The sequence below is a fragment of the Streptomyces solicavernae genome (assembly GCF_029968095.1).
Lineage (GTDB): Bacteria > Actinomycetota > Actinomycetes > Streptomycetales > Streptomycetaceae > Streptomyces > Streptomyces solicavernae.
Genome location: NZ_JASCIR010000019.1, coordinates 1 through 114,381, shown reverse-complemented (window position 1 = coordinate 114,381; position 114,381 = coordinate 1). Strand labels below are relative to the sequence as shown.

Genomic DNA, 114,381 nt, shown 5'->3' with positions numbered 1-114,381 from the left:
CCTCCAGGACCGTGCGCAGGATGTCCGCGCGTGCGCCGGGCTGCACCCGGAGTGCTTCGGGGAGCGCCCGGCACGCGCGTACGACCTGGTTGTCGAGGAACGGGGCGTGCAGGCGCTGGAAGCGGACCTCGGCGGCCTGTTCCAGGACGCGCAGGTCGGCGGCGTGCCGGGTGAGGGCGGCCCGCGCGCGCAGTTCGCCGGGGTGCTGGCCGGGGGCGGGTCCTGGGCGGGTCGCCGCCTGCTCCAGGCGAACCGATACTTCAGCGAGCGCTTCGCCGGTCAGCCAGCGCGCGGCGGGACCGGGCCGGGCCCAGGCGAGTGCCGCGAGGGAGGCGCCGACCGCGCCGTCGGGCTCCGCGAACCGGCCCTCCCTGAGGCGCACGGCGGCGTCCTCGATGCCGGAGCGGTACGACGTACGGGCGAGGCGGCGCGCGGCCGCGTACACGCGCGCGGGGACGAGAACCGAGCCCTCCGCCTTGGCCAGCGCCGCGACGGGGCGCACGAGATGGCGTCTGCGCCGGTCCATCAGGAGGTCCGCCAGGCGCGCGGGGTGGGCGTCGAGCACCTGGCGTGCGCCGTGCCCGGTGAAGTGGTCGGCGCTGCCCGAGGAGAGGCGGGCGCGGTGGCGGGCGGCGGTCACCAGGGAGGGGCCCGGCTCGTCGGTGAGCGGCCCGTCCAAGTCGGCGTAGGGCAGGGCTTCTTCGCCGGCCGCGACCACGACGTGATGCAGGCGCGGGTTGGCGGCGATGGCGCCCGCGCGGTGCAGTTCGGCCTCGCTGCCGCCGGTCGTCAGGTCGTTGAAGGTGACGGCGAGGAGCCGCTCGCCCGCGCCGGTGCCGTGTCCGAGTACGGTGCCGGGCAGCCCCGGCAGGCCGGCGGCGAGCAGCGCGAGCGTGCCGGAGGCGGGCCCTCCGGAGAGGTCGGCGCCGATGCCGGGCACGGGCATCCGGGCGCCGCGCCGTTCGGCGGGCCCCATGCCGGGGACGGGCCCCGGGTCGATGTCCGGTACGTGCCGTGGCGCGGCGAGCCGGGTGCGTACGGCCTCGACCAGGGCGTCGCGGACGCCGTCCACCGCACGCGCGCCGTCCATCTGCGGGGCGGCCACGGCGAGCGAGGCGACCGGTTCGTACCCGGCGATCTCGCGGGCGCCGTCGCGCAGGATCAGGGCGTGGCCGGGCGGGATGCGGCTCACGCCGAGGTAGGGCGTGGAGTCGTGCAGGGCCTCGGGGACGTCGGGGCAGGCGAGCAGGGCGGCGAGGTGGCCGATGTCGAGGTGGGCCTCGATGAGGTCGGCGAGCGGCAGGGCGGCGGTGGCGTAGGCCGTGCCGCCCGCCCAGGGGGTGTGGAAGACGGGGCGTGCGCCCGCGAGGTCGCCGGCGACGGTGATGCGGCGGCCGACCTGGACGACGGCGGTGTAGCTGCCGGGCCAGGCCGTGAGGTGGCGCAGGGCGCCGCCGCGGGCCGCGAACAGGCCGACGCGCAGCTGTTCGTCGCTGGCGCCGCAGGTGCCGAGCACGGCGATCCTGGTGCGGTCGTCGGCCTTGACCACGCGGACCTCGTCGGGGCGCCAGTCGCCGACCGCCCACAGCGGGTCCGGGTCGCCCCACAGGAGCTGGGAGCCCACGGGGTGCACGGTCTCGCCGCCGGCGGCGCCGTCGTGGGCATCCGGGGCCATGGCCGGGCCCGTCCTCGCGGTGGTACTGCTCCACCCCACCAACCACCGCATCGCCGCCTCCACAGGCTGTGAACAACCGAGACCGAAGAACGGCAGGAGAACTGCCGGGAACTCGGGTCCATGCTGCCACGAAGACGGCGTACGAGAGGGGGAACGGGAGCGTACGGGCATGCCTCAATGCGCCCCCGGATTCGGACACTTGAGACATCTCAGGGACGTACGGCGGGCATCGATATTTGGCCAATTCGGTGACCGTGCGGACGGCACCACGACGGGACGGGGGCTCGGGCACGCGCGCGTGGGGCACGGAATCACGCAGTCCGGGAGGTGCTCTCACCTCCCGGACCGTTCCGCCGCCCGCGGGGATGAAGGCGGCGGCTTCCCCCAGCCCACTGGATCGTGTGCGCAGCGGGCCGACCCACGCACCGCCCATGAAAGCGCTCCCCGCGCGTGTCCGAGAAGAGCGCACGCGCAGGCGCACGGCCACACACCCGGAGCACGGCACCCACGACCCGTACTCCTGTACAGACAACAATCTCGCCATCCGGAACCGTGCCCCTTAACGCTTGGAATGCGGGGAACTACGCTGGGTTTACGAATGCCGCGTGGTTATGCCAAAGCCGGTCATGCCACAGCCGCGGCAGCCGTCTGTGTCGAGGGGTGGCGCATGTCCAGGGAGCAACGCGGGCCGAACGAAAAGCTCGGCGCGGTTCTCGCCCTCGCGGGAATCAGCAACGCCGGCCTCGCGCGCCGGGTCAACGACCTCGGCGCACAACGGGGGTTGACGCTTCGCTACGACAAGACCTCGGTGGCCCGCTGGGTCTCCAAGGGCATGGTGCCGCAGGGCGCAGCACCGCATCTGATCGCCGCGGCCATCGGCCAGAAGCTCGGCCGCCCGGTGCCGCTGCACGAGATCGGCCTCGCCGACGCGGACCCCGCGCCCGAAGTGGGCCTCGCCTTCCCGCGCGACGTCGGCGCGGCGGTGAAGTCCGCGACGGAGCTGTACCGCCTGGACCTCGCGGGCCGCCGGGCCGGCGGTGGCGGGATCTGGCAGTCCCTGGCGGGCTCCTTCGCGGTGAGCGCGTACGCGACCCCGGCGTCCCGCTGGCTGATAACCCCCGCCGACAGCTCCGTGGAGCGCTCCCCGGAGAGCGCCGCCGCGGCCGTCACGGCCGCGGCCGCGGGCGAGACGCTGCAGCGCGTCGGCCACAGCGACGTGCACAAGCTGCGCGAGGCCGCCGAGGACGCGCGCCGCTGGGACTCCAAGTACGGCGGCGGTGACTGGCGTTCGTCGATGGTCCCGGAGTGCCTGCGGGTCGAGGCGGCCCCGCTCCTTCTCGGCTCGTACTCCGACGAAGTCGGCCGCGCCCTGTTCGGCGCGACGGCCGAACTCACCCGTCTCGCCGGGTGGATGGCCTTCGACACGGGCCAGCAGGAGGCCGCCCAGCGGTACTACATCCAGGCGTTACGCCTCGCCCGCGCGGCGGCCGACGTCCCCCTCGGGGGGTACGTCCTGGCGTCGATGTCCCTCCAGGCCACCTACCGCGGCTTCGGCGACGAGGGCGTGGACCTCGCCCAGGCCGCCATCGAGCGCAACCGCGGCCTCGCCACCGCCCGCACCATGAGCTTCTTCCGCCTCATCGAGGCGCGGGCACACGCGCGTGCGGGCGACGCGCACGCCGCCGGGGCCGCCCTGAAGGCCGCGGAGGGCTGGCTGGAGCGCGCGCGGGACGGCGACAACGACCCGCAGTGGCTCGGCTTCTACTCGTACGACCGCTTCGCCGCCGACGCCGCCGAGTGCTACCGCGACCTGAAGGCGCCGCGCCAGGTGCGCCGCTTCACCGAGCAGGCGCTGTCCCGGCCGACCGAGGAGTTCGTCCGCTCGCACGGGCTGCGGCTGGTGGTGAGCGCGGTCGCCGAGCTGGAGTCGGGCAACCTGGACGCGGCGTGCGCCCAGGGCCTGCGCGCCGTCGAAGTGGCCGGACGCATCTCCTCCGCCCGCACCACGGAGTACGTACGCGACCTGCTGCACCGCCTGGAGGCGCACGGCGACGAGCCACGCGTCGCGGAGCTGCGGGAACGGGCGCGGCCGCTGCTCGTCGCCCCGGCGTGAACCCTTGAGCCCCGCGCACCCCCTTGTCACCCCGGCGGCTTGTCACTCCGGCGGCAGTCCATGATCCTTTCGGGTTTGAAGGCATTGTCAGTGGCGCAGTGCACTATCGGACCTGGGAGGTGGAGCGCATGACGTACGACTGCGACGTGCTGGTGATCGGCGGCGGGATCGTCGGCCTGTCCACGGCGTACGCACTGACGCGCACCCGTCCGGGCACCCGCGTCACGGTCCTGGAGAAGGAGCCGGGCCCGGCACGGCACCAGACGGGCCGCAACAGCGGAGTGATCCACAGCGGGATCTACTACGCCCCGGGCTCGCTCAAGGCGCGGTACGCGGTCCGCGGCGCCGCGGAAATGGTCAAATTCTGCACGGAGTACGACATTCCGCATGCCGTCACCGGCAAGCTGATCGTCGCCACCGACCGCGCGGAGCTGCCCCGCCTGCACGCGCTCGTGCAGCGCGGCCGGGAGAACGGCATCCCGGTCAGGGAGCTGGGCCCGGCCCAGATAGCGGAGTTCGAGCCGCAGGTCAGCGGCATCGCGGGCATCCACGTCGGCACGACGGGCGTGTGCGACTTCACGGCCGTCGCCGCCCGGCTCGCCCAGGCCTCGGGCGCCGAGGTGCGGTACGGCGCGGAGGTCACCGTGATCGACCGCCGCCCGGAGCGAGGCGTCGCGGTGCGCACGGCGGACGGTGCGGTGCTGCGCGCCCGTGCCCTGGTCAACTGCGCGGGCCTGCACTGCGACCGAGTGGCCCGGCTCGCGGGCGACGACCCGGGCATGCGGATCGTGCCGTTCCGCGGTGAGTACTACGACCTGGCCAGACCCGAGCTGGTCCGCGGCCTGGTCTATCCGGTGCCCTACCCGGCCTTCCCGTTCCTCGGCGTGCACCTCACGCGCGGGGTCGACGGCGGCGTGCACATCGGCCCCAACGCCGTCCCGGCCCTCGCCCGCGAGGGGTACGACTGGTCGGTGCTGAGCCCCCGCGACCTCGCCGAGACCCTGGCCTGGCCCGGCAGCCGCCACATTGCCCGCAGACACTGGCGGTACGGAGCGGGCGAGCTGCAGCGCTCCCTGTCCAGGCGCGCCTTCACGGAGGCGGTGCGCAGGCTCCTTCCCGCCGTCACGGAGGACGACCTGCGCCCCGCGAAGGCCGGGGTGCGCGCGCAGGCGGTGCTGCGCGACGGCACGCTGGTCGACGACTTCCTGATCCGCGAGGCCCCGCGCACGGTCCACGTACTGAACGCCCCGTCCCCGGCGGCGACGGCGTCCCTGCCGATCGGGCGGGAGGTGGCCCGGCGGGTGCTGGCTGCGCTGGACGCGGCGTAGGACCCGCCCTCCCCTCCCGCGTCTCCCCGTAAAATTGCCCTTACTGTGTCTGATTTCCACGCGCCCGAAGCCCCCGAAGCTTCCGAAGCCCCCGCCGCTCCCGCCGCTCCCGACGCTCCCGACGCTCCCGAAGCCGAACCCATGACGTCCGACATCGCGGCCGCCGCCGCCCCGACGACGCCCGCCGCCGAGCAGCAGCAGCCCGTCGACGCGTACCGCCGCACCCGGCCGAAGGGCGAGCCCCGCTTCCCGGACGGGCCCGCGCCCGACCCGGCGGGCTCGCACCACGAGCGCCGGATCCGCAGCTTCCAGCCGCGCCGCAGCCGGGTCACCACCAGCCAGGCCGAGTATCTGCAGCGGCTGTGGCCCCAGTGGGGCCTGGACATCGACGGGCGCGGCAAGCTCGACCTGGACGCGATGTTCGGCGGCCTGCCCGTCGTCCTGGAGATCGGCTTCGGCATGGGCGAGGCCACCGCGCAGATGGCCGGCGAGGACCCGGACACCGGCATCCTCGCGGTCGACGTGCACACCCCCGGCATGGGCAACCTCCTCGGCCTCGCCGAGCGCGGCGGCATGACCAACGTCCGCGTGGCCAACGGCGACGCGATCATCCTGCTCCGCGAGATGCTGCCCCCGGCCTCGCTCGACGGGCTGCGCGTCTACTTCCCCGACCCCTGGCCGAAGAAGCGCCACCACAAGCGCCGCCTGATCCAGCCGGAGTTCCTCACGCTGGCCGCGGACGCCCTGAAGCCGGGTGCGCTGGTGCACTGCGCGACGGACTGGGAGGAGTACGCGGAGCAGATGCTGGACGTGCTCACCGCGCACCCCGCATACACCAACACCCAGGCCGACGGCGGCTACGCCCCGCGCCCCGCCTACCGCCCCCTGACCCGCTTCGAGGGCCAGGGCCTGAACAAGGGGCATGTGGTCCACGACCTGCTGTTCCGCCGTACGGCGGGGTGAGCGGTCGTACGGGGCCGTTCCTGCACCGTCGGCCGCGGCGCCGTCGATCGCCCTGCGGGCTCGTCCTCAGGCGCCGGAGAGGCTGATTTTCCTTCCCCACCCCCTTCTTGTTTCTCTTCCCACCCCGCCGCTTCCCAGTTGGCGCCCGAAAGACCGCCGTCGGCTGCGGGGCTCCGCCCCCAACCCCCTGATCGTTGTTCGGCCGGCGCGCCGTCGTGGCTGGGCGCGCAGTTCCCCGCGCCCACCAGCGGGGCCCCGGCTTCACCGGCACCGTCGCGCCCGCCGCATCCCCTCGTTATCGTCAACCGCGTGACCCTCGCACCCCCGCCCCAAGACCCGCCCCCCGTACCTCCCTGGTGGCGGCGGCGTCCGGTCAGGGCGTGGGCGCTCGGCACGCTGCTCGCGCTCTCCGGCCTGGTGATCCTCGGCCTGGTCAGGGAACAGACCGGAACCGAGGGCTTTCTGGTCGGCCTCGGCCTGGCCACGCTGCCCGTGCCGCTGCTGACCGCCGCGTTCCGCTGGCTGGACCGGGTCGAACCGGGCCCCTGGCGGAACCTGATATTCGCCTTCGCCTGGGGCGCCTGCGCGGCCGCGCTGATAGCGATCGTGGCGAACTCCTTCGCGACCCGCTGGATAGCCACGGCCACCGCCGACCCCGCGAGCGCCGACACCCTCGGCGCGACCGTCATAGCGCCCGTCGTCGAGGAGTGCGCCAAGGCCGCCGCCGTACTGCTCGTCTTCCTGTTCCGCAGACGGGAGTTCACCGGCATCGTGGACGGGGTGGTGATAGCCGGGGTCACCGCGACCGGCTTCGCGTTCACCGAGAACGTCCTCTATCTGGGCAACGCCTACGGCACCGACGAGGACAGCGGCATCACCGGCCTCGCCCTCGACTCGGTCACCGCCGCGACCTTCTTCGTCCGCATCGTGATGTCGCCCTTCGCGCACCCGCTGTTCACGGTGCTGACCGGCATCGGCTTCGGCGTCGCCGCCCGCGCCGCGCACCGCCAGCGCGTCCGCCGCGTGCTGCTCCCCGTTCTGGGCCTCGGCCTCGCGATGGGCATGCACGCCCTGTGGAACAGCTCGGCGGTCTTCGGCCCGTTCGGCTTCCTCGCCGTGTACGCCGGGTTCATGGTCCCCGCGTTCGCGCTCCTGACCTGGCTCACCGTCTGGACCCGCCAGCGCGAGCTGCGCACCGTCCGCACCGAACTCCCGGTCTACGCCGCGGCCGGTTGGATCGGCCCGTACGAGGCGTACGCACTCTCCTCGATGCGGGCCCGCCGCATCGCCCGCGACCGCGCCGCGCACCTCGGCGGCCCGCCCGCAGCCCGGACCGTCGCGCAGTACGAGGCGTACGCGACGTCCCTGGCGTTCCTGCGGCACCGCGGGCGGGGCGGCCGGGCGGGAGCGGAGTACGTCGCCCGGGAGCGGGAGCTGCTCGACGCGCTCTGGCGGCGCCGCGAGACCGCCCGCCCGGCCCTGGAGTACGCGGCCCGCGTCACCGCCCCGCCGGCCCCGGCACCCCGCCCGTACCCGTACCCCTACCCATACCCGTACGCGTACGGGCCCCCGCGGGGACCGCACCTCACCTACGTCCCGCGCCAGGCCCCCGGGCCGTACGCACCCCAACCCGTCTACGCACCCCAACCCGTCTACGCACCCCAACCCGTCTACGCACCCCAACCGGTCCACGCACCCCAACCGGCCGGCAACCCGTACCGCTCAGGCTGAGGCGGCCGTCAGCTCGGCCACCTCCGCGTCCGTGAGCCGGAGTTCGGCGACCGCGAGCAGGGCGGGCAGCTGCTCGACCGTACGGGCCGAGGCGATCGGCGCGACCACGGTCGGCCGGGCGGCGAGCCAGGCGAGGGCGACGGTGGCGAGCTCGGCGCCGTGCGCGGCCGCCACCCGGTCCAGGGCGTCGAGGACCCGGACGCCGCGCTCGGTGTCCAGGTGCCCGCCCGCGCTCTGCGCCCGCACGCTGTCCACCGTGGCGCCGGGCCGGTACTTGCCGGTGAGGAAGCCGGAGGCCAGCGCGTAGTACGGCACGGCGGCGAGGCCGGTGCGGGAGGCGACCTCCTGGAGCGGGCCCTCGTACGTGTCGCGGGAGACGAGGTTGTAGTGCGGCTGCAGCGCGACGTACCGCGTGAGGCCCTCGCGCTCGGCGAAGTCGAGGGACTCGGTCAGGCGCTCGGGCGAGATGTTGGAGGCGGCGACGGCGCGCACGGTGCCGGCGCGGACCAGCTCGTCGAGGGCGGTGACGATGTCCTCGACCGGGACGGCCGGGTCGTCGAAGTGCGTGTAGTACAGGTCGATGTAGTCCGTGCGGAGGCGGCGCAGGGAGTCCTCGACGCCCCGCTTGACGGTGTTCGGCGCGAGGCCCTTGGCGCTGTCGAGGGCGCCGACCTTGGTGGCGACGACGACGTCCTCGCGGTTGCCGCGGGCCGCGAGCCAGTTGCCGATGATGGTCTCGGACTCGCCGCCGCTGTTGCCCGGGACCCAGGCCGAGTACACGTCGGCGGTGTCGATGAAGTTGCCGCCCGCCTCGGTGTAGGCGTCGAGAACGGCGAAGGACTGGTCCGTGTCGGCGCTCCAGCCGAAGACGTTGCCGCCGAGGGCGAGCGGGAAGACCGAGAGGCCGGACGAGCCGAGGTGGCGCAGAGAAGTCATGGGAACGTCAACAGCCGCCGCCGACGGGCGTATTCCGGTACGGACGTACGGACGTACTGACGTACTGACGTACCCGGAAGAACCCGTGCGGCGACGGCTGTGGAGTGGGGTGGGGTGGGGTGGCTCAGAGGCTGACGCCCTTGTCGCGCAGCCACGCCGCCGGGTCCATCAGGTCGCCGCCCGGCGTCTTCACCTCGAAGTGCAGGTGCGGACCGGTGGAGTTTCCGGTGGAGCCGACCCGTCCGATGACGTCGCCGGTGGTGACCTTCTGGCCGACGCTGACGCTCATCGACGACTGGTGGTTGTACGCGAGCTCCGTGCCGTCCTCCAGCTCGATGACCGTGCGGTAGCCGTAACTGCCGGACCAGCCGGCCTCCTTGACGGTGCCGGAGTGGATCGACTTGATCGGCGTGCCGGTGGGCGCGGCGAAGTCCAGGCCCGTGTGGTAGCCGGAGGCCCACATCGAACCGGCCTGCCCGTACGTGGTGCTGATCGTGTACGAGGCCAGCGGGTTGACGAAGCTGCGGGCGAGCTTGGCGAGGCGCTCGGCCTCGGCCTTCCGCTTCGCCTCCTCCTCGGCCTTGCGCTTGGCCTCGGCGGCCTGCCGCTCGGCCTCGGTCTGCTGCCTCTCGGCCTCTTCGGCGGCGGCCTTCGCGGCGGCGTCGGCGGCGGCGGCCTGCTCGGCGGCCGCGGCCTCGTCCTGCTTGGACGCGGCCTGCTGCATGATGCGCGAGCGCAGCGCCTCACCGGCTCCGGCGGAGGCGGCCTGCTGCTCGCCGTCGAGCTGGGCGACGGGCGCGCCGCCCGCGGCGGTGGCCTGGGTGACGCCGGAGAAGTCGTCCCCGGAATCGTCCGAGCCGGAGTCGTCGGAGATCAGCGAGCCGATGCCGGGCAGGGACTCGGCGTCCGGCAGGGAATCGGTGACGCCGGAGAGGTCGGGCAGCGATATCGGTACCGGCGGACGGTCCTTGGCGGTCGCGATGCCACCGGCGCCGACCGCGGCGATGACGCCGACGCCGAGCACGGTGGAGCTGCGCGCGAATCCGCCGCGCTGCTTGCCGACACGGTGCCGGCCGCGGACGGGACGAACGGACTCCTCGGTGGGATTCCACTCTTCCCAGGGCCCGTCGTCGTGCCCGAACGCCTGGTCGCCGTCCGGGAAGTACGCGGGCTCATGGCCGGTCGCGCCTCGGCTAGTCGGGGTCGCCACTGGGGCGCACTCCTTTCCTTCCTTCTCGCCTACCGGGTTAGCTGACGGGTTCGGAACAGGAAGGTTTCCTACGGACGAAGAACGTCCGATTCACCCCAATTTGGTGGTTCCCCGGCTCCCTTGCGGGATTAAGCGTGTGAGCACGGAGCCGACTCTTGTGACGGCTGGGACGACCGCGCTGCGTTATCGAACGTTAATAGACGGCGGCACCGGATTCCAAGCCGTTCCGACGGATCGTTCATGACCATGGCCAAGGCTTTTCCGGACACGAGGGGGCGGAACCGGGCGAGTTGACTCCTCGTCGTACACCTCTCACGGCCCTTCGTTTTCTGACGTTGCGTCATTTGTTATGCGGAGGGCGGTGCTTCACTCACGGAGGGTGAGGGCAGGGTGAGGATCTTCTCCCCTCCTCCGGCTCCCCCGCGGCGGGCCGCCGTACGGCGAGCAGCGCCATGTCGTCCGTCATGGCGCCGCCGGTGTGCGCCCGCACCTCCTCGGCCACCGTGGCGAGCAGCGCGTCCGGCGCCGCGAACACCCGGCCGCTGAGCCGGGCCGCGGGATCGTAGAACTCCCCCGCCTCGTCCCGCGCCTCGGAGAGCCCGTCGGTGTAGAACAGCAGCGTCGCACCGCCCGGAAACAGGCACTCGCCCGCGCGGTCCGGCCACATCCCCAGGTCGCCCATGCCGAGCGGCAGCGCGGGCTCCTCCGCGGCGAGCATGCTCAGCCGCCCGCCGACGGACAGCAGCAGCGGCTCCGGATGGCCCCGGTTGATGAACCGTACGACCTCGCCCCCGTGCGGCATCTCGGCCAGAACCGCCGTCGTGAACCCCTCGAAGGCGTCGAGCCCCGTGCGCCGGGTGCCCTCACGCGCGAGTGCCCGCTCCAGGCGCTGCGCGACCGCCTCCAGGGTCGTCTCGTGCTCGGCCGCCTCGCGGAACGCGCCGATCACCACCGCCACGGCCTCCACCGCCCCGAGCCCCTTGCCGCGCACGTCGCCCACGATCAGCCGTACGCCGTGCGGAGTGTCCTGCACCGCGTACAGGTCGCCGCCGATGAACGCGTCCGCCTGCGCCGCCTCGTACCGCGCCGCCACCTGCAGCCCGCCGATCCGCGAGGCCGGTTCGGGCAGCACGGCGCGCTGGGCGGCCTCGGCGATCTCACGCGCGGAGGCGAGTTTCTCGCCGCGCTGGCGTACGACGACGTTGATGAGCACGGCGAGCGCGGACACCGTGATCACGTTGATCAGTTCGGTCAGCTCCTGCGGCCGGCCCATCGTCCCGTAGTACAGCTGCATCATCACCACGGAGGCGGACGCGGCGAGCCCCGTGAGCACCGTGCCGAGCAGCCCGAAGAACGGCGCGGCCACCAGCGGCGCCGCCGAGAACAGCGGGGCGGCGGTGAACCTCGGCGGCGTGAGCAGGGCGGAGACAAGACCGATCAGGATGAGCAGCGTCGGCAGGCTGCGGACGAACGCGTGGGCGTGCGCGTGCGTGACCGGCCGATCCGGCCCCGGCCCCGGCCCCGGCCCTTCGAGGGGAGGCTTGCGGCGACCGCCCCGCCGCGCCCCGCGCGCCCCGCGTGCCCCTCGGGCTCCTCGCACTCCTCGCTGCCCCACCGGTCGTCTCCTGCCCCGTCCGCAGTGTCGGCGGACACTGCCGCTTCCCGTCCAGGGTTTCCGCCCCGGCCCCGGCGGGCGACTCCTTGTCGACCGTACGAGTTACCGGGCCGACGGAAACCGGGTGGCACGAGAGGTCACCGGGATGGCGTACACTTGTGTTCACCGACGCGGGGTGGAGCAGCTCGGTAGCTCGCTGGGCTCATAACCCAGAGGTCGCAGGTTCAAATCCTGTCCCCGCTACTGAAACATCAGGCCCGGCACATTCCGATGTGCCGGGCCTGATGCATGTGCGCTGCGCGTTACGGGTCTGCGTACGGGCGCCCCACGTGCTGCTCATCGCCTACGGTGCCGCCGCCGTCATCGTGGAGGCAAGCGCCGAGCGGTTGGACCTGCCGCCCGGTGATGCCGGGTGATCAACTCTCCCGTTCGCGCAGGTCAGCGGCCACGTGCTCCCCCACCCCGTGTTGGTCTCTGTGCGTATGACGGGCCCAAGCGTCGCGCATGAAGTGTGTCGGACATCGCTCCCTGCACAAGGGCGCGGCCGAACCTGCGGCGGGTCCCCGCCTTATGCCACTCTGTGGCCGAGCCGGGGGCCGGCTTCCGTTCTGCACGAGGAGAGATCGCGGGTGGATCGCACCGCATGGACCGAACTCCCGCCCGCAGCCCGAGAGTCCGTCGAGAAGCACACCGGGCCAGTGGATCACGCGGATACCGCAGACAAGGGCGTCATGTCCCGGCTCGCCTGCACCCTGCACTCGCACTCAGGGCGCGTGTTCCTCAAGGGAACGCGCCTCAACGACGCGGAGGCATGGATGTACGACTACGAAGCGCGGGTCACGCGGTGTGCGCCACGTGCTCCCCGCGTGCTCTGGCAGGTAGAGGCGGGCGGGTGGCTGCTCGTCGGATACGAGTTCCTCAGCGCCCGGCACCCCGGCCTCGCCCCCGGATCAGCCGATCTCGCCTCGCTCGTCGACACGCTCACCGCGATGTCGGCTGCCCCGTGGCCCGGAGATGTCCGTAAGAAGCCGCTGCACGTGCGGTGGGCCGGGTTCTTCCCAGACGGCCACACGCACCACCTCGAAGGCGCGGCTCTTGCGCATACGGACGTGTCGTCCCTGAACATGATCGCCGCCACTGACGGAATTCGCCTGTTGGATTGGGCGCTTGCCTGTCCCGCCCCGGATTGGACCGACACGGCTTTCGCGGTCGTACGGCTCGTCGCTGCCGGTCACACCCTGGAGCAGGCCGAAGAGATCGCCCGCCGGGTTCCTGCCTACCGAGCCGCGACGCCCGCGGCCCTGACCACGTTCGCCGACACGGTGTGCGCCGTGTGGGAAAGCCGAGCGAAGGTGGACCCGCTGCCGCACCGTGCGCCGCTGATCGCTGCCGCTCGCGATTGGGCCGCATATCGAGCCTTCGCCACAGCATGACCACGGCCCCGCCGGTGGGCGGGGCCGTGGGCTGCTCGGGTCTTGGCGCTCTGCTGCGGGGAGCGCGCCCGCCTGCTGGTCGGCGAGGCGTGCGGCAATGGCTGTACGGAATCCGTTACTGCTGTCGGACCGACAGAGACTGCGGCGGGTACGGCTGCACGACCTGCGCCACGGCCAGGCATCACTCATGCTCGCGGCCGGTGTCGAAATGGCCACCGTGTCCAAGCGGCTCGGCCACTCCGGAATCGCGATCACATCCGACACGTACTCACATCTGCTGGGCGGGGTCGGCCGGGACGCCGCAGACAGGGCCTCGTCGCTCGTGCCCCGGCGGCGCAACGGGCAGGCGCAGCCCGCGCCCAACGAGAGCGAGATCGAAGACCAAGGTTCCCAATCCGTTCCCCGCGAGGTTAACTCGGCGCCGACCGTGGCGAGTCCGGAAAACACAGAACCCCCGTCTGACCAGGTCAGCGGGGGTTCCGCCCCCGAAGGGGTCGGTAGGCCGTGTGGGACTCGAACCCACAACCAATGGATCTTAAAAAGTCGTGGAGGGGGTCGTCCGGGGGTTCCGGGCTGTCTTTCGCTGTCCGGGAGCACCAGGTCAGAGAGGGTGCCGCATGCCCCGTGATCCGGACGGTGACGCGCTCTGGTGGCACGTCCGCTCACGCATCGCTCACGCAGAGAGCCCGCCCGACCAGGCGTCTGGCGTGTACGCGGCGCAGATCTGGCTACGCCTGCTCTGCCAAATCTCTACGACTCGTCACCTCGGTGAGCCTGCTCCCACGCCCTGAGAACGGCGGCAGGGATGCGTCCGCGCTGCGGGACCTCGTAGCCGTTCGCACGGCCCCACTCCCGGATCTCGTTGGTATCGACAGACGTTCGGGCAGGAGGCGGCAGCGGAGGTGAGTTCCCCGCACTAGGCGGGGACGGCACGAAACGCGGCGCCGGTTCAAGGAGTCCACGAGGGAACTGGGGTACCGCAGTCTCGCCACTCAGTACGGACACGAGGAACCCGGTGACGGTTCCGTCGTAGGTGAACCATCGGGGACCACGGGCTTCGTTGACCGCGATGCGCCAGTTGTCGGGGGCATCTTGCGGTTCGGTGATCCAGAAGAGGTATTCACCGTTGTCAGTAACACCCATGGTGAACAGGTGCCGAGGGTCATACGGAACAGGGTAGGTGCCCTGGTCGTAGTCGCTCTGCAACTGGGAACGGATCCTAGCGGGCATCGGGCCGGCGAGGTCGACGTACTGGGTGTTGCCGTGGGGGTGGTACAGCTGGAGGTAGTCGGCGAAGCGTCCCGGTCCGTAGGCGCTTGCGAGTTCCTTGTAGTCATCGGGAAGCTGCATGCCAAGTTGCGCCTCGACTGTCGGCCAGTCGACCGATCGAGGCGCAATGGTTGGCGGAGGGCAGAGTCGGGCCAGAGCGTCAAAGACAGTCACGAGATTCCTAGGCGGCGTCGTTCCTGTTGTGCAGCGTGATCAAGGTTAGGGAAATGCTTTTCGAGTTCGAATCCTTTATTGCCGACCGCTTCCATTTGGACCCAGGAGGGGACCGAGTCCTTCCGGTCGTCGGCATATTCTAGATAGACGCTGTATTGAACAATTTCCCCCTTTGGGTCAGCCACAGCCTTGTATATTTCATCCTCATAGCCTCGCATTACTGGGCTGTTCGTGGGGTTCTGCGTAAGGGTTACCAAGTTGTCGAGCGTGTCGCCCGAGCCTCCCAGCCTGTTAGCCAACAGGTGTCCGCGTGCCTGATTGTGGTCGGTGCCGTGGACGAAGCCGGGTGGCCGCAGATTCTTGTCCGCGTCGGTGCCCTCGTCGAGCATGTCGCGGGTGATGGTGGCATGCATTTCGTACGGTCGGCCGTGCTCGTCCCGGACGAAGACGACACGGCCACCCCAGGTGGGGTCGTCCTCGCAGCCCGCGAGCCCGAGCGGGTCGGCCAGGGTGAATGGGTTGGGGACGTAGGAGTAATGGTTGACGGCGGGGGCCAGCCCCAAGGGGTCGGGCGAGGTATAGCGGCCGAGGTCAGGGTCGTAGTAACGGTTGAAGTTGTAGTGGAGGCCGGTTTCGGGATCGAAGTACTGTCCCGGGTAACGCAGCGGGGTGTATGCGGTCGAATCACGGTGTGACTGCATCGCGCCCCAGACGGTGTTGCGACCGCGCCAGGCAGTTGTGCCGTCTGGGCTGATGAGGTTGCTGGGGGCTCCGGAGAGATCGCTGACGATGGCGAAAAACCGCCGGTCGATCTCTTCCTGAGCTGCGTCGGTCTTGGTCTCACGCTGGGCCAGGGGCTGTAGGCCCATGTAGTCCCATACAAGGCTGACGCCGTTGCTCTGCTGCTCAGCCAGTTGTCCGCCGTCCCAGCAGTACGTGGTGGATTCCTGGACGATGCCGTCTGAATCCAGGCGCTGCTTGGCGATCCGACGGCCGAGGGCGTCGTATAGGTAGCGCCAGTGCCCGTCGCCGGGAGTGTGGACATAGGTGAGGCGGTCTTCGGCGTCCCACATGAAGGTCCATATGAGTGTCTTGCCACTGAGTGTCGTGGTGCGGCGCTCGATGAGGCGGCCCTGCGCGTCGTACTGGTAACCCGTGCGGCCTGCCCGTGTGATGCGGCTACCGATGTAGTTGCGCTCTCCGGCGGTGTCCTGGCCAGGAGCCCCAAGGGGAAGGGTGGTGTGAGTCTGATCGCCGCCGGCGCTGTAGGCGTAGCGCTCGTTCCAGTTGTTCGCGGTGACAGCAGTGATCCGGCTCCCTTCGTCGACGGTGTAGGTACTCCGGCCAGCGCGGCTGTCGTCTACGGTGTGCGGCGTGCCATCAGGGTGGTAGGAGAACGAGCGCTCCAGCAGGGTCTCGCTCGGACTGGCGACAGACTGGTGGACGAGTCGGCCGACGGGATCCCAGCCTTGGTGCAGGGCGAGGCTGTCATCGAGGCTACGGCTGGTTTCGCGGCCCAGCGCGTCGAATTCGAAGTGGAAGGTGTGCTCGCCGACTGCGTAGGCACTCAGACCGACCTCGTCGTAGGTGAGCGTGCTGGTCGCACCCGAGGGGGTACGGCGGTATGTACGGCGCCCCAGCGCGTCGTAGGCGCGGGTCAGAGTGCGGCCGTTGACGCTCTCGGCGACGACGCGCCCCATCCGGTCACGTTCCAGGTCGATGCGGGCGTGAGCGTTGGCGATATGGACGGCGCGGCCAGCGGCATCGTAGGTGAACGTGGAGGCAGCGCCGTCGTCGTGACGCAGGCGCACAACCCGGCCCAGGACGTCGCGTTCGTATGTCAAAGTCTGCCCGGCAGCGTTGGTGCGGCGGGTCAAGCGTCCGAGCGCATCGTGTTTGTAGGCCAAGGTGCGCCCGTCGAAGTCCGTCTCGGATATCAAGCGGCCGGCCGCGTCGTAGTGGTACTGCCACTCCAGTCCCTGAGCGTTGGTGACCTTGGTCAGGCGCAGTTCGGTGTCGTGTGTGAAGCGGTATTCACCGCCGTCGCTGGTGTGGGTGGCGGCGCGCCGGTCGAAGTGGGTGGCGGTGTGCATGCTCGTGAGCCCGGTGCGGTCCGTGTGACTGAGCAGGTTGCCTTCGCCGTCCCACGTCCATTCCTCGCGGGTACCGTCGGGAAGTTCACGCCAGGCGGGCTTGCCTTCAACGGTCCAGCTCTGGCGAACCGTTTCGCCCAGGGCGTCGGTGGCCACAGCCATGCGCCCGAAAGCGTCGCGAGTGAAGGTGGTGCAGGCTCCGTCGGGTGCCGTGATCTGCAGAGGCAGCCCAGCGCCATTGTTCCGGATGTGTGTCACGGCACCAGCAGCGTTGATGATGGCGGTCACGTGACCGTACTCGTCGAACTCGTACTGCGTGCGTGTGCCGTCGGGACCGGTGGTGGAGGTCTGGTTTCCTCTGTCGTCGTAATCGAAGCGGAGCTGAAGGCCATCCCGTTCGGTGATGACCACAGGCAGATTGAAGTCGTTGAACTCCGCGGTGGTGCGCACACCGTCGACGGCGATCAGGCCAGTCAGATTGCCGTGTTCATCGCGCTCGAAGCGGGTGACGTTGCCCAACGCGTCCGTCTGTTCAAGGAGCCGCCCTCGGTCGTCGTACGCGAAGTGGGTGGTGTGCCCGACCGGATCGGTCTCGGCGACCGTTTGTAGCCGCTGGTCCAAGTGATAGGTGGTGGTGGCACCAGTGGAGTCGGTGTAGCGGGTGACCCGACGCTCTGTGTCGTAGGCGAATGTCGATGACAGGTAACCATCGGGTCCAATGGTCTGAACTGTCCGGCCCGAACTGTCATATACGTAACGGAAGGTGGAGTCGTTACGGTCAGTCCAGGAGACAAGCTGTCCCTCTGCGTCGTAGGCGAACGTCAGGGCCTCTCCGGAGGAGTTAGTCACCCCGGAGAGGTTTCCTCCTGCGTCGTAGGAGTAGGCCATCACACGCACCGCGTCCTGGTCCTCTTCTGGCGTACGCAGTGCCACCTCTCGGATGCGACCGAGATGCCTATCGCCCGCTATGGAGATGTCGTAGCCGCCGCTGTGGGTGATTGAGAGCGGCATGCCGGATGCATCGCGGTGGAAGTCGATCTGGTTTCCGTTGCGGTCCTCAATCGCAGTGAGCCACAGTTTCCACCCGTCGGCAGATGGCCGCGAGAAGTAGCGGGTCAGGCCAGACTGCGGCTCCGTGACCGCCAACTCGATTTCCTGCGCTCCGTGTGGACTGATCCGGCGCAGCGGTATGCGAGGGCCTTCGAGCGGCAGGACCTCAGGCTGTTGAAGGGTCGGAAGCTGGTCGTAAACCAGGAGGGAGCCGTCCTCGCGGGCCCATACGGCCTTGTTGCGGATGTCGACCTCAACCCGCTCGTCCAGCGTCGAGGCCCAGGATCGGCCGAACCACGTGCCGAAGGTGTAATCCGAGAGATGGGTGCGCTTGAGGAGCAGCGGCAGGACTCCGGGCAGGCTGAGATCGGTGTGGGGAAGCACCATCTGCCCGGTGGCCACGTCGACCGGGTCGTTCTTGCATTTACGCATGTTGAGCGGGATGCCGTGCCTGCGCGGATCGTTCAGAGCCTTGTTCAGCAGGTCTGGCTTGGTTCCAGCCGCTCCGTCATTCCCACGGGTCGACGGCGAGTTCGGCCCGCCCTTACCGTCTTGGTCGCCCATGATCTTGCGGAGGGCGTCGTCGTTGGCCTTCTCGTTCTCCTTGTGCCTCTGGGAGGTGTCGCGCATGTTCTTCGGCATGAGTTCGCTGTTGTGCCGGATGACCGCGACCAGAGTCTTCCTCATGCCCTTCACGCCACCGTCGACCAAGGGGTCGATGCCTTGGGTGAAGGCGTCCTTGCCCTTGGTGCGGCTGTTGGCACCGTCAGCACGGTCCAGGGAACCGTTGAGGCGGGTCAGCGAGGTCTCACTGATGCGGCCCAGGTCGCCGGCAGCCTTCTCGTATTCGACGTGGTCGATGCGCATCCGGCCTGCACCGCCCCCGCCGCCAGGGCCCCCTCCGGCGGGGCCGTTGGCGGAGTTGAGGTTCATCCCCGATGCGCCCTTGCCGTCACCGCCGTCGCCGGTGCCGGGGCTGAAAGCCTCGGTGGTCAGCTCCAGGACCGCGTCAGCGACCATGTCCTCCAGCTTCGCGGCGACCGGCTCGGTCACCATCGCGATGACCTGCTCGACGATCTGCTCCGCAGCCTCCTTGACGATCCGCCGTATCGCCTCACGCATCGCCGTGATCTGCGCAGCACCCAGAAACGCGGACAAGCCACCGGTAGCGACGATCAGGCTGATCGCAAGACCCGCGGACGCCGCCATGGCAGCAAGTTCGAGCTCGGCCTTGACCTTCATGCCATAGATCAGGTCCGCGACGACATCCATCGCGTCCGCGAACATCCGGGCAACTTCAGGCAGTTGCTCCAGATGCGAGGACTTCACCTTGCCCCAGTGCTCCTGCATGGCATCCACCGCCCAGCCCTCGCTGGACGACAGCAGACGACTCACCGCACCGTGCGCCTCACCCGCGTGGTCGTCGAAGGCATCCGCGAGCTCACGCATCGCGTCGGCCATCTCGCGGTAGTCGTCCTCATCCACGTTCGGCCAGTTGATCCCGACGAAGTCGAGAAGCGTGTCCACCCAGCCGGGCAGGACGTAGCCCATCCCCGTATCCCCTTCCCCCGTACGCCAGTTACAGCTTCGCGCCTGCGTACCCAACAACACTTGTGCGAATCTGCACCGTAACCGACGGGACTGACTGCGCCTCAGGGGCCAGGCCCCGCTCCTGCAGATATGGCGTGAACCTGCCGACCCTTGGGGCGTCGCGGCAAGCCTGCCCAGGATGGATGCGGCTCTATGACCGGGGCGAGGCAGTGAGATTCGAGCCTGGAGCTGCCGTGCTCGTATATGGCCCGTCGCGGGACTGACGCGACCATGGCGCATCGGACTGCAGTCCAGCGACCGCCAAGGGACAGCCTCATCTGATCGAGCACATGATGAGCCGGGACCCGGCCGATCGACCGAGCGCAGCGGAGGTCTGCCGAGCGGCGCGCGACATTCACTGATCGTTTCCGCGCGGATGCGATCAACGCCGTCGCGCTGGGGACCGCTGCTGAAGCGGAGCAGTCGCCGCAGGTGAGGAGCCCCCGCGTTGGGTGGCGCTGCGGACACGTGCTGCCTGGGCTTGGGGGCTGGGGACGTGGCGCTCGCTGAGCCGGCGGACACGCCAGATCAGGGCGCGTGCGGGGCTGCGGGCATCGTCGAGGGTGCGTTGGCCGAGTGCCTGGTCGAGGACGGCTGCTGTGTTGTGTCCAGCTGCCTCCGTTTAGGCGAGGACGGTGGCGAGTGCGTCCCAGGCAGGGTCGTTGAGGATGCGTTCTGCGTGCTCCGGTCCCGCACGCCCTGCCGGCATTGCGAACGGGGGCGCCGCATGGGTTCGGCGCCTGGAAGAGGAACCACAGGAAGCTGAGTTCGAAGAGTGCCGCTGTTCCCCCGGGACCGATGTCGGAGGTCAGCCACCCGGCTATCGCGATGACTGATGCGATCAGGCCCCAGTAGGGGAGGATCTTCTTCAACGTGGTCGGGGACGGTATGGCCGCCAAATTCGCTTCACAAGGGCGCAACTGAGACACCGGGCGCTCTCCGCTGACGTTCCGTCCGCTCACGCATCGCTCACGCATCACCCGCGCCAGCGCCGCGAAACGAAGAAGCGCCCCGCCCCACCGAAGTGGAACCGGGCGCTTCTCAGCAGGTCAGACGGGGTTCCCCGTAGACCCTCGCGTCGTAGGCCGTGTGGGACTCGAACCCACAACCAATGGATTAAAAGTCCACTGCTCTGCCAATTGAGCTAACGGCCCGCGTCAACGCACCCCCCGAGCATAGCCGCAGGAGCGGACAGAGCCGATCGGGTATCGGTATGGCGGTGCGCGAGGCGGCACGAAAGCGGGCCCGCTCCGAGGAGCGGGCCCGCTTTCTGGTCAGTCGGCGGTGCCGTACCGGTCAGCCGTTGCGCTTCCAGCGCGGCTTGTCGTCGCGGCGGCCGAAGGAGCCGGCGCCGCGGTCGTCACGGCGGTTGAACGGCCGGTCGCCGCCGCCGCGGTGGTCGCGGCGGTCGCGGTTGTGGGGACGGTCGTCGCGGTTGAACGGACGGTCGCTGCCGCCACGGTGGTCGCGGCGGTCGCGGTTGAAGCCGCCGTTGCCGCCCCGCTCGTCCCGGCGGAAGCCGCCCCGCTCGTCGCGACGGTCACGGTTGAACGGACGGTCGCCGGCGCCACGGTGGTCGCGGCGGTCGCGGTTGAAGCCGCCGTTGCCGCCCCGGTCGTCCCGGCGGAAACCCCGGTCGCCCCGGTCGCCCCGGTCGTCACGGCGGAAGCCGCCCCGGTCGTTGTCGCGACGGTCGTCCCGGCGGAAGCCGCCCCGGTCGTCGCGACGGTCACGGTTGAACGGACGGTCGCCGCCCCGGTCGTCCCGGCGGAAGCCGCCCCGGTCGTCGCGACGGTCGCGGTTGAACGGACGGTCGCCGGCGCCACGGTCGTCCCGACGCTCCCGGCGCTCGAAGTTGCCCCGGTCGTCCCGGCGTTCACGACGCTCGTACGACGGACGCTCCTCGCGGAACTCACGCTGCTCGCGCTGCTCGCGCTGGACCGGCACCTCGGCCTGCGCGGCCTCCGCGACGGCCGCCTCGGCGGCGGCGGCGACGGCCTCGGCCGGGTCGTCGCCCCGCTCACGCGCGGCGCGGGCGGTGAGCCGGTCGGCCTCCTCGCGCAGCTCGGTCGCGCGGCGCTGCGCGCGCTCCAACTGCTTGGTGAGGTCGGACACATCACGCTCGGCCTGCTTCGCCGCGTTGTCCGCGGAGTCGGCCTGGACCTCGGTCAGGGACCGGGCGCCGGTGATCTCGGCGACCTCCGGGTCGAAGGCGCCGCCCTGGCCGATGATGTGGCGCGAGGCGTCGACGCCCGCGTCCTCCATCAGGCGGAAGATCTGGCGGCGCTGGTGCGGCAGCGAGAGGGACACGACCGTGCCGGAGCGCCCGGCGCGGGCGGTACGGCCGGAGCGGTGCAGGTAGTCCTTGTGGTCACCGGCCGGGTCCACGTTGAGGACCAGGTCGATGCCGTCGACGTGGATGCCGCGCGCGGCGACATCGGTCGCGACGAGCGCGTTGACGTACCCGTCCTTGAAGTCGGCGAGGGTGCGCGTACGGGCGCCCTGCGTCATGCCGCCGTGCAGCGCGTCGGCCTTCACACCGGCGTCGCGCAGCTGCTCCGCGATGCGGTCGGCGCCGAGCTGGGTGCGGACGAAGATGATGGTGCGGCCCTTGCGTGCGGCGATCGCGGCGGTCACCGGCGCCTTGTCGCGGGGCTTCACGATCAGGATGTGGTGCGTCATGGTCGTGACGGCGCCCTGGGCGGCGTCGACCTCGTGCGTGACCGGGTCGGTCAGGTAGCGCTTGACCAGCGTGGAGATCTCGTTCTCCATCGTGGCCGAGAACAGCATCCGCTGGCCGCCGGACGGCACCTGGTCGAGCAGCTCGGTGACCTCGGGCAGGAAGCCCAGGTCGGACATCTGGTCGGCCTCGTCGAGGACGGCGACCTGGATGTTCTCAAGGGAGCAGGCGCCGCGGTTGATGATGTCGCGCAGGCGGCCCGGGGTGGCGACGAGGATGTCGACGCCGCGCTCCAGGGCGTAGATCTGGTTGCCCATGGACGTACCGCCGCAGACGACCTTCATCTTCAGGCCGAGGACGTCGCCGTACGGCTGGAGGGCGTCGGCGACCTGCATCGCCAGCTCGCGGGTCGGGGTGAGGATGACCGCGCGGGGCTTCTTCTTCTCCGTACGGCCTTCGGCGAGCGCGGCCATGGTCGGCAGACCGAAGGAGAGGGTCTTGCCGGAGCCGGTGCGACCGCGGCCGAGGATGTCCTTGCCGGCCAGGGCGTCCGGGATGGTCGCGGCCTGGATCGGGAAGGGCGTGGTCACGCCGTTCTGCGCGAGCTTGCGGACGACGCCCTCGGGCAGGCCCAGGTCGCCGAAGGTGACCTCGGGAGCCTCGGGAGCGGCGTCGGCGGCGGGGGCGTCGGTCACGACAGCCTCGTCCGCGGCGTTCTCGGGCAGGACGGAGTGCTCAGTACTGAATGTGGACATGCGAAATGCGAAACCTTCCGGAGTCTCGGCACGCGCCCAAACTCCGTGAATCGCAATTCGACCGCCTCAATGCGGTCAGCCACGGCTAGGGAGAGTACGCGCCACACGGCGCTCTTCGATGCTGGCGCCGGGCAAATGGGATCAAACGATCTACCACTGTACGCACCCCCTCCCCCGCCTGGCAAACCGGCCGCCTGACCTGCGTCAATGCCGAAACGGCGACCGGAGCCCGGAACCTGGAGCTGGAGCCCCGGAGCCCCGGACCCGGCACCTGGAACCGGAACCCGGCCCGCCACGCCTCAGCTCGGCCCGGCCTGCGGCGACGGCTCCCGCGCCTCGAAGCTCGCCCCGCGCACCCCGCCCGCACCCCCGCCCGCACCTCCGGCCCCACCGCCGTCCGCCCCGGAGGCCGACGGCCGCTCGCTCCCCGGCGGCGGGGGCGTCGTCCCCGGCGTTCCCTGCGAGGACGAGGACGAGGACGAGGACGAGGGCGAGGACGGGGACGAGGGGCCGGGCCCCGGCCCGGAGCCGGGGCCGGGCGACGACGGGCCCGGCGTGGAGGTGGGCGTGGGCTTCGTCACGGACGGCCGCGGCTTCGGCGTCGTCCGCGTCGGGTCCGGCCGGGACGGCGAGGACGAGCCCGGCGTACGGGTCGGGGCCGTGGCGTCCGGGGACGACTCGGCGCCGGAGGGCGCGGCGGAGCCGTCCCGCGCCCCCTTGCCGCCCTCGGGGCGCGGGCCGCCCGGCTGCGCGCCCCCGCGCCCCGAGGTACCGCTCACCGCGGGCCCGCCGTCCGGCCCCGCCTCCCCGGCACGCTCGCCCGCGGACCGCGAGGGCTCGGCGGGCCCGGGCTCCTGGGCGTCGCCGCCGACGCTCACACACCCGGCGCCCGCACCGAGGGCGACCACGACCGCGGCCAGACGAACGGGTACGTACAACTGGCGCACGGTGGGCCACCTCCGGAGCGCGGCGAATGGGTTGCCCTGCCCAACTCCCGCCGCCCGCAAGAGGACACGCCGCGCACCCGACCCCCCAGACCGCGCGATCCACCGACCGCACGCCCCACACGCCCCGAACGCCCCGAACGCCGCCGCCCCGCCGTTCCCCGTACCGGAGTTCACGCCCCCGTACGGGAGTTCACCGACGCCCCCGCACAACGCCCGCCCGTCCCCGACAATGGGCCGTGTGCTGGAGATGACCCGTGAGGCGTTCGAAGAGCTGGTGAGCCAGGCCCTGGACCAGATCCCCCCGGAACTGACCAGGGTGATGGACAACGTGGCCGTGTTCGTGGAGGACGAACCGTCCGCCGACGACCCCGAACTGCTCGGCCTGTACGAGGGCACGCCGCTCACCGACCGCGGCGAGTGGTACGCCGGGGTGCTCCCGGACCGCATCACGATCTACATGGGCCCGACCCTGCGCTACTGCGAGACCCGGGAGGACGTGGTCGACGAGGTCGCCGTCACCGTCGTCCACGAGATCGCCCACCACTTCGGCATCGACGACGAGCGCCTGCACGAACTCGGCTGGGGCTGATCCCCGCCGGGGCGCCCACCCGAGCGCCTGCCGGGGCGCCCACCCGAGCACCCCGCCGGGGCGCCCGCGCGAAGGCCCGCCCGAGCGCCTGCCAGGGAGCCCGCGCGAGCTCCCGCCCGAGCGCCCGCCCCGGTACCGGCATAGACGCCCGCAGACTTGGGCATAGGCGCCCAATGGCCAGCGCCCGCGCCGCCACCCGAAGCATCCTGCATCGCGCAGGGACCGCCCTACATCGCGCAGGGAGCGCCCTGCACCGCGCAGGGACCGCCCTGCACCGCGTACGGACCGCCCCGGCCGCCCTCGTACGCCACTACCGCGCGCGCCACCCGCACCCCGTCAGCGAACTCGTCCGGCCGCCGCACCCCTACGGCCGCGCCCTCGGACGCGTCGCCGTGGTCCTGATCGGCGCCTGGCTCGGCCTGCTTGCCGTCGGCAGCGTGCACGTCCCGGTCGGCCCGATGGACACCCGGATGACGCTGCGGCCCTCCCTCACCGGCGGCACGAAGATCAACGTCTCCCCGCTCGGCGCCCTCGAACTCGACTCCCACACCGCGCCGCTCCGCCTCGACGTCACCCTGGACCGCCTCGACCCGGACCGCGCCCGCGCCCTCGTCGACCACCCCGAACGCATCGCCGGGCTGCAGGACGAGGTCACCCGCGACGTCCAGGCCGGCGCCCTCGACCTCGCACTGCGCTCCTGCGTCGCCGTCGTCCTCGGCGCCGCCGCGCTCGGCCTCGTCGTCCACCGCAGACCCCGCCGCGCCCTCGCCGCCGGCGGCACCGCGCTCGCCCTGCTGGTGGTCTGCGGCGCCACCGCCTACGCCACCTGGAACCCCAAGTCGGTCCTCGAACCCCGCTTCTCCGGACTGCTCTCCTCCGCCCCGTCCGTGGTCGGCAGCGCCCGCAGCATCGTCACCGAATTCGACGCGTACCAGAAGGAGTTGGCCCGCCTGGTCACCAACGTCACCAAGCTCTACGACGCCACCTCCACGCTCCCCACGTACGCCCCCGACCCCTCCACGGTCCGCGTCCTGCACGTCTCCGACATCCACCTCAACCCGGCGAGCTGGCACATCATCGCCTCGCTCGTCGAGCAGTACGAGATCGACGTGATCGTCGACTCCGGCGACACCATGGACCACGGCACCGCAGCCGAGAACCGCTTCCTCGACCCGATCGAGGACCTGGGCGCCCCCTACGTCTGGGTGCGCGGCAACCACGACTCCATGACGACGCAGCGCTACCTGGAACGCCTGAAGAACGTGCACGTCCTGGACAACGGCCGCGGCGTGCGCGTGGGCGGCCTGCGCATCGTGGGCATCGGCGACCCGCAGTTCACCCCGGACCGCTCGGTCGTCGCCCGCGGCGACCCCGCCGAACGCGCCGCGGGCGACCGCCTCGCCGCCGCCCTGCGCGAACAGCGGGACAAGGGCGCGCCGGTGGACATCGCCGTGGCGCACAACCCGGTCGCGGCCCGGCGGACCGACGGCCTGGTCCCGCTGGTCCTCGCGGGCCACGTCCACCACCCGGAGATGGAACGGCTGCCCGGCGGCACCCGGCTGCGCATCGAGGGCTCCACCGGCGGCAGCGGCCTGCGCGCCGTCGAGGACGACGAGCCGGACCCGGTCTCCGCGTCGGTCCTGTACCTCGACCGGACCACCAAGCGCCTGCAGGCCTGGGACGAGATCCGTCTGGGCGGCCTCGGCCTCACCACGGCCGAGGTCAGCCGCCACGTACCGGAGGAGAACGAACCGGGCGCGACCCCGTCGCCGCCGCTCACCCCAGGCCCTTCGCCCGCCTCACCGGAACGGTCTCCGGCAAGGTCACCGCGGTCGTCGCCGTAAACCGTTTTGGCGTTAGCTCCCTGCATCCCATATGCTTCTGAAGTCCCCGACGCGCTGACGAGGCGCCCAGGCGGGCCGATAGCCCTCATCGTCTAGCGGCCTAGGACGCCGCCCTTTCAAGGCGGTAGCACGGGTTCGAATCCCGTTGGGGGCACGCAACACTTCTGTACGGTGCGTACTTTTGCACCGCGCTTGGTCCTGTGGAGCAGTTTGGAGTGCTCGCCACCCTGTCAAGGTGGAGGCCGCGGGTTCAAATCCCGTCAGGACCGCTGAGATTCCCCGTGAATCTCGTGGCTGGGTAGCTCAGTTGGTACGAGCGTCCGCCTGAAAAGCGGAAGGTCGCCGGTTCGACCCCGGCCCCAGCCACCACTCTGAGAACGTCCCGGACGGCATGCCGTCCGGGACGTTCTTGTTGCATGCCCGGGCAAAGCTCCGCCCGTGGCGGCAGTCGGCCCCGAGGGTTGCCGACCGCAGGCTCGCCTGCCCTTTCTCCTGCGGATATTCGTCATACCCGCGTACCGCCACCGTACCCTGAGGGAATACGGGAAGGAGCAGCCGATGAGCGTCGATGCGATCATGCACACCGAGTTCCCCGCCGGATACACGGTCTTCTTCGGTGCCGACGGTAAGGTGATCATGACCCCGCAGAGCTTCGAGCACTCCAGCACGATCAAGTCGATGCAGATCGACTCTCTCGCTCTCGGCCGTCACGCGAAGACCGCCTCCGACGTCTACCTCGACTTCCCGGCTGACGAGAACTCCGCTCCGGACTTCGCGGTCCTGCGGGAGGATGCGCAGCGGCAGGGCAAGCGGTACAGCTTCGAGGACGTCCTGCTGATCGCGGAGGTGGTGTCGGTCTCCTCGGCACGCAAGGACTATGACGATTGCACCGCCAAGTACGGCCGCTACGGCATCCCCGTCTATATGGTCGTGGACCCGTACGCCGGGGAGGTCGTCGTCCACACCGAACCTGTCGGGACCGGCTACATCACGGCCCGCACCCACAAGTACGGCACGGGCAAACTCCCCATCGAGCTGGCCGACGGACGGACCTTCACCCTCGACCTGGACGAGCTGCCCCGGCCCGAACCGGAGTGCTGACACGTCGGCACGGGACCCGGATCAAGGTGGATCGAGCGGGACCAGGAAGGACGGAAACGGGGCCCATTTTCCAATTCTCCGGCGTTTCCGCAGTTCAGAGAGGTGACAGTTTCGGGTTCGAATCCCGTCAGGACCGCTGAGATTCCCCGTGAATCTCGTGGCTGGGTAGCTCAGTCGGTACGAGCGTCCGCCTGAAAAGCGAAGGGGCGCCGGTTTGACCCCGGCCCCAGCCACCACCTCGAAGAGCCCCGGACGGTCCGCCGCCCGGGGCTCTTTCGCGCGCCCCAGGACGCTTCCCTCTCCCGCGATGAATCCCGTGTGCCCGCGCACAGCACAGGTCACGTGGACGGCTGCTGTCCGTGACGCTGTTCACCCCGACCTCGCCGCCACCGCCGCCCGACTCGTCACACGAGGCCGCGAAGCCTACGACGGCGACGAGACGCTCCGGCTCTCCGGCGAGGCGGTCGCCCGGCTGGACAGCAAGCGGGGAGTCAATCCCGATGCGCGGTCCGCGATGTCGGGTTCGAATCCCGTTGGGGGCACGCGGCACCCTGTGCGACACTTGGTCGCGCAACAGCTTGGTCCTGTGGAGCAGTTTGGAGTGCTCGCCACCCTGTCAAGGTGGAGGCCGCGGGTTCAAATCCCGTCAGGACCGCTGAGATTCCCCGTGAATCTCGTGGCTGGGTAGCTCAGTTGGTACGAGCGTCCGCCTGAAAAGCGGAAGGTCGCCGGTTCGACCCCGGCCCCAGCCACCAAAGAAGCCCCCCGTCCTTGGACGGGGGGCTTCGGTGTTCTCCGGGCCCGCGGGCCGGTCCCGCTCAGCTCTCCGGTTCCGCTGCCCCCTTGCCCCGTACGTCCTCCGCCGCCCCCTTGCCCCGTACGTCCCGGCGGCGCCACGCGCGTACCGCGAAGAACGCCACCGCCGCCGCGGCCGCCACGAGGGCCAGCGCGCCGTCCGAGACCCGTTCGCCGAGGCCGCGGGCCCACTGCTCGACCGCGAACGAATCGTCCACGTCGAGGATTCCGGGCAGCGCGGTCGTCCCGTCGAAGGCCAGGAACAGCGTGCCGAGCGTGATGAAGAACAGGCCCGAGAGCGTCGACGTCGTATGCAGCTCGACGCGCCCGACCCGGAACGTGCGGCCGCGCAGCCAGCGGCGTCGGCCCAGGTCGAAGCGCTCCCAGAGCAGGGCGAGCAGGAACAGCGGGACGGCCATGCCGAGGGCGTACACCGCGAGCAGGGCGCCCCCGTACCCCGGATTGCCGCCCAGGGCCGCGACCGTGAGGACGGAGCCGAGGATCGGGCCCGCGCAGAAGCCCGCCAGGCCGTAGACCGCCCCCAGGGCGTACACCGACAGGGCGGTGGTGGGGCGGATGCGGCCGGAGAGCTCGGACATCTTGCGGGACGCGAAGCCCATGCCGAGGAGTTGCAGCAGCCCCAGCGCGATGATCAGCCAGCCGCCGACGAGGACGAGCAGATCGCGGTTGCCGTAGAAGAACCGTCCCGCGAACGAACCGGCCGCGCCCAGCGGGACCAGGGTGGTGGCCAGGCCCAGGTAGAAGATGCCGGTGCGGGCCAGAAGCCGGGACGGGCTGTTGATCGAGTACGCGAAGAAGGCCGGCAGGAGCAGCGCGCTGCACGGGCTGAGCAGGGCGAGCAGGCCGCCGAGGAACGCGGCGAGATAGCCGATGTCGCCGGTCACTTGTCCGAGCCGCCGTTCTTCTTCGCCGTGGCCGCCGCCTGCTCGATGGCCTGCTCGAAGGTCTCCGCGGGCTGGGCGCCCGCCAGCGGCCGGCCGTTGATCAGGAAGGACGGGGTGGAGGTGGCGCCCAGCTGGTACGCCTCCTCGGTGTCCCTGCCCACGGCCTTCCGCGCGGCCTCGCTGTCGCGGTCCTTCGCGAAGCGGTCCAGGTCGGCGACGCCGGCCTGCTTCGCGAGCGCGGTGAGGCGGTCGGCCTGGAAGCCCTGCTCCTTCACACCCTTCGCGTACGCCGCCTCGTGGAACTGCCAGAAGCGGCCCTGCTGTCCGGCCGCCCAGGCGGCGCGCGCGGCGGCCTCCGACTCGGCGCCGAAGATGGGGAAGTTGCGCCATTCGATGCGCAGGGTGCCGTTGTCGACGTACTTCTTCACCAGACCCGGCTCGGTGTCGCGGGCGAACTTGCCGCAGAAGCCGCACTTGAAGTCGGCGTACTCGACGAGGACGACGGGGGCGTCCGCGCGGCCCTGGGCGAACGGGTCCTTGGCGTCGCGCCGGGCCAGCTTCTCCAGCTCCGGGTAGACGCCCTCCTGCGGGTCGGCGGAGACGTCGGCGACGGGAGTGTCGCCCGCGGTGTCGCGCTTCGCGCCGGGGCTGGTCGCGGTGTACGAGAAGACGCCGAGGAGCAGCGCCGCCACGAGGACGGCCGCGCCGATCGCGATGCCGCGGCCCTTGCCGGGCGAGGTGTTCTTGGACGTGGAGGACGTAGGGGATGACGTAGGGGATGACGTAGGGGAGGACATAGGGGTGGGGTCTCCTGGTGGTGCGGGTCGGGAAGTTCGGGGGGTCAGCGCGCGGGCGTCGCCGGGCACGCCACCTCGCCGGCGAGGCGGCGGACGGTGGCCACGGCGAGCAGCGCGAGCGAGGCGACCGCGAGTACGGGCTGCAGCGGCGCCCAGACGGTGAGCGCGCCGGAGGTGCCGAGGGCGAGCAGCACGATCTTGTTGCAGACGGGGCAGCCGACGGCGAGGAACGAGAGCAGTGCTCCGGCGGAGCCGAGCCGCGAGACGCGCTCGCTCTCCGGGGTGCGCTCCGCGCCCGTGCGTACGTACGTGGCGAGCAGCAGCCCGGCGAGCAGCGCGGAGGCCACGAGCACCGGGTAGCTCCACCACTCGGGCGGGATCTCGCGGCCGAACAGCGGGTTCGGTACCAGGGCTGTGGGCAGGCCGAGCAGCAGTGCGCTGAGCAGGGCGCCGCCGAGCGCGACGAGCCGGCGCGCCGCCGGCCAGAGGGCGGGGGCGCGCAGTGCGAGCCGCAGGTTCATGCGGGTTTTCTCCTGTCCTGGGCGTGTGGGTGAGGGCCGGAGACGGGGCCTTCTACACGCGCAGGACGGAGAGTTCCACGGGGGACGGCGGGTCGCGGGGCGGTGGGCCGCGGTCGGGTGCGGCGCCGGCGAGGTGGCCGTCGGCCGTCCAGTCACCGGTGGCGTGCTCGTACGACAGCGTGGAGGCCAGCTGTTCTTGCGCGGAGCCGCGGGTCGGGGCGGCGGGCTGGCTGCCCTCGTCGGTCTGCTTCTTGCCGCAGCCGGTCTTGCCGTCCAGGGCGGCGGCCGAGGGCGCGGCGGCGCGTACGGACCCGGTCACCTGGCCGGCGCTCGCGCTCGCCGGGCCGCATGCGAGCCCCAGCGTGAGCAGCGCCAGGAGCGCGCCCAACAGCACCGTCACCGCGGGGCGGCGACGGTGGGCGGCGGCTGGCGACATGGCTCCATACTGCACCACCCGGACAGAGGGGGACAGAAATGCGTTCGCCAGTGCCGACGGGCGGGTGAGATCCTGGAGTCCGTATGTCTACTTCCTATGCCGACTATGCCGAACTCGCCCGGCTCCTCGACGAGGCCTCGCTCCGCGACGCGCACCGTCTGGGGCGCCGCCTCGAAGGCAGCCGCAAGATCCGCAGGCCCGAGGCGCGGCAGGCGGTCCTCGACGAGATCGCGGCGGAGGCGGAGAAGTCCGCCGCGCGGATACGCGAGCGGCGCGCGGCCCTGCCGCCGGTCACGTATCCCGAGCAGCTGCCGGTCAGCCAGAAGAAGGACGAGATCCTGGCCGCGATCCGGGACCACCAGGTCGTGATCGTCGCAGGTGAGACGGGTTCCGGGAAGACCACGCAGATCCCGAAGATCTGCATGGAGCTGGGCCGGGGCGCCCGCGGCATGATCGGCCATACGCAGCCCCGCCGCATCGCGGCCCGTACGGTCGCCGAGCGCGTGGCGGACGAGCTGGACACCCCGCTCGGCGAGACGGTCGGCTGGAAGGTCCGCTTCACCGACCAGGTCGGCGGCGACACGTTCGTAAAACTGATGACGGACGGCATCCTGCTCGCCGAGATCCAGACGGACCGCGAGCTGCGCGCGTACGACACGATCATCATCGACGAGGCGCACGAGCGGTCCCTGAACATCGACTTCCTGCTCGGCTACCTCGCCCAGCTGCTGCCGAAGCGCCCGGACCTGAAGGTCGTCATCACCTCGGCGACGATCGACCCGGAGCGCTTCTCCCGGCACTTCGGGGACGCCCCGATCGTCGAGGTCTCCGGGCGTACGTACCCGGTGGAGGTCCGTTACCGCCCCCTCCTCGAAGAGGACAGCGAAGAGTCCGACCGCGACCAGATCACCGCGATCTGCGACGCCGTCGAAGAGCTCCAGGCCGAGGGCAAGGGCGACATTCTGGTCTTCCTCTCCGGCGAGCGCGAGATCCGGGACACGGCGGACGCGCTGGAGAAGAAGAAGTACCCCCGCGCCGGAGGCGCTGATGGGCACAGCACGGAAGTCCTCCCCCTCTACGCCCGCCTGTCGCACGCCGAGCAGCACCGGGTCTTCCAGCAGCACACGGGCCGCCGCATCGTCCTGGCCACGAACGTCGCCGAGACCTCCCTCACCGTCCCCGGCATCAAGTACGTGATCGACCCGGGCACGGCCCGCATCTCCCGCTACAGCCACCGCACCAAGGTGCAGCGGCTGCCCATCGAGCCGGTCAGCCAGGCCAGCGCCAACCAGCGCAAGGGCCGCTGCGGCCGCACGTCGGACGGCATCTGCATCCGGCTGTACAGCGAGGACGACTTCGACGCGCGCCCGGAGTTCACGGACGCGGAGATCCTCCGTACGAACCTGGCGAGCGTCATCCTGCAGATGACGGCGGCCGGCCTCGGCGACATCGAGAAGTTCCCGTTCATCGACCCGCCGGACCACCGCAACATCCGCGACGGCGTCCAACTCCTGCAGGAGCTGGGCGCGTTGGACCCGAAGCAGAAGGACGTACGCAAGCGGCTCACGCAGTCCGGCCGCAAGCTGGCCCAGCTGCCCGTCGACCCGCGACTGGCCCGGATGGTCCTGGAGGCGGACAAGAACGGCTGCGTGCGCGAGGTCATGGTGATCGCGGCGGCGCTCTCCATCCAGGACCCGCGCGAGCGCCCGGCGGAGAAGCAGGCGCAGGCGGACCAGCAGCATGCCCGGTTCAAGGACGAGACCAGCGACTTCCTCGCGTATCTGAATCTCTGGCGCTATGTGCGCGAGCAGCAGAAGGAGCGCGGCTCCAGCTCGTTCCGGCGGATGTGCAAGCAGGAGTACCTGAACTTCCTGCGGATCCGCGAGTGGCAGGACATCTACCACCAGCTGCGCACGGTCGCGAAGCAGATGGGCATCCATCTGAATGAGGACGATGCGCCCGACCAGCAGATCCACATCTCCCTCCTCGCCGGTCTGCTGTCGCACATCGGCATGAAAGACGTGAAGGAGTCCAAGGAGAGCGACCCGAAGCAGCGCGGCGGGGGGCGGAACGAGTATCTGGGCGCCCGCAACGCCAAGTTCGCGGTGTTCCCGGGCTCGGCGCTGTTCAAGAAGCCGCCGCGGTTCCTCATGTCCGCCGAGCTGGTGGAGACCTCCCGGCTCTGGGCGCGGGTCAACGCCAGGATCGAGCCGGAGTGGGTCGAGCCGCTGGCCGAGCACCTGCTGAAGCGCACGTACTCCGAGCCGCACTGGGAGAAGGACCAGGCGGCGGTGATGGCGTACGAGAAGGTCACGCTGTACGGCGTGCCGATCGTGGCGCAGCGCAAGGTGAACTACGGCCGCATCGACCCGGAGGTCTCCCGCGAGCTGTTCATCCGCAACGCCCTGGTCGAGGGCGACTGGCGCACGCACCACAAGTTCTACGCGGACAACCGCAGACTCCTCACCGAGGTCGAGGAGTTGGAGCACCGGGCGCGCCGCCGCGACATCATGGTCGACGACGAGACGCTCTTCGACTTCTACGAGCAGCGCATCCCGGACCATGTCGTCTCGGGCGCCCACTTCGACTCCTGGTGGAAGCACAAGCAGCGCGAGGAGCCCGAACTCCTCGACTTCGAGCGGTCGATGCTCATCCGCGAGTCGGCCGAGGCGGTCACGAAGGACGACTATCCGGACGCGTGGCGTCAGGGCGGGCTGAAGTTCCGGGTGACGTACCAGTTCGAGCCGGGCGCGGACGCCGACGGTGTGACGGTCCACGTGCCGCTCCAGGTCCTCAACCAGGTCACGGACGAGGGCTTCGACTGGCAGATCCCGGGCCTGCGCGAGGACGTGGTCGTCGAGCTGATCCGCTCGCTGCCCAAGCCGATCCGCCGCAACTACGTCCCGGCGCCGAACTTCGCCAAGGCCTTCCTGGAGCGGGCGGTGCCCCTGCAGGAGCCGCTGCCGGTGACGTTGGCGCGCGAGCTGAAGGGCATGGTCGGCGTGCCGGTGACGGCGGACGACTTCGATCTGGCGCGCGTACCGGACCACTTGAAGATCACGTTCCGGATCGTCGACGAGCGGCGCCGCAAGCTCGCCGAGGACAAGGACCTGGAGGCGCTGAAGCTCAAGCTCAAGCCGAAGGCCCGCAAGGCGATCTCGCAGGCCGCGGCGGCGACCGCGGAGCGCTCGGGCGGCGAGTCCGTGGAGCGTACGGGCCTTCACGACTGGACGATCGGCACGCTGAAGCGGACCTTCGAGACCCGGCGGGCCGGCCAGCCGGTGAAGGCCTACCCGGCGCTCGTGGACGCGGGCGACTCCGTCTCCGTACGCCTCTTCGACACCGAGGCCGAGCAGCTGGAGTCGATGTGGCAGGGCACCCGGCGCCTGATCCTGCTCAACATCCCCGTGAACCCCGCCAAGTTCGCCACCGGCAAGCTCAGCAACCAGCAGAAGCTCACGCTCTCCTCGAACCCGCACGGCTCCATCCAGGCCCTGGTGGACGACTGCGCCACGGCCGCCGCGGACAAGCTGATCGCCGACTTCGGCGGCCCGGCCTGGGACGAGGCGTCGTACCGGGGGCTCTACGAGAAGGTCCGCGCCGACCTCGTCGACGCCACCGTGCACACGGTCGGCCAGGTGCAGCAGGTCCTCGCCGCCTGGCAGTCCTGTGAGCGCCGCCTGAAGTCCACGAACTCCCCGGCGCTGCTCGCCAACCTCCAGGACGTACGCGCGCAGCTGGACGCCCTGGTCAGGCCCGGCTTCGTCACGGCGACGGGGCTGCGTCGGCTGCCCGACCTGATGCGGTACCTGACGGCCGCGGACCGCCGGCTCCAGCAGATGCCGACGAACGTGCAGCGGGACACCACGCGCATGCAGAAGGTCCACGACATGCAGGACGAGTACGCCTGGCTGCTTGAGCAGTTGCCGCAGGGGCGTCCGGTGCCGCAGAACGTCCGGGACATCCGCTGGATGCTGGAGGAGCTGCGGGTCAGCTACTTCGCGCATGCCCTCGGAACCGCCTACCCGATCTCGGACAAGCGGATCGTGAAGGCCGTGGACGCGGCGGCGCCGTAGCGGAAAGAGCGCGAAAGGGCGTAAACGGGCACGAAAGGGCGCGACGGGGCGCGACGGGATGCTCACGGAGAGCGAGTTCGACCCTGGCCGGGCGCTGCTGTAGAGTCTCTTCTCGCAGCGCAACGCAGTGATCAAGCGCCGCAACTCCTGGTCCTGTGGAGCAGTTTGGAGTGCTCGCCACCCTGTCAAGGTGGAGGCCGCGGGTTCAAATCCCGTCAGGACCGCACAGATTCGAAGCCCGCATCCCTCGGATGCGGGCTTCGCTGCGTCTTGACTCCGCCACCCGCCACCCGCCACCGGCACTCCGGGCGGACACCCAGGACGAAAGTCCCGCCCCTTCCCGACCAATGCGCCCCTCATGGCGCCGGCCGCGATGGCACGCTGGGCACGGAGGGGATGGGGAGGGGATGGGGATACGGAGGGGGCACGGAGGGGGCGTACGGCCGACGGCCCGGTGCGCGTGATCTCCCTTAGCTCAGAAGCAACTTGAGTAACAAGCTGTGCCTCGTGTGACGGGTGTCACCGAACTGGTTTTGGAAACACCGGAACTTACAACCGCCCTACAAGGGGTCAATTTAATATGTGCAATTGCACTGACCCCCAGGAGTGCCGGGCGCTCTTCCGGCGGACTCCCACCGGACTCCCACAGACCCCCTCAGGCTCCAACACCACTCCCGCGACCAGGCGTTCAAGGGCCGCCCAGAAGGCACAAAAAAGATCGCGCCGGACCCGGCGGAGTCCAGCGCGATCGACGACGTACCCAAGATGCACGGGCGCGGAGCCTGTTGGGGCAGGCTCCCGTCATATGGAGCTGTTCGGGCGGCTTTCGGGTTGGGGGACCCTGAACTGCCCGGTCATGCAGTGCCAGGCTGTGTTTCAGGCCTCGCTGCGCTGCTGCGGGATCCCCGCAAGAAGCGCGCGGACCTCAGCCTCGCGGTAACGGCGGTGCCCACCCAGCGTGCGGATGGACGTGAGCTTGCCGGCCTTCGCCCAGCGCGTGACCGTCTTCGGGTCGACGCGGAACATCGTGGCGACCTCAGCCGGGGTCAGCAGCGGCTCGGCATCAGGGGTGCGAGCGGTCATGAGCGGCCTCCTCGGGTGAACCGAACCATCTCGGTTCATTCCTCTAAATTCTGCACCTTGACCCACGTTGCCCGAAATGGGAGACGCGGGTCGAGTCGGTTATAGGACGAACGGCTTGTCCTCGGCACTACAACTACACCATCCGTCCAGCCGCGTCGGCCAAACCGATGGAATTGCCCTCTCAGGTGTCCATCAGCGGCGGAAGCCAATGGACCGTGCCATAGCGGACAGTCACGCCACTGTGACGATCAGTCACAGGGTGATCAGCAGTCATCAGGCCCCCCATAGAGTGCAATGCCGAGCACTCCGACCATAATTGGACGGATGGAGTCCTCCCCGGACTCCTTGTCCTATTTTGGCACGAGGGTAGGGGAAGAGGGCAAGGGCGATGTAAGTGCGGTCCATCACGCTTGAGACAAACGCCCGGATCGGGACCTAGGTCCTCACGCTCCTCCGACGATAGGCCCACCCCGCGGACGCACCCGCCCGAGGCATTGGCCCCGAAGGGTCCGGTTCTTGAGGATAACTACTAGCTTGCGAACTGCCGCTCGCGGACCGCGCGCCACCGTTCCACGAGCCGCGCATAGGCCTCACCGGCCCGGACCCCGTCCCCGTCCCGCAACGCCTCGACGCCCTCCGCGACATCCGCCGCCGAGTGGTCCGCATCGAGGAGGTCGGCCGGAAGGGCGTGCACCAGACCGCCGTAGTCGAGCTCGACGAGCGAGCGCGGGTGGAACTCCTCCAGCCAACGCCCCACATCTACCAGGCCGTCGATCAGCGCCCCCTCGTCCAGGGCCTCCCGCAGCGTCCTGAGCGCCCGCGCGACCCGGCGCCGCGCCTCCACCATCGGCGTCCGGTAACGCAGGGACGGCGCCCCGGCCTCCGTGGCGGCGTCCCCCGCCCCCTTCTCGTAACTCCGCTCCCCGTCGGCGACGAGCGCGAACCAGTGCAGCGGTACGTGCCAGGTCGCCGTGCGGATCCACGGGCGGGCATCCGGGTTCCGCTCGCGCCACTCCTCGTAGTCCGCGCTCGCCTGCAGGCGCACCACGGGCGGCAGGACCGCGTCGAGCACCGGCAGCGGCAGCTCCTCGGCCAGATCGCCGAGTGCCTGCCAGCCGCGCAGCCGGGTGCGCCAGGGACAGACGCAGAGCACTCCGTCGGCGTACGCCACGAACGCGTCCGCGCTCTCGTGCGCCGGCACCGCCAGCGGCGGCGTCGGCAGCAAGTCACCCAGGGAACGGCGGAGTTCGACCTGGTACGTCGGACGCTCGGACCGCTCCGCGTAGCGCGCCCAGTGACCGCGCTCGGGCTCGGGAAAGGCGGCCAGGGGCTCGTACACGCGCAGGTAGGCGGCGTAGGGGACACAGAGCGATGCAGGCGGGGTCGCTTCGGGCACGACTTGCTCCCTCCCCTCACGGCAGCCGGGAAAACCCTGCCGATCGTCCCACGGTCCGGCGCACCATGGAGTGATCCACGACACTGCCTCCCGGGAGTGCCATGACAGGTCGTACTCTCTTGCTCACGCGGCCCACAGCCGCCCACCACAGCTCGCCCCACCCTCCGCCCGCCACAAGCGGGCGGCGAGCCAGAGCTGGTTCCATCCGCCGCTACCCACCTGGGAGTCACCACCGTGACCGAAGTGACCGGCGCACCTGCCGACGTACTGCACACCCTGTTCCACTCGGACCAGGGCGGCCATGAGCAGGTCGTGCTCTGTCAGGACCGCGCCAGCGGCCTCAAGGCCGTCATCGCGATCCACTCCACCGCCCTGGGCCCCGCCCTCGGCGGCACCCGCTTCTACCCGTACGCGAGCGAGGCCGAGGCGGTCGCCGACGCGCTCAACCTCGCGCGCGGGATGTCGTACAAGAACGCCATGGCCGGGCTCGATCACGGCGGTGGCAAGGCCGTGATCATCGGCGACCCGGAGAAGATCAAGAGCGAGGAGCTGCTGCTCGCCTACGGCCGGTTCGTGGCCTCTCTCGGCGGCCGTTACGTCACCGCCTGCGATGTCGGTACGTACGTGGCCGACATGGACGTCGTGGCCCGCGAGTGCCGCTGGACCACCGGCCGCTCCCCCGAGAACGGCGGCGCCGGCGACTCCTCCGTGCTCACCGCGTACGGCGTCTTCCAGGGCATGCGCGCCTCCGCGCAGCACCTGTGGGGCGACCCGTCGCTGCGCGGGCGCAAGGTCGGCATCGCCGGGGTCGGCAAGGTCGGCCACCACCTCGTCGAGCACCTGCTTGAGGACGGCGCCGAGGTCGTCATCACCGATGTGCGCGAGGAGTCGGTGCGCCGGATCCTCGAACGGCACCCGGAGGGCCGCGTCACCGCCGTCGCCGACACCGAGGCGCTCATCCGCGTGGAGGGGCTCGACGTGTACGCGCCGTGCGCGCTCGGCGGCGCCCTGAACGACGCGTCGGTCCCGGCGCTCACCGCCAAGGTGGTGTGCGGCGCGGCCAACAACCAGCTGGAGCACCCGGGCGTGGAGAAGGACCTCGCCGACCGCGGGATCCTCTACGCCCCGGACTACGTGGTGAACGCCGGTGGCGTGATCCAGGTCGCCGACGAGCTGCACGGCTTCGACTTCGACCGCTGCAAGGCCAAGGCGTCCAAGATCTTCGACACCACGCTCGCCATATTCGCACGTGCGAAGTCGGACGGGATTCCGCCCGCCGCGGCGGCCGACCGGATCGCCGAGCAGCGCATCGCGGAGGCCCGCCGGGCCCGCTGAGGCGATCACTCCGGGTGACCTTCCGGCGGGGGCTGTCTCATCACGTGGACATGACGAGACAAGGCTCACCCCCGTCGGCGGGTCGCTCGCCAAGAAGAGGTTAAAATCGCCTGTGACCAGCGAGGACGAAGCTCCTCCAGGGTCTGAGGGCAAGGCGCGTACCGTGGGCGGCGTACCGTATGGCCGCCGAAGCAGGTACCGTTGAAGCCCTACGGACCGGTCTCTCCGAGGAGAGCCCGTTCTGAATCATGAACGCGTGTCAAGACTCTGGGGCCGTCGAGCCCCGTATCCGAGGGGGTCGAGCCATGGGGCGCGGCCGGGCAAAGGCCAAGCAGACGAAGGTCGCCCGCCAGCTGAAGTACAGCAGCGGCGGGACTGACCTGTCGCGTCTGGCCAATGAGCTGGGCGCATCGACTTCGAGCCAGCCGCCGAACGGCGAGCCGTTCGAGGACGACGAGGACGAAGACGACCCGTACGCCCAGTACGCGGATCTCTATAACGACGACGATGAGGACGAGGACGACGAGTCCGGTCCTTCGTCGCAACAACGCCGCGGCGCGTAACCAGCTCGCCGCACCTTCGCACTTCACCCGGTCCCGGGTTCGCCGGACCGGGTTTCGTGCTGCCGTTTTACGGTACGAGCGGTCGTACGTTCAGGCCGTGCGTGCCGGGTGGGTACCTTCGGCGCGCACGGCCTGACGAGGAGTCTCAGGCGTCAGGCGTAGTCGCCCGTGAGCGTCGCACCCGTCTCGTGGTCGCCGCGCTCGGTGATCCGGCCCGCGACCCAGGCGTCCACGCCGCGGTCGGCGAGGGTGGCGAGGGCGACGTCGACGGACGTCTCGGGGACCACGGCGATCATGCCGACGCCCATGTTCAGCGTCTTCTCCAGCTCCAGGCGCTCGACCTGTCCGGCCTTGCCGACGAGGTCGAAGACCGGGCCCGGCGTCCAGGTGGAGCGGTCGACCGTGGCGTGCAGGTTGTCCGGGACGACCCGGGCGAGGTTGTTCGCGAGGCCGCCGCCGGTGACGTGGCTGAAGGCGTGCACCTCGGTCGTACGGGTCAGGGCCAGGCAGTCCAGGGAGTAGATCCGCGTGGGCTCCAGGAGCTCTTCGCCGAGGGTGCGGCCGAACTCGGCGACCTGCTCGTCGAGCGACATCTTCGCGCGGTCGAACAGCACGTGCCGGACCAGCGAGTAGCCGTTGGAGTGCAGGCCGGAGGAGGCCATGGCGAGGACCACGTCGCCGCTCCGGATGCGGTCGGCGCCGAGGACCCGGTCGGCCTCGACGACGCCGGTACCGGCGCCCGCCACGTCGAAGTCGTCCGCGCCGAGCAGGCCCGGGTGCTCCGCGGTCTCGCCGCCGACCAGGGCGCAGCCGGCCAGGACGCAGCCCTCGGCGATGCCCTTGACGATCGCGGCGACGCGCTCGGGGTGGACCTTGCCGACGCAGATGTAGTCGGTCATGAACAGCGGCTCGGCACCGCAGACCACCAGGTCGTCGACGACCATGCCGACGAGGTCGTGGCCGATGGTGTCGTACACGCCGAGCTTGCGGGCGAGGTCGACCTTCGTGCCGACGCCGTCGGTGGCGGAGGCGAGGAGCGGGCGCTCGTACCGCTTCAGGGCGGAGGCGTCGAAGAGGCCGGCGAAGCCGCCGAGGCCGCCGAGGCCGGTGGTCTCGGGGCGCTGGGTCTTCTTCACCCACTCCTTCATCAGCTCGACGGCGCGGTCGCCCGCTTCGATGTCGACGCCCGCGGCTGCGTAGCTGGCACCAGTGGTCTCGGACATGGCGGGGAGAACCTTCGTGTCGTTACTGCGGGTGTTACTGCGGGTGTCTGCGGCTGCCTGCTGCGGGTGTCCGCGGCAGGTGTCCGCGGCTGCTACGGGTGTCCGCGGCTGCTACGGGCGCCGGATCGCGTCGGTCGCGGCCGTGGTGGCGGCGCCCGCGGCGAGCTCGGTCTCAAGCAGCTGCTTGCCGAGCAGCTCGGGGTCGGGGAGCTCCATCGGGTACTCGCCGTCGAAGCAGGCCCGGCAGAGGTTCGGCTTCGCGATGGTGGTCGCCTCGATCATCCCGTCGATGGAGATGTACGAGAGGGAGTCGGCGCCCATGGACTTGCCGATCTCCTCGACCGAGAGGCCGTTGGCGATCAGCTCGGCGCGGGTCGCGAAGTCGATGCCGAAGAAGCAGGGCCACTTCACGGGCGGCGAGGAGATGCGCACGTGCACCTCGGCGGCGCCGGCCTCGCGGAGCATCCGGACGAGGGCACGCTGGGTGTTGCCGCGCACGATCGAGTCGTCGACGACGACCAGGCGCTTGCCCTTGATGACTTCCTTGAGCGGGTTCAGCTTCAGCCGGATGCCGAGCTGGCGGATCGTCTGCGAGGGCTGGATGAAGGTCCGGCCGACGTAGGCGTTCTTGACCAGGCCCACGCCGTACGGGATGCCGCTGGCTTCGGCGTATCCGACGGCGGCGGGGGTGCCGGACTCCGGCGTGGCTATCACCAGGTCGGCGTCGGCGGGGGCTTCCTCGGCGAGCTTGCGGCCCATCTCCACGCGGGAGAGGTAGACGTTCCGGCCGGCGATGTCGGTGTCGGGGCGGGCCAGGTAGACGTACTCGAAGACACAGCCCTTGGGCTTTGCTTCGGCGAATCGGGAGCTGCGCATCCCGTTCTCGTCGATGGCGATCATCTCGCCCGGTTCGACCTCGCGGACGTATGCGGCGCCGCAGATGTCCAGGGCCGCGGACTCCGACGCGATGACCCAGCCGCGCTCCAGGCGGCCGAGGACCAGCGGGCGGATGCCCTGCGGGTCGCGGGCCGCGTACAGCGTCTGCTCGTCCATGAAGACGAGGGAGAAGGCGCCCTTGACGTGCGGCAGCACCTGCGGAGCGGCTTCCTCCACGGTCAGCGGCTTGCCGTCGGCGTCCGTCTGGCCGGCGAGCAGGGCGGTGACCAGGTCGGTGTCGTTGGTCGCGGCGACCTGCGTCGAGCGGCCGTTCTCCTTGGGGAGGCCGGCGACCATCTCGGCGAGCTGGGCCGTGTTGACCAGGTTGCCGTTGTGGCCGAGCGCGATCGAGCCGTGCGCGGTCGCACGGAACGTCGGCTGCGCGTTCTCCCACACCGAGGCTCCGGTGGTGGAGTAGCGGGCATGACCGACCGCGATATGACCCTGGAGGGAACCCAGGGAGGTTTCGTCGAAGACCTGCGAGACCAGACCCATGTCCTTGAAGACCAGGATCTGGGACCCGTTGCTCACTGCGATGCCCGCGGACTCCTGTCCACGGTGCTGCAGGGCATACAGTCCGAAATAGGTGAGCTTGGCGACCTCTTCGCCGGGAGCCCAGACACCGAAGACGCCGCAAGCGTCCTGGGGGCCTTTCTCGCCGGGGAGCAGGTCGTGGTTGAGTCGTCCATCACCACGCACGCCACCGAGTGTAGGCGAGATCGACCACTGGTCCGAATTGGGGACCCCGGTCAACACGCGTAGGTGACACAGCTCGCACTTCAGGCGCCATGAACGGGTACGCGGCGTGGCCTGCGCCCTGTCGCGCCGCAGCCGTCGGCGTACCCGCAGTGAGGGCGGGCGGGTCCGAGGGCTCGGCCCCCGGACCCCCGCCGTCTACTTCTTCGCGTCGGCCGCGTCCGCCGCGTGCGCGTCGAGGCCGAGGCCGTCCTTGCCGGTGAGGTGCAGGGTGCGGTGCTCGATCTCGTACGTCACCGTCGAGTCGAACAGCTTGACCAGGTTCTGCTCGGCCTTCATGACGTCGTCGTCGCACATCTTGCGGGTGAGGCGCGGGGTGCCGAGCTCGATCTTGCCGTCGGTGACCTTCGCCTCGGCGTTGACCGTGTTGCAGCCGAGGTTGCCGCTGACCGTGCCGGCCTTCTCGTCGAAGACCAGGTGGGCCTTCCCGTCCTTGGCGGCGCTCTCGGGCAGGGAGGTCGCCACCTCCTTCTCGACGACCGCGGTCAGCAGCCACTTGGTGCCGGCCAGCTCGGCGGGCGGCTCCGAGGTGAGGGTGATCGAGTCGCCCTTGGCCGTGGTGAGGGTCAGCTTGTCGCCCTTCACGGTGGCCTTGAGCTTGCCGTTGAGCGCCTCGGTCAGCTTGGCCTCCAGGGCGTCGATCTCGTCGCCGCAGGACATCTCCGTCTTGGCGATCTTGTCTACGGTGATGGTGTCGCCCTTGATCTGCGCGACACCGCCGAATCCGTTGCAGCCGAAGTTGCCCGAGGCGCGGCCCTTCTTGTCGAAGGAGACGTACGCCTTGGTGCCCGGGGCGTCGATCTTCTTGCCGCCGGACGTGAAGCTGTCCACGGTCCAGTGCGTGCCGGTCACGGGCACGCTGGGTTCGGCCGGGGCGGCTCCGGCGTCGGTCTTGTCGGCTCCGCAGGCCGTGAGCAGCCCCAAGGCCGCTGCGGCACTGACGGCTCCGACGGTGCTGAGGGTCTTTCGCTGCGTGTGCATGCCGGTGTGACGGAGGAGGTGGGGCGATCGGTTCCGTTCTCTTTCCGGTCACTTCTCACCGGCGATCGCTCCTGGCCCGTCGCCCGCGCCCTGACCACGAGGCCCGTGTCCCCAACCTCACAGGGCAGTACACCTAGCCCATGACCGGCAGCACCGCCGACAGATCGGCCCGCTCGCCGCTCGCCGTGACCTTCGCCGCGTCGACTGCGGTGGCCCACTCCGTACGTCCCGTCGCGAGCCGGATCCACGTCAGCGGGTCCGTCTCCACCACGTTGGGCGGGGTGCCGCGGGTGTGGCGCGGGCCCTCGATGCACTGGACCACGGCGTACGGCGGAATCCGCACCTCCGTCGCACCGCCGGGCGCCTTCGCCGCGAGCGCGTCCGCGAGGAACCGGGTGCAGGCGGCGACGGCCTGGCGGTCCAGCGGGACGTCGATACCGGCCGCCCGGTTCAAGTCGTCGGTGTGGACGACGAGTTCGACGGTACGGGTCACCAGGAAGTCACCCAGGGCCATGGCGCCGAGCCGTGTCGCCAGCGTGCGGTGCGGCTCGGCCTTGGCGAGGCGGTCGTCGAAGTCCGCCAGGGTCCGCGCGAACAGCTCGTCCAGCTGCTCCGGGGCGCGCGCGGCGAGTTCGGGGACGACATCGGCCAACGCCCCGGCGAACTTGAAGGTGGCCGGCGGCCAGTCCAGGAGTCCCAGGCCGGGCTTGGCCGGCTCGGCGTCGTCGAGGTGCCGGACCACGGCGGACACCGCCATGTCGAGGTGCACCAGGAGGTCGCGCACCGTCCAGGGCTCCAGGTGCGTGGGCCGTGCGAGCTGCTCGGGCGTGAGGTGGTTCGCGGCCTCCCGTACGGCACCGAACTGGGCCCGGACGGCCGCGGCGGTCTTCTTCGGGTCGTATGTACGCGGGCGCTTCTTCGCAGGCGGCATGCCGGAAACCCTACGTCCGGGGTACGACACCCGTGGGTGAACGCACTTCGGCCCCGCCCGGAACCACCGGGCGGGGCCGAAACCGCGTACGTACGAGAGGAACCTCAGGCGAGCAGCCCGGGCACCGTCTCCTCGTGGGCCGTGCGCAGCTCGCTCAGCGGGATGCCGAACTCGCCCTGCACCTCGACCACCGCGTCCGCCCCGGAGCCGTCGACGACGCCGATCCGCGTGGCCGGAAGGCCGCGCGCCCCGCACATGTCCGTGAACCGGAGCTCCTCGCTGCGCGGCACCGCGACGACCGCGCGGCCCGCCGACTCGGAGAGCAGGAACGTGAACGCGTCCAGACCGTCGGGCACGACGAGCCGCGCACCGTGGCCGCCGCGCAGGCAGGACTCGACGACCGCCTGGACGACACCGCCGTCGGACAGGTCGTGCGCGGCGTCGATCATGCCGTCGCGCGAGCCGGAGATCAGGATCTCGGCGAGCAGCTTCTCCCGGTCCAGGTCGACCTGCGGCGGCAGCCCGCCCAGGTGCTCGTGGACCACCTGCGACCAGGCCGAACCGCCGAACTCCTCGCGGGTGTCGCCCAGGAGGTAGAGCAGCTGGCCCTCTTCGGCGAAGGCGATCGGCGTACGCCGGGTCACGTCGTCGATCACACCGAGCACCGCGACGACCGGCGTCGGGTGGATCGCCGTCTCCCCGGTCTGGTTGTAGAGGGAGACGTTGCCGCCGGTCACCGGGGTGCCGAGCGCCTGGCAGGCGTCCGCCAGACCACGGGTCGCCTCGGCGAACTGCCACATGACGCCCGGGTCCTCCGGCGAGCCGAAGTTCAGGCAGTCGGAGACGGCGAGCGGCTTGGCGCCGGAGGCGGCGACATTGCGGTACGACTCGGCGAGCGCCAGCTGCGCGCCCGTGTACGGGTCGAGCTTCGCGTACCGGCCGTTGCCGTCGGTCGACACGGCCACGCCGAGGTTGGTCTCCTCGTCGATCCGCACCATGCCGGAGTCCTCCGGCTGCGCGAGGATCGTGTTGCCCTGCACGAAACGGTCGTACTGGTCGGTGACCCACGCCTTGGAGGCCTGGTTCGGGGAGGCGACCAGCTTGAGGATCTGCTCGCGCAGCTCGTCCGCGTTCGCCGGACGGGCCAGCTTCCCCGCGTCGTCGGCCTGCAGTGCGTCCTGCCACTCCGGGCGGGCGTACGGCCGGTGGTACGTCGGGCCCTCGTGGGCCACGGACCGCGGCGGTACGTCGACGATCTGCTCGCCGTGCCAGAAGATCTCCAGGCGCTCGCCCTCGGTCACCTCACCGATGACGGTGGCGATGACGTCCCACTTCTCGCAGATCTCCAGGAAGCGGTCGACGTTGCCGGGCTCGACGACCGCGCACATGCGTTCCTGCGACTCGCTCATGAGGATCTCCTCAGGAGAGAGCGTCGCGTCCCGCAGCGGCACGGTGTCCAGCTCGACGCGCATTCCGCCGGACCCGGCCGAGGCCAGCTCGCTGGTGGCGCAGGAGAGTCCGGCGCCGCCGAGGTCCTGGATGCCCGCGACGAGGTCCTCGCGGAAGATCTCCAGGGTGCACTCGATGAGCAGCTTCTCCTGGAACGGGTCGCCGACCTGGACGGCCGGACGGCGCGAGGGACCGGTCGAGTCGAAGGTCTCGCTCGCCAGGACCGAGACGCCGCCGATGCCGTCGCCGCCCGTGCGGGCGCCGTACAGGATGACCTTGTTGCCGGTGCCGGAGGCCTTGGCGAGGTGGATGTCCTCGTGCTTCATGACGCCCACGCAGAGCGCGTTGACCAGCGGGTTGCCCTGGTAGCAGGGGTCGAAGACGACCTCGCCGCCGATGTTGGGCAGGCCCAGGCAGTTGCCGTAGCCGCCGATGCCCGCGACGACGCCCGGCAGGACGCGCTTGGTGTCGGGGTGGTCCGCCGCGCCGAAGCGCAGCGGGTCCATGACGGCGACCGGGCGCGCGCCCATCGCGAGGATGTCGCGCACGATGCCGCCGACGCCGGTCGCGGCGCCCTGGTACGGCTCGATGTACGAGGGGTGGTTGTGCGACTCCACCTTGAAGGTGACCGCGTAGCCCTGGCCGACGTCGACGACACCGGCGTTCTCGCCGATGCCGACGAGCAGCGCATCGTTCTCGGGCGCCTTCTCGCCGAACTGCTTGAGGTGCACCTTGGACGACTTGTACGAGCAGTGCTCGGACCACATCACCGAGTACATGGCGAGCTCGGCGCCGGTGGGACGGCGGTCGAGGATCTCGCGGATGCGCTCGTACTCGTCCTGCTTGAGGCCGAGTTCCTTCCAGGGCTGCTCGGACTCGGGGGTCTCGGCGGCGTGCTTGACCGTGTCGAGCGTCATGCGTGGGCCCCCTTGAGGAGGTTCTTCAGGATCGAGGTGAAGAAGCCGAGCCCGTCGGTGCGGCCGGTGCCGACCAGCGGCTCGACGGCGTGCTCGGGGTGCGGCATCAGACCGACGACGTTGCCCGCCGCGTTGCTGATGCCCGCGATGTCACGGAGCGAGCCGTTGGGATTCAGGTCGAGGTACCGGAAGGCGACGCGGCCCTCGGCCTCCAGCATGTCCAGGGTGCGCTCGTCGGCGACGTACCGGCCGTCGATGTTCTTCAGCGGTACGGAGATCTCCTGGCCGGCCGTGTAGTCGGAGGTCCAGGCGGTGTTGTCCGTCTCGACGCGCAGCTTCTGGTCGCGGCAGACGAAGTGCAGGTGGTTGTTCCGCAGCATCGCGCCGGGCAGCAAGTGCGTTTCCGTCAGCACCTGAAAGCCATTGCAGATGCCCAGAACCGGCATTCCGCCCTTGGCCTGCTCGATGACCGTCTCCATCAGCGGCGAGAACCGGGAGATCGCCCCGGCCCGCAGATAGTCGCCGTAGGAGAAACCGCCGGGAAGAACCACGGCGTCGACCTGCTTCAGGTCCTTGTCACGGTGCCACAGCGGCACCGCTTCGGCGCCGGCGACACGGACCGCGCGCTGGGTGTCACGGTCGTCGAGCGTGCCGGGAAAAGTGACGACTCCGATACGGGCAGTCACTTCGGCTCCCCGGCGGCTGCGTGATCGGGCTCTTCGACCTTGACCACGAAGTCCTCGATGACGGTGTTGGCGAGGAAGGTCTCGGCCATCTCGTGGATACGGGCGAGGGCGGCCTCGTCGACCGGCCCTTCGACCTCCAGCTCGAAGCGCTTCCCTTGACGTACGTCCGCGATGCCCTGGAATCCCAGGCGCGGCAGTGCACGCTGCACCGCCTGTCCCTGGGGGTCGAGGATCTCGGGCTTGAGCATGACGTCGACTACGACGCGTGCCACTGGCACTCCCGGTGTGTGGTGCGTGAGAACGGTTCCTTCAGCGTATCCGACGGAAATTTCTACGCGCATAGATTCGTAGAGTCCTACGTGATGGCCGTCACTTTAGGGAGACACCGGACGCCCACCGGGGAAAATCCAGGGAAAATTCCGTGCAGGCATTGCCACACCCATTGCACACGGACACGCGGAAGGTTTTAGTCGGACTTCCCCATGCATTGCCTCGCCCTGTACAAAGGAAATGGCAATACCTCGGGGCAGTCCGGCCCAACGCCCCGGAAAAACCCGGGGAAGAGCCGCAACACAGCCGAACAGTCGGCCATCACCGCATGTCAGCGCGGTGAGTCCGCATGAAGGGACCGATATTCGTGGCGCAGCGTGTCGTGGTCACTCTCTTTGACGACATCGACGGCGGAGAAGCGGCGGAAACGGTCGCCTTCGGTCTCGACGGCAAGTCGTACGAGATCGACCTCAATCAAGCCAATGCCAAGAAACTGCGCAAGGCACTCGCCCCCTACCTGCAGGCGGGCCGCAAGCAGTCGCGCACCGGCAAGGCCGGCAAGCCGGGCAAGGAGTACAAGCACACCGCGGTGACCGCCGACCCCGCGGCGGTCCGCGCCTGGGCCCGATCGCACAAGATGGAGGTACCGGCCCGCGGGCGCATCCCGAAGAAGGTCTACGAGGCGTTCGAGGCCGCCAACTGACCGTCGCCGTACGGGCGCTGCGGCGGCAGCCCAAGAGGCCGTCGCGGCAGCCGACTTGCACAACACCCCCGCAGGTCGGCTAAAGTCTGGAGCGCGCCGCGGGGCAGGGCCGAGAGGCCGGGCCCCACGGAGAACGCGCGGGTGTAGTTCAGTAGCAGAACACCCTCTTTCCAAGAGGGAGGCGCAGTGTGCAATTCCTGTCACCCGCTCTGCATCGGTTACCGACCACTCCGGTGGATCAGGTAGTCTGGTGCTCGCACCGGTCAGTGGCCCCTCTCTTTCGGGAAGCCGATGATCGGAAGCAATGCGAACGTAGCTCAGTTGGTAGAGCGCAACCTTGCCAAGGTTGAGGTCGCGAGTTCGAACCTCGTCGTTCGCTCAGAGAACGAAGGCCCCGGTCCGACGGACCGGGGCCTTCGTCGTATGCGCCCGGCCCTCTCTGACATTTGTCATGCACGCTCATGACAGCGCGCACTGCCGCCCGACGGCCGGCCGGGAAATCCTGGACCACATGAACACCGATGACCACGTGATCGAAGTCACCGATCTGCGGCGCGTGTACGGGGGCGGGTTCGAGGCCGTACGGGGAATCTCCTTCGCCGTCGGCCGCGGCGAACTCTTCGCCCTGCTCGGCACCAACGGCGCCGGAAAGACCTCCACCGTCGAACTGCTCGAAGGCCTGGCCCGGCCCACCGCGGGACGGGTGCGGGTGCTCGGGCACGACCCGTACGCCGAGCGCGGCCTCGTCCGGCCCCGGATCGGCGTGATGCTTCAGGAAGGCGGCTTCCCCTCCGAGCTGACCGTCGGCGAGGCCGTCCGCATGTGGGCCGGGTGCACCAGCGGCTCCAGGCCCACGGGAGAGGCGCTGGAGCTGGTGGGCCTCGGCCACCGTGCCCGCGTACGCATCAAGCAGCTGTCCGGCGGCGAGAAGCGGCGGCTCGACCTCGCACTCGCCCTGCTCGGCCGGCCCGACGTGCTGTTCCTCGACGAACCCACCACCGGGCTCGACGCCGAAGGGCGCGTCGAGACCTGGGAGCTGGTGCGGGCACTGCGCGCCTCCGGCACCACCGTGCTGCTCACCACCCACTACCTCGAAGAGGCCGAATCGCTCGCCGACCGGCTCGCGATCATGCACGCCGGGCAGCTCGCGGCGAGCGGCACGCCCGCCGAGGTCACCGCCGCCCAGCCCTCCCAGATCACCTTCCAGCTGCCCGAGGGCTACCACCTCGGCGACCTGCCGCCGCTCGGCGCGCTCGGCGTCACGGCGCACGAGACGGAGGGGCGGACCGTGAAACTCCGTACCGACGTGCTCCAACAGGCCGCCACACAGCTGCTGTTGTGGGCCCGGGACGCGGGTGTCGAACTGCGCGGGCTGGACGTGCGGTCGGCCTCGCTCGAAGAGGCGTTCCTGCGGATCGCGCGAGACGTCAAGCAGGAAGCACGGGACGCCCGTGAAGCCGGGGACAAGGAGAAGGTGGCATGAGCGCCGCGACCACGACCACGACCACGACCACAGGATCCGCCACGACGGCCGCCGGACGCCTCGCGGCCCTGGGGAAGGCCGAGTTGACGCTGCTCGGCCGCAGCAAGGGCATGCTCGTCACCGCGATCGTCATCCCGCTGGTGCTGCCGCTCAGTGTCCAGCAGACGCTGAAGGGCGACATGCTGGAGAAGGCGGGCCTCACCATGGGAACCGCCCTGCTGACCGCCGGCATCGGCTTCGCGATGCTGTTCGCGGTGTACTCGGCGCTCGTCAACATCTACGTCGCCCGCCGCGAGGAACTCGTCCTCAAGCGGCTGCGCACCGGCGAGCTGCGCGACCGGGAGATCCTCGCCGGGACCGCGCTGCCCGCCGCCCTCATCGGGCTCGCACAGTGCGTCGTCGTGGCCGTCGCGTGCACGGCGCTCGTCGGCCTGGAGGCCCCCCGGGCACCCCATCTGGCCGTCCTGGGCGTGCTGTTGGGGACGGTGCTCATGGTCGCGCTCGGGGCGGTGACCGCCGCGTTCAGCCGTACCGCGGAGAGCGCGCAGGTCAGCAGCCTGCCGCTGATGTTCGTCTCCATGATCGGCTCCGGCATGACCGTGCCCCTCGAAGTCTTCCCCGACCGCCTTGCCTCCGTACTGGAACTCCTTCCGCTGTCCCCCGCGATGCGGCTCGTGCGGGGCGGCTGGACCGGCGAGCTCTCCGCGTACGAAGCGCTCGGCGCCGCCGCCACGGCGGTGGCCTGGGTACTGCTCGCGGTGTTTGCTGTACAGCGGTGGTTCCGCTGGGAACCCCGGCGCTGAGCGGGAAGTGAGTGGGACGGTGGTCGTGCGGTTCGGCACATGGCGGCAGAGCAGTGCCCTGGAGCGGGTGGACCTCTATACGCGCGCGACCGTGTATGTGCTGGTCTGGGCCGCCGTCCCCGCCGTGATCGCCCTGTCCCTGACCCGGCCGGTCCGGGCGAACGCCCCGGCGGTGCTGATCGCCGCCGTGGTCCTGCTCGCCCTCGCCCTGGGCTGGCGGGCGATCGGGCTGATCCGGAAGGCGTTCCTGCACTACTTGGGCGTGGGCGACATGCCCCGCCGGGAGGTGCGGATGGGCGCCGCGCTCACCGGCGCGCTGCTCGTGGGCCTGCTGGCGCTCGGGGCGTTCACCGGCATGACCGAGTACCCGATGCTGACCACGGCCCTCGGCTGCGCCACCATGCCGTTCCTCTGCGGGTACGCCGTGCTCGTCCCCGTCCGCACGGGCGTACGGCGGATCCTCGCGCTGAACGCGGCGCTGTGCGCGGCCGTGTGGCTGATCAGCGGGAGCGTTCCACTGATGGTGGCCGCGCTGATCGCGCTCACCTTCGCGGGCGGCTGGATGGCGATGACGGTGCGCTGCTCGGCCTGGGTGCTCGGGGTGATGTACCAGCTGCGCGAGGCCCGCGACATCGAGACCCGCCTCGCCGTCGCCGAGGAGCGGCTGCGGTTCGGGCGCGATCTGCACGACGTGCTCGGCCGCAACCTCGCCGTGGTCGCCCTCAAGAGCGAGCTCGCCGTGCAGCTGGCCCGGCGCGGCCGGCCCGAGGCGGTGGAGCAGATGGTCGAGGTCCAGCGGATCGCCCAGGAGTCCCAGCGCGAGGTCCGCGAGGTCGTACGCGGCTACCGCGAGGCCGGACTCGGGGCCGAACTGGTCGGTGCGCAGGGCGTGTTGAAGGCCGCCGGGATCGACTGCCGGGTGCTCGGCGCGCAGGCCGCGGACGAGCTGCCGCCCGCCGTGCACGCGGCGCTCGGCTGGGTCGTCCGGGAGGCGGCCACGAACGTGCTGCGGCACGGCGACGCGGAGCGCTGCACGGTCGCCCTGCGCGTGACCTGCGGCGACTCCCGCACGGCGGTCCTGACGGTCGAGAACGACGGCGTACGGCCGCCGGCCGCCCCCTCCCCGGCGTCCGGCTCGGGCCTCGTCGGCCTGCGCGAGCGGCTCTCCGGCGTGGCCGGCGTCCTGGCGGCGGGCCCGACCGGGGACGGCCACTTCCGCCTGACGGCCCAGGTCCCCCTGACCACGGGCGCCGATGAGAGATCCGTACGAGAGGAAGCCCGGTGACCGCCGTACGCGTACTGCTCGCCGACGACGAGCATCTGATCCGGGGCGCGCTCGCCGCACTGCTCGCGCTTGAGGACGACCTGAGCGTGATCGCCGAGGCCGCCTCGGGGCCCGAGGCGCTCGCCATGGCGCGGGCGCACCGGCCGGACGTCGCGGTCCTCGATCTGCAGATGCCGGGCGCCGACGGTGTGAGTGTGGCCACATCCCTGCGGTCCGAACTCCCCGGCTGCCGGACCATGATCGTGACCAGCCACGGCCGCCCCGGGCACCTCAAACGGGCCCTCGCGGCGGGCGTGCGCGGCTTCGTGCCGAAGACCGTCAGCGCCCAGCGGCTCGCCGAGATCATCCGCACCGTGCACGCCGGAAACCGTTATGTGGACCCGGAGTTGGCGGCCGACGCGATCGCCTCCGGGGACTCCCCGCTGACCGCGCGGGAGGCCGAAGTGCTCGAATTCGCGGCCGACGGGGCGCCCGTCGCGGAGATCGCGGAGCGGGCCGCGCTCTCGCAGGGAACGGTCCGCAACTACCTCTCCTCGGCCGTCTCGAAGCTGTCCGCCGAAAACCGACATGCGGCAGTGCGCATCGCACGCGAGCGAGGTTGGCTATAGTGGAGGTGCACCGACGCGGTGCACGCCTTGCGGACGTAGCTCAGTTGGTAGAGCGCAACCTTGCCAAGGTTGAGGTCGCCAGTTCGAACCTGGTCGTCCGCTCCAGATCGAAGCCCCCGGCGCCATCGGCCCGGGGGCTTCGTCGTGTCCGCTCGTGGCGGCTCGTGTCCGCTCGTGGCGGCTCGTGTCCGCTCGTGGCGGCCCATGTCCGCTCGTGGCGGCTCGTGTCCGCTGCTGGTGGTGCCGGGCAGCTTCTCCGCTACCAGCTGGTGCCGGTCAGCTTCTCGTACGCCTCGATGTACTTGCCGCGGGTCCGCTCCACCACCTCGGCGGGCAGCGCGGGCGGCGGCTGCTCGCTCCTGCGGTCCCAGCCGGAGGCCGGGGAGGTCAGCCAGTCCCGGACGTACTGCTTGTCGTACGAGGGCTGCGCACGGCCCGGCTCCCAGGTCGCGGCCGGCCAGAAGCGGGAGGAGTCCGGCGTCAGCACCTCGTCGGCGATCACCAACTCCGCCCCGTCGAAGCCGAACTCGAACTTGGTGTCCGCGAGCAGGATGCCGCGGTCCCGGGCGATGTCGCGGGCCCTGCCGTACACGGCGAGGGTGGTCTGGCGCAGCTGGGCGGCGGTCTCGACGCCGACCTGGCGGGCCACCTCCTCGTAGCTGACGTTCTCGTCGTGCTCGCCGACCTCGGCCTTCGTGGCGGGCGTGAAGATCGGCGCGGGCAGCTCGGAGCCGTCGACCAGGCCCTCGGGCAGGGCGAGGCCGCACACGGTGCGGGACTGCTCGTACTCGACGAGTCCCGAACCCGTCAGATAGCCGCGCGCGACGCACTCCACCGGGACCATCTGCAACGACTTGCAGACCAGGGTGCGGCCCGCCCAGTCGGCCGGGGCGCCCTCGGGCAGCTCCGTGGAGAGCACGTGGTTCGGCACGAGGTCGGTGAGCTGGTCGAACCACCACAGCGACAGCTGCGTGAGCACACGCCCCTTGTCGGGGATCTCGCTGGGCAGCACCCAGTCGTACGCGGACAGGCGGTCGCTGGCGACCATCACGAGGTCGCCCGCCTCGTTCTGGTACAGCTCGCGCACCTTGCCGGTGTGCAGATGCACCAGACCCGGAACCTCGATCGGCTCGGGCTTTTCAACGAATCCGGACACGGTTCCTCCCCGTGGTTTTGGCCAAGTACTCCGCATTCTCCCGTACGCGGGGGCTGGTTTCGGCCAGGGGGCGGGGCGGGCTTGGGCGGGCTTGGGCGGGAGGTGGCGTGGGTGTGGGTTGTGGGTGGGCGTGGGGCGGGGTGTGGGGCCCCGGGCGTGGGGCCGGGCGTGGGGCCGGGCGTGGGGCCGGGCGTGGGGCCGGGCGTGGGTGGGCACGTGGGCCGGGTGTGGGTGGGCGCGGGCTTCAGTCGCGTTTGCAGATGCGGTCGAGGAGGTTGGCCGTGGCGCGCTGGATGCGCGGGTCGACATGGCCGGGGCGGTCCAGGGCCGGGGACCAGGCGAAGGTGCCGGAGGCGAAGACCAGGGCGCCGGAGGGGGCGCGGTAGAGCGAGGTCTCCTGGTGGCGCCGGGCGCCTTCGCCGTCCTCGTACGGGGAGTGGGCGAGGAGGATGCGGCCACGGTGCTCGGGGAGGCGGGTCCGTGGGAAGTAGCGGTCGGCCTCGCCCGCGACCAGGCCGTCCAGCTCGTCGCCCTCCTGCGCCCCGGTCGCCTCCCACAGCCAGTGCTCGGCGTTGCGCACGACCAGCGGGGACGGTTCGGGTACACGGCCCGCGTACTGGATGCCGAGCAGCTGCTGCTCGGCCCGGTCCACCTCGCGCCACCGGGCGGGCCGGCCGGGGCCTCTGCGTTTTCGGCAGGTCAGCAGGCGGTCGGGCACGCCGGACGGGGACGGGCTCAACTCCACCTGCCAGTACAGGGTGTTGGCGGAGAGGAAGACCAGCGAGGTGCCGCCGTCCCTGGCCTGCTCGGCGGTGCGGCGCATGGGCACCGACCAGTACTCGTCGTGCCCGGGGAACACCAGGCCGCGGTACCGGGCCGGGTCGATGCGGCCCGCGTGCAGGTCGCGGGTGTCGGCGTACGCCAGGTCGTATCCGTACCGCTCGGCCCAGCGGATGAAGTCGTACGCGTGGCCTACGTGCAGGGGCAAGCCCGCGCCCGCGTACGGCCGGTCGAAGGAGACCGTGACCGCCGCCTCGCTCTCGCCGAGCAGCCGCCCCTCCTCGTCCCAGGCGTGGTAGAGGCTGGCGCCGGTCCTGCCGTCCTCCGGGTAGAGGTTGTACGCCTGCCAGGTCACGTCCGGGAGCAGCAGGAGCAGGTCGGCGGCGCGGTCGTCGCGGACGGTGAAGGGGATGTGCGAGCGGTAACCGTCGGCGGTGGTGAGGACCGCCACGTACGCCCCGACGTTCCAGTAGCTCGGGATCTGCAGGCGCCAGGAGAGCCACCAGTGGTGGCAGGAGACCGTGCGGTCCGCGGCGAGCGGGGGCGGCTGGACGATGCCGGAGAGGCGCGGGCTGGTGGTGATCTTCGCGGCTCCGTCGCCCGCGTAGTGCCCGATGCGGTAGACGTCGACGCCGAACTCCTGCGGCGGGTCGACCGTCACATGGAAGTCGATCGCCTCCCCCGGCGCCACCGCTCCGGTCGAGGTGAAGCCCTTGATCTGGCGGTGCACGTCGTCGGCGGTGCGGGGGCCAGCGGGGGCGGCCGGGTCGGGGGCGGAGGGGTCGGAGGGGTCGGAGGGGTCGGAGGCGAGGTCCACGTACCAGGGGACGACCTTGCCGGTGTCGCCGAAGTAGTACTCACTGCCGCGCAGCCAGGGCACCGGCCCCTGGCCGAAGGGGTCGGAGACGCCGTGCGCGAGTGCGCCGGACTCCCAGCGCCGGATCGGCCGCGCCGCCATACGGCTCCCCTCCTTTGCTGCGTGCCTTGCTGCGCGCCTTGTTGGTTGCCCCGCTTGGTTCTTGTTGCTTGCCTTGTTGCTTGCCCGCTTTGTGCCTTGTTGCTTGCCTTGTTGCTTGCCTCTCGGCTGGTCTCGGTGCGGTTCCGTCGGCGTGCACAGCACATCACATCACGCATGCACGCCGTCACCCTTCGTCGCGGATTTCCGGGTTTCTCAGGGGTGTTGAGGGCTTGACCCTGACGTTTGTCGGGGGCGCGGGCGACTGCCGGGGGTCGGCTCCGGCCCCGCCCCGGCCCCGCCCCGGCTCCGGCTCCGGCTCCGGCTCCGGCTCCGGCTCCGGCTACGGCTACGGCTACGCCAGGCGTACGGGCTTCTCCGGGCGTACGCCCAGGGTCTTCAGCCAGCCGCGCAGGGGGTCCGGGTCGCCGTCCTCCACGAGGCTGCGGACGCGGGGCGCGAGGTCCGTTGCGCGCTCGCCGGAGACAAGCAGCGTGGGTCCGTCCAGCCAGTCGAGGCCGGGTGCGGCGCCCGCCGTGTCTACGGCGGCGCAGCAGATCATCGCCAGCACGTGGTCCGTGAGCAACTCTCGCCCTGAGCGCGGCGGTTGCAGCGGGAAGAGCGGCAACTGGCCATCGCCCCACAGCGCTTCGTCCGGTCCGCCCCCCGGCGCCGCGGGCACCGGAGCGGCGGCCTCCTCCCGCGCCAGTTCGGCGGTGAGCCGCGCGCCCAGGGCGGCGGTCTCGGCCGACTCGGCCGACTCGGTGGGGTCCGTGGGGTCCGTGGGGTCCGTGGGGTCCGTGGGGTCCGTGAAGTCTGTGGGCTCTGTGAGGTCCGTGGAGTCTGTGGGGTTCGCCGGGTCTGTGGGGTCCGCCGCGTCTGTGGGGTCTCTGTGCTGCGTGTGCTCCACGGGCGCCTGCGGCGCGGTCGTCATCGCCGAGACACTCGCCCTCGCGCGCGTGCCTACGGCTGCGGTGGCCGGGGCCGGCCTGTCGGCGCCGACGTCCGACGCGGGCGGTGCGGCGGGGCCGCCGGAGGGGCCGGTGCCGGAGGACGTGGTGCCGGAGGACGTGGTGCCGGGTCCGGGTGCGGGTGCGGGTGCTGCGGGGCCGCTGGGTCTCGCGGTCAGGTGGTCCATGACGCGGGCGAGCGTGGGCGGTTCCTTGTCGTCCTCGGCCGTGCCCGTGCTCCGTACGCCGAGTTCGTTCAGTACGCGGTGGAGGCGGGCGGCGTCCGTGCGCCACTTCCGGTCGACGACCTCCTCCGGGTACTCCTGCCAGCCGACCGGCGCCCAGTCCGGCCCCCGCTCGGCCGGGCCGCCGTGGAACAGGCGGGCGGCGAGCAGCGACGTCGCCTCGTCCACCACGCCCGGCTCCTCCAGGAGGTCGCAGGCGGGACGCTCGCCGAGCCGGGAGGCGAAGCCCTCCGCGAGCCGGTCGCGCCGGGACAGCTCGGTCAGGGCGGCGACCACTCCGGCGTCCAGGCGGTCCGGCCAGCGGCCCATCCGCCAGGCGGGCAGCGCGACCCTGGTCAGCAGCCGGTCCCAGCCCGCGTACGCCAGGCCGACCTGCTCCTGGGCGACGATCCGCAGGCCGTAGTCCACCGACTGGGCGCGCTCCGCGGCGGCCGCGGCGACACCGCGCTCCATCTCGGCGGCATGCCCGCGGCAGGCCCGCAGCAGCAGCCGGGAGGCCCAGCCGACCCCGGCCAGGACGGCCCGCGGCACCGAGCCCCGGCCCGGCTTCGCGGCCACCGCGACGGCCGCGTCCAGACCCCGCACGAAGCGCCGGGCCGCCGCTATGTCGGGGTGGGCGGAGGGGCCCGTACCGGCGACGACGGGGGCGAGGACCGCGCGCAGCTCGCCGACCCGCATCCACCACAGGAAGGGCGAGCCGATGACAAGGACCGGCGCGGGCGGCATGGCGTCCTGGGCGGCCCCGGGCGCCAGGGCGGAACGGGCGGCGCGGGCGGAGCGGGTGGGCGGCGGGCCCTCAGCGGCGCCGCGGGGCGGGCCGTGCGCCGGATGCGTACGGTCCTCCAGCCAGCTGTCGCAGTCGGGCGTGAGCGCTATCGCGGAGGGCGCCGGTACATCGAGCCGGTCCGCGAGGTCGCGCACCAGTCGGTAGAGATCCGGGGCGGACTCCTCGGCGATCGGGACCGTCGGACTGACGGCGGGCCGCGCCCGGGCGACCACGAGGCCGACGCCCGCCGCCGCGAGCAGCACGAGCAGCGCGGCGCCCGTCACGACCCAGCGCACGACGTCCCAACTCCCGCCGCCGATACGGCCGGTGACGCCTCCGACCAGGAGCACCACGGCGACCGCCGCGGGCAGCAGCGCCACCGCGATCGCGCGGCTGCGCACCCGCAGCACGGCCAGCGCACGGAAGCGCGCCGCCTGCGCGCCCATCTCACCCTCCACACCGGTTCCGGACACGGCCGGACGTCACCCCCTCTGCCCTGCGACGGCTTTGCTCACTCCCCCACTGTGGCACCCGCCACTGACATCGCAATGCCGATGGGCCAAGTGCCGGACTGCTTGCGCGGCACCCTAGTTGGGGCGTCGGAGCACGTCAGCCGGATAGGCCGGCGGTCACTCGATGGAATGGCTTTGGCTAAAGGTGGATGACGATCACGCCCCCGATCAGGCGTCAGATCCGGGCCGGTCCACGAAAAGGCGTACGCGGGGCACACAGGGCACACAGGGCACACAGGGCACACAAGGCACACAGGGCACACAGGGCACACAGGGCACACAGGGCACACAAGGCACACAGGGCACACAAGGCACACAGGGCACACAGGGCACACAGGGCACACAGGGCACACAGGGCACACAAGGCACACAAGGCACACGAGGCACACGGGGCCGCACGCGGCACACGGGAAGCGTGCGGAGCGCGAGGAGCACTCACGGGGCTCCGTGGGGGCGTACGAACGCAGACTGCGCGGGCCCGTGAAGATCACGGTCCCGCGCAGCCGGTGAGGTGGATGTGCCGGTCAGGTCAGCCGGCGGTCGGCGTCCCGGCGGCGGCCTTTGCCGCGATGTCGGTGCGGTGCTGCCCGCCGTCGAGGCGGATCCGGCCCACGGCCGCGTACGCGCGCTCCCGCGCCTGGGCGAGGTCGGTGCCGGTCGCGGTCACGGACAGCACGCGTCCGCCCGCGCTGACGACCGCGTCACCGTCGCGCTTGGTGCCGGCGTGCAGCACGTACGCATGCGGAGCGTCCTGTTCCGCCACCTCGTCGAGGCCGTCGACGGGGTCGCCGGTGCGCGGCGTGCCCGGGTAGTTGTGCGAAGCGACGACCACGGTGACCGCGGCGTCCTCGCTCCAGTTGAGCCGAGGCTCGTCGGCGAGGGTTCCCTCCGCGGCGTGCAGCAGGACTCCGGCCAGCGGGGTCTTGAGGCGGGCCAGGACGACCTGGGTCTCGGGGTCGCCGAAGCGGGCGTTGAACTCGATCACCCGCACACCGCGCGAGGTGATCGCGAGGCCCGCGTACAGCAGTCCGGAGAACGGCGTTCCGCGGCGCCGCAGCTCGTCGACCGTGGGCTGGAGAACGCTCTCCATGACCTCGTCGACCAGCTTCGGGTCGGCCCACGGCAGCGGCGAGTAGGCGCCCATGCCGCCGGTGTTGGGGCCTTCGTCGCCGTCGAGGGCGCGCTTGAAGTCCTGGGCGGGGGTGAGCGGAAGCACCGTCACACCGTCGGTGATCGCGAAGAGGGAGACCTCGGGGCCGTCCAGGAACTCCTCGATCACCACGCGCTCGCAGGCGTTGGCGTGCGCCCGCGCGGCCTCCAGGTCGTCGGTGACGACGACGCCCTTGCCGGCCGCCAGACCGTCGTCCTTCACCACGTACGGAGCGCCGAAGGCGTCGAGCGCCTCGTCGACCTCGGCCGGGGTGGTGCAGACGTACGAGCGGGCCGTGGGCACACCGGCGGCGGCCATGACGTCCTTGGCGAACGCCTTGGAGCCTTCCAGCTGGGCCGCCTCACCGGACGGGCCGAAGCAGGGGATGCCCGCCGCGCGCACGGCGTCGGCGACGCCCGCGACGAGGGGCGCCTCCGGGCCGACCACGACCAGACCGGCGCCGAGCTCAGTGGCGAGCGCGGCCACGGCGGCACCGTCGAGGGCATCGACCGCGTGCAGCTCGGCGACCTCCGCGATGCCGGCGTTGCCGGGCGCGCAGTGCAGGGCGGTGACCGCCGGGTCGAGGGACAGAGAGCGGCACAGGGCGTGTTCGCGGGCGCCGCTGCCGATGACGAGGACCTTCACACGTGCAGCCTAGCCCGAACACCGCGGTGGTTTTGTACGGGGCGACGGGCGTGAGACGCGCCGCTCTTCGTAGGTTCCTCCACGTGGACGACGGCTGTGGGTGGTCGTGTCCGCTACTCGTTGGTGAACTCCTCGACCACCGTCGCGCCCAACTCCCGCACGATCAGGTCGTGTCCGGAGAGCGCCGAGTCGTCCAGGTCCGGGTCGTCGTCCGCCGGGACGTCGTCCTCGATGGAGTACGGCGGGGGTTCCGGAGCGGAGGGCGCGGGCCGCGTGGCAGGGGCCGGCTGCGCGGGGGCCGAGGCCTGCGGCGGTGCGGGGCGCTGCGGAGCCGGGGGCTGCTGGGGTTGCGGGGGCTGAGCCGGAGCGTGGGCCTGGGACTGGGGCTGGGGCTGGGGCTGCGGCTGCGGCTGGGGCGCGGGCCGGCGGGGAGCCGGGGCGCCGCCGCCGAAGTTGGCCGCGGCGGGCGGCGGTGCGGCACCGCCCGAGGGGTCGACGATGGCCTCGATCTTCCAGTGCGCGTTGAACTGTTCGGCCAGGGCCTGGCGGAGCACGTCCTCGCTGCCGCTGCTCATGAAGTTGTCCCGGGCCCCGGCGTTGATGAAGCCGAGCTGCAGGGTCTGGCCGTCGAACCCGGCGACCGAGGCGTTCTGGCTGAGCAGGATCCAGGTGAAACGGCGACGGTTCTTGACCGCCTCCAGGATGTTCGGCCACAGGCTGCGCGCGTCGATTCCCCCGGCGGGCGGCCCCGCCTGCGCCGCACCGGCCGACGGCCCCTGCGGAGGCTGCGGCGGCTGCTGCATCTGCGGCGCCTGCGGAGACTGCTGCGGCTGCGGCGGCTGCGGCGGCTGCTGCGCCTGTGGAGCGGCCGACGGAGCCGGTGCGGCGCTCGGCGGGCTCGGACGGCCGCCGCCCGCGGGGGCGGTCGTGGGCCAGGCACCGGGCCGCGAGGCGGCGGGGGCGCCACCGGCAGGCCCACCACCCTGAACAGGGCCACCGCTGGAACCGGCACCAGAGACCGCGGCACCAGAGACCGTCGGCCACGCGCCCGGCGCGGTCGCGGGAGCGGCAGGCGGACCGCCGGCCTGCGCGGCCGGGGCCATCGGAGCAGCATCCGGAGCGGTCGGCTCTACGGGCGCCGGAGCGGGCTCGCCCGAAGCGGGAGCGGGAGCGGGAGCCGGAGCGGAAGCCGGAGCGGAAGCCGGAGCCGGAGCGGAAGCGGAAGCCGGAGCCGCGGCCGGAGCGGGAGGTGAGGTCGGGGCCTGAGCGGGAGGTGAGGTCGGGGCCGGAGGCACCGCTTCCGGCCCGGGTGCCGCAGCCGGAGCCGGAGCCGGAGCCGGGGTAGGCGCAGCACCACCCGGAGCCGCCCCGGCCACCCCCCGCACAGCGGCCCGCGCCGCAGCCGGACCGCCCCCCGGAGGTACCGCGGGAGCCGGGGCAGGTGGCACGGCGGGACCGGACGGCGGCACGGGCGCGTGGGCGTCGGGCCCCGGCACGTACCCCATGGCGGGCGCCTGGCCACCGGCGCCGAAGTTGCCGCCGCGCTCCAGGCGGTCGAGGCGGGCGAGCACGGCGCGCTCGTCGTCGTACGCGGCGGGCAGCAGCACGCGCGCGCAGATCAGCTCCAGCTGCAGCCGCGGCGAGGTGGCGCCGCGCATCTCCGTCAGGCCCTCGTTGACGAGGTCGGCGGCACGGCTCAGCTCGGCGGCGCCGAGGACCCCGGCCTGCGCCTGCATGCGCTCCACCACGTCGGCGGGGGCGTCGATCAGGCCCTTCTCCGCGGCGTCCGGCACGGCGGCGAGGATGACCAGGTCGCGCAGCCGCTCAAGGAGGTCGGCCACGAAGCGGCGCGGGTCGTTGCCGCCCTCGATGACGCGGTCCACCACCTCGAACGCGGCGGCGCCGTCACCGGCCGCGAAGGCGTCCACCACGGAGTCGAGCAGGGAGCCCTCGGTGTAACCGAGCAGGGCCGTCGCCATGGTGTACGTCACACCGTCCGCGCCCGCGCCCGCGAGGAGCTGGTCCATCACGGACATGGAGTCACGCACGGAACCGGCACCGGCCCGCACCACGAGAGGCAGCACCCCGTCCTCCACGGGGATGTCCTCCTTGCCGCAGACCTCACCGAGGTAGTCCCGCAGGGTGCCGGGCGGGACAAGGCGGAAGGGGTAGTGGTGCGTACGCGAGCGGATGGTGCCGATGACCTTCTCGGGCTCCGTCGTCGCGAAGATGAACTTGAGGTGCTCCGGCGGCTCCTCGACCACCTTCAGGAGGGCGTTGAAGCCCGCCGAGGTGACCATGTGGGCCTCGTCGATGATGTAGATCTTGTACCGGCTGCCGGCCGGGCCGAAGAAGGCCTTCTCGCGCAGATCACGGGCGTCGTCCACGCCACCGTGCGAAGCCGCGTCGATCTCGATGACGTCGATCGAACCCGGGCCGTTGCGCGCGAGGTCGCGGCAGGACTGGCACTCGCCGCAGGGGTTCGGAGTGGGACCTTGCTCACAGTTGAGGCAGCGCGCCAGGATGCGCGCGCTGGTCGTCTTGCCGCAGCCGCGCGGGCCACTGAACAGGTACGCGTGATTGACCCGGTTGTTCCGCAGCGCCTGCTGCAGCGGGTCGGTCACATGTTCCTGCCCGATGACCTCGGCGAACGACTCCGGGCGATAACGGCGGTACAGCGCAAGGGACGACACGCATACGAGGTTATCGGTGCCCACTGACAACCGGCCCCGCCCGCAGCCCGCGGCCCCCCGCCCGCAAACGCAAGCGCCCCCCACGCACCCGCCAGAGCCGACCTACCCTTGCTGCCTTCCGGCCCTGGGGGAGTTCAGTCAGATAGCGCCACGTGAGGGGCTGCGCCCAGAGTACATGCTCCGGGCCGGGGGGAACGAGTTCGCGAGCACTCCTCAACGTCTTGTATTGTTTGCCGCGGAGGATTCGCCTAGAGGCCTAGGGCGCACGCTTGGAAAGCGTGTTGGGGGCAACCCCTCACGAGTTCGAATCTCGTATCCTCCGCCAGTGCCTCACCGGGCACGAAGTCGAAGGGCCCCACCGTTCGCGGTGGGGCCCTTCGACGTGTGGGGGTTGAGTTGCCCGGCGCACGGCCGCTGTCGGGCCCGCGAGACGTGCCTGCTGCCGCTACGGCCGAGCCGGTCGGACGCGCCGCAGCCCGGCCTCCGCGACTACTGCACCGTCAGCCGATGCATTCCGGTGTATTCCGGTGAGCGGGTAGCAGGCTCTTCTGCCGCCGTCGGCCCGCCTCGTCGGGCAGGGCCTGCGGCGGGGAGGCGCCACAGGCCCTGCCCTCGTACGCCATCCGCGGATCATGGAACTGCGCCATGCTTGGCCCGGGCGCCGAAGCCGCTTCGGCCCGCCTGTGACGTTCCCTGTCTGTCGAGGTGCACTCTCATGAAGTCCCGATCATCGCTTACGACTTGGCTGGGCGAACTCGACGGTTCCCGCCTGACACGCGTACTCGCCACGCGGAAGGACGCAGCTTCCTCTCCGGAACCACGCTCGCTGGGGGAACTGGCGGACCGTCTCCAACGTCCGGGGTCCGTGGCACTCGTCCTGCCGCAACTCACCCTGCCGTGCTTGCAGGCCGCCGAGGCGCTGGCCGCCCTGGGAGCACGAGCGACCCGGGGCAGCCTCGCGGAGTTGCTCGGCTCGACGTCCCCTGCGGCGGTACAAGCGCTGGACGCGACCCTGGAAGCGCTGTCGGATCGGGCGCTCGTGTGGCACGACGGCAACGAGGCACTCCGCATGCCTACGCCCTTTCGACAGGCGTGGAGCACGCCCCTGGGACTTGACGCCCCGCTGGAAGACCTGCTGGCCGGCACCACCTCGGAAGAGCTGCGCGGCATGCTGGCGGTCCTGGGCATCAAGCCACCCGGCACCAAGCAGCAGCGACTCGCGGCTCTGGTGGACCATCACAGTGACGCAGAACGGGTCGCCGCGTTGGTGGCGGGGGCACCACCGGCCACACGGAAGTTGCTTGAGCAGAGCGCCCGGTCCACGCCGCGTCAGTCACTGTTCGTCGCGTTCGGGGCTCCTGGCCACGACCTCCGACCAGGCGCCCGATGGGCACTCGACCGCGCGCTTCTGCTCCAGGACCGTCACCGGTACGGGCCCGTCCGGATGCCGGTCGAGGTGGCCTTGGCTCTGCGGGGCCCCGATTGGCACGCTCCGTTCGAACCTCTGCCGCCCGTCACACAGTTGGTGCCCATCAGTTCCTCGGAGGTGGAGCGGGAGGCCGCGGTAGCCGCCACCGCGTTCGCGGCCCATGCCGCCTCCGTCCTTTCGGCGTGCACGACCGCTCCACCGACCCGGCTGAAGTCGGGCGGGATCGGCGCGCGTGAACTGGCCCGGCTCGGCAAGGCCGCCCAAGCGGACGACGCCGTGGTACGCATCGTCCTGGAGACCGCTTACGCCGCCGGACTGCTGGCCCGCGACGGCGATCGCGTACCTCCCACCGAGGCGTACGACTCCTGGGCCGAGCAGGAGCCCGCAGAACAACTCGCCGTACTGCTCCGGGCATGGCGGGACCTGCCGCTCACCCCCTCCCGGGCGCGCAACGAGGACAACAAGTCGCTTCCCGCGCTCGCCGGTGCGCCTGACTGCGGCGGCTGTCTGCAGGCCCGCCACGGGCTGCTCACCGCGGCCGCGGGGCTCCCGGCAGGCAAGGGTGCAAAGGTTCCGTCGGAGCTGGGGCCGCTCGTGGCCTGGCACCGTCCGCTCGCCGACGACGCCTCGCCCGAGGACACGGCACCGTTCAGCACCGTGATCCGCGAAGGTGAACTGCTGGGCGTACTGGCACGAGGCGCGCTGTCCCCGCTCGGTGCCCACCTGACGGCCCACGCCGACGAAAAGCTCGACATCACGGCCCGGCGGCTGGTGCCCCCCGCGACCACGACCGCCCGGATCGGCGCCGACCTCACCGCCGTCGTCACCGGCACCCCGTCCGCGCGACTCGCAGCGCTGCTGGATTCGATGGCCGACCGGGAGACCAGTGGCACGGCGTCGGTATGGCGTTTCAGGGCCGGCAGTATCCGCCGGGCCCTGGACGCCGGCCGCACCCCGGACGACATCACAGCGGACCTGGTCGCCGGCTCCGCCACGCCCCTGCCACAGCCGCTGACCTATCTCATCGCCGACACCGCACGAGGTCACGGACGGGTACGCATCGCCCCCGCCGCCTGCGTCCTCCACGGCGACGAGCCCGCGCTCCTGGCCGAACTCGCCGCCCATCGAGGACTCACCCGGCTCGGGCTGCGACAGCTGGCTCCGACGGTGCTGGTCAGCCGCAGCCCGCTCGACACGACCCTCGCCGCGCTCCGAGCCGAGGGATACGCCCCTGTCGCCGAAACGGCCGCGGGCACGGTACGCATCGACAGAACCCGGCCTCGGCGGGCCACCACTCCCGTTCCGGCCCCCCGCGGCACCCGCGGCACCCGCGGCACTCGCGGCACTCGCAGAAAGGGCAGCCTCCGGATCACAGCCACAGGCGCAGCGAAGGCACCGGCTGCCGTGGACCTGAACGCCTTGGCGACCCGGCTGCTGGCCGCCCCGCCGACCTCCCCGGAACCCGCGCCGTTCGACGGAGTCCCCTTCGACACGGACACCGAGGAGATCGTCGCAGGGTGGGCGAAGCGACTGCCGTACAGCGATGTCCGCCAGCTCGCCCATGCCATCGACGCCGGTCAGGCCATTGCCGTCGAATACGTTGCCGCCTCGGGTAGCCGAACCGTACGCACTCTCAGCCGGCTCGCACTCGACCCGCCCTGTCTCGAAGCCTGGTGCCACCTACGGGACGCCGAACGCGTCTTCACCCTCTCCCGCATCCACAGCGTCATGCCCGAGCAAGCTGGAAGACGGTAGCGACAGCGACAGTATCTCTGGCGAGACTGTCGCCCACAGCGAAGTGGCGGGCCGGGGCGGATGTCTGGGAGTGGGGCCTTCGACGTTGTGCGGTGTGAACGCGGCAGTGGTGGGCGTCAGTTGGTCTCCTTTGTCACTGCTTCGCGTACCGCTGTCACCGCTTCGCGTACCGCAGGGGCGATCTCGGCCGACCAGCGGGCGAGCGAGACGGTGTCCTGCGGGCCGTGGTCCGCCGCGAAGAGGGTGAAGCCGGCGGCTCCGTGGTCGAGGACGGCGGTGGTCAGTTCGTCGATCCACTGGTCCGGGGAGCCGCCGGTCCAGCGGCCGTCGGCGTCGCGCGTGCGGGTCAGCGGCTGGTCGGTGATGCGGCCGGGGAGGTTGAAGACCGTGCGGATCTCGCGGGGGTCGCGGCCCACGGACTCGGCCGCCTCGTCGACGAGCGGACGCGACGTCCGGTAGCGCTCGCTGAGCCAGTCCGCCGCGTGACCGGGGATCCAGCCGTCGGCCACCCGGCCGGTGGCGGCCAGCGACTTGCGGCCGACCGAACCCGTCCACACCGGGGGCGCGGCCACCGGCGACGGCTCGATCTCGCGCACCCGGTAGTGGCGCCCCTCGAAGGTGACCGGAGGGCCGCCGCCGGACAACTTCTTGACCAGCACGATCGCCTCCTCGAAGGCCTCCACCGCCTGGCCGGGCGAGAGCCGCTCCACGCCCATGTCGGCGATCCGGTCCCACAGCCCGCCCGCGCCCATGCCGAGTACGACGCGGCCGCCGGAGAGCGCCGACAGCGAGGTCACGGCCCGCGCCAGCAGGGGCGCCGGCCGGGTCGGCAGGTTGGTCACGTTGGCGAAGCCCGAGATCCGGCTCGTGCGCCCGAGGAGGAAGCCGAGCGATGCGTACGCGTCGAGGCGTTCGCCGAGGTACGGGTGGTCCGAGAGGGAGAAGTGGTCGAGTCCGTCGCGGTCGGCCTGCTGGACCATGCGCAGCAGCTCCGGGCCGTCCGGAACGTTGCTATGGGCGCCGAAGCCGAAAACGACCTCTTGTGTGGGCACTGCTTTTTGTACGGACACCGCGCTGCCTTCCGTCGGAGTGGGAGTCGCCTTGCCGAAACCCGGGTGTACGGGGGGAGGGTGCAGTTCGCATTACGAACCATATTTGTTCGTGGCACGAACTGCAATCCTCCCCTTTCGGTGATCGGCGACCGGCCGGGCAGCCTCAGGCTTTGCTACTGCCAGGGCCAGGGCGGCCAGGGCCGAGGCCAGGGCCGGGGCCGGAACCAGGTCCGGGGCCGAGGCCGGGGCCGGGCTCGCCGGGGGATCCAAAGACCACCGGGACCTCGTTGTCCTGCACGACGCGGGCGAGGAGGACCGTCAGCGTCTCGCGCTCGTCCGGCGTGAGGCTCGTGGGCAGTTCGTCGATGCGCCGGCAGGTCGCGTCGTAGAACTCCTTCGCGAGATCGGCGCCTTGGCGGGTGAGTGCGACGCGCACCGCGCGGGTGTCACGCGGGTCCGGTTCGCGCCGGACCAGGCCGTTGCGCTCGGTGCGGTCCACCAGGCCGGTCAGGCTCGACTTGGCGAGACGCAACGTCGCGCCCAACTCGCCCATACCGTACGGCCGCCCCATCAGGACGCACAGCAACTGCCCCTGCTGCGGGGTGACTCCGTACTCCCGGCCCGACTCCGCGTACACGGCATTCACCAGGAACGAGGAACGCACCAGGGCGGCCACGATTCCGATCCGGCCGTTCTCCTGCTTCTCCATTCGGCCAGCTTATCACCGGTAATGCGGGTAGTTCGGGTGGCGAACTATGCCGGATCGTGCGCCCGGAGGGAGCCCTGGGTGTGGGGGGTGCGGGAGGTGCGGGAGGTGTGGGGGGGCGGGAGGTGCGGGAGGTGCGGGTCAGGCGGGGCTGGGTCGGCGCAGCCCGCCGCGGCGGCGGAATCGGCCGCAAAGGTGTGCGGGAGGGCGGCGGTCGCCTCGCGCAGGCGGGCCAAGCGGCGCACCAGGACGAGCGGGACTCCCACCGACTCCCGGACCAGGCCGAGCCGCACAGCCGGGGCGGGGAGAGACCGACGTCCGCGGCGATCGCGTCCAGCGGCACGCGCGGGGCGGGGCGGACGGACGGGGCGGGCGGCCTCTCGCACAGCGTGCAGCACGCGCGCGTCCAGGGCGGGTTCGGCCCCCGTGTGCGCACGCGGCTGGGCGCGGCGTTCGCCGTGGGCCGCGGCCAGGTCGGTCGGTACGGGGGCTGCGGGAGCTGCGGGGCTGCGGGCGGCACGGGGGGCTGCGGGGCTGCGGGCTCAGCGGCGTCGGCGGCGGTGGCCGGACCGAGAGCTGCGAGCAGGCGTCTCACCACGTGCGGATCGAGGCGTACGGGGCCGGGCCGGGGTCGGAGCGTGGGCGGCGGCCGGCCGGGGTGGCGGCGCGGCTCGCGGTGAGCCTCGGCTACGTCGGCCGGGCGGTCGCCGTGGCGCTCGGGGCGGGCTGATCCGCCCGCACCGAGAGGCCGTTGTCAGTGGCCCCGACTAGCCTGAGGTCATCAGCTGGCTTGATCCCGATTTGGGAGGTTTTCATGGCTTCGCTCCTCAATCCGTACCTCAGCTACGACGGCGACGCCCGGCAGGCGATGGAGTTCTACAAAGAGGTCTTCGGCGGCACGCTCTCGCTGCACACCTTCGGTGAGCTGGGCGGCCAGGCCGAGGGCATCGACGGCGACAAGATCATGCACGGCATGCTGCAGACCCCGAGCGGCTTCACGCTCATGGGCGCGGACAACCCGCCCGGCATGGAGTACAAGGCGGGCACCAACTTCTCGGTGAGCCTCAGCGGCGAGGACGACGCCGAGCTCCGCGCGTACTGGGAGAAGCTCTCCGCCGACGGCAACGTGGCCGTGCCCCTGGACAAGCAGATGTGGGGTGACGTCTTCGGCATGTGCACGGACAAGTTCGGCGTGCCGTGGATGGTCAACATCAGCGAGCCGCAGGGCTGAGGCGGGTCGGGGGCGAGGCGGGGGCTTCGGAGGGGCTGCCGGGGGACCGTGAAGTGATCAGGGGGCAGCAGGGTGATCAGGGGACGCCGGGTGATCAGGGGATGCCGGGTGTTCGGGGCGCGACCGTCTCGCGGGCCAGGGCCACCAGGTCCTGGACCGCCGGATGGCCGCCCCGTTCACGCCAGGCGAGCAGGACCGGGACGTCGGGGGCGTCGACGAGGGGGCGATAGACGACCGCGGGGTGGGCGTTCGTACGGGGAGTGGATTCGGGGGTGACTCCGATGGCGCGGCCGGCGGCGATCGCGGCGTGCCAGTCGTCGGTGTTGGTCACCGACACGACCGATGTGGGACGTCGGGTGGCGGGCCACAGGTCGAGGTTGGTGATGCCGGAGACCGTGTTGATCGCGACGGGCTGGTCCGCGAGCTCCGCCAGGGTCAGCTCGGGGCGCCCGGCGAGCTCGCTGTCGGCGGCCACGACGGCGACCCGGCGCTCGGTGAGCAGCGGCTCGCTGACGAACCCGGGGGCGAGCAGCGGGGCGCGCAGCAGGGCGACGTCGGCCCTGCCCTGGGTGAGCCCGGCCGTGCGGTCGTCGATACGGAGCAGCTCCAGGGGCGTCTCGGGGTGCCGTCGGTCCCAGCGGCGCAGGAGCTCCGAGGTGTGCTCGCCGAGCGCGGGGCCGGTGTGGCCGAGGCGCAGCGGCCAGGGGGCCAGGGCGCCCGGGTCGAGGGCGGCATCCACGGCGGCGACGGCCGCGGCCGCCCGGTCGCGGAACACCCGCCCCTCCGGGGTGAGTTCGAGGTGGTGCGTGGAACGGTCGACGAGCCGGGCGCCGAGATGTTCTTCGAGAGCGCGCAGGGTGCGGGAGAGGGCGGGCTGGCTCATGTGCAGACGGGCAGCGGCGCGGGTGATCGTGCCGGCCTCGGCGATCGTGAGGAAGCAGCGCAGGTGTCGCAGTTCCACGGCCATGGGCTTGGCGACTCCCCTCGTACGGTCATGCGTGCCGAGCATAACCACGGGTCGTTGTGCATTTCACCTGGAAGGGGGCGCTCCGTAGCGTGGACGGCATGACGACGCCCGCCGCCTCACGCTCCACCCCCGCTGCCGCACCTGCCACCACACTTGCCTCCTCCGGCGCCGGGTCCGGAGCAGACGCCGACTCCGGAGCAGGCGCTGGCTCCGTGTCCGCATCCGTGGGTGTGGCCGGGGGGCATACGTCGCCGGTGGCCGGGCGGGAGCGGCTGGTCGGGGTGGGGCTGGTGGTGGCGGGGGCGCTGTCGACACAGTTCGGCTCGGCGGTCGCCGCGCTGCTGTTCCCGCGGGCCGGCGCCCTCGGGATCGTCACGCTGCGGCTGGTGCTCTCGGCGGTGCTGCTGCTCGTCGTGTGCCGGCCCCGGCTGCGCGGGCACAGCCGGTCGGACTGGGCCGTGGTGTGCGGCTTCGGGATTGCGCTCGGCGGGATGAACACGCTGTTCTACCAGGCCATCGAGCGGATGCCGCTCGGCCCGGCGGTGACGCTCGAAGTACTCGGCCCGCTCGCGCTGTCCGTGGTCACCTCGCGTCGGCTCGCCAGCCTGCTGTGGGCCGCGCTCGCCCTGGCCGGGGTGTTCCTGCTCGGCGAGGGCGGCTTCGGCCGGATGGACCTGACCGGTGCCGCGTTCGCGCTCGGCGCCGGCGCGATGTGGGCCGCGTACATCCTGATGAGCGCGCGGGCCGGGGCGAGGTTCCCTCGGGCGGACGGGCTGGCGCTCGCGATGAGTGTGGCGGCCCTGGTCAGCCTGCCGATCGGGGTGGCCAGCGCGGGCGCAGCCCTGATCGTGCCGTCGACGCTGGCGCTGGGGCTCGCGCTCGCCGCGATGTCCTCCGGGCTGCCGTACTCCCTGGAGCTGTTCGCGCTGCGCCGACTGCCCGCGTCGACGTTCGCCGTCCTGATGAGCCTCGCGCCCGCGGTCGCCGCGCTGGCCGGACTGCTCGTCCTCGGGCAGGAGTTGGCGGTCACGCAGTGGCTGGCCATCGCGCTGGTGGTCACGGCGAGCATTGGGGCGGTGCGGATGGGATCGGCGCGTTCGGGATCGGCGCGTTCGGGATCGGCCCGTACGGGATCGGCCCGTACGGGATGGGCGCGGCGTACGGATACCACACGGTGGGCCGGACCGGTACGGCGTACACGGACAAAGAGCGGGGCTTCGGGCTCGGTCGACCAGGGGTAGCGCGCGGCCGCGCCGACCCGGTGAACTGGCACTCCACCCCTCCGGCCGGGAGACGAAATGCCGCAACCACCGCAGGACGGGCAGGACAGGCAGCACGGGCAGCACGGGCAGCACGGGCAGCACGGGCAGCACGCCGACCGGATACACGGCAAGGTCGCGCCGAAGCCCGCGCCCGGTCCCGCAGCCGATGCGCCCGCCCCGGAACCCGAGCATGTCGACGTCCTCATCGTCGGCGCCGGGCTCTCCGGCGTCGGTGCGGCCTGTCATCTGCGGCGCAGCGCCCCGGGCAAGAGCTTCGCCGTGCTGGAGGGGCGGGAGGCGATCGGCGGGACCTGGGACCTGTTCAGGTACCCGGGCGTGCGCTCGGACTCGGACATGCACACGCTCGGCTACTCCTTCCGGCCGTGGACTGAGGCGCGGGCCATCGTCGACGGCGCCTCGATCCGCGCGTACATCGAGGAGACCGCGCGTGCGTACGGCGTGGACCGGGCGATCCGGTTCGGGCATCGCGTGACCCGGGCCGAGTGGTCATCGGTGGAGGGCCGGTGGACGGTGACCGCGAGCCACGCCGACGGCACCCCGGACACGCGGCTGACCTGCACGTTCCTCTTCGCCTGTGCCGGCTACTACCGCTACGACGAGGGGTACACGCCGGACTTCCCCGGCATCGGCTCGTACGGCGGGCAGGTTGTGCACCCGCAGCACTGGCCGGAGGGCCTGGACCACGCCGGGAAGCGGATCGTGGTGATCGGCAGCGGGGCGACGGCGGTGACGCTCGTGCCCGCGCTCGCCGGGACGGCGGCCCACGTGACGATGGTGCAGCGCTCGCCGAGCCATGTCCTCGCACTGCCGTCGAACGACGTGTTCGCGCGCCCGCTGAACCGGATCCTGCCGCGCCGCACCGCGGGCAGCGCGCTGCGCTGGAAGAACGCGCTGCTCGCCGTCGCCAACTTCCAGCTCAGCCGCCGTGCCCCGGGGTTCGTCGCGGGCGCGCTGCGCCGGGCCGCGCGCCGTCAACTGCCCAGCGGGTACGACGTGGACACGCACTTCCGGCCGAGTTACGGGCCCTGGGACCAGCGGCTGTGCATCGCGCCCGACGGGGATCTGTTCAAGGCGATCCGCAGGCGCCGCGCCTCCGTGGTGACGGACGCGGTCGCCGGTTTCACGCCGACCGGGGTGCGGCTCGGCTCGGGCGAGGAGCTGGACGCCGACGTGGTGGTGACGGCGACGGGCCTGAATCTGCTGGCGATAGGCGGGATGGGGCTGATCGTCGACGGCAAGGAGACGGAGGTCGCGGACACGGTCGCGTACAAGGGGATGATGCTGTCCGGCGTGCCCAACTTCGCGCTGACCATCGGCTACACCAACGCGTCCTGGACCTTGAAGGCCGATCTCGTCGCGACGTACGTCTGCCGTCTGCTCGCGCACATGGACCGGCACGGCTACCGCACCTGCACGCCCCTGCTGCCGGATGACGGCGGCGAGTTGCGGCCGCTGATCGATCTGGCCTCGGGGTACGTGCGGCGCTCCATCGACGCGCTGCCGAAGCAGGGGGCGACGGCGCCGTGGCGGCTCAACCAGAACTACCCGCGGGACGTACGGCTGCTGCGGCACAGGCCGGTGGCGGACCGGGGCGTCCGGTTCGAGCGCGGGTGACGCCACGTCGCACGCGCATGGCACAGGTGACGCGCATGGCGCGGGTGACGCGCATGGCGCAGGCGACGCGCATGGCGCGGGTACGGCGGGTGACGCGCGGGGCCCGGTCCCTGCGCGCTCTTAAGCCGCCACCTTCGCCGTGAGCCGGGCGAGGCGTTCACCCTGGTAGCGGGCGGCTTCCAGGGCGGCGTCGGACACCGGGCCGGCGCCGCCGGGGTGCACCGTGCCGTAGGGGTTGCCGCCGGCCGCGTACACCGAGGCGTCCGTGAAGCCGGGCGAGACGATCAGCGAGCCCCAGTGGTGCGCCGTGTTGTAGAGCGCGAGGAGCGTGGACTCGTTGCCGCCGTGCACGTTGTGCGCGCTGCTGAAGCCGGTGAACGGCTTGTCCTGGAAGGTGCCCTGCGCCCACAGGCCGCCGGTCGAGTCGATGAACTGCTTGAGCTGGGACGCGACGTTGCCGTACCGCGTCGGGGAGCCGAAGGCGTATCCGTCCGCCCAGGTCAGGTCGTCGAGGGTGGCCACCTCGACTTGGTCCTCGGTGGCGTCGACGTGCTCGCGCCAGGCGGGGTTGGCGTCGATCGCCGCGTCCGGGGCGAGCTCTGCCGCGCGGCGCAGCCGGACCTCGGCACCCGCCTTCTCCGCGCCCTGGGCCAGGGCCTGGGCGAGCTGGTGCACCGTACCGGTGGCGGAGTAGTAGATGACGGCGATCTTGGCGCTCATGGTGGATCCCTTTCGCTCGCAGCCCCTGAACGAGGCCCCCTCAAGAGAAACGGACTGCTATCCGCTTCCTGCGTGAGACCCAAGTGAACCGGATTCCTATCCGCTTTGCAAGGGGTTACGAAGGCGGAACCGGATAACTTTCCGCCGCACCCCACCGCGCGTACGCTCGGGCCATGAGCCCCACCCCCGACCAGCCGCGCCGCGCCCTCCCCCTCCTGAACCAGCCGCCGCCCGAGCGCGCGGACGCGGCCCGGAACCGGCGCAAGATCCTGGACGCCGCAGCCCGGCTGGTCGCGGAGCGCGGCGCGGAGGCGGTCACGATGAACGCGGTCGCACAGGCCAGCGGGATCGGCGTGGGCACGGTCTACCGCCGCTTCGGCACCGTCGCCCAGCTGCTCATCGCCCTCCTCAACGACCGCGAGGAGCGGCTCCAGGAGGCCTTCCTCAGCGGCCCGCCCCCGCTCGGCCCGGACGCCCCGCCCGCCGAACGGCTGCGCGCCTTCCTGCACGCGCTCGCCGACCACATCGAGGACCAGCAGGCCGTGAGCCTGGCCGCGGAGGCCGCCGACCCGGGCGCCCGCTACCGCAGCGATCCGTACGCGACCGTGCACACACACGTCGCAATGCTCGTCGGACAGGCCCGGCCGGAGGCGGACGCGCCCGTGCTCGCCCATCTGCTGCTCGCTCCGATGGCACCGAGCCTGCTGCACCACCTGCGCGCCGAACGCGGCTACTCCGCGCGGCGGATCAAGGACGCGATCGACCAACTCCTCGCCCTTGACCTCAAGTTCGATTGAGGTTCTACGTTCACCGCATGACGACGACACAGCACGACCGGAACCAGGACCAGAGCCAGAGCCAGGGCCGGGGCAAGGACCAGGACCAGGACCAGGACCAGAGTCACGGCACCGGAGCGCCGGACAAGGACAAAGACAAAGACAAAGACAAGAACCAGGAGTTCCACTACACCCACGACGACGCCGGGCTGCTCAACCAGCCGATCGGGTACTGGAGTTGGGCCGCCAACAAGGCCGTCGTCGACTACATCCGCGCGGGTCTCACGGAGGTCGGCCTCACTCAGCCGCAGTGGTGGGTGATCAACCAGGTACGGGACGGGGCCCGGCCGCGCGACGAGGTGTTCACGATTCTGCGCGGCTACCTCGACGTGGGCGACGCGCTGCAGCCGCACACGGATGAGCTGATCGACCGCGGGCTCCTCGCGGGCGAGGAGTCGATCTCCCTGACCGACACCGGCCGCGACCTGCTCGAACGGGCCACGGCCCGCCAGCGGAAGTCCCTCGCGCGCATCCACGAGGGCGTGCCCGACGCGGACTTCCTCACGACGATGAAGGTGTTGCAGCGGATGATCCACAACGCGGGCGGCAAGGCCTGGCACCACTGAGGAGCCCCGCCTGCCCCTGGGGTGCCCACCGAGTTCGCGGGCCTCGGCCCCGCTGCGTCGAACAGGCCACCGGTTCCCGCTCCCCCGCGCCCCGCTCGACGACGCGTCCGCGGAGCGCGCGGCGCAGGCAGAGGCCGCCGCGGCACGCACGGGCACGTACCGGACGACGCCACGCACGGGCGCGTACCGGACGACGCCACGCGCGGGCACGTACCGGACGACGCCACGCACGGGCGCGTACCGGACGACGCCACGCGCGGGCACGTACCGGACGACGCCCGGGCCGCCCTGCGCGATCATCGAGGCATGACCAACGCAGGCATGACCGACGCACCGAAGCCGGCCGACATCCACCTGGCCCAGGAACCGCAGGCCGACGCGCTGCTCGGGCGCAGTCCGCTGGCCGCCCTCGTGGGCATGCTGCTCGACCAGCAGGTCCCGATGGAGAAGGCGTTCTCCGGCCCGTACGTCATCGCGGAGCGGCTGCACACGGACGACCTGGACGCGCACGACATCGCGGCGCGTGACCCGGAGCAGTTCGCCGAGCTGATGAAGGAGAAGCCCGCCGTGCACCGCTACCCCGGCTCGATGGCGGGCCGGGTGCAGAAGCTCTGCCAGTACCTCGTCGACGAGTACGGCGGCGAGGCCGAGGCCATCTGGCGCGACGCGAGCAGCGGGGCGGAACTCCTCGCCCGCCTCAAGGCCCTGCCCGGGTACGGGGACCAGAAGGCGCAGATCTTCCTCGCCCTCCTCGGCAAGCAGTACGGCGTCACCCCCAAGGGCTGGCGCGAGGCGGCCGGCGTCTACGGCGAGCAGGGCGCGTTCCGCTCGGCGGCCGACATCACGGGCCCGGAGACCCTCGCGAAGGTACGCGCGTACAAGCAGGAGCTGAAGGCCGCGGCCAAGAAGAAGTAGCCCGGACGGCCGCCGGGCCCGGATTTCTTGACAGAGAATTTCGACCAGCGGAAAATAGATTCCGCATAACGGAACCACCGCGTCCAACGAACCACGCGTCTAAACGGACCACCGCGCGTCCAGCGGACCACCGCGGCTAACGGACCACCGCGCGTCCAACGGACCACCGCGTCGATACGGAAACGTACGGGAAGCAGAGGCAGACAGGCATGGCAAAGATCGGTTTCATCGGCCTCGGCATCATGGGCAGCCCGATGGCGGTCAACCTCGTACGCGCCGGACACACCGTCACCGGCTGGAACCGCACCCCGGAGAAGACCGCGCCGCTCGTCGAGGCGGGCGGCACGGCGGCAGCCACCATCGCCGACGCGGTGCGCGGCGCCGAGGTCGTGATCACGATGGTCCCGGCCTCCCCCGAGGTCGAGGCGGTGGTGTACGGGCCCGGCGGCATCCTGGAGTACGCCCGTCCCGGCACCCTTCTGATCGACCACTCCTCGATCACCCCGCAGACCTCCGTCGACCTGGCCGAGAACGCCCGCGACCACGGCGTCCGCGTCCTCGACGCCCCGGTCTCCGGCGGTGAGGCGGGGGCCGTCGAGGGCGTCCTGTCGATCATGGTCGGCGGCGACAAGGCCGACTTCGACGCGGCCCGGCCGGTCCTCGAAGCCATGGGTACGACGATCGTGCACTGCGGTCCGCACGGCGCCGGCCAGACCGTGAAGGCCGCCAACCAGCTGATCGTCGCCGTGAACCTGGAGGCCTGCGCCGAGGCGATCACGTTCCTGGAGAAGTCCGGCGTCGACCTGAAGGCGGCCCTTCAGGTCCTGAACGGCGGCCTCGCCGGGTCCGCCGTACTGACCCGCAAGATGGAGAACTTCCTGCTCCACGAGTACCGGCCGGGCTTCAAGGTCGACCTGCACCACAAGGACATGGGCATCGTCACCGAGGCCGCCCGGAGCGTCGGCGCGGTGCTGCCGGTCGGCGCCGTCGCCGCCCAGCAGATCGCCGCCGCCCGCGCCCAGGGCTGGGGCGACCTCGACCACTCGGTGCTGCTCAGGGGCGTGCAGCGGCTCAGCGGGGACGCGTCCGCGTAAACCCGTACTGGCTGCGCTGCTCGCCGCGGCGTTGGTGGTGACGCCTTCCGTTCAGGCGCGGGCCTACGTCGTGGCTTGCACCGAGGTGCACGCCACCGACGTCTCCTCTCCCCTTACGGCGACCAGCCGCCGCCCGCGCGGGACGACCGGGAGTGGCCGAACGCGCACGAGCTCCGCCGCCTCGACCGGACCCATCCGGGACTCGGGTGCGCGCAGCCGGGTCGCGGCGACCGGGGTGGGCGCGCCCTTCTCTAACGTCGAGAACAGCTGCGGTTTGTCCTGTACGGCGGGCAGGTCCAGCACCGACACCTGCCACCGCCCGTCCGCGGCCGTACGCAGGAACGCGCTCACGTCGAACTCCGGGTTCCCGAAGAACGGCGCCATGCCCTGCGCCTCGAACGCGGTGAGCGCCCGCAGGATCACCCCGGCCGTACCCGAGGAGAGCCCGCCGATGTTCTTCAGCTCCGGCCTGCCCTCGTCCGAGGTCAGGAACGTCACGACGGCCCGCAGATCCTTCAGGTCGTGCAGCTCCAGGCCCTTCTGGTCCGCATAGTGGAAGATCAGCCCGAGCGACTGCTCCTGCGTCCGCCCGTGGGAGGGGCCGCGGTGGGGGCTCCTGCGGGGGCTCGTTCGGGCCTTCCTGCACGGGCTCCTGCGGGCGTTCCTGTGGGCGTTCCTGTGGGCGTTCCTGCGGGCGTTCCTGTGGGCGTTCCTGTGGGCGTTCCTGTGGGCGTTCCTGCAGAGGCTCCTGCGGGGGCCGATCCGTCCGGTGTCCGGGCGGGCTGCTGCGGCTCTCTCTCGCTCATTCCAGGCCCCTGTTCCCGGCTTGACAGTCACCGGTATGTCGGCTTTGCGGCGGCATATTCCAGCCTCGTACTCGGTCGCCATGGCTGCGCCCGGAGCCCCTTGCCCGGTAGGCTTTCCGTGTGATCTTCAAGCGCATCGGAAACGGCCGGCCGTACCCCGACCACGGCCGGGAAAGCACCCGGCAGTGGGCGGATGTCGCGCCGCGCCCGGTCCGCCTCGATCAGCTGGTGACGACCAAGGGCCAGCTCGACCTGGAGACCCTCCTCGCCGAGGACTCCACGTTCTACGGCGACCTCTTCGCCCACGTCGTGAAGTGGCAGGGCGACCTCTACCTGGAGGACGGGCTGCACCGAGCCGTGCGCGCCGCCCTCCAGCAGCGCCAGGTCCTGCACGCCCGCGTCCTCGAACTGGGCTGATCCGCCCCGGAATTCACCTTCCGCCGCGGTCACGCCCCACCTCGTACGCAGCGGCCACCCGCGCCGCCCCCCGTACAGGCCCCATACAGGCCCGTGCAGGCCCCGTACAGGCCCGTGACCGCCACGGGTCGGCCCCCGTGCAGGCTCCCGGGTTGACCCTTTCGGGTTGCCGCGCACCCAGGCGATTGATCATCTAGTAGGCATTGCGCCCGCGCCGCATTACGCTGCGCCCATGAGCATGCTCACACCCCCCGGAATGGGCGGCGAATACCGCATCACCGGGGACAAGTACCCGCGCATGCGCCGCAATCGGCACCGGCGGATCGTGCTCGCTGTGATCGCCTCGGCCGCGGCCCTCGGCCTCGTCGGCTACGGCGTCGTCCAGCTCGTCGACGTGTTCTCCGGTGACGAGAAGCGCGGCACCGTCGCGGCGGACCGGCCCGACTGCAAGCCGGAGCCGAAGCCGGAGCCGAAGTCGTCGCCGTCCCTGAAGGCCCTGCCGAAGCCGGGCCAGATCACGGTCAACGTCCTCAACGCCACGACCCGCACCGGCCTCGCCAAGAGGACCGCCGATGAACTGAAGAAACGTGGCTTCAAGATCGGCGACGTGGCCAACGCGCCCAAGGAGTACGACAAGAAGGTCGACGCCTCCGCCGTACTCCTCGGCCCCAAGTCCGCCCTGGAGAGCGGCCTGCCCGTGCTCGGCACCCAGCTCGCCGGCGCCGAACGCAGGACCGACGGCCGCAAGGGCAAGGAGATCGACTTCATCATCGGCAAGGCCTTCAAGGCCCTGGCGAAGAAAGAGGACGCCGAGAAGGCCCTGACCAAGCTGGCCGAACCCGCCCCGACGCCCTCGCGCGGCCGCGGCTGCTGAGTCCCCTCGGGAACCCGGGGAGTTACTCCGCGGCGGCCGTCGGGCCCTCGGGAACCCGGGGAGTTACTCCGCCGCGCCGTACATCCGGTCGCCGGCGTCGCCGAGGCCCGGGACGATGTAGCCCTGGTCGTCGAGCCGCTCGTCGACCGCGGCCGTCAGGACCGTCACCGGGGTGCCCGCCAGCTCGCGCTCCATCACCTCGACGCCCTCGGGCGCCGCGAGCAGCACGACCGCCGTCACGTCGTCGGCGCCGCGCTTGATCAGTTCCTGGATCGCCGCGACGAGGGTGCCGCCGGTCGCCAGCATCGGGTCCACCACGTACACCTGCCGCCCCGACAGGTCCTCCGGCATGCGCGTCGCGTACGTCGACGCCTCCAGCGTCTCCTCGTTGCGGACCATGCCGAGGAAGCCGACCTCGGCCGTCGGCAGCAGCCGCACCATGCCGTCCAGCATGCCGAGACCGGCGCGCAGGATCGGTACGACGAGGGGGCGCGGGCGGGCCAGCTTCACGCCGGTGGTCGGGCCGACCGGGGTCTCGATGTCGACCTGCTCGGTGCGCACGTCGCGCGTGGCCTCGTAGGCGAGGAGCGTGACCAGCTCGTCGGCGAGGCGGCGGAAGGTGGGGGAGTCGGTGCGCCTGTCGCGCAGGGTGGTGAGTTTGTGCGCCACCAGCGGGTGGTCGACGACGTGCAAGCGCACGGGATCCTCCGTGGGTCTGATCTGCAACAACGGCCGCAGCAGCGACCCGCCCCTCAGGCTACCGGGGCCCCGCCGCCCCCGCGCCCGCCGGGCGAGGCGCCGCCCGCGGCCCCTCGCCCCGTACCCACGGGGTCGCATCAAACCGGCCACGCGAGGGAAAGTGGAGGGAACGGACGACCCCGGGTACCCCACTGGGCAGGGTGGTGGAGCCATATGCAGGACGGCGAGGCAGAGCCGGAGCAGGTCGAGCCGGAGCAGGTCGAGCCGGAGCAGGTCGAGACGGAGCAGGTCGAGACGGACGCGGAACGGCGGCGGCGCCGCGCCCAGTTCCTACGCGAACTGCACGAGGCGAAGGAGCTCCGCGCGCGGGTCCAGCCCCGCAAGGCGCGCGCGGCCCGGATGCGCCAGCAGATGCGGATGCGAACCTTCCGCTGGTAGCCCGGGGCGGCGGTGCCGTGGGGTGCGGTGTGATGCGGTGCGGTCCGGGGTGGTCCGGGGAGTCCGTCGGTCCGGGGTGGTCCGGGGAGTCCGTCGGTCCTCGGTGGTGCGCGGCGCTCCGGGGTGGTCCTGCGGCCGCATCTCGGAACGCGGCGCGCGGCTCGCCGCAGACACAGCGGGCCGAAGACCTCTCGCAACGGCTCTGTTTCTGCCACGATTCCGATGGGCGGGCGCACTTCGCGGCTCCCCCGCCCGCCAACCTCCGCCGGGGGGAACCCCAACCGGCACGCCTGAAGACCAGTGGGAGTCACGGTGTACTTCGCCGCACTGCTCGCGCGCACCGAAGACGGGTGGGAAGCGAGCGACACAGAGCTCGACGATGTGGAGACCCTGTCGGATCTCGCCGACCTGGCCCGCGAGGCCACGTCCGGCGGGTACGACGACGAGACAGTGCTCGTTTTCATCGAGCAGGAGGACGCCTGGTTCGGCATCGTGCGCGTGGAAGGCGAGGACGACCCTCGCATCTATGTCTCGGACGCGGCCGCCGCGTCCCGCAGCAGTTACGGCGAGATCCTGGTCACGGACGAGCTCCTCGGCCGTGAACCCGGCTCGTCCGACGACTCGGCGCATCTGGAGGAGCTCGTCGACCTCGACGGCACCGAGGACGGCGAGCCGGAGACCGGCCCCGACGACACCGACAACGACAACGACAACAGCGACGCATCGGCCCCCGCCGGACCGCTCGGGGACACCGCGATCCTCGACGACCTCGGCCTGTCCGAGAAGGAGCTGCTGACCCTGAGCACCGACGCCCTCAACGCGATCGCCGAGGCCCTGGGCGCCTCGGACGTCCTTGAGGCCGTCCGCTAGTGAACGAGCCGCCCCCCTAGTGAACGAGCAGCACCCCGAGTGAACGAGCAGCACCTCCTGTGAACGACCCCGTACGAGACCGCTGGCAGCCGGCGATGCGACGCGCCCTCGAAGAGGCCGAGAAGGCCGCACTCGGGGGCGACGTCCCCGTCGGCGCCGTGGTTCTCTCCCCGCACGGCGAGACCATCGCCACCGGCCACAACGAACGCGAGGCGACCGGCGACCCCACCGCACACGCCGAAGTGCTCGCGCTGCGCCGGGCAGCCGCCCACCTCGGCGCGTGGCGGCTGACCGGATGCACGCTCGTCGTGACCCTCGAACCCTGCGTGATGTGCGCGGGCGCCCTCGTCCAGTCCCGCGTCGAGCGCGTCGTCTACGGCGCCCGGGACGAGAAGGCCGGCGCGACCGGCTCGCTCTGGGACCTGGTCCGCGACCGCCGCCTCAACCACCGCCCCGAGGTGGTCGACGCGGTGCTCGCCGACATGTGCGCGGAGCAGCTGAGCCGCTTCTTCCGCGACCGCTGAGGCCCGCCGCGACCGGCTCTGTGCCGCCTTCGCGGATACGGATTTCAGAGCACGGGCACCTTTGGGCTAGGATCTCTCTCGGTAGCGTGTCCGAGCGGCCGAAGGAGCTCGCCTCGAAAGCGAGTGTGGCGCAAGTCACCGAGGGTTCAAATCCCTCCGCTACCGCTCAGGGAAGTGGCCCTGACCCGTTTCGAACGGGTCAGGGCCACTTCGTTTCCGCCGGGCTTCGTTTCCGCCGGGCTTCGTTTCTGCCGGGCTTCGTTTCTGCCGGGTCTCTTCTGCCGGGCTTCGGTTGCTGCGGCTTCGGCTGCGGCTTCGGTCCGCGCCTGCCCGCTGGCTGCATCGGCTCAGGCCCAGGCCGCCAGCAACGCGGCTGCCCGGCGGACCAGCGGACGGTCGCCGTCGCCGAGCCGCTCCGCGGCGCCCAGCACGTCGGCGAGGACAGTCGGGTCGTGCGCCTGAACGGCCAGCACCAGCAGCGGTTCCAGGTGCGCCCGGTCTGCCGGGCCCGCAGCGCCGTCGGCCTCAACCCCGGCCGCCCAGCGGCGGATCGCGCCGGGCTCGGCGACGGGCAGCGGCGCGGCCGGGGCGGGGGCGGGGGCCTGGGCCCGCGCAGTTGGCCGGTCCGGGGCGGGGGCCGGTGCAGTTGGCCGGTCCCGGGTCGAGACCGCGGTCCGTGCGGGCGGGTTCTGTCCCGCCGCGGTCTGTGAGGCGGCGATCCGTACGACCGCGGCGAGGGCCGCCGCCAGAGTGGTGTGGTAGCAGGTGCCGAACAGATACGCCGCCGCCTTCTCACCCGCCAGCCCGGCCAGCACCCCCGGCCGGTGCACCGGGCTCGGCACGGCGCCGTCCGGCCGCTGGGCGGTGGCCAGCGCGTGCCAGCCCCGCGCCACCAGCGCATCGTCGGGCCGGACTCCGGCCACCGCCGTGTCGCACAGCAGCAGTTCCGCCAACAGGTCCAGACTGCCGCGCGCCAGGTGGACACCGAGCAGCGTCCGCACGCTCCCGGCCAGCCGTTCCGCCGCCTCCCCGGCGGGCAGACAGCGGCGGTGCCGGCCGAAGTCCGTTGCGTAGAACAGCACATGGGTGAGTGCGTACGTCTCGCTCTGCGTCAGCTGGAGCACATCCGGCTGCTGGGCGGCAATGCTCTGCCGGCAGAGTGCGGCGAGCCCGGGCAGGTGCGCAGGCGCGCGGAAGCCGCCGCGGTCGAGGAAGTAGCGCAGCTCGATCCGGTTCAACGCCGGTTTGTACGCGCGCGCGTGGCCGCCCGCGTCGGCGGCGATCAGCGCCTCGCAGACGCCGCGCAGCACGGGCTGCGGTCGGCCGAGCAGTTCGAGCAGGCCCACGAGGTTGAGGTGGTACGGGAACAGCTCGTCGGCGCGGCGCAGGCCTGCCGCGAAGTCCCCGGCACGCGCCGCCCGTTCGGCCAGGTCGAGGGCGCACGACGGGAGCCCCGCGCCTTCGGCCAGCCGTCCCGCACCACCCTCGGCCAGCCGCCCCGCACCCCCGGCCGGGAGGCCCGCGCGAGCCGATACCCGTACCAGACCGAGCAGTTCGACCAGCGGGCCGGCGCGGAACGGGCGGGGTGGCAGGAACTCCTCCCAACGCTCCGGCGCGAACCACTCCCTCTGCTGCTCCAGCCAGCGCAGCGCCCCAGCCAGGACTCGCGCCGCCGCGCCGTCGGCGTCCCCGGCGGGGCCGCCGGCGCGTGCGCGTATGTGCGCGGGCAGTTCGGGCCAAGCGGGGCCGCCCGCAGGGGCGCTCACCGGCCGCTCCGTATCCGCAGCAGCGCGAGGACGGCGGCAAGGATCAGGCCGAGCGCACCCAGGTCCGCCCACCAGGGCAGCAGCCCGGCTCCGCCGAGGAGCGTCTGCCGGGCCAGGTCGACGGCGTACGTCATGGGGTTCAGGTACATCGCCGCGGTCAGCCAGGCCGGGGCGTCCTGCGGGCTGAAGACGGAACCGGAGAGGAACAGCATCGGGAACATGGCCATCTGGACCGTGGCCTGCAGCGTCTGCACACGTTTGATCACGGTGGCCAGGCAGAGGCCGATGACGCTGAAGACCACCGCGGCCAGTCCGTAGCAGCCGACGGCCGCCGCGAAGCGGGCCGGCGTGAGCGTCACGCCCATCAGCGGGGCGAAGGCGAGCATCACCGCACTCTGCACCGTCACCATGCCGGCCCCCGCGACCACCTTGCCGAGCGGCAGGCACACCCGCGGCACGGGGGCGACCAGCAGTTCGCGCAACACGCCGTACTCGCGGTCCCAGGCGTAGGTCTGGCCGGAGGCGACGCCGATCGAGACCACCTGGATGGCGATGATCCCGGGGAAGACGTACGCACTGAACGGGGCACCGTCGACCGCGCCGATCATCCCGTCGAAGCCGACCGCGTACACCAGGACGAAGAAGAGGATCTGCACCAGCTGGCTGGCCAGCACCCCCGGCCGTTTGACCTGGCGCAGCAGGTCCCGCTGGGCGATGACGGCGATGGCGCGCAGCGCCACCCGCAGCGGGGCGTGCCCGGCAGCGAGCAGGGCGCCGGCGGACGAGCCGGTGGTGTCGGAGATCGTGTTGGGGGGTGCGGTGGGGTTGGAGGGTGCGGTGGCGTTGGACTTTGCCGTGGTGGTCATGCGGTGCTCACGCTCCCCCGCTCCTTGGGCGGCGCGTCCTGCCCGGCGGCCGCGAGATAGACGTCGTTCATCGACGGGTGGCGGACGGAGACCGTCAGCCCCGGGACGTCGAGCGCCCGGACCACCTCGGCGATGCGGGCCTCCGGGTCGGCGCAGTGCACCGCAACCCCGCCCGGTTCCAGCAGCGGCTCGAAGCCTGCGGCGCGCAGCTGGCGGGCCGCGCTCTCGTCGTCCGCGCAGCTGACGAGGATGCGGGAGGAGTCGAGGCTGCTCTTGAGCCGGTCCGCCCCGCCCTGCCGTACGACCCGGCCGCGCTGCATGATGACGATCTCGTCGGCGTACTCGGCCTCGTCCATGTAGTGCGTGGCGAACAGGACGGTGACGCCCAGCTCGTCGCGCAGCCGCAGCAGGTCCGTCCAGACCGCGGCGCGGGCGGTGGGGTCGAGGCCGTTGGTGGGTTCGTCGAGGATGATCAGGCCGGGGCGGTGGAGCAGGGCGCGGGCGATCTCGACCCGCCGGGCGAGTCCTCCGGACAGCTCCTCGACGGGCTGGCGGCGCCGGTCGGTGAGCCCGAACAGCTCCAGCATGAGGTCGATCCTGGACCGGGCGTCGGCGCGCTTGAGGCCGAACAGGCGGGCGTGGAACCAGAGGTTGCGCTCGACGGACAACTCCTTGTCCAGGGTGCGCTCCTGGAAGACCAGGCCGAGCCGTCGGCGTGCGGCGACCGACGCGGTGCGGACGTCGTGGCCGAAGATGCGCACCGTGCCCGCGTCCGGCCGGGCTGCGGTGGAGAGCACGCCGAGCAGGCTGGACTTCCCGGCGCCGTTGGGGCCGAGCAGGGCGATGATGCGGCCGGGCGCCGAGCTCACCGTCACGCCGTGCACGGCGGTCACCTTGCCGTAGCGAACGACGAGATCACTGATCTCGAACGCCGGGGCTGCCGCGGTTGAGCCGGTTTTACCGGTTGCGCCGGTCACCCCGGTCGCCACGGCCGTGCCGGTTGCGCCGCTCGCCCCCGTCGTGCCGCTCACCGCGGGCGCGTCGGGTGCCACGGATACCTCGGGCGCCCTGGACACCTCGGGCGCCCTGGACACCTCGGGCGCCCCGGATGCAGATGCCTCGGGCGCGACGGACGCAGACGCCTCGGGCGCGACGGACGCAGACGCCTCGGGCGCGACGGACATTTCGGATACCTCGGATGCCTCCGCCATGCGTGGGCCCCTCATGCCAGGCCCAGGGTGCGGTCCCAGGGCAGCGGTTCGTCGAGCACCGGCAGCAGGGAGAGGGCCACGCCTGCGGCTCCCTCCAACATGCCGGCCGTGTCCACGGCCCGGTGCGGGACGGGGGAGCGGGCGGCGGCCGGGAAGCGCATCAGGTGCCGGAAGCCGAAGGGGGCCTGCTCGTCCGCGCACTGCAGCACCTTGTCGGTCAGCCGGGCGCAGCCGCCGCGCAGCTCCGCGTCGTCGGCCGCCTCGGCGATCCGGGAGACGATCCGCAGCAGACCGGCGAAGCCGTGGCAGACGGTGGCGCCCTCGATCGCCCACTTCGACTCGTCCCGGCGCAGGGCGGCGCGCAGCCCCTCGACGGCGGCGGACCGCCAGTCGGCGCGGTCCAGGGTCTGCCCGGCGCGGTGGAGCGCGGCGGCCACTCCGGGAGTGCCGTAGCACCAGGCCGTACGTGTGAACAGCTCGCGCGGCCGCTCCGCCGCCACCTCCGCCTCCCACGGCACCCGGGCGGGCCAGTACGGGCCGGCCTCGTCCTGCAGGGTCCAGCCGAGCAGCCAGTCGGCGATGCGCCGCACGGCGTCGGCCGTGCCCGGCTCGGTCCGCCCGGCCCGGTGCGCGACGCAGAGGACCGTGAGCGGTCCCGCGATGCCGTGCGCCATGCCGAGGTTGAGGTCGCCGCGGGGATAGTCGCGGCCGTCGCGCTCGCTGATCTGCAGCTCCACGGGCACCCACCAACCCGGTACGTCATGCCCGCCGATCCGGACCGGCTCGGTGAGGCGGACCAGGTGGCGCAGGGACGCGGTGAGCGCCGCCTCGACCTCGGGGCCCGACTCGGCGGGGTCGGCGGCGGAGTCGAGCAGCAGCCTGGTGGTCCCGCTGAGGCCGTTGATCAGGTCGTACGCGGCCCAGTCGACGCCCTGGGCTCCGGTCGCGGCCCGTTCCTCGAAGGCGCGCAGCCGCTCGGTCTGTTCCTCGGCCACCCAGGCGGCGAGCCGCCGGCGCAGCGAGGCGTAGTGCCCTTCGGGCCCGGCGGAGGTCTGGGCGGCGGCGAGCAGTGCGGCGGGTCCGGAGAACAGGCCGCGGCTGGGCGCGCTGTTCATGGCCCGGCCTGCGGCCGCGAGGTGACGGTGGGCGAGGGGCCGCCAGGCTTCGTCGGCACGTGCCAGCTCGCCGTAGAGCAGGGCCGTGCCGGGCAGGCCGTTGGCGAGCGTCAACGGGCCCCACATCACGGCGCCGTAGATGGGGTCGCGGTTGTCGTCGCGGGAGGCGACGGCCGCGACCCGCTCGGGGTCGGCGAGCCGCTCGGCCACCAGCGCGACGGCATCCCTGACGGGCGCGGCGAGCTGGGGTTCGGCGGTGTCGGTGGGGCCGGCGAGCGCGGTAGGGGCGGTGGTCGCGGCGTGAGTGGCCGCGGTTTCGGTGGTCGCGGTGGTCGCAGTGTCGGTGGGGCCGGCGAGCGCGGTCGGGGCAGTGGTCGCGGCGTGGGTGGCCGCGGTGTCGTTGGTGGCGGTCACGAATGGTGCCTCCGGCGGTTCAGGTGGTCCTGGACAGCACCGCGCGCGACGCCCAGTGCGGTCATTTCGCGTGCGCTGGAGCCGCCGAAGAGGCGGTTGCAGACCATGTGCAGCAGGCTGCCGACGACCCGCCCTTCAGGGGTGTCGCCCGACTCCCGCACCCTGTCGGCCAGTTGCCGCACCGCCTCGTCCCGCGGGCGCAGCGCGGCCAGGACGCGTTCGCCCGCCGGGTCCCGGCCGAACGCCGGCCAGCCGCCGTACGGGTCGACGGTGCGCCGCCAGTGCGCGGAGCGGGTGCGGAACTCGGGCGGCAGGTCCCGGCGGGAGCCGGTCATGGAGAGCCAGGCCGCGGCGCCGTCGTCCCCGCAGTCCTCGATGACCAGGGGGTTGCCCGGTGCGGGCGGGCCGAAGGCGTGGGCGAGCGCGGCGCAGGAGACGACGGCCAGGTCGTCGACCCCGAAGTCGTTCGCCGGGTCCTTGGCGACCCGAAGCAGCTCCACGGCGGCGGCACTGTCGAGCTGGAACACCTGCTCGGCGAAGCGCTGGGCCGCGGGGCCGCCGTAGCGCTCGGTCTCCGGGTCGTACGGGGCGAGGGTGTGGGCGCGCAGCAGGCCGGCCCGGCGCCAGCGCTCCAGGAGGGCGCCGACCGCGGGGGCGGCCTCGCCCCACAGAGCGTGCGGCCGGTTGCCTTGCAGCCGCAGGCGCAGGTGGTGTCCGCCGTCCGCGTCGGTGTAGCGGAGGAAGAACCAGCCGTCGGCTCCGTTGCGGGCGGCCAGGTCGAGCAGTTCGGGGAGGTGGTCACGGAGCAGGTCGTCCTGGTCGCGGGCGGAGCCGTACAGCTTGAGGTAGAGCCACGCGCCGCCGAGTCCGTGCACCGTGCGCTCGCCCTGGTGGTGTCCGGCGTACGGGCGACGGCCGGGCCGGCCGGTGTCGCGGCGGGTGAGCGGCACGACCAGCTCGGCGGTGTGCCCGGCCAGCGGGCTGTCCAACCAGCCCTCGTGCTCGCCCGGCACCTCCTGGGCGATCAGGTCGGCGTGGCGCAGCACCTGGTCGAGCAGCAGCTCGCGGTGCCAGATCCGGTCGAGGTCGAGCAGCAGCCGCTGGTCGGCGGTGACGGCGAGGACGTGGCGGGGTGCGTCCCAGGCGGCCCGCCAGTCGTCGACCGCTGCCGCCCACGCCGTCGCCCGCTGCTCCGCCGGGGCGTCGCGCAACTTCTCGGCCCGCGCGCGGAGTTCGTCGAGCCGCCAGACGGCGCAGGCCAGCACGAATCGCCCGTACCGCACGCGTGGGACGAATGGGGCGTCGGCGAGCGGGCCCCAGTTCCACGGCTCCCACAGGCGCTGGCCCTCCAGGCCGATCTCCCACAGCAGCCGCACCGCGTTGGGCGCCTGGGCGGGGGCGCTGACCATGTTGCCGAGAACTGGGACGAGTTCGCGGCCGGTGGGGAGGTGGACGGCGGTCAGCCGGTCCAGGGTGGCGCCGACGCCGATGTCGCCGAGCCGCAGCTCCTCCACGCCGGGCAGGTCGGGCACGCCCACACTGATGCGGCGCCCGGTGGCCGGGGCGGTGTGCGCGAGGTTGGCGGCCCGCCCGGAGCGGGGGCGGAACGCGAGGTCGACGGGGACGGCGTCCTGGACGTGCACCGGGTTGTCCCGGTGCAGTGCGGCGAACTCCGCCCGCCACTCCGGGTCCAGGTCGGCGAACCGGGCGAAGGTGGACCCCGCCCGGTGCGAGCCGGGTGAGGGCGACAGGAAGACCCGGAAGTCGCCCTCGTCAAGGGCGCCCACCGAGGGGGCGACCACCTGCACGGTCACCTCGCAGGAACCGGGCAGGTTAGCCGGGTCCGCCAGGACGTCGGGGTCGTGTCCCAGCTCGGCCAGATCCGCTTCGGCCAGCACCACCTCTCGCCGCCCGGCCCGCTGCGCGGCGGCGACGAGCCGGGCCATGGCACGGTCCCGGCGCGCGGTGCGGGGGTCGTCGGGCGCTACGGACGCGGCCTCGCTGTTGGGCCAGCCGTACCCGGCGGGGGCACCGAGGCCGGTGGACGGGTCGAGCAGTTCGAGTACGGGAACCAGCCGGTCCGCGCCGTACGCGTCGAGGAAGCGCCGGTGGAAGTCGCGCAGTGCGAACAGGCCGAGCTTGGGGCGGGAGAGCCGCCACATCACGGTGGTGGCCCGCTCGATGTCCTCGCGCACCGTGTGCGGCAGCCGCAGCCCGACGTCCAGGCGGGTGTCGATATGCAGCGGGGTGTCGTCGGGCTCCAGGGCGCGGGCCGTGGCGAGGAGACGGCCCAGCTGTTCGCGGCCCGCTCCGACGTCCCGCGCGTCGTATGCGTGCCGCTCGCGGTCGACCGCGCGGAGGGCTTCGTGGATGCTGCGGGTGTCCTCGTTCAGGCCCGGGGCCAGGGGGTCGAGGAGGTCCAGGAGATGACGCAGCGGATCGCCGCCGTCCAGCGGAGGCCGGAGCGCGGTGATCAGGATCTCCTGCCGGACGAGCTCCACGAGCAGGTCGCGCACCCGGCTCGTGGGCGCGCCGGGGAACCCCGCCGCGGTGCGCTCGACCAGCTCCTCGAACGGCAGCGGGGACGCAGCCTCGGCCACGGCACGCTCGACCACGGGGGTGCTGCGCACCGAAACCGAGGCGCGGCCCTCGCCGCCGGAGTCGAGGCGCACGCCCTGAGTGGAAGGCGAGGTGAGGACCAGCCGGTCGCCGCGGACCGTCAGCGCCTGGTGCGCCTGGACGGTCAGGGCCGAGAGCACGTCCCGGTCGCGTTCGACGCGGTGGCAGATCCGGGTGAGCCACTGCATGTCGGCGTGGGTGCGGGTGCGGTGAGCGGTGCCGCGTTCGGTCTTGGCCGCGGAGTCGAAGGAACCGGCCGCCACGCCCGCGAACAGGCCGAACGGGGTGGGCCGGGTGCGCATCCGGATGTCGTAGCGGAGCACGGCGAGCGCGGCGCGGCGCAGCTGACCGGCCTTGACGCCGGCGGTGCCGCGTGCGACGACCCGGCCGACGAGGGCGGAGAGGCTGGGTGAGGCAAGGTCGAGGGCCTCGGCGAGCCGCGGGTCGGCGGGCACGGAGGCGAGCAGTTCGGCACAGGCGGACAGGTCGTGCGGACCCGCTTCGGGCAGGGGCAGGCCGGGGTCGGCCGCGGCGAGCGGCGCTCGGTGGAGAAAGAGATCCTTGGCCTCGAAGGCCTCGAAGGCCTCGGACGGTGCCTGCGGTGACGGCTCCCCCACGGTTCTCTCCCCCTTGTCGCCCTGATGGTCTGACGGTCTGTCTTGTCGCCCTGACGGTCTGTTCGGACTGGAACGCCCGTGGGCCGGGCGGTCACCCGGCCCACGGGACCGGAACTCAGCAGCAGTGGCTGCAGCCGGAGCCGCCGCCCTCGCTGGTGCAGCCCGGCGTGCAGTACGAGACGCTCGTGATCGCCGGTCCGGCGACCGACTTCTCGACGCCGATCTCCAGGTCGAGGTCGAAGAGGTTCGCGTCGTTCTGCGACTGCGTGGGTGCCTTGATTCCCATACTCACTCCTTGGTCGTAGGAACCGAATGGGTGTTCGTGGGTCGCGATCCGGGCAACACGCAACCACGGACGATCCCGGCCGTTCAACAGCTTGCGGAAGGGCTGGCAGTGTTGGCAGTCCGATGGCAGAACGCCACGTCAGATGGCATCTGACGGCATCGAATCGGAAATGTTTCTTCTATTTCCCGAATCCCGTGAACCGTCCGGCGCTTCTCGGATACGTACGTGGTGTGTGTTCGGACAACGCCCTGCTCTCGGCCGTCGCCCACGGCGACCAGACCGCCCTGCGCGCCCTCTACGAGCGGCACGCCGACGCCATGCTCCGGCTCGTGCGCAGACTCAGCTCGGACCAGGGCGTGGCCGAGGAGATCCTGCAGGAGTCCTGGCTGGCGGTCTGGCGTTCGGCGGGCGGCTTCCGCGGCGAGTCCTCCGTGCGCGGCTGGCTGCTCGGCGTCGCCCGCCGCCAGGCCCACAACCGGTTACGCCGCTCCCGGCCCCAACTGGCTGACCTGGCCGAGGCCGAGGAGGTCCCCGACCCGGGACCGAGCGTCGAGGACCAGGTCGTACGGAAGTCCGAGCACGCCGAACTGCTCACGGCCGTCCGGGCGCTGCCCGAGCACCTGCGCGAGGTCCTGGCGCTGGTGCTGGTCGAGGAACTGCCCTACCCGGAAGTTGCCGCCGTGCTCGACATCCCGGTGGGCACCGTCAAGAGCCGGATGTCCCAGGCCAGGAAGCGACTGGGCAACATGCTGTCCGCCCTGCGGCTGGAAGGAACGGGACGACGATGACACGACACCTCACCGACGAGGCCCTGGCGCGACTCGCCCGCACCGGCACCCCCGCCGCGCCCGCGGACCGTCCACCCCACCTGGACAGTTGCCCGAGCTGCCGCAACCGGCTGGCAGTCTGGCAGGACATCGAGGCCGCGGTACGAGCGGACCTGGCCGAACACGCCGCCACCGCACCCTCCTTCGACGTACTCCTCGGCCCCGCCCTGCCGGGCGCGACGGCCGCAGCCGCGCCCGCGGCGGCCGAGCCGGCCGGCACCGACAGGGAGGCACGGCCCGCCCGGGCGCGGGTCGACCGGCCCTGGCGCACGACCTGGCAGCTGGCAGTCCGTCAGGCCGCGCTGCTGCCCCGCACCTGGGCGCCACTGAGCGCCGCGGGCTTCGTGGGCGCCGCCCTGCTGGCCACGGCCCAGGAACAGAACGAGTTCGGGGTACGGCTCTTCGGCGCCGTGGCCGTCCTGCTCGTCATGTTCGGCGCGCTGATGGCGGCCTCACCCCGCCGCGACCCGCGCCGGGAAGTGCTGTTCACCCTGCCGGTGCCGCCCGCCGCGGTGTTCCTCGCCAGGCTGGCCGTGGTCCTTTGCGTCGACGTGACCATGGCCCTGGTGTGCTCGGCGCTGATGCGGGGGGTCGGCTGGTGGCCGGTGGTGTCCGCCTGGCTCGGCGAGGCGCTGCTCGCCGCGGCGCTCGCCCTCGCCCTGTCGGTCCGGCACTCCCCGGCGGTCGGCGCGGCCGTCGGATGCGCGGTGTGGCTGCTCGGCGTGGTCGGGGGTCCGGACGGGCTGATCAGAACCCCCGTGGACGCCGTCCTGAACACCCTGCTCGCCACCACTCCATGGACCCTGGCCCTGGCCGCGGCGCTGCTCGCCTGGGCTGTCACCGCCATGCGGTCCTTCCGGGAATCCCCGCCTGCGCTGTAGGAACACGCCGAAGGAACAGCCATGGGAGCACGCCGAAGGAATAGCCACGGGAGCACGCCGAAGAAGCACGCCGCAGCACTGCGGCGAGAGCGTGCCGAGGAGCGCGCCGTCGGACTGCGCCGGGCAGACCCGTACGAAAAATCGTGGCCGCCCGAGTGAACCGCTCACCTCCCGGAGGCTACGTACTTGGTGACCGACGCTCGTGGCCGGTGCCACCCCCGTAACCGGCCGCGGGCGGCGGTTGTGCGACCTGCACGTTCCGTGCGGGCGCACGGCGACAGGAACACAACGAGAGGAGCCACGAGATGCGCGGGGTGACCGTCGCGAACTGGTGGGTGCATGAAGCACGCCGCTGCGGGAGACAGGCCTTCGTCCTGCCCGTGCTCGCCGCGCTCGTCGCCGGTGCCACCACTGCCACGGGCCAAGGCTCGGGCATGCTCCTGAGCCGCTCCCTGCTGACCTGCGCCGTGCCTATGGCCACGGCGCTGGCCTGCGCCGCGGTGGTGGCGCGCGAACCGATGGCCGAACTGCACCTGTCCCTGTCCACCCCCTACCGCCGTACCGTCGCCCGCCGCCTCGCCTGGCCGGCCGCCGTCACCGCGGTCGCCGCCGTCGCCCTGGTGAACCTGCCGGCGGCCGGTGACCTGCCGCTGGACGCCGCGACCGCGCTGGTGGAGCTGGCCGGACTGACGGTGCTGCTGAGCGGCTGCGCGGTGTGGGCGACGGTACGGACCGGCTCGGCCGCGCCCGCCGCAGGGCTGGTGTCCGCCGCCGTACTGGCGAAGCTGCTGCTGGTCGACCGGGTGGTGCCCGCCGGGCTCGTCCAGGCGGTACCCGCCCTGCTCGTCGGCGCCGTGCTGACCGCCCTGGCCCTGCGCGGACTCGGCCCCGACGGCCGACCTGACCCGAACCGCCGGACCGGCCCAGGACAGCACAACGCTCCAACCGGCTCCGGACAGAACGACGCTCGACCCGGCCCCGGGGAGGCATGGTGACCGCACTGCTGTGGACCCTGCGCTACGAAGCGCTGATGGCTGCCCGAAGCAGAGCCGTGTGGGGCACGGTCCTGCCCCTCGCCCTGCTCAGCCTGCTGCTCGCCACGACCTCGCCGACCGTCACCGGCCACGGCGACCCGGTGTTCCGGGCCGGTGCCGCCGCGGTGCTGGTCAACTCCTTCTGCACCCTCGGCGTCGGCCTGGCACTCGCCGACCGGCTGCGCCGCGGCCTGGAGGCGCGCGGCATGGCCGAGCTGCGCACCGCCACGCCGGCCAAGCCACTGGCCCAGAGCCTCGGCACGCTGGCTGGACCGCTGCTGACCGCCCTCGCTCCGGTCGCCGCACTGCTGGCGCTGTACGCCACGGTGCTCGCGGCCACCGCGGGCTCGGTGGCGCCGCTCGGCTCCGCCGCGGCCGCGCTCTGCCTGGCAGTGCTGCCCTCGGCGCTGCTCGTCGCCGCGTTCGCCGGCCTCCTCGGCGCGCTGCTCCCGGTGGCCGCGGCCCGGGCGATCACGGTGGTGGTGTGGCTGTGGGCCTGCCACTTCCCGCCCGCGTTCTCGCCGTTGCCCACACCGACCGGCACCGTCCTCTCCCCGCTGAACGGCTACCCGCTGGTCGCCTGGGCGGGCGCCCCCCAGGTGTGGGCGACCCGGCAAGGAGGCGGCGTACTTCGGCCCGACGTCTCCGGCGCCACAGCACTGCTGAACGTCGTCCTCGTCCTCGCCATGGCCGCCTGCTGCTACGCGCTCGGGCACCTCGTCGCCCGCATCCGACGACACGGAGCATCATGAACATCACCACTGAAGCGCTGACGAAGGTCCACCCCGGCGGCCGCCGCGCGCTTGACGCCGTGGAACTGCACATCGAGAGCGGCACGGTCGGCCTCCTCGGCGCCAACGGCGCGGGCAAGACCACCCTGCTGCGCATCCTCACCGGAGTGCTGCGCCCCACCTCGGGGCGGGTGACGGTCGCCGGGCACGACCTCTCGACCAGCGCCGGGCTGACCGCCGTCAAGCGCACCCTCGGCTATCTGCCGCAGGAGCTCTCCCTCTACCCGGACCTGACCGCGCGTGAGTTCCTGGACTACATCGCCGTACTCAAAGGCATCCACGACAAGCGGGAACGCCGCCGCCAGGTCGAGGACCGGATCGCGGAGGTCGGCCTCGCGGACCGGGCCGGCGAACGGCTCGCCGGGTTCTCCGGCGGCATGAAGAGACGCGTCGGCATCGCGCAGGCGCTGCTCGGCAACCCGTCCGTCCTCGTCGTCGACGAGCCCACCACTGGCCTCGACCCGCACGAACGGATGCGTTTCCGCACCCTCCTGGCAGGACTCGGCCACGGCCGCACCGTCCTCCTGTCCACCCACATCCTCGACGACGTGGCCCAGACCTGCCCCGAGGTGGCGGTGCTCGCCGCAGGGCGGATCGTCTTCCACGACAGCACCCCCGCCCTGGTCAGCCAGGCCGCGGGCTGCACCTACGCATACCGGGCCGCCTCCCCGTCCGCCGGGCCACCATCCGGCGCCGAGGTGGTGAGCGCGGTGACCACCGCCGAAGGCACCGATTACCGCATCGTCACCACCGACCCGCCGCCCGGCGCCCGCCCGGTGGAACCGTCCCTGGAGGACGGGTACGCCGCCCTCCTCGGCGCCCACGGAGCACCCCGCCACGACCAGGACTCCCGCACGTTCGACACTCCTCGGCAGTGAGGTGACCGCGAAGTGACCAACACCGACACCGTCCACACCGACACCCACACCGACACCCACACCGACACCGACCCCACCGCCGCCGACCGCCGCCGCGGGCCGGAGGTTCGAGGCCCGCGCCGCCCTCGCCCGGCCGCAACCACCCTGGCCCTGACCGCCGGCGCGGCCCTGCTCGCCCTCACCGCCTGCTCGGGAGGCGGCGGCCTCGCCGACCCCGACACCACCGAACCCGAGCCCCTGCCGAGCCCGACCAGCACCCGGCAGGCGATGAGCGAACGCAACTTCGGCTACGTCTGGCCACTGACCGTCGACCGTGGCACCGCCGAGTGCCGCAAGGGCGAGCAGGCCGTCTTCACGGTGCCCGACGGCACCACGTACGCACTCAACGAGCGTGCGGAGAACGCCGGTTACCCGGCGATCGAACCGGTGCGCGCGGACGCCGAGAACGGCGGGAAAGTGAGCCTCGGATCGCTGCGCAGTCGGACGATGCGGCTCTGCGGGACCAGCAGATGACCGGTTCCGCCCGGGCCCGCCCTACAACGGCCGGCCCGGGCGGACCTGTACGCAGGCGGCGGCCGGGGACGAGCCCGCGCGCACGCGTGAGCAGGACACATGAGCAAGGAGGGTCTCGCCCGCGCTGACCACGCGGGCGGGTCCTACAGGGCCACGAACTCACGGGGGAACAGGCCTTGCAGTACGAGACGCGATACGAAGAGCGATACGAAAAGCGACGCGAAGAGCCGCGCGAAGAGCCGTGCGAAGAGCCGCGCGAATACCAGCGCACCAACCAGCAGAACGCCCACTCCGACGCCTCCTACGCCCCCCACTACAACAACCGCCCGGCCGGGCTCCACGCGCTCGCCCACTCCGGGCTCCGGGCGTACTTCGAGCTGCCGCGGGCACCGCTCGGCGCGGTCCGCGAGGTGCTCGACCGTCTCGACTTCGTTGACGAACAGCAGCTGACCGCGCCGGGCGGCGTCACCCTCGACCTGCCCGTGCTGCTGCCGGTGACCAGCGAGTTCCAGGCCGAGGAACTGCGCGCCGTGCGGGTGCGGCATCCGCTTGCCCTGCTCGTCGCGGTCACCCGCGACGTGTCGGGGCACCGGACGTACCACGCCATCCGCTCGGGCGCGAACTTCGTACTCAATCTCGCCATTCCCATCGAGAGCCAGACCGAGATGCTGTACGCGCAGTTCCGCGCGCACCGCGGCACCAGCGCCACCACTGGCACCACCGCCACCACCGGCACCACCGGCACCACCGGCACCAGTGACATCGCCGACGGGGCCGACGGAGCGGACGCGACCTCCGGGCGCCCGGCCGGTCCGTCCCGCCCGTCGCTGCCGGCCGCACCCGCTCTCGCCCTACGCGCCGTCCACACCGGGCGGGGCAGCGCGGCCTGCCCGGCTCAGCCGGTCCGGCGGCCGGGTGCCGCGCGGGTGCAGAGCACCGACGGCAGCCGTCAGGGCGGCGCGCTGCCGCGCGTCCTGCCGCAGCCGGCCGCGGACGAGGAGGCCGAGCTGACGCGGCTGTTGTGCACCTCCATGACCGTCTCCGAGATCGCCCGGCGCTACTACTGTTCCGAGCGGTCCATGTATCGCCGCATCCGCAGGCTGTACGACGGTCTCGGTGTGCGGAGCCGCTCCGAGCTGATGTCGCGGGCCGCGTTCCTGGAGCGCCCCGGCCTCCCCGGCCCCGGCCAGCCACCGCCGGCCCGGGCCGGCTGACCGCCCGACGCGTGGGCCCCGGACTGTCACCGGGGCCCACGCCTCCGCGACAAGCCCGTCGGGGGCCGAGCGGGTACGGCGCCGAGCCCGTAATCCGGAGCCGAGCCCGCCCGCGGCCAAGCCCGTAATCCGGGGTCGGACCGGTACGGCGCCAAGCCCGCGATCCGGGGCCGAAGCCGGTTCGGCCGGGCGGGTCAGCGGATGCCCGCATCGGCGGTCTCCAGGAGGCGGAAGAACCCGGCCTCCACATCACCGTCCACGGCGAGCCCGGCCAGCGGGCCCTCGTACTGCGTCCGCCCGGCCACCAGCACCTGCACCCGGTCGCACACCTGGGCCACCTCTGCCAGCTGGTGGCTGGCGATCAGCACCGCCACCCCTTCGCCGGCCAGGGAGCGGATGATGCCGCGCATTTCCCGGATGCCGACCGGGTCGAGCCCGTTGGTGGGTTCGTCGAGCACGATCAGGCGCGGCCTGGCCAGCAGTGCCACGGCGATCCCGAGGCGCCAGCGCATGCCGAGGGAGTACGCCCCGACCTTCCGGTCCCGGGCCTCGGTCATCTTGACCAGGCGCAGCGCCGGCTCGATCCACTCCTCGGGCACACAGCGCAGGCGGGCGTGGACGCGCAGCGTCTCGTCCGCGGTCAGGGTCGGCCACAGCCCGGGTACCTCGATCAGGGCACCCACCTCGGACAGCGACTCGCGCCCCACCGGACGGCCGAAGATCTCGATGCTGCCGGAGGTGGGCCGCTGGAGCCCGAGGAGAGCTTTCATCAGAGTGGTCTTCCCTGCGCCGTTGGGCCCGAGCAGTCCGTAGACCTCGCCGGTCCGGACGGTCAGGTCCACCCCGTCGAGGGCGCGGTGGGTTCCGTAGTGCTTGTGCAGGTCTCGGATGGCCAGGGCCCGCGCGGTGCTGCCGGCGGGCGCTCCGGGGTTTACAGGGGTTCCGGGGTTTCCAGGCGTCCCGGGGGTCCCGGGGGCTCCAGGGATCCCGGAGGGTCCGGGGGTCGGCGTCGTCATCGCTCAAATCTCCTTACGGCTCATGTGCATGCGGCCGATGACCAGCAGGGCCACCGTCAGCGCAGCGGCGAGGACGAGGGCGAGCGGGATGGCCGAAGGGTCGGTCACGGGACTGTCCTCGGGCAGCGGCACTCCGTTGGGGCCGATCCCCGCCAGCGGCAGCACGACCCGCATGGGCCAGGCGAAGGGGACGGCGAACCAGAAGTCCTTGTCCGAGACCAGCGCCCCGCACAGCAGTCCGGCCACCCCGACACCGATGCTGGGCCCCATCCCCCACACCGTCGCGACCAGCACGGCGAGGGCCGTCATGGACAGCCCCACCAGCCAGGGCAGATAGACCGCGGCGACCACCGTGCCCATGGCCTCCGGGAAGCGGCCGCTCAGCACGGCGCCGAGCGACAGCATCACCAGGAGCACGGTGGACGAGACGAAGCCCAGCACTCCGAGGGCGGCCACCTTGCCGACGAAGTAGCGGCCGCGCGGCACGCCGTAAGAGAGGAGGAGACGCCAGGCGTCCTGGTCCGCCCGGACCGAGAGTGCGGCCGCGAGCCCCGCCGTCATCGGCACCAGCACGCCCCAGAACTCCAGCGTCACATTGCGGAACACCTCGAAGGTCTGGCCCGCCTGTGCCTCGGACGAGCCGAGCGCCCCGAGGAAGAGCGGGACGGTGATGATGACAGGGGCGAGCAGGTGGTACCAGGGGATGAAGCCCCTGCGGTGCCGCGCGAGCTCGGTGGCCACCACCGTCGCCGTCGAGGGGTTGTCGCGCCGCCCGGTCCCGGGTGGGGCGGCAGCCGTGTCGTACGCCATGAGTTCTCCTGCCTGACCGCGTGCGATGACGTCGTGCGTGTGGTTGGACACCGAGTACGTAGCGTTCGCGCGCGGGCCGGTTCACCGCGGAACCCGGTCGGCGGACGACTGCCAAGGGGCTGCCAACGTCTCTGCCAGGGGCGGCGCCCGGCGGCCTGCGGGTGCGAGGGTCGAGAGCGTCCGGCCCAACGGCCGTACGCCATTGATGGTCCGCACCGACCGTCAGCCATCGACGGTCCACCACGACCGTCCGCAACCGACCGTCTGCCATGGACGGTCCACCATCGGGGAGGACTCCATGAAGCTGCTGCGCCGCGCCCTCGTCTCCGGCGCCGTCGCCGTCGCCACCGCCGGTCTCGCCGCGCCCGTCGCCACCGCAGCGACGCCCGCCCCGCCGTCCGCCGGCGTGGTGCGTGACGGCGTCTCGGTCACCCGGACCTGGCACGCCACCGTGCAGTGCCAGATCGTCCGGATCCGTGACAACAATGTGGTCGGGTACGACCGGGCCGACGGCTCGGGCAACACCAAGGAGAAGGCCAAGAAGGCGGCGGAGCGCAACATCGACGTTCCGTCCGGCCACTACAAGCGCCACTGCGACGTCAAGCGCTACTGGTAGGGCGCGGCGCCCGCGTCCCCGCAGCAGAAGGGTGAGCGATGGCCGAGGAACTGCCGCAGAGTGCGGAGAGGGAGGACCCGAGCGTCTGGGAAGTGCGGCTCGGGATCTACGCGACCGAGCGGCAGGCCGAGGAGGTCAAGGAGCAGATCGCCCGGCTGCTCTGCCCCGACCCCGACCACGCCCCGCCGTGCCCGCTCCCGTGGTCGGTCAACGTCCTGCACGGCTCGGACCTGGACGACGAGGACCCGTACCCGGAACTGATCGAGCAGGCCCGAGCGGAGCGCGGCGAGCAGCGGCCCTGAAGGCCGGGCGAGCCACCGCCCTGACGCCGGACACACGGGCAGCACCCCTGACGCCGGGCGAACCACCTGCCCGACGCCGGACACAGGAACAGCTGCTGCCCTGACGCCGGGCGAACCACTTGCCGGACGCGGGACACACGAACAGCTGCCCTGATACGGAACAAGCGGCCCGTACGACGGGAGCCCCGGCGCCATGACCCGTGCGCCGGGGCTCCCGTGCGAGGAGGCCGGGGGAAGCGGCATCGGGGGGACAAGCCGCTTCCCCCGATGAGGACCGGGCTCTCAAGCCCACGTCGCGCTCAGGGGGAAGCGCGCGACGTGGACCCCGCAGTGGAGCCTGGTCCCTGCCCTGCGGATTCCTGCCAGATCCGCCGGGCTCACCACCCATACTGCGGCCCCGGCGGCCGCCCGGGGCCCGGCAAAGGGCCTGGAGGGGCGGGCCGTTGGTCCTTAAAAGCCGCGTGAACGCCGTGTGAGTGCGGCCACTGGCGTGATCCGTGCACCGCGTTAGACTCACCCGACCGCACGCGGGCACAGGGAACAGGCAGGGGAGGCCGGGACGTGGTGCAAGCCAAGAAGATCGCCCTTTACGTGGTGATCGTCTTCGTCTTCTACACCATCATCAACTCGCCCGACCGGGCCGCCGACCTCGTCCAGGTGGGCTTCGAAGGGATATCCGACGCCGCTCAGGGCGTCGGCGACTTCATGACCCAACTCGTGCAGTAGGCAACGCTCGTACGGCCTCTCACCGGATCCGGTGGGGGGTCTTTTCTGCGTTTGACCCCAACTTGCCCTTCAACACGGCGTTATCTGGTGCTTGCACACAGTGCACATGTCTTGTGATGCTATGACCGCTTTTGACGGATGAGTGGAACGGTTCGTTCAGAGCGGTTCGTTCAGATTGGTTCGTTTCGAGCGGTTCGTTTCGAAAAGGGGTGGCGTTGACCGTGCCGGCCAGTACTGCGCCTCGAGTGCCGCCCCAGGACGCCCCACAGGACGGGGCGCGGGCGGCGACCGGGGCGGCCGAGCCGTCCCCCGCGAAGAAGCGGGGCGCGGACACCCGAGCGCTGACCCAGGTGCTGTTCGCCCAGCTCAAGGACCTGACCCCGGGAACCCCGGAGCACGGCCGCGTGCGGGCCGCGCTCATCGAGGCGAACCTGCCGCTGGTGCGGTACGCGGCGGCGCGGTTCCGCAGCCGCAACGAGCCGATGGAGGACGTGGTCCAGGTCGGCACCATCGGACTGATCAACGCCATCGACCGCTTCGACCCGGAACGCGGCGTGCAGTTCCCGACGTTCGCGATGCCGACCGTCGTCGGCGAGATCAAGCGGTACTTCCGCGACAACGTCCGCACCGTGCACGTACCGCGCCGGCTGCACGAGTTGTGGGTGCAGGTGACGGGGGCGACGGAGGATCTCACGACGGCGTACGGGCGCTCCCCAACGACCGCCGAGATCGCCGAGCGGCTGCGCATCGGCGAGGACGAGGTGCTCGCCTGCATCGAGGCCGGACGGTCCTACCACGCAACGTCGTTGGAAGCCGCGCAGGAGGGCGACGGGCTGCCGGGGCTGCTCGACCGGCTCGGCTACGAGGACCCCGCGCTCGACGGCGTCGAACACCGGGACCTCGTCCGGCACCTGCTGGTCCAGCTGCCCGAGCGCGAACAGCGGATCCTGCTCCTGCGCTACTACAACAACCTGACGCAGTCGCAGATCAGCGCCGAGCTCGGGGTCTCCCAGATGCACGTCTCGCGCCTCCTCGCCCGTAGTTTCGCCCGCCTGCGGTCCGCCAACCGCATCGACGCGTAGCGCTGGGGGCGGGGCCCGGGTTCCGGCTCACGTTCCGGCACCGTCGGCCCGGGCGCCGCGATCGCCCAGCGGGCTCGCCCTCAAACGCGGACGGGCTGGAATTTGCTCGCCCTCGAACGCCGGACGGGCTGGGCTTTGATCCAGTGCGCCCCTCGTACCCCCTCCCAACTCCCCCGCCCACGCGGCATACTCCGCCTCAACCCGCCCGGCCGGGGTTCCGTACAAGGGAGCGAACGGCCACCGTGACGGGTGGAGCATGATCTTGGGGCTTGCCGACACAAAAGCCGTGTACCGGCCTTTTCCTGCACAGATTTGTCGACTTGGCGCTACAGCGTGTTGCCGACATGTGACATTCTGCGGGAACCGCGTTTGCCGCAGCCTCATGACCGGTATTCAGGTGGAGGCTGCGTTCCTGAAGACGGAGCGCCCGCCGCGACCGTCCGCGACCTCAAGGGGGTGGCATGTCCGCAGAACAGGGCAGCTCGAAGGTGCTCACGCTCACGAAGAGCGCGCCGAGCGCGCCGAGCGCACCCGACGCGCTCCGTCCGCAACCATCGACAGCCATCGACACCCGCACCTTGTCCCGTTCCCTGTTCCTGCGCCTGGCCGCGCTGGACGAGGACAGCCCGGAGCGCGCGTACGTACGTGACACGCTCATCGAGCTCAACCTGCCGCTGGTGCGGTACGCGGCGGCCCGCTTCCGCAGCCGCAACGAGCCGATGGAGGACATCATCCAGGTCGGCACCATCGGCCTGATCAAGGCGATCGACCGCTTCGACTGCGAACGCGGCGTGGAATTCCCGACGTTCGCGATGCCGACCGTCGTCGGCGAGATCAAGCGCTTCTTCCGCGACACCAGCTGGTCGGTGCGCGTGCCGCGACGGCTTCAGGAGCTGCGGCTCGCGCTCACCAAGGCCAGCGACGAACTGGCGCAGAAGCTGGACCGCTCGCCGACCGTGCCCGAACTCGCCGCCGTCCTGGGCGTGTCCGAGGAGGACGTGGTCGACGGCCTCGCGGTCGGCAACGCGTACACCGCCTCCTCGCTCGACTCCCCGGCGCCCGAGGACGACGGCGGCGAGGGCTCGCTCGCGGACCGGCTCGGATACGAGGACAGCGCGCTGGAAGGCGTGGAGTACCGCGAGTCACTGAAGCCGCTGCTCGCCAAACTCCCGCCCAGGGAACGGCAGATCATCATGCTCCGCTTCTTCGCGAACATGACGCAGTCGCAGATCGGCGAGGAGGTCGGCATCTCCCAGATGCACGTCTCACGCCTGCTCACGCGCACGCTCGCGCAGTTGCGGGAAGGGCTGATCCAGGACTGATCCAGGACTGAACAGAACCGTGAGGGTTCATATTTGACGGTGCGTCAGACAGACTGGCGCCCATGACACGAGCACGAGCCGGTATCGCTTGGGCACGCAGCCGCCGAGGCGCCGTGACGACGGCCTCGGCGGCTGTCGTGTGTCTGGCAACGCTGCTCGCCGCCTGCGGAGGGGATACCTCCGATGGCGACGACGGATACGTGGCGCTCGGTGCCGTGGGCGCCTCACCCGACAGAAGCCCGGGCCGTACGGTCGCCCCCACCGGCGATGTGCGGATGGTGCCGCTGGACGGGGCGGGTGGGCGCGGACAAGGCTCCGAGTCCGGTGGCGGTGCGGCTCCCGGCGGTACGGAGAGCAGCGCACCCGAGGCGGCCACCTCCGGCGACCTCGCGAACCCGAACCCGGCCCCGACCCCGGACCACTCAGCCCCGACCCCGGCCGACGGCGACACCCCGGCCCCGGGAGCAGGCGGTTCGACCGACCCCGAGCCCCCCGCCGAGGAGCCCGAGTCGTCGTCGCCCGCAGGCCCCGCCGTACTCGAAACCGGCGAGCCCGTACGCAAGGCGCTGGCGGACCGGTGGTGCGAGAAGGTGACCGTGGAGTTCCACAACTCCGGTGGCACACCGGTGCGTTCGGGGACCGTCACCTTCGGTACACACGTCATCGGCGGGCTCGGCGTGGACTGGGCCACGATCGAGTCGGAGCGGAAGCTTCCGGGGCCGATCGGGCCGGGTGAGTCCGTCACCGAGTCCTGGAGGCTCTGCGTGGACGCCTGGCGCGTACCGCTCGGCATGCACATCGAGACCCAGGACGTCTCGGTGAAGTGGAAGTAGGAGCGGGACCAGGACCGGAAGCAGGACCAGGACCGGAAGCAGGACCAGGACCAGGACCAGGACTGGGACACGGACCAGGAGCAGTACCAGTACCAGTACCAGCGCCAGGAGCAGCGACCGTAAGAACGGCCAGAAGACCGGTCAGAAGACCGGTCAGAAGATCGTCCAGGGCTGGTTCGGCAGCGACAGGACCGCGAACGCCAGGACCAGCACGACGATGCCGCCGATGACCGCGACCTTCTTGCCGGTCGACCAGCCGCCGCGGGCCGCCTGCGGGGCCCTCTGCTCGCCCTCCTCGACGAAGGCGCGGAACATCTGAGTGCTGCCCGCGGGGTCGTTGCCGCCCTGGGGGCCCTGCGGGGCGTGGGGGTTGTGTGCCATGGGGCAGGACCCTAGCGAATCCGGGGTTCCGGCCCAAGCCCCGGGTGACTCTCAGTCGCCATCACGTACGCCTCGTCCCTTTGCCTGAGCATTGCCAGGTTTTTAGCGGCAAAACCCCCCTTTCAATTTGCCTTCGGCAACCAACTGCTTCTATCGTTGCTCTAAGCAACAAAAAGTGGAGGGTGGTCATGGCCGCACAGCCTCGGTACGAGGACCTCGGTCGCCAGCTGAGCGCCATCGGCGCCGTCAAACGCGAACTCGCCCGGTCCCTTCCGGTCGAGTGCCCGGCCGGATCGGCGGCGGTCCTCGCCCTCCTCGGCAAATACGGCGAGATGCGGATGAGCCGGCTCGCGGAGCTGCTCGCTGTCGACATGTCGGTGACGAGTCGCCATGTCGCGCACGTCGCGGACCGCGGCTGGATCGAGCGGTCCCCCGACCCCGACGACCGGCGCTCCCGCATCCTGCACCTCACGCCCGAGGGGTCGGACATGCTCCGCACGCTCTCCGAGCGCCACACGGCAGCACTCGCCCACTACCTGCGGGACTGGTCCGACGACGACGTGGACCAGCTCAGCGCCCTGCTCACCAAGCTGCGCAACAGCTTCGGCGACTGCCGGCCGGCCCGCTCCCACACTTCGCCCACCCGTACACCCGCGTAGAAGTAACCCGCGCAAGAAGTAACCCGCGCAAGAAGTAAGAGCCCGCGTAAGAAGTAAGAGGAGAAGGAACTCCATGGCAACGACCACACCGGCCGGTGTGCGGGGCAGCCATGCCAAGCATGGCGGCCACGGCGGGCAGGCAGGTCACAGCGATGCCTCGCCCATGACGCACCGGCAGATCATGGAGGCACTGTCGGGCCTGCTGCTCGGCATGTTCGTCGCGATCCTGTCGTCGACGATCGTCTCCAACGCGCTGCCCGAGATCATCTCCGACCTCGGCGGCGGCCAGTCCGCGTACACCTGGGTTGTCACGGCCTCGCTGCTCGCGATGACCGCGACGACCCCGCTGTGGGGCAAGCTCGCCGACCTGTTCAGCAAGAAGCTGCTTGTCCAGATATCGCTCGTCATCTTCATGGCGGGCTCGATCGTGGCCGGCCTGTCGCAGGACCCGGGCATGCTGATCGCCTGCCGGGTCGTGCAGGGCATCGGCGTCGGCGGTCTCTCCGCCCTCGCGCAGATCGTGATGGCCGCGATGATCTCCCCGCGCGAGCGCGGCCGCTACAGCGGCTACCTCGGCGCCACCTTCGCCGTCGCCACGGTCGGCGGCCCGCTGCTCGGCGGTGTCATCACCGACCACTGGGGCTGGCGCTGGTGCTTCTACGTCGGCGTGCCCTTCGCCGTCGTAGCGCTGATCGTGCTGCAGAAGACCCTGAAGCTCCCCATCGTGAAGCGGGACGTGAAGGTCGACTGGGGCGGTGCCTTCTTCATCTCGGCGGCCGTCTCGCTGCTCCTGGTCTGGGTGACCTTCGCCGGCGACAAGTACGACTGGGTGTCCTGGCAGTCGTACGCGATGGTCGGTGGCTCGGTGCTGCTCGCGCTGATCTTCGTCTTCATCGAGAGCAAGGCGCGCGAGCCGATCATTCCGCTGCGGCTCTTCCGCAACAAGACGATCACCCTGGCCTCGCTCGCCTCGCTCTTCGTGGGCATCGCGATGTTCAGCGGCACCGTGTTCTTCAGCCAGTACTTCCAGCTGGCCCGCGGTGAGTCGCCGACGATGTCCGGCGTCCTGACGATCCCGATGATCGGCGGCCTGTTCGTCTCGTCCACCGTCTCCGGGCAGATCATCACCAAGACCGGCAAGTGGAAGGCATGGCTGGTCAGCGGCGGTGCCCTGGTGACGGCGGGCATGGGCCTGCTCGGCACGATGCGGTACGACACCGAGTACTGGCACATCGCGATCTTCATGGCCCTGATGGGTCTCGGCATCGGCATGATGATGCAGAACCTCGTGCTCTGCACCCAGAACCAGGTCGACCCGAAGGACCTCGGCGCGGCCAGCTCGGTCGTCACCTTCTTCCGGTCCCTCGGCGGCGCGTTGGGCGTCTCCGCGCTCGGCGCCGTGATGGGCTCCCGCGTCACCGACTACGTCAAGGACGGCATCGCCGAACTCGGCCCGAAGGCCGCAGGCCTGGCCGGACACGGTGGCACCGGCGGCGGCTCCATCCCGGACCTGGACCAGCTGCCGGCTCCGATCCGCACCGTGATGGAGAGCGCGTACGGACACGGCGTCGCCGACATCTTCCTGTACGCGGCGCCCGCGGCGTTCCTGGCCTTCCTGCTGACCCTGTTCATCAAGGAGGTCCCGCTGAAGACCGGTGCCGCGACGGCGAAGGCGGTCACGACCGAGCCCCCGTCGTCCTCCGAAACCTCCAAAACCTCCGAGCCCGCCACCACTGTGGCCTCGGCTCCGACCCCGCAGCCCGAGGAGGCGCAGACGATCGTGCAGAGTACGTCCGGCCAGCCCGGCCAGCCCGGCCAGCCCGGCATCGAGGTGCGCGGCATCGAGGTGCGCGGCATCGTCCGCGGCGGCGACGGCGCCGGGGTCCCCCGGGCCGCGGTCACGCTGATCTCGCTCGGCGGCCGTCAGCTGGGCCGCACCATCGCCCAGCAGGACGGCGGCTACGTCCTCGACGCGCCCGGCGCCGGTTCGTACGTCCTGATCGCCTCGGCGGACGGGTTCCAGCCGCAGGCCTCCACCGTCGTCGTCGGCGCCGAGCCGCTCGCGTACGACGTGCAGCTCAGCGGCACCAGCGGGCTCGCCGGTGTGGTGCGGACGGCGGACGGGGCGAAGCCCGTGGTCGGCGCGATGGTCGTCGTGACCGATGTGCGCGGCGACGTGCTGGCCACCGGGCAGTCCGGTGAGCAGGGCGAGTTCGGCTTCGGCGAGCTGGTCCCGGGCCCCGTCACCCTGGCCGTGAACGCCGAGGGCCACCGGCCGCTCGCGCTCCCCGTCGACGTGGCGGGCCAGGGCGTCACCCGCGTCGAGGTGGCCCTGCAGGCCGGGGCGCGGGTGCAGGGCACCGTGCTCGCGGCGGGCGGACCGCTGCGGGACGCGCGGGTCACGCTGGTCGACGCGGCCGGGAACGTGGTCGCGACGTCGACGACCGGGGAGGACGGCGCGTACGCCTTCACCGACCTGGACAGCGGCGAGTACACGGTCATGGCGAGCGGCTACCCGCCGGCGGCCATGGCGCTGACGGTCAGCGGCAGCGGCGCGGACGGTCACGACATCGAACTCGCCCACCCCGAGGCGTAGTTCACGACTCCGGTCGCCGTGTCCGTTTCGAGCGGAGGCGGGCACGGCGACCGGCGGGAAAAGGGGCCCGGCGGGCAGGGGACGGCCCGCCGGGCCCCGCATTTTTTGAGCAGCCCCGCATTTTTGAGCAAGCGAGGAGTGGAACGTGGGACTCAGCGCACGGATTCGTACGCGCGACGGGTGGGCCGTGCAGCACGCCGTCGTCACCCTGACCGATATGCGCGGCACGCAGGTGCTGCGCGCCGAGGCGGACGAGGAGGGCGTCGTACGCGGCGACTCGCTCGCGCCCGGCCCCTACACGGCGATCGTCACCGCCGTCGGCTACGCCCCCGCGGCCGCCACCGCGCTGGTCTCGGCGAGCGGCCGGGCCGACCTCGGCACGGTGACACTGACCCGGCAGGGCGGTGCGGAACTGCCGCCTCCGGGCGTGTGGACGCTGGACCCGGCGCACTCCTCGGTGGGCGCGGTCGCCCGGCACCTGGGGATCTCCAGCGTGCACGGCCGGTTCACCGAGTTCGGCGGCCGGATCGAGATCGCCGAGGACCCCCTCGCCTCGCGCGTGGACGCGGTGATCAGCTCGGCGTCGGTGGACACGGGCAACGGGATGCGCGACAAGCACCTGGTCTCGCCGGACTTCCTGGACGTGGAGCGGTACCCGGAGATCCGGTACAGCAGTACGTCGGTGTCCGCCGCGGGGCCCGACCGCTGGACCGTGCACGGCGAGCTGTCGCTGCACGGCGTGGTCCGCCCGGTCGACCTGGAGCTGGCCTACCTCGGCACCGGGCCCGACCCGTGGGGCGGACTGCGGGCGGCCTTCCACGCGACGGCCGAGCTGCGCCGGGAGGACTTCGCGATGAACTACAACCAGGTCGTGCAGGCGGGAATCTCGGCGATCGGGGCGACGCTGCGGGTCGAGCTGGACATCCAGGCGGTGCAGGGGGAGTCGCTGCCGGGGGCGGGGTAGGGGCTGCTGCGCGGCGCCCTGCGAGGGGCGCGGGGCTGTGACATGTGCGGCCTGGAAGGCGCCCAGTGCCTCGCCGAGGTACCGCTCGCCGTACGGCTATGTCCGGCGCGTGAGGTCGTAGAGCGTCGTGCCGTCGACGGTGACCTTCTGGAAGTGCTCCGTGACCCAGGCGGTGAGGGCCGAGCTGCCGGTCCCGCCGGGGCCGCCACCCCTGCCCTGCTCGCCGCCGATGAAGTAGTGGATCCTCCCGTCGGCCACGTACTGCTTGAACTGCGCGAGCGTCGGGGACGGGTCGCTGCCGTCGAAGCCGCCGATGGCCATCACCGGTTCCTCGGTGGCGAGTTGGTAGCCTGCGGCGTTCTGCGCGCCGACGGTGGCGGCAACCCAGGTGTACGCGCCGGAGCCCTGCTCCAGCTTCGCCCGCACCTCGCCGCTGACGGTGGCGCCGTTGAGGAGGCCGCCCATGCCGCCGCCTCCGGCTCCGCCGGGACGCTCGCCGAACCCGCCACCGAATCCACCGCTGAACCTGCCCTCGCGACGCGGCATCCCGCCGGGGAAGCCCCCCACCGGGCAAGCCCCCGCCGCCGGACACCACCGGGCCCGCCGTGACGATCGAGCCCGTGTGGCCCTCGCCGAGCGTCGTGACGGTGTACGCGGCCGGACCCGCGAGCCCCGCCACCAGCCCCAACCCGGCCGCCGCGAGCCCCAGTCGACGCCCGAGCCGGGCCCCGAACAGCAGCCCGAGCGCCGCCACGAGCCCACCGCCGAGCACCGCCCAGCGCAGCCACGGCACGTACCCGGAAGAGCGACCGAGCAGGACGTACGACCAGTACCCGGTGACCGCGACCGTGCCCGCGAGCACGGCCGCGGCGAGGAAGCGGCCGCGCTCCTCCCACAGCACGGCGGCGCCCATGCCGACGAGGGCCGCGAGGTACGGGGGCGGAGCCGAGGCCCGCTTCGGCTCCGGCGGCCGGTCATGCCGCGGCCGCCTCCGCGGGCTTGATCAGATAGCCGGCGCCGCGCCGCGTGTGGATCATCGGCGACCGCCCGGCGTCGATCTTCCGCCGCAGGTACGAGATGTACAGCTCGACTACGTTGGCCTGGCCCCCGAAGTCGTAGCTCCACACCCGGTCCAGGATCTGCGCCTTGCTGAGCACCCGCCGCGGGTTCCGCATCAGATAGCGCAGCAGCTCGAACTCGGTGGCCGTGAGGTGGATCGAGTCGCCGCCGCGCGCGACCTCGTGGCTGTCCTCGTCGAGGGTCAGGTCGCCGACCGCGAGCACGGACTCGCTGCGCCGCGCCGCCGCCCCCGACCGGCGGATCAGCCCGCGCAGCCGGGCCACGACCTCCTCCAGGCTGAACGGCTTCGTCACATAGTCGTCGCCGCCCGCGGTGAGCCCCGCGATCCGGTCCTCCACCGCGTCCTTGACGGTGAGGAACAGCACGGGCACGTCCGGCAGCTCACGCCGCAGCCGGCCGAGGACGGTGAGCCCGTGCATGTCGGGCAGCATCACGTCGAGCACGACGGCGTCGGGCCGGAACGCCCGCGCCGCCGCCACCGCCCCCGCGCCGTCGGCAGCGGTGCGGATCTCCCAGCCCTCGTAGCGCAGCGCCATGGACAGCAGCTCGGTCAGGGACGACTCGTCGTCGACGACAAGCACGCGCACGGGGCTGCCGTCGGGCCTGAGCAGTTCGGTGTGCGGTTCGGTACGCGGTTCGGTACGCGGTTCGGAGCTCGTGGTCATACGCGCCACCCTGACCGCGCCCTCTGAGAACCCTCTTTCTCGAACCTGTGAATTTCCTGAGAAACAAGCCCGCCCGACAAGCCCGCCCGACGAGCCCGCCCGGCTCTGCTCACCCGCCGAACAGCGCCGCCCCGTTGTCATGGCACACGGCCCGCAGCCAGCCGTCCCCGAGCCCGAGCCGTTCGAGGGCGTGGAGCTGGTGGACGTACGGATAGGGGATGTTGGGGAAGTCCGTGCCGAGCAGGATCCGGTCCTCCAGGTCCGCGAGCCGGGACCGCTCCGCGGCGGGGAAGGGGCTGAGCCGCTCGCTGAAGTCCGTGAACGCCATCGTCGTGTCCAGCCGCACCTCCGCGTACCGCTCGGCCAGGTCCAGGAAGTCCGCGTACTCCGGCATGCCCATGTGGGCCACGATCAGCCGCAGCCGCGGATGGCGGGCGAGCACCCGCGCGACCGGCTCTGGCCCGGTGTACTTGCCCGGCTGCGGCCCCGATCCGCAGTGCATCACCACGGGCGTGCCGGACTCGGCGAGCAGCCCCCACACCGGGTCGAGCCGCGCGTCCGCCGGGTCGTAACCCCCCACCTGCACATGGGACTTGAAGACCCGCGCCCCCGCCTCGACGGCCTCGCGCGCATACGTCTCCACACCGTCCTCGGGGAACAGCGTCGCCGTGTGCAGAACGTCCGGTGTGCGACCCGCGAACTCGGCGGCCCAGCCGTTCAGCCATGCCGCCATGCCGGGCTTGTGCGGATAGAGCATCGCGGTGAACGCCCGCACCCCGAACTCCCGCAGCAACGCGAGCCGTTCCGCTTCCTCTCTCCGGTACGCGATGGGCCACTCCATCCCGGTGAGCGGCCCGACCCCGTCGAAGTACGCCCACACCTTGCGCAGCACCTGCTCCGGCATGAAGTGCGTGTGGACGTCGACGAGCCCGGGCACCCCGAGCCGCCGCCAGAACGCCCGCACCTCGTCCCGCTCAGCGCTCGCGGCGGCCCTGCTGCCGGTCCCGCTGCCGTCCCCGCTGCCGGTCCCACTGCTGCTCTCGCTACTGCTCCCGCACAAAGGCGTAACTCCTCTCCACCTTGCTGATGTGCACCGCATAGCCCTCGTACCACTGATCCCGGCCGCGCTCCTGCGCCGCCCGATGCTCCACCTGCGAACGCCACGCCTCGATCGCGCCCGCGCTGTCGAAGTAACCGACGGTGATGCCGAGCCCGCCCGGCGTACGCGCGGACTCCACCCCGAGAAACCCGGGCACCTCCCGCACCAACTCCTCCATCCGCCGGGCCACTTCGCCGTACCCGTGATCCCCTTGCGTGCGCAGCGACGTGAAGATCACGGCGTAGTACGGCGGCTCGAACGGCTGCAACGGCAAGGGCAACGGCGGCGGCGACGGCAACGGCGGCTGCAACGGCCCTCCGGGCTCGGAACCCAACCCATCGGAACCCGCATCAGTGGTCATGCCACCTACTGTCGACACCGCCTCTCGATCTGTCCACGGGCAGGCCGTGTTCGCGGGCTCACACCGCGGGCCCTCAGAACAGCCCACCCTGCACTCCCCCGCGCTCCCCGTCCCGCCCGCCCAACGGCTCCACGGGAACGCTCACCCCTACCCGCTCCGCGTCCCCCGCGACGAGCCGCCAGCCGCTCAACAGCCGCCCGTCCACGACCAGCGGCCCGCCCCCGTCCCGCGGCCGCAGACACAGATCGGGCCCGGCCGCGGCGACGAGCCGCCCGGCGACCCCACCCCCGTCGGCCAACTCCCGCACGACCCGCGCCCCGGAGCCCTCGCCCATCCCGCCGAGCCCGAACACCTCTGTGTGGTCGACCGGTTCGAACCCCACCCGCTCCAGGGACTCCGGCCAGCCGGCGAGCGCCACCGCCCGCGCGTGACAGTCCCGCAGCTCTGCGACGCGCGCCTCCAACGGCGGCAGCGCGAACCGGGCGGCCCGCTTGCGCGCGTACGGAATCCGGTCGGGCACCTTGAGCGCCGTCCCCAGCAGGTCCTCCGCCCGCCGCGCCGCCATCAACGGCCCCCGCCCCAGCCACGCGAAGGCCACCGCCCCCTGCTCCTGCAACCGGACCGGCCCCCGCCGCACCCCCGTGATCCCCACCTTCAGCAGTCCGGGCCCGAACCACGCCAGATACACGGCGTACGGCCGCTGATCCCCGGCGTGGGTGTCCGCCGCGACGGAGAACGACCGGTCGACCCGCGCACACTCCGCACACTGGTCCCGCGTCCCCCGCCCCGGCAACCCGGCCCCGGTCGGACACGGCGTGCGCCGCCCCGCTCTCCACACCCCGACACAGCGCCGCTCCCCCCGCACCACGAACGCCAACTCCTGCCCGAACGCGAGCACACTCCCCCGCTCACCCCGGCCGTCCCCGACCCACCGCAGCTCCACCCGCCCCGCACCCCACCGAACCCCCGCACACCACCACGCCATACCCCCAGCATGCTCCCCACCACTGACAACCCGACCACTGTCCACAGGCACGACAAAAGAGGCCCCGGACTCTCGTCCGGGGCCTCTCAGGCTGTGCACTCGGCAGGATTCGAACCTGCAACCTTCTGATCCGTAGGCGGGTGCGCCGTCGTTTGGGATCACTTGAACGTCACGTACGGCGGGCACGCCACCAGCCGTGGAACGGCCGCCAAGGTCGCCGCTGTGCGTCGTTGTACGCCTGTGTTGATGTCAGCAGTTGATGTCAGCGGCGGGCTTGCAGCACCCCGCTACTACCGCAGATGAAGCCCAACCTGGAGGCTGTGTGAAGCTGGTCCAATACGCTGGTACGCGCCACCTCAGGACGGAGAGTGCCCCTCGGATGGGACCGAACTCGACAACCGCCTACGAGACGATCCTCGCGCGCATCGCTTCAGGCGAATACGCCCCGGGCGAGAAGATCCCGTCGGAGCGCACGCTTGAAGATGATCCCGGCATTCCTGTCCGCCGTACGGCGCTGCGGCAGGTGCTGGCGCGACTCGTGTCCGAGGGTGCCCTAGAGGTCTTCGGGCGGAGTTCCTACCGGGTGCCCGGAGGTGTGAGCGTCACCGAGCCCGAGGGGCTGGAACCCTGGCGTATCCACGGCGAGCGCGACCTGTACGACAACCGCTGGGTCAAGCTTCAGCTCTGGGACGTGGAGCCGCCCGGCATGGAGCGCTTCGAGCACCACGTCGTGAAACTGCACCACGTCGCCGTCACCGCCGTTCTGGATGATCAGGACCGGGTGTTGATGATGTGGCGGTACCGCTTCGTACCGCAGCAGTTCGGATGGGAGCTTCCGGGCGGGATCGTCGACGAGGGCGAGGACGCTGCGGACACCGCCGTGCGCGAGGTCGTCGAGGAGACGGGATGGCGCCCGAAGTCGGTGGAGCGCATCGCTTCGTATCAGCCCATGGTCGGCATGGTCGACTCGCCTCACGACATCTTTGTCGCGCACGGAGCTGAACAGGTCGGCGAACCGACCGACCTGGAGGAAGCCGGGCACATCGAGTGGGTGCCGCTGGCCGACATCTCCGCCCTGATGGCCCGTGGTCAGTTGCTGGGCTCGGGCACCCTCGTCGCCCTGCTCCACATCCTGGCGAACCGCGGCAAGCCGGGGCTCACAGCTTCGAGCTGAGCATGTCGACCCGACGGCGCTGCCGCACCGAGCCGGTGCGGCTCGCCAGGAGCTTCGCCTGGCGCAGGTGGGTCTGGGCGTCGTCGTATTCCTCTCGCACCAGGTGCGCTTGCGCGAGGTCCGCGTGAAGGCCGCCCGTCGCGCGGACGAACGTCGGGTCGACCACGTCCAGCGCGCTGTAGAGGCTGGTCACGGCATCGCCATCGCCGAGCAGCGCGAGGACGTTTCCGCGCCACCGGCTGAGGTGCGCGTCGTTCAGGAAGATGCTGAGCATGTCGGGGTCGCGGTCCTCGGGCCCCGCCGGGATGGCCGACTCCGCTGCTTCAAGCGCGCGATGGCAGTCGTCGGCCAGGCCAACATGGGCGCACAGCTCGGCCTCGGCGGAGTGGAGCCATGCACGAAGGCGCGGCGACCCGGCCGAGCCAAGTGAGCGCTGCGCCTCCCGAACCAACTCCAACCCGAGTGCCGGCCGCCCGGCCTCGCTGAGCACGTACGCCTGTTCCGCCTTCGCGTGAGCCAGGTACATCGGGGCTTCGGCATCGTGAGCAGCGCGCTTCGCCAACTCGTAGTGCTGCCACGCGCGTTCGATGGCCCCCGAATCGATCGCCTGCCACGCGGCGAGCGTTGAAGCCCCGGCCAACGCCAGGGCGACGGGCCTACGGGCATCAGGGAGAACCGCGAAGTTAAGCGCCTCTTCCAGGTCACCCAAGTGCGCCGTCATGCGGTCGACGAGCCGCGCCGCGCCCCTGCTCCGATCCATCTTCCGCAGGAGTTCCGTCTGGTCGTTGAACGCATCGACCATGTCCGCGCTGACGCTTCTGGCGGAGTCGATACGGCTCAGGAGTTCGTCGTATCCGTCCGCCATCGGCAACGCGGGCACCACGGCCTCGCGCCCCCGTAGCTCCGCATCCGTGGAGCCGAGCAGCGGGCGGAGGATCGCCGCGTAGCGGTCCGAGATGGTGCGCTTGCCGTTCTCCCACTCGGAGACGTACACGCGCAAACTCGCGGTCGATGCAACGTCGGTGACGTGCTGTCGGGCGTACTGCTCGATCTCATGAATCAGCCGCTCCTGCGACCAGCCGCGCGCCCTGCGCGCATCTCGTAGTCCCGAACTCACAGGCCACCGCCCGGCGATAGGTCCACTCGCTGACTTACCCAGCATGCCTCACATCCCCGCAGGTCAACAGCCCTTAACCCAGCTGGCGTTAAGGGCTGTTGGCTTTCGGGACCCATGCCCGCAGAGGTCTTCTGGATGTGCGCCGAGGCGAGCGGTCACCACTCGAATCGACGAGACCGCTTGACTCTGGTGCGCACCAGATGCCAACCTACTGGTGCGCACCAGGTGAGGTGCCTACCTCAGCTCGGTGCAACCACGCTGCGGGTCCCTCGAATCGAGATCCCCGTGGCGCACACAACTCCACAGAGGACGGGGCTGAAGGCGAAAGCCGAGCGATGAGCCCTCCGGCAGGACCAGGGAGACGGACGGTCCTAAGGCCGCGCACCTACAGGGAGCGATCCCACCCAACTGCGCTAACCACGAGCCGCCGAGAACGCAGACGCACCACAGAACGACTCAAGGAGCCGCCGTACGGGATGGCTCCTGCCCACCACCCGGTGGGTTCACCTCGGCGTGACCGCCGCGCCGGGATGTTCGTACCGGGAGGAACACCATGGCCCTGTCCAAGAAGACGAAGGACCGCCTGGAGAACATGAGCAAGCAGGAGCTTTCGCAGGTCAGCGAGCTTGCTACCAGCACCAAGTGCAGTACGGACCCGCTGGACCCGGTCTACCGGGAGGCCGACGACGCGCACCGCTACGCGGTGGACCTTGAGCGCCAGATGGCGTATGGGCGGCACCCGCAGGGCCGCACCAGCTGAGCCCCGATCAACTTCTGACCGGGGGCCGTCCCACACCCGTCCCCTTCACCAACGGCGAGCGCCCCCGGAGTTGCAGCTCCGGAGGCGCGGTAGGGCCGTTGCTCGCTTGCTAGGGAGAA

The 114,381-nt window shown here is 71.6% G+C and carries 93 protein-coding genes, 14 tRNA genes, 1 other RNA gene, 3 pseudogenes and 1 riboswitch (1 of these 112 only partly in view); of the genes and pseudogenes, 63 read left to right on the top strand and 48 right to left on the bottom strand.

Annotation, left to right across the window (positions count from 1 at the left end; all coding sequences use genetic code 11):
• Positions 1-1,726 carry the 5' portion of an asparagine synthase-related protein gene (locus QIS99_RS21555; RefSeq protein WP_282515203.1) on the bottom strand. The gene continues 392 nt to the left of window position 1, outside the view, so 1,726 of the gene's 2,118 nt are visible here — the first part of the coding sequence; it begins with the start codon at positions 1,724-1,726; its stop codon lies beyond the left edge, outside the window.
• A gap of 616 nt (positions 1,727-2,342) precedes the next feature.
• Here QIS99_RS21555 and QIS99_RS21550 point away from each other — a divergent pair.
• The 4 genes from QIS99_RS21550 to QIS99_RS21535 all read left to right on the top strand — a co-directional run bounded on the left by QIS99_RS21550 (position 2,343) and on the right by QIS99_RS21535 (position 7,810).
• Positions 2,343-3,788: an MFS transporter gene (locus QIS99_RS21550; protein ID WP_282515202.1), complete on the top strand. Its 1,446-nt coding sequence runs from the start codon at positions 2,343-2,345 to the stop codon at positions 3,786-3,788.
• Between the two features lie 128 nt (positions 3,789-3,916).
• Positions 3,917-5,116 carry an L-2-hydroxyglutarate oxidase gene (gene lhgO / locus QIS99_RS21545; RefSeq protein WP_282515201.1) on the top strand — a complete coding sequence of 400 codons (1,200 nt, stop codon included), beginning with the start codon at positions 3,917-3,919 and terminating at the stop codon, positions 5,114-5,116.
• A gap of 141 nt (positions 5,117-5,257) precedes the next feature.
• A complete protein-coding gene (gene trmB, locus QIS99_RS21540) occupies positions 5,258-6,079 on the top strand; it encodes a tRNA (guanosine(46)-N7)-methyltransferase TrmB (RefSeq protein ID WP_282515200.1) in 822 nt (273 codons plus the stop codon).
• 309 nt (positions 6,080-6,388) lie between these two features.
• A complete protein-coding gene (locus tag QIS99_RS21535; RefSeq protein ID WP_282515199.1) occupies positions 6,389-7,810 on the top strand; it encodes a PrsW family glutamic-type intramembrane protease in 1,422 nt (473 codons plus the stop codon).
• Here the strand turns inward: QIS99_RS21535 and QIS99_RS21530 are convergent.
• From QIS99_RS21530 to QIS99_RS21520, 3 genes are all read right to left on the bottom strand, one after another.
• Positions 7,802-8,746 (bottom strand): aldo/keto reductase, encoded by a 945-nt coding sequence (locus QIS99_RS21530; RefSeq protein WP_282515198.1) that lies wholly within the window; start codon positions 8,744-8,746, stop codon positions 7,802-7,804. The genes QIS99_RS21535 and QIS99_RS21530 overlap by 9 nt on opposite strands.
• A 124-nt stretch (positions 8,747-8,870) precedes the next feature.
• Positions 8,871-9,956, bottom strand: a complete 1,086-nt coding sequence (locus QIS99_RS21525; RefSeq protein WP_282515197.1) for a M23 family metallopeptidase — start codon at positions 9,954-9,956, stop codon at positions 8,871-8,873.
• A gap of 11 nt (positions 9,957-9,967) precedes the next feature.
• A riboswitch (cyclic di-AMP (ydaO/yuaA leader) is annotated at positions 9,968-10,101 on the bottom strand.
• Between the two features lie 225 nt (positions 10,102-10,326).
• Complete coding sequence (locus QIS99_RS21520) at positions 10,327-11,571, bottom strand: PP2C family protein-serine/threonine phosphatase (RefSeq protein WP_282515196.1); 1,245 nt, start codon at positions 11,569-11,571, stop codon at positions 10,327-10,329.
• A 169-nt stretch (positions 11,572-11,740) separates the two neighbouring features.
• Between QIS99_RS21520 and QIS99_RS21515 the strand changes: the two genes are divergently transcribed.
• From QIS99_RS21515 to QIS99_RS32370, 4 genes are all read left to right on the top strand, one after another.
• A tRNA-Met gene (locus tag QIS99_RS21515) sits at positions 11,741-11,814 on the top strand.
• 41 nt (positions 11,815-11,855) lie between these two features.
• Positions 11,856-11,987 carry a hypothetical protein gene (locus QIS99_RS21510; RefSeq protein WP_282515195.1) on the top strand — a complete coding sequence of 44 codons (132 nt, stop codon included), beginning with the start codon at positions 11,856-11,858 and terminating at the stop codon, positions 11,985-11,987.
• A 213-nt stretch (positions 11,988-12,200) separates the two neighbouring features.
• Complete coding sequence (locus QIS99_RS21505; RefSeq protein WP_282515194.1) at positions 12,201-13,004, top strand: hypothetical protein; 804 nt, start codon at positions 12,201-12,203, stop codon at positions 13,002-13,004.
• Positions 13,005-13,101: 97 nt separating this feature from the next.
• Positions 13,102-13,632 carry a tyrosine-type recombinase/integrase gene (locus QIS99_RS32370; protein WP_408909597.1) on the top strand — a complete coding sequence of 177 codons (531 nt, stop codon included), beginning with the start codon at positions 13,102-13,104 and terminating at the stop codon, positions 13,630-13,632.
• 122 nt (positions 13,633-13,754) lie between these two features.
• On the opposite strand, the gene QIS99_RS21500 is transcribed toward QIS99_RS32370, so the two are convergent.
• The 4 genes from QIS99_RS21500 to QIS99_RS21480 all read right to left on the bottom strand — a co-directional run bounded on the left by QIS99_RS21500 (position 13,755) and on the right by QIS99_RS21480 (position 22,615).
• Entirely contained in the window at positions 13,755-14,354 is a 600-nt protein-coding gene (locus tag QIS99_RS21500) for an Lsr2 family DNA-binding protein (protein ID WP_282515193.1), read from the bottom strand.
• Between the two features lie 89 nt (positions 14,355-14,443).
• A complete protein-coding gene (locus tag QIS99_RS21495) occupies positions 14,444-19,141 on the bottom strand; it encodes an RHS repeat-associated core domain-containing protein (RefSeq protein WP_282515192.1) in 4,698 nt (1,565 codons plus the stop codon).
• Between the two features lie 1,120 nt (positions 19,142-20,261).
• Positions 20,262-20,334, bottom strand: a tRNA-Lys gene (locus tag QIS99_RS21485).
• Between the two features lie 142 nt (positions 20,335-20,476).
• Entirely contained in the window at positions 20,477-22,615 is a 2,139-nt protein-coding gene (locus QIS99_RS21480) for a DEAD/DEAH box helicase (protein ID WP_282515191.1), read from the bottom strand.
• Positions 22,616-23,800: 1,185 nt separating this feature from the next.
• Between QIS99_RS21480 and QIS99_RS21475 the strand changes: the two genes are divergently transcribed.
• From QIS99_RS21475 to QIS99_RS21435, 9 genes are all read left to right on the top strand, one after another.
• Positions 23,801-24,151, top strand: a complete 351-nt coding sequence (locus QIS99_RS21475; RefSeq protein WP_282515215.1) for a metallopeptidase family protein — start codon at positions 23,801-23,803, stop codon at positions 24,149-24,151.
• 173 nt (positions 24,152-24,324) lie between these two features.
• Entirely contained in the window at positions 24,325-25,995 is a 1,671-nt protein-coding gene (locus QIS99_RS21470) for a metallophosphoesterase family protein (protein ID WP_282515190.1), read from the top strand.
• Positions 25,996-26,076: 81 nt separating this feature from the next.
• Positions 26,077-26,149, top strand: a tRNA-Glu gene (locus QIS99_RS21465).
• 40 nt (positions 26,150-26,189) lie between these two features.
• Positions 26,190-26,264, top strand: a tRNA-Asp gene (locus QIS99_RS21460).
• A gap of 23 nt (positions 26,265-26,287) precedes the next feature.
• A tRNA-Phe gene (locus tag QIS99_RS21455) sits at positions 26,288-26,364 on the top strand.
• Positions 26,365-26,553: 189 nt separating this feature from the next.
• Complete coding sequence (locus QIS99_RS21450) at positions 26,554-27,096, top strand: Uma2 family endonuclease (protein WP_282515189.1); 543 nt, start codon at positions 26,554-26,556, stop codon at positions 27,094-27,096.
• Positions 27,097-27,255: 159 nt separating this feature from the next.
• Positions 27,256-27,332: transfer RNA gene (locus QIS99_RS21445), tRNA-Phe, on the top strand.
• A gap of 344 nt (positions 27,333-27,676) precedes the next feature.
• Positions 27,677-27,751 (top strand) — tRNA-Asp (locus QIS99_RS21440).
• 23 nt (positions 27,752-27,774) lie between these two features.
• A tRNA-Phe gene (locus QIS99_RS21435) sits at positions 27,775-27,851 on the top strand.
• 63 nt (positions 27,852-27,914) lie between these two features.
• On the opposite strand, the gene QIS99_RS21430 is transcribed toward QIS99_RS21435, so the two are convergent.
• From QIS99_RS21430 to QIS99_RS21415, 4 genes are read right to left on the bottom strand one after another with little or no spacing between them, the layout of a single operon-like run.
• Positions 27,915-28,796, bottom strand: coding sequence for a cytochrome c biogenesis CcdA family protein (locus QIS99_RS21430; protein WP_282515188.1), 882 nt, complete (start codon positions 28,794-28,796; stop codon positions 27,915-27,917).
• Entirely contained in the window at positions 28,793-29,593 is an 801-nt protein-coding gene (locus QIS99_RS21425) for a DsbA family protein (RefSeq protein ID WP_282515187.1), read from the bottom strand. The genes QIS99_RS21430 and QIS99_RS21425 overlap by 4 nt, the downstream gene beginning before the upstream one ends.
• 44 nt (positions 29,594-29,637) lie before the next feature.
• Positions 29,638-30,114 (bottom strand): hypothetical protein, encoded by a 477-nt coding sequence (locus QIS99_RS21420; protein ID WP_282515186.1) that lies wholly within the window; start codon positions 30,112-30,114, stop codon positions 29,638-29,640.
• A gap of 52 nt (positions 30,115-30,166) precedes the next feature.
• Entirely contained in the window at positions 30,167-30,550 is a 384-nt protein-coding gene (locus QIS99_RS21415) for a hypothetical protein (protein ID WP_282515185.1), read from the bottom strand.
• 83 nt (positions 30,551-30,633) lie between these two features.
• Between QIS99_RS21415 and hrpA the strand changes: the two genes are divergently transcribed.
• Together hrpA and QIS99_RS21405 are read left to right on the top strand one after the other, a co-directional pair.
• Entirely contained in the window at positions 30,634-34,626 is a 3,993-nt protein-coding gene (gene hrpA / locus QIS99_RS21410; RefSeq protein WP_282515184.1) for an ATP-dependent RNA helicase HrpA, read from the top strand.
• Between the two features lie 149 nt (positions 34,627-34,775).
• Positions 34,776-34,850: transfer RNA gene (locus QIS99_RS21405), tRNA-Asp, on the top strand.
• 652 nt (positions 34,851-35,502) lie between these two features.
• Here QIS99_RS21405 and bldC read toward each other — a convergent pair.
• Positions 35,503-35,709, bottom strand: a complete 207-nt coding sequence (gene bldC, locus QIS99_RS21400; RefSeq protein WP_003949541.1) for a developmental transcriptional regulator BldC — start codon at positions 35,707-35,709, stop codon at positions 35,503-35,505.
• A gap of 529 nt (positions 35,710-36,238) precedes the next feature.
• Positions 36,239-37,105: a hypothetical protein gene (locus QIS99_RS21395; RefSeq protein ID WP_282515183.1), complete on the bottom strand. Its 867-nt coding sequence runs from the start codon at positions 37,103-37,105 to the stop codon at positions 36,239-36,241.
• 234 nt (positions 37,106-37,339) lie between these two features.
• Here QIS99_RS21395 and QIS99_RS21390 point away from each other — a divergent pair, with 234 nt between their 5' ends.
• Together QIS99_RS21390 and QIS99_RS21385 are read left to right on the top strand one after the other, a co-directional pair.
• Positions 37,340-38,440, top strand: a complete 1,101-nt coding sequence (locus QIS99_RS21390) for a Leu/Phe/Val dehydrogenase (protein WP_282515182.1) — start codon at positions 37,340-37,342, stop codon at positions 38,438-38,440.
• A 305-nt stretch (positions 38,441-38,745) separates the two neighbouring features.
• Positions 38,746-39,003, top strand: coding sequence for a DUF3073 domain-containing protein (locus QIS99_RS21385; RefSeq protein WP_282515181.1), 258 nt, complete (start codon positions 38,746-38,748; stop codon positions 39,001-39,003).
• A 152-nt stretch (positions 39,004-39,155) separates the two neighbouring features.
• Here the strand turns inward: QIS99_RS21385 and purM are convergent, their stop codons facing one another.
• From purM to purS, 7 genes are all read right to left on the bottom strand, one after another.
• On the bottom strand, positions 39,156-40,226 hold the full coding sequence (gene purM, locus QIS99_RS21380; protein ID WP_282515180.1) for a phosphoribosylformylglycinamidine cyclo-ligase: 1,071 nt from the start codon (positions 40,224-40,226) through the stop codon (positions 39,156-39,158).
• A 111-nt stretch (positions 40,227-40,337) separates the two neighbouring features.
• A complete protein-coding gene (gene purF, locus QIS99_RS21375) occupies positions 40,338-41,861 on the bottom strand; it encodes an amidophosphoribosyltransferase (protein WP_282515179.1) in 1,524 nt (507 codons plus the stop codon).
• Between the two features lie 195 nt (positions 41,862-42,056).
• On the bottom strand, positions 42,057-42,899 hold the full coding sequence (locus tag QIS99_RS21370) for an META domain-containing protein (RefSeq protein ID WP_282515178.1): 843 nt from the start codon (positions 42,897-42,899) through the stop codon (positions 42,057-42,059).
• 133 nt (positions 42,900-43,032) lie between these two features.
• On the bottom strand, positions 43,033-43,830 hold the full coding sequence (locus QIS99_RS21365) for a maleylpyruvate isomerase family mycothiol-dependent enzyme (protein ID WP_282515177.1): 798 nt from the start codon (positions 43,828-43,830) through the stop codon (positions 43,033-43,035).
• Positions 43,831-43,934: 104 nt separating this feature from the next.
• Entirely contained in the window at positions 43,935-46,196 is a 2,262-nt protein-coding gene (purL, locus tag QIS99_RS21360) for a phosphoribosylformylglycinamidine synthase subunit PurL (RefSeq protein WP_282515176.1), read from the bottom strand.
• Positions 46,193-46,882, bottom strand: coding sequence for a phosphoribosylformylglycinamidine synthase subunit PurQ (purQ, locus tag QIS99_RS21355; RefSeq protein WP_282515175.1), 690 nt, complete (start codon positions 46,880-46,882; stop codon positions 46,193-46,195). The genes purL and purQ overlap by 4 nt, the downstream gene beginning before the upstream one ends.
• A complete protein-coding gene (purS, locus tag QIS99_RS21350; RefSeq protein WP_282515174.1) occupies positions 46,879-47,154 on the bottom strand; it encodes a phosphoribosylformylglycinamidine synthase subunit PurS in 276 nt (91 codons plus the stop codon). Before purS ends, purQ begins: the two co-directional genes overlap by 4 nt.
• A 365-nt stretch (positions 47,155-47,519) precedes the next feature.
• Here purS and QIS99_RS21345 point away from each other — a divergent pair, with 365 nt between their 5' ends.
• The 8 genes from QIS99_RS21345 (at position 47,520) to QIS99_RS21310 (ending at position 52,139) form a co-directional block, all read left to right on the top strand.
• The gene (locus tag QIS99_RS21345) at positions 47,520-47,855 is read left to right on the top strand and encodes a histone-like nucleoid-structuring protein Lsr2 (protein WP_282515214.1); all 336 of its coding nucleotides are present in this window, start codon (positions 47,520-47,522) and stop codon (positions 47,853-47,855) included.
• Positions 47,856-47,992: 137 nt separating this feature from the next.
• Positions 47,993-48,064 (top strand) — tRNA-Gly (locus QIS99_RS21340).
• A 97-nt stretch (positions 48,065-48,161) separates the two neighbouring features.
• Positions 48,162-48,234 (top strand) — tRNA-Gly (locus QIS99_RS21335).
• A gap of 132 nt (positions 48,235-48,366) precedes the next feature.
• Positions 48,367-49,338: an ABC transporter ATP-binding protein gene (locus tag QIS99_RS21330; RefSeq protein ID WP_282515173.1), complete on the top strand. Its 972-nt coding sequence runs from the start codon at positions 48,367-48,369 to the stop codon at positions 49,336-49,338.
• Positions 49,335-50,141, top strand: a complete 807-nt coding sequence (locus tag QIS99_RS21325; RefSeq protein ID WP_282515172.1) for an ABC transporter permease — start codon at positions 49,335-49,337, stop codon at positions 50,139-50,141. Before QIS99_RS21330 ends, QIS99_RS21325 begins: the two co-directional genes overlap by 4 nt.
• Positions 50,142-50,148: 7 nt before the next feature.
• On the top strand, positions 50,149-51,426 hold the full coding sequence (locus QIS99_RS21320) for a sensor histidine kinase (protein ID WP_282515171.1): 1,278 nt from the start codon (positions 50,149-50,151) through the stop codon (positions 51,424-51,426).
• The gene (locus QIS99_RS21315) at positions 51,423-52,034 is read left to right on the top strand and encodes a response regulator transcription factor (protein WP_282515170.1); all 612 of its coding nucleotides are present in this window, start codon (positions 51,423-51,425) and stop codon (positions 52,032-52,034) included. Before QIS99_RS21320 ends, QIS99_RS21315 begins: the two co-directional genes overlap by 4 nt.
• 29 nt (positions 52,035-52,063) lie before the next feature.
• Positions 52,064-52,139: transfer RNA gene (locus QIS99_RS21310), tRNA-Gly, on the top strand.
• Between the two features lie 154 nt (positions 52,140-52,293).
• Here QIS99_RS21310 and QIS99_RS21305 read toward each other — a convergent pair.
• The 6 genes from QIS99_RS21305 to ffs form a co-directional block, all read right to left on the bottom strand.
• Positions 52,294-53,190, bottom strand: coding sequence for a phosphoribosylaminoimidazolesuccinocarboxamide synthase (locus QIS99_RS21305; RefSeq protein WP_282515169.1), 897 nt, complete (start codon positions 53,188-53,190; stop codon positions 52,294-52,296).
• A gap of 244 nt (positions 53,191-53,434) precedes the next feature.
• Positions 53,435-54,928, bottom strand: coding sequence for a N,N-dimethylformamidase beta subunit family domain-containing protein (locus QIS99_RS21300; RefSeq protein ID WP_282515168.1), 1,494 nt, complete (start codon positions 54,926-54,928; stop codon positions 53,435-53,437).
• A gap of 352 nt (positions 54,929-55,280) precedes the next feature.
• Positions 55,281-57,332 carry a hypothetical protein gene (locus tag QIS99_RS21295; RefSeq protein WP_282515213.1) on the bottom strand — a complete coding sequence of 684 codons (2,052 nt, stop codon included), beginning with the start codon at positions 57,330-57,332 and terminating at the stop codon, positions 55,281-55,283.
• Between the two features lie 595 nt (positions 57,333-57,927).
• Complete coding sequence (purD, locus tag QIS99_RS21290) at positions 57,928-59,193, bottom strand: phosphoribosylamine--glycine ligase (protein ID WP_282515167.1); 1,266 nt, start codon at positions 59,191-59,193, stop codon at positions 57,928-57,930.
• Between the two features lie 113 nt (positions 59,194-59,306).
• Complete coding sequence (locus QIS99_RS21285; protein ID WP_282515166.1) at positions 59,307-61,886, bottom strand: DNA polymerase III subunit gamma and tau; 2,580 nt, start codon at positions 61,884-61,886, stop codon at positions 59,307-59,309.
• Between the two features lie 66 nt (positions 61,887-61,952).
• Positions 61,953-62,051, bottom strand: an RNA gene (gene ffs, locus QIS99_RS21280) — signal recognition particle sRNA small type.
• A gap of 72 nt (positions 62,052-62,123) precedes the next feature.
• Here ffs and QIS99_RS21275 point away from each other — a divergent pair.
• Positions 62,124-62,211 (top strand) — tRNA-Ser (locus tag QIS99_RS21275).
• A 390-nt stretch (positions 62,212-62,601) separates the two neighbouring features.
• Positions 62,602-65,070: a helicase-associated domain-containing protein gene (locus QIS99_RS21270; RefSeq protein WP_282515165.1), complete on the top strand. Its 2,469-nt coding sequence runs from the start codon at positions 62,602-62,604 to the stop codon at positions 65,068-65,070.
• A gap of 116 nt (positions 65,071-65,186) precedes the next feature.
• Here the strand turns inward: QIS99_RS21270 and QIS99_RS21265 are convergent, their stop codons facing one another.
• Together QIS99_RS21265 and QIS99_RS21260 are read right to left on the bottom strand one after the other, a co-directional pair.
• Positions 65,187-66,122, bottom strand: coding sequence for an LLM class flavin-dependent oxidoreductase (locus QIS99_RS21265; protein ID WP_282515164.1), 936 nt, complete (start codon positions 66,120-66,122; stop codon positions 65,187-65,189).
• A gap of 163 nt (positions 66,123-66,285) precedes the next feature.
• On the bottom strand, positions 66,286-66,831 hold the full coding sequence (locus tag QIS99_RS21260) for a MarR family winged helix-turn-helix transcriptional regulator (RefSeq protein WP_282515163.1): 546 nt from the start codon (positions 66,829-66,831) through the stop codon (positions 66,286-66,288).
• A gap of 595 nt (positions 66,832-67,426) precedes the next feature.
• On the opposite strand from QIS99_RS21260, the gene QIS99_RS21255 reads away from it, so the two are divergent.
• Entirely contained in the window at positions 67,427-67,558 is a 132-nt protein-coding gene (locus QIS99_RS21255; RefSeq protein WP_282515162.1) for a hypothetical protein, read from the top strand.
• Positions 67,559-67,642: 84 nt separating this feature from the next.
• Positions 67,643-68,059 (top strand): VOC family protein, encoded by a 417-nt coding sequence (locus tag QIS99_RS21250; RefSeq protein WP_282515161.1) that lies wholly within the window; start codon positions 67,643-67,645, stop codon positions 68,057-68,059.
• Positions 68,060-68,153: 94 nt separating this feature from the next.
• Here the strand turns inward: QIS99_RS21250 and QIS99_RS21245 are convergent, their stop codons facing one another.
• Positions 68,154-69,026, bottom strand: a complete 873-nt coding sequence (locus QIS99_RS21245; protein WP_282515160.1) for a LysR family transcriptional regulator — start codon at positions 69,024-69,026, stop codon at positions 68,154-68,156.
• Positions 69,027-69,124: 98 nt separating this feature from the next.
• Here QIS99_RS21245 and QIS99_RS21240 point away from each other — a divergent pair, with 98 nt between their 5' ends.
• Positions 69,125-70,267, top strand: a complete 1,143-nt coding sequence (locus tag QIS99_RS21240) for an EamA family transporter (RefSeq protein WP_282515159.1) — start codon at positions 69,125-69,127, stop codon at positions 70,265-70,267.
• A gap of 57 nt (positions 70,268-70,324) precedes the next feature.
• Complete coding sequence (locus tag QIS99_RS21235) at positions 70,325-71,923, top strand: flavin-containing monooxygenase (RefSeq protein ID WP_282515158.1); 1,599 nt, start codon at positions 70,325-70,327, stop codon at positions 71,921-71,923.
• 120 nt (positions 71,924-72,043) lie between these two features.
• Here the strand turns inward: QIS99_RS21235 and wrbA are convergent, their stop codons facing one another.
• The gene (wrbA, locus tag QIS99_RS21230) at positions 72,044-72,643 is read right to left on the bottom strand and encodes an NAD(P)H:quinone oxidoreductase (RefSeq protein WP_282515157.1); all 600 of its coding nucleotides are present in this window, start codon (positions 72,641-72,643) and stop codon (positions 72,044-72,046) included.
• 173 nt (positions 72,644-72,816) lie between these two features.
• Here wrbA and QIS99_RS21225 point away from each other — a divergent pair, with 173 nt between their 5' ends.
• The 4 genes and pseudogenes from QIS99_RS21225 to QIS99_RS21210 all read left to right on the top strand — a co-directional run.
• On the top strand, positions 72,817-73,440 hold the full coding sequence (locus QIS99_RS21225; RefSeq protein ID WP_282515156.1) for a TetR/AcrR family transcriptional regulator: 624 nt from the start codon (positions 72,817-72,819) through the stop codon (positions 73,438-73,440).
• Between the two features lie 17 nt (positions 73,441-73,457).
• Positions 73,458-74,045, top strand: coding sequence for a MarR family winged helix-turn-helix transcriptional regulator (locus QIS99_RS21220; RefSeq protein ID WP_349017316.1), 588 nt, complete (start codon positions 73,458-73,460; stop codon positions 74,043-74,045).
• A 306-nt stretch (positions 74,046-74,351) separates the two neighbouring features.
• Positions 74,352-74,960 carry an HhH-GPD-type base excision DNA repair protein gene (locus tag QIS99_RS21215; protein ID WP_282515155.1) on the top strand — a complete coding sequence of 203 codons (609 nt, stop codon included), beginning with the start codon at positions 74,352-74,354 and terminating at the stop codon, positions 74,958-74,960.
• A 206-nt stretch (positions 74,961-75,166) separates the two neighbouring features.
• Positions 75,167-76,054: pseudogene (locus QIS99_RS21210) on the top strand (2-hydroxy-3-oxopropionate reductase); the annotation flags it as partial.
• Between the two features lie 255 nt (positions 76,055-76,309).
• Here QIS99_RS21210 and QIS99_RS21205 read toward each other — a convergent pair.
• A pseudogene (locus QIS99_RS21205) lies at positions 76,310-76,642 on the bottom strand (helicase HerA-like domain-containing protein); the annotation flags it as partial.
• Positions 76,643-76,980: 338 nt separating this feature from the next.
• Here QIS99_RS21205 and QIS99_RS21200 point away from each other — a divergent pair.
• Entirely contained in the window at positions 76,981-77,277 is a 297-nt protein-coding gene (locus QIS99_RS21200) for a type II toxin-antitoxin system VapB family antitoxin (protein ID WP_003955420.1), read from the top strand.
• A gap of 232 nt (positions 77,278-77,509) precedes the next feature.
• Positions 77,510-78,151, top strand: a complete 642-nt coding sequence (locus tag QIS99_RS21195) for a LytR C-terminal domain-containing protein (protein WP_282515153.1) — start codon at positions 77,510-77,512, stop codon at positions 78,149-78,151.
• 63 nt (positions 78,152-78,214) lie between these two features.
• Here QIS99_RS21195 and upp read toward each other — a convergent pair whose 3' ends face one another.
• Positions 78,215-78,850 carry a uracil phosphoribosyltransferase gene (upp, locus tag QIS99_RS21190; RefSeq protein WP_282515152.1) on the bottom strand — a complete coding sequence of 212 codons (636 nt, stop codon included), beginning with the start codon at positions 78,848-78,850 and terminating at the stop codon, positions 78,215-78,217.
• A 213-nt stretch (positions 78,851-79,063) separates the two neighbouring features.
• On the opposite strand from upp, the gene QIS99_RS21185 reads away from it, so the two are divergent.
• From QIS99_RS21185 to QIS99_RS21170, 4 genes are all read left to right on the top strand, one after another.
• Positions 79,064-79,288 carry a hypothetical protein gene (locus tag QIS99_RS21185; protein ID WP_282515151.1) on the top strand — a complete coding sequence of 75 codons (225 nt, stop codon included), beginning with the start codon at positions 79,064-79,066 and terminating at the stop codon, positions 79,286-79,288.
• Between the two features lie 312 nt (positions 79,289-79,600).
• Positions 79,601-80,158 carry a tRNA adenosine deaminase-associated protein gene (locus QIS99_RS21180; protein ID WP_282515150.1) on the top strand — a complete coding sequence of 186 codons (558 nt, stop codon included), beginning with the start codon at positions 79,601-79,603 and terminating at the stop codon, positions 80,156-80,158.
• Positions 80,159-80,253: 95 nt separating this feature from the next.
• Complete coding sequence (gene tadA / locus QIS99_RS21175) at positions 80,254-80,682, top strand: tRNA adenosine(34) deaminase TadA (RefSeq protein ID WP_282515211.1); 429 nt, start codon at positions 80,254-80,256, stop codon at positions 80,680-80,682.
• A gap of 80 nt (positions 80,683-80,762) precedes the next feature.
• Positions 80,763-80,847, top strand: a tRNA-Ser gene (locus QIS99_RS21170).
• 182 nt (positions 80,848-81,029) lie between these two features.
• Here the strand turns inward: QIS99_RS21170 and QIS99_RS21165 are convergent.
• The 6 genes from QIS99_RS21165 to QIS99_RS21140 form a co-directional block, all read right to left on the bottom strand.
• The gene (locus QIS99_RS21165) at positions 81,030-82,448 is read right to left on the bottom strand and encodes a DUF6895 family protein (RefSeq protein ID WP_282515149.1); all 1,419 of its coding nucleotides are present in this window, start codon (positions 82,446-82,448) and stop codon (positions 81,030-81,032) included.
• On the bottom strand, positions 82,445-83,314 hold the full coding sequence (locus QIS99_RS21160; protein WP_282515148.1) for an ABC transporter permease: 870 nt from the start codon (positions 83,312-83,314) through the stop codon (positions 82,445-82,447). Before QIS99_RS21160 ends, QIS99_RS21165 begins: the two co-directional genes overlap by 4 nt.
• Complete coding sequence (locus tag QIS99_RS21155) at positions 83,311-84,498, bottom strand: ABC transporter ATP-binding protein (RefSeq protein WP_282515147.1); 1,188 nt, start codon at positions 84,496-84,498, stop codon at positions 83,311-83,313. The genes QIS99_RS21160 and QIS99_RS21155 overlap by 4 nt, the downstream gene beginning before the upstream one ends.
• 38 nt (positions 84,499-84,536) lie before the next feature.
• Entirely contained in the window at positions 84,537-86,054 is a 1,518-nt protein-coding gene (locus QIS99_RS21150) for a lanthionine synthetase C family protein (protein WP_282515146.1), read from the bottom strand.
• The gene (locus QIS99_RS21145; protein WP_282515145.1) at positions 86,051-89,290 is read right to left on the bottom strand and encodes a lantibiotic dehydratase; all 3,240 of its coding nucleotides are present in this window, start codon (positions 89,288-89,290) and stop codon (positions 86,051-86,053) included. Before QIS99_RS21145 ends, QIS99_RS21150 begins: the two co-directional genes overlap by 4 nt.
• Positions 89,291-89,405: 115 nt before the next feature.
• The gene (locus QIS99_RS21140) at positions 89,406-89,576 is read right to left on the bottom strand and encodes a gallidermin/nisin family lantibiotic (RefSeq protein WP_282515144.1); all 171 of its coding nucleotides are present in this window, start codon (positions 89,574-89,576) and stop codon (positions 89,406-89,408) included.
• A gap of 230 nt (positions 89,577-89,806) precedes the next feature.
• Between QIS99_RS21140 and QIS99_RS21135 the strand changes: the two genes are divergently transcribed.
• From QIS99_RS21135 to QIS99_RS21105, 7 genes are all read left to right on the top strand, one after another.
• Entirely contained in the window at positions 89,807-90,364 is a 558-nt protein-coding gene (locus QIS99_RS21135; RefSeq protein ID WP_282515143.1) for an RNA polymerase sigma factor, read from the top strand.
• Positions 90,361-91,284 (top strand): hypothetical protein, encoded by a 924-nt coding sequence (locus QIS99_RS21130; protein WP_282515142.1) that lies wholly within the window; start codon positions 90,361-90,363, stop codon positions 91,282-91,284. Before QIS99_RS21135 ends, QIS99_RS21130 begins: the two co-directional genes overlap by 4 nt.
• A gap of 305 nt (positions 91,285-91,589) precedes the next feature.
• On the top strand, positions 91,590-92,279 hold the full coding sequence (locus tag QIS99_RS21125) for a hypothetical protein (RefSeq protein ID WP_282515141.1): 690 nt from the start codon (positions 91,590-91,592) through the stop codon (positions 92,277-92,279).
• Positions 92,273-93,070: a hypothetical protein gene (locus QIS99_RS21120; protein ID WP_282515140.1), complete on the top strand. Its 798-nt coding sequence runs from the start codon at positions 92,273-92,275 to the stop codon at positions 93,068-93,070. The genes QIS99_RS21125 and QIS99_RS21120 overlap by 7 nt, the downstream gene beginning before the upstream one ends.
• Positions 93,067-93,987 (top strand): ATP-binding cassette domain-containing protein, encoded by a 921-nt coding sequence (locus QIS99_RS21115; protein ID WP_282515139.1) that lies wholly within the window; start codon positions 93,067-93,069, stop codon positions 93,985-93,987. Before QIS99_RS21120 ends, QIS99_RS21115 begins: the two co-directional genes overlap by 4 nt.
• Before the next feature lie 12 nt (positions 93,988-93,999).
• Positions 94,000-94,500, top strand: coding sequence for a DUF2511 domain-containing protein (locus tag QIS99_RS21110; protein ID WP_282515138.1), 501 nt, complete (start codon positions 94,000-94,002; stop codon positions 94,498-94,500).
• Between the two features lie 176 nt (positions 94,501-94,676).
• Positions 94,677-95,714: a helix-turn-helix domain-containing protein gene (locus tag QIS99_RS21105; RefSeq protein ID WP_282515137.1), complete on the top strand. Its 1,038-nt coding sequence runs from the start codon at positions 94,677-94,679 to the stop codon at positions 95,712-95,714.
• Positions 95,715-95,908: 194 nt separating this feature from the next.
• Here the strand turns inward: QIS99_RS21105 and QIS99_RS21100 are convergent, their stop codons facing one another.
• Together QIS99_RS21100 and QIS99_RS21095 are read right to left on the bottom strand one after the other, a co-directional pair.
• Positions 95,909-96,730: an ATP-binding cassette domain-containing protein gene (locus QIS99_RS21100; protein WP_282515136.1), complete on the bottom strand. Its 822-nt coding sequence runs from the start codon at positions 96,728-96,730 to the stop codon at positions 95,909-95,911.
• A gap of 3 nt (positions 96,731-96,733) precedes the next feature.
• Positions 96,734-97,540 carry an ABC transporter permease gene (locus tag QIS99_RS21095; RefSeq protein ID WP_282515135.1) on the bottom strand — a complete coding sequence of 269 codons (807 nt, stop codon included), beginning with the start codon at positions 97,538-97,540 and terminating at the stop codon, positions 96,734-96,736.
• 298 nt (positions 97,541-97,838) lie between these two features.
• Between QIS99_RS21095 and QIS99_RS21090 the strand changes: the two genes are divergently transcribed.
• From QIS99_RS21090 to QIS99_RS21065, 6 genes are all read left to right on the top strand, one after another.
• The gene (locus tag QIS99_RS21090) at positions 97,839-98,156 is read left to right on the top strand and encodes a hypothetical protein (protein ID WP_282515134.1); all 318 of its coding nucleotides are present in this window, start codon (positions 97,839-97,841) and stop codon (positions 98,154-98,156) included.
• A gap of 38 nt (positions 98,157-98,194) precedes the next feature.
• Positions 98,195-98,458 carry a hypothetical protein gene (locus QIS99_RS21085; protein ID WP_282515133.1) on the top strand — a complete coding sequence of 88 codons (264 nt, stop codon included), beginning with the start codon at positions 98,195-98,197 and terminating at the stop codon, positions 98,456-98,458.
• 561 nt (positions 98,459-99,019) lie between these two features.
• Positions 99,020-99,184: a hypothetical protein gene (locus QIS99_RS21080; protein ID WP_282515132.1), complete on the top strand. Its 165-nt coding sequence runs from the start codon at positions 99,020-99,022 to the stop codon at positions 99,182-99,184.
• Between the two features lie 221 nt (positions 99,185-99,405).
• On the top strand, positions 99,406-100,266 hold the full coding sequence (locus tag QIS99_RS21075) for an RNA polymerase sigma factor SigF (protein WP_282515131.1): 861 nt from the start codon (positions 99,406-99,408) through the stop codon (positions 100,264-100,266).
• A 461-nt stretch (positions 100,267-100,727) separates the two neighbouring features.
• Entirely contained in the window at positions 100,728-101,588 is an 861-nt protein-coding gene (locus tag QIS99_RS21070; RefSeq protein WP_282515130.1) for an RNA polymerase sigma factor SigF, read from the top strand.
• A 62-nt stretch (positions 101,589-101,650) separates the two neighbouring features.
• Positions 101,651-102,421, top strand: a complete 771-nt coding sequence (locus tag QIS99_RS21065; RefSeq protein ID WP_282515129.1) for a hypothetical protein — start codon at positions 101,651-101,653, stop codon at positions 102,419-102,421.
• Between the two features lie 153 nt (positions 102,422-102,574).
• Here the strand turns inward: QIS99_RS21065 and QIS99_RS21060 are convergent, their stop codons facing one another.
• Positions 102,575-102,802 (bottom strand): hypothetical protein, encoded by a 228-nt coding sequence (locus QIS99_RS21060; protein WP_282515128.1) that lies wholly within the window; start codon positions 102,800-102,802, stop codon positions 102,575-102,577.
• Positions 102,803-102,990: 188 nt separating this feature from the next.
• Here QIS99_RS21060 and QIS99_RS21055 point away from each other — a divergent pair, with 188 nt between their 5' ends.
• From QIS99_RS21055 to QIS99_RS21045, 3 genes are all read left to right on the top strand, one after another.
• Positions 102,991-103,461: a MarR family winged helix-turn-helix transcriptional regulator gene (locus tag QIS99_RS21055; RefSeq protein ID WP_282515127.1), complete on the top strand. Its 471-nt coding sequence runs from the start codon at positions 102,991-102,993 to the stop codon at positions 103,459-103,461.
• Positions 103,462-103,534: 73 nt separating this feature from the next.
• Entirely contained in the window at positions 103,535-106,057 is a 2,523-nt protein-coding gene (locus tag QIS99_RS21050) for an MFS transporter (protein ID WP_282515126.1), read from the top strand.
• 145 nt (positions 106,058-106,202) lie between these two features.
• Entirely contained in the window at positions 106,203-107,021 is an 819-nt protein-coding gene (locus tag QIS99_RS21045) for a YceI family protein (RefSeq protein ID WP_282515125.1), read from the top strand.
• 96 nt (positions 107,022-107,117) lie between these two features.
• Here the strand turns inward: QIS99_RS21045 and QIS99_RS21040 are convergent.
• The 5 genes and pseudogenes from QIS99_RS21040 to QIS99_RS21020 form a co-directional block, all read right to left on the bottom strand.
• Positions 107,118-107,958, bottom strand: a pseudogene (locus QIS99_RS21040) (mannosyltransferase YkcB-related protein); the annotation flags it as partial.
• A 37-nt stretch (positions 107,959-107,995) separates the two neighbouring features.
• The gene (locus tag QIS99_RS21035; protein ID WP_282515124.1) at positions 107,996-108,766 is read right to left on the bottom strand and encodes a response regulator transcription factor; all 771 of its coding nucleotides are present in this window, start codon (positions 108,764-108,766) and stop codon (positions 107,996-107,998) included.
• Between the two features lie 109 nt (positions 108,767-108,875).
• A complete protein-coding gene (locus tag QIS99_RS21030) occupies positions 108,876-109,730 on the bottom strand; it encodes an amidohydrolase family protein (RefSeq protein WP_282515210.1) in 855 nt (284 codons plus the stop codon).
• 79 nt (positions 109,731-109,809) lie between these two features.
• Positions 109,810-110,226 (bottom strand): antibiotic biosynthesis monooxygenase family protein, encoded by a 417-nt coding sequence (locus QIS99_RS21025; RefSeq protein ID WP_282515123.1) that lies wholly within the window; start codon positions 110,224-110,226, stop codon positions 109,810-109,812.
• A 73-nt stretch (positions 110,227-110,299) separates the two neighbouring features.
• Complete coding sequence (locus QIS99_RS21020) at positions 110,300-111,211, bottom strand: DUF2797 domain-containing protein (RefSeq protein WP_282515122.1); 912 nt, start codon at positions 111,209-111,211, stop codon at positions 110,300-110,302.
• Between the two features lie 379 nt (positions 111,212-111,590).
• Between QIS99_RS21020 and QIS99_RS21015 the strand changes: the two genes are divergently transcribed.
• A complete protein-coding gene (locus QIS99_RS21015) occupies positions 111,591-112,385 on the top strand; it encodes an NUDIX domain-containing protein (RefSeq protein WP_282515209.1) in 795 nt (264 codons plus the stop codon).
• Here QIS99_RS21015 and QIS99_RS21010 read toward each other — a convergent pair.
• Positions 112,369-113,502 carry a helix-turn-helix domain-containing protein gene (locus QIS99_RS21010; protein WP_282515121.1) on the bottom strand — a complete coding sequence of 378 codons (1,134 nt, stop codon included), beginning with the start codon at positions 113,500-113,502 and terminating at the stop codon, positions 112,369-112,371. The two genes, QIS99_RS21015 and QIS99_RS21010, sit on opposite strands and share 17 nt — an antisense overlap.
• A 553-nt stretch (positions 113,503-114,055) precedes the next feature.
• On the opposite strand from QIS99_RS21010, the gene QIS99_RS21005 reads away from it, so the two are divergent.
• Positions 114,056-114,262 (top strand): hypothetical protein, encoded by a 207-nt coding sequence (locus tag QIS99_RS21005; RefSeq protein WP_282515120.1) that lies wholly within the window; start codon positions 114,056-114,058, stop codon positions 114,260-114,262.
• Positions 114,263-114,381 lie beyond the last annotated feature (119 nt).

Excerpts from the sequence above, each read along its gene's own strand:
- QIS99_RS21055 (WP_282515127.1), top strand. The coding sequence starts at position 102,991 with ATGGCCGCACAGCCTCGGTACGAGGACCTCGGTCGCCAGCTGAGCGCC.
- QIS99_RS21160 (WP_282515148.1), bottom strand. The coding sequence starts at position 83,314 with ATGACCACCACGGCAAAGTCCAACGCCACCGCACCCTCCAACCCCACC.
- QIS99_RS21270 (WP_282515165.1), top strand. The coding sequence starts at position 62,602 with ATGAAGTCCCGATCATCGCTTACGACTTGGCTGGGCGAACTCGACGGT.
- bldC (WP_003949541.1), bottom strand. The coding sequence starts at position 35,709 with ATGACCGCTCGCACCCCTGATGCCGAGCCGCTGCTGACCCCGGCTGAG.
- QIS99_RS32370 (WP_408909597.1), top strand. The coding sequence starts at position 13,102 with ATGGCTGTACGGAATCCGTTACTGCTGTCGGACCGACAGAGACTGCGG.
- QIS99_RS21090 (WP_282515134.1), top strand. The coding sequence starts at position 97,839 with ATGAAGCTGCTGCGCCGCGCCCTCGTCTCCGGCGCCGTCGCCGTCGCC.
- QIS99_RS21370 (WP_282515178.1), bottom strand. The coding sequence starts at position 42,899 with ATGCACACGCAGCGAAAGACCCTCAGCACCGTCGGAGCCGTCAGTGCC.
- QIS99_RS21425 (WP_282515187.1), bottom strand. The coding sequence starts at position 29,593 with ATGTCCTCCCCTACGTCATCCCCTACGTCATCCCCTACGTCCTCCACG.
- QIS99_RS21185 (WP_282515151.1), top strand. The coding sequence starts at position 79,064 with ATGCAGGACGGCGAGGCAGAGCCGGAGCAGGTCGAGCCGGAGCAGGTC.
- QIS99_RS21530 (WP_282515198.1), bottom strand. The coding sequence starts at position 8,746 with ATGACTTCTCTGCGCCACCTCGGCTCGTCCGGCCTCTCGGTCTTCCCG.
- QIS99_RS21065 (WP_282515129.1), top strand. The coding sequence starts at position 101,651 with ATGACACGAGCACGAGCCGGTATCGCTTGGGCACGCAGCCGCCGAGGC.
- QIS99_RS21085 (WP_282515133.1), top strand. The coding sequence starts at position 98,195 with ATGGCCGAGGAACTGCCGCAGAGTGCGGAGAGGGAGGACCCGAGCGTC.
- QIS99_RS21260 (WP_282515163.1), bottom strand. The coding sequence starts at position 66,831 with ATGGAGAAGCAGGAGAACGGCCGGATCGGAATCGTGGCCGCCCTGGTG.
- wrbA (WP_282515157.1), bottom strand. The coding sequence starts at position 72,643 with ATGAGCGCCAAGATCGCCGTCATCTACTACTCCGCCACCGGTACGGTG.
- QIS99_RS21070 (WP_282515130.1), top strand. The coding sequence starts at position 100,728 with ATGTCCGCAGAACAGGGCAGCTCGAAGGTGCTCACGCTCACGAAGAGC.
- QIS99_RS21035 (WP_282515124.1), bottom strand. The coding sequence starts at position 108,766 with ATGACCACGAGCTCCGAACCGCGTACCGAACCGCGTACCGAACCGCAC.
- QIS99_RS21245 (WP_282515160.1), bottom strand. The coding sequence starts at position 69,026 with ATGGCCGTGGAACTGCGACACCTGCGCTGCTTCCTCACGATCGCCGAG.
- QIS99_RS21325 (WP_282515172.1), top strand. The coding sequence starts at position 49,335 with ATGAGCGCCGCGACCACGACCACGACCACGACCACAGGATCCGCCACG.
- QIS99_RS21025 (WP_282515123.1), bottom strand. The coding sequence starts at position 110,226 with ATGACCACTGATGCGGGTTCCGATGGGTTGGGTTCCGAGCCCGGAGGG.
- QIS99_RS21480 (WP_282515191.1), bottom strand. The coding sequence starts at position 22,615 with ATGTCCACATTCAGTACTGAGCACTCCGTCCTGCCCGAGAACGCCGCG.
- QIS99_RS21385 (WP_282515181.1), top strand. The coding sequence starts at position 38,746 with ATGGGGCGCGGCCGGGCAAAGGCCAAGCAGACGAAGGTCGCCCGCCAG.
- trmB (WP_282515200.1), top strand. The coding sequence starts at position 5,258 with ATGACGTCCGACATCGCGGCCGCCGCCGCCCCGACGACGCCCGCCGCC.
- QIS99_RS21095 (WP_282515135.1), bottom strand. The coding sequence starts at position 97,540 with ATGGCGTACGACACGGCTGCCGCCCCACCCGGGACCGGGCGGCGCGAC.
- QIS99_RS21300 (WP_282515168.1), bottom strand. The coding sequence starts at position 54,928 with ATGGCGGCGCGGCCGATCCGGCGCTGGGAGTCCGGCGCACTCGCGCAC.
- QIS99_RS21015 (WP_282515209.1), top strand. The coding sequence starts at position 111,591 with ATGGGACCGAACTCGACAACCGCCTACGAGACGATCCTCGCGCGCATC.
- QIS99_RS21550 (WP_282515202.1), top strand. The coding sequence starts at position 2,343 with ATGTCCAGGGAGCAACGCGGGCCGAACGAAAAGCTCGGCGCGGTTCTC.
- QIS99_RS21500 (WP_282515193.1), bottom strand. The coding sequence starts at position 14,354 with ATGCAGCTTCCCGATGACTACAAGGAACTCGCAAGCGCCTACGGACCG.
- QIS99_RS21365 (WP_282515177.1), bottom strand. The coding sequence starts at position 43,830 with ATGCCGCCTGCGAAGAAGCGCCCGCGTACATACGACCCGAAGAAGACC.
- QIS99_RS21470 (WP_282515190.1), top strand. The coding sequence starts at position 24,325 with ATGGCCAGCGCCCGCGCCGCCACCCGAAGCATCCTGCATCGCGCAGGG.
- QIS99_RS21125 (WP_282515141.1), top strand. The coding sequence starts at position 91,590 with ATGCGCGGGGTGACCGTCGCGAACTGGTGGGTGCATGAAGCACGCCGC.
- QIS99_RS21330 (WP_282515173.1), top strand. The coding sequence starts at position 48,367 with ATGAACACCGATGACCACGTGATCGAAGTCACCGATCTGCGGCGCGTG.
- QIS99_RS21240 (WP_282515159.1), top strand. The coding sequence starts at position 69,125 with ATGACGACGCCCGCCGCCTCACGCTCCACCCCCGCTGCCGCACCTGCC.
- QIS99_RS21450 (WP_282515189.1), top strand. The coding sequence starts at position 26,554 with ATGAGCGTCGATGCGATCATGCACACCGAGTTCCCCGCCGGATACACG.
- lhgO (WP_282515201.1), top strand. The coding sequence starts at position 3,917 with ATGACGTACGACTGCGACGTGCTGGTGATCGGCGGCGGGATCGTCGGC.
- hrpA (WP_282515184.1), top strand. The coding sequence starts at position 30,634 with ATGTCTACTTCCTATGCCGACTATGCCGAACTCGCCCGGCTCCTCGAC.
- purL (WP_282515176.1), bottom strand. The coding sequence starts at position 46,196 with ATGACGCTCGACACGGTCAAGCACGCCGCCGAGACCCCCGAGTCCGAG.
- QIS99_RS21050 (WP_282515126.1), top strand. The coding sequence starts at position 103,535 with ATGGCAACGACCACACCGGCCGGTGTGCGGGGCAGCCATGCCAAGCAT.
- QIS99_RS21120 (WP_282515140.1), top strand. The coding sequence starts at position 92,273 with ATGGTGACCGCACTGCTGTGGACCCTGCGCTACGAAGCGCTGATGGCT.
- QIS99_RS21020 (WP_282515122.1), bottom strand. The coding sequence starts at position 111,211 with ATGGCGTGGTGGTGTGCGGGGGTTCGGTGGGGTGCGGGGCGGGTGGAG.
- QIS99_RS21235 (WP_282515158.1), top strand. The coding sequence starts at position 70,325 with ATGCCGCAACCACCGCAGGACGGGCAGGACAGGCAGCACGGGCAGCAC.
- QIS99_RS21495 (WP_282515192.1), bottom strand. The coding sequence starts at position 19,141 with ATGGGCTACGTCCTGCCCGGCTGGGTGGACACGCTTCTCGACTTCGTC.
- QIS99_RS21220 (WP_349017316.1), top strand. The coding sequence starts at position 73,458 with ATGACGACGACACAGCACGACCGGAACCAGGACCAGAGCCAGAGCCAG.
- QIS99_RS21295 (WP_282515213.1), bottom strand. The coding sequence starts at position 57,332 with ATGGGCGCGCAGGCGGCGCGCTTCCGTGCGCTGGCCGTGCTGCGGGTG.
- purM (WP_282515180.1), bottom strand. The coding sequence starts at position 40,226 with ATGTCCGAGACCACTGGTGCCAGCTACGCAGCCGCGGGCGTCGACATC.
- QIS99_RS21195 (WP_282515153.1), top strand. The coding sequence starts at position 77,510 with ATGAGCATGCTCACACCCCCCGGAATGGGCGGCGAATACCGCATCACC.
- QIS99_RS21005 (WP_282515120.1), top strand. The coding sequence starts at position 114,056 with ATGGCCCTGTCCAAGAAGACGAAGGACCGCCTGGAGAACATGAGCAAG.
- QIS99_RS21250 (WP_282515161.1), top strand. The coding sequence starts at position 67,643 with ATGGCTTCGCTCCTCAATCCGTACCTCAGCTACGACGGCGACGCCCGG.
- QIS99_RS21215 (WP_282515155.1), top strand. The coding sequence starts at position 74,352 with ATGACCAACGCAGGCATGACCGACGCACCGAAGCCGGCCGACATCCAC.
- QIS99_RS21510 (WP_282515195.1), top strand. The coding sequence starts at position 11,856 with ATGCATGTGCGCTGCGCGTTACGGGTCTGCGTACGGGCGCCCCACGTG.
- QIS99_RS21130 (WP_282515142.1), top strand. The coding sequence starts at position 90,361 with ATGACACGACACCTCACCGACGAGGCCCTGGCGCGACTCGCCCGCACC.
- QIS99_RS21060 (WP_282515128.1), bottom strand. The coding sequence starts at position 102,802 with ATGGCACACAACCCCCACGCCCCGCAGGGCCCCCAGGGCGGCAACGAC.
- QIS99_RS21225 (WP_282515156.1), top strand. The coding sequence starts at position 72,817 with ATGAGCCCCACCCCCGACCAGCCGCGCCGCGCCCTCCCCCTCCTGAAC.
- QIS99_RS21100 (WP_282515136.1), bottom strand. The coding sequence starts at position 96,730 with ATGACGACGCCGACCCCCGGACCCTCCGGGATCCCTGGAGCCCCCGGG.
- QIS99_RS21115 (WP_282515139.1), top strand. The coding sequence starts at position 93,067 with ATGAACATCACCACTGAAGCGCTGACGAAGGTCCACCCCGGCGGCCGC.
- QIS99_RS21415 (WP_282515185.1), bottom strand. The coding sequence starts at position 30,550 with ATGTCGCCAGCCGCCGCCCACCGTCGCCGCCCCGCGGTGACGGTGCTG.
- QIS99_RS21155 (WP_282515147.1), bottom strand. The coding sequence starts at position 84,498 with ATGTCCGTCGCGCCCGAGGCGTCTGCGTCCGTCGCGCCCGAGGCGTCT.
- tadA (WP_282515211.1), top strand. The coding sequence starts at position 80,254 with ATGCGACGCGCCCTCGAAGAGGCCGAGAAGGCCGCACTCGGGGGCGAC.
- QIS99_RS21420 (WP_282515186.1), bottom strand. The coding sequence starts at position 30,114 with ATGAACCTGCGGCTCGCACTGCGCGCCCCCGCCCTCTGGCCGGCGGCG.
- QIS99_RS21140 (WP_282515144.1), bottom strand. The coding sequence starts at position 89,576 with ATGGGAATCAAGGCACCCACGCAGTCGCAGAACGACGCGAACCTCTTC.